This is a genomic window from Chryseobacterium sp. YR221, assembly GCF_900176315.1.
Taxonomy (GTDB): Bacteria; Bacteroidota; Bacteroidia; order Flavobacteriales; family Weeksellaceae; genus Chryseobacterium; species Chryseobacterium rhizosphaerae.
This window is the reverse complement of sequence record NZ_FWXM01000001.1, coordinates 1-115,343: the sequence shown is the minus strand read 5'-3', so window position 1 is coordinate 115,343 and position 115,343 is coordinate 1. Positions and strand designations below refer to the sequence as shown.

Below are 115,343 nucleotides of genomic sequence, written 5' to 3'. Positions count from 1 at the left end.
TTTCCCTATTGAACTTGGAATGATATCTTTTCCGAAATCATCTCCGGCACCTTCATCAAACATTTTTTTGAGAATGGTCTTGGTAAAAATATAAATTCCCATAGAAGCCAGGAACTCTTTCCCATTATGCTTATTTTCGTCCGAAACTTCAGATTTCAGCCCGTCCAGCATATCATATTCCGGCTTTTCATAGAAGGAAGTAATATTTCCTTCGTCATCAGATTTTAAGATCCCAAAACCGGTGGCATCTTTGGCATTCACAGGAATGGTAGCGATGGTAAGATCACCACCGTTTTCAATGTGAAAATCCAGCATTTCCCGGAAATCCATCTGATAAAGCTGATCGCCTGAAAGGATTAAAATATAGTCATAATCATATTTTTCAAGATGCTTCATAGACTGACGTACGGCGTCTGCTGTTCCCTGATACCAGCTTTCATTTTCTACATTCTGTTCGGCAGCCAGGATATCTACAAATCCTTTGCTGAAAATATCAAAATGGAAAGAGTTTTTGATGTGTGAATTCAGTGAAGCTGAATTAAATTGAGTTAAGACCAGAATTTTATTCAATCCCGAATTCAGACAGTTCGAAATAGGAATATCTACAAGCCTGTATTTTCCGGCAATAGGAACTGCCGGTTTTGATCTTGTATACGTTAACGGGAATAATCTTGTCCCTCTGCCGCCTCCTAAAACAATGGAGATTACGTTTCGATTCATAACTATTTTGCGTTTTTTATTGTATTAAATTTTTATCGTCCTTTCTTTGGTATCCATCCATACTGTACAAGAATCAATTCTCTTGTTCTCCTCATCATACCCCTATAGGGTTTGCAGAACCCTTCAGCTGCTTTACGTCCTTATAAATTCTGTCAATTTCAATATTACACTTTTTAAGCTGTACTCTCAAGGTTTTATTGGTAATTAATAACTTACAATCGTATAATAAGAGCTGTCCTGAGCTATAGTATTTTCTTTTAAAAAAGCATTAGTATTTTTTACTTTACAGGAAACAAGAGCTATTATCAGAGACATAACAAGAAAAATTCTTATCATATCAGTTATTATATAAAGCTATGTATTTCTCCGCAGATTTTTCCCATGAAAAGTCAAAATTCATATTGGCATGAATAAGTTCCTTCATAACGCCTTTTTGGTTATAGATTCCCATAGCCCTATTCATCGCATGCACGATATCATCTACTCCGGGATAGGTAAAATTCAGTCCCGCTCCGCCGGTAGAAATATCTTCCACTGTATCTCTGAGTCCTCCGGTATACCTTACGACAGGAACTGTTCCGTATCTCATAGAATACATTTGGTTCAGTCCGCAGGGCTCTACACGTGAAGGCATAAGTAAAAAATCTGCTGATGCATAGATCTTATGGGAAAGATGTTCTTTATATCCCAGATCCAAAGCAAAATTGGTATAAGTATATTCGTACTCTTTCAGTTTATTTTCAATATAGGTGTTTCCGGATCCAAGAATCATAATATTTAAGGCTCCATAGCTCTGTTTAATGCTTTTCCAGACAACATCCGGCAGCAAATCTGCTCCTTTTTCCGTAGCAAATCTACCAATGAAGGCAAACAAGGGCAGCTCAGGCTTTAAGCCATATTCCTTACACAGTTTTTCTTTGCCTTTTTTCTTTTGGGCAACTGCATTTTTGATATTAAAATTAAAATCCAGCATAGGATCCGTTTCAGGATTCCAGACTTCGGTATCAATACCGTTAATAATACCATATGCTTTACCAAATTCCTGACGCACCAGGCTTTCCAGTCCACGGAAGCTGATAAACAGCTCTTCCAGATACCCTTCAGAAACTGTAGTAAAAGCCGTAGAACATTTAATCATACTGGCCAGAGGATTAATCAGTCCGTTCCAATCCATCAGCCCCCATTTATAAGCATCAAAAGAAGGTATATAATTGGCCATACTCCATCTCATCATACCCTGATATTCTCCGTTATGAATCGTTCCTATGGTCTTTACTCCCTGCAAGAACTGAAATTCCGGACAGTGTTCAATCATAAAAGGAACCAGTCCGGTGTGGTAATCATGGCAGTGCAGAACATCCGGCCGGATCTTCATTGCACACATCCAATGCAATATCCCCTGCTGGAAGGCAAGAAACTGAAAACTCTCATCCTGATATCCATAAGGATTTTCTCTATCCAATAGCCCTGGAATCTTCACCATATACAGCTCAAATCCCAACACATTGGTCTTCTCTTTCATAATCTGAACCTGAAGCATATTTTCCCCCTGATGAATAAATCCGTCAAAAACAATATCAAATTCATGATCGTAGACAAAAGATTTATTATACCACGGCATTACGACCTTAGCTTCTACACCTTTTATTTTGTTCTGATATTTCGGCAGTGCCCCGACTACATCCGCCAGACCTCCTACTTTCGCTACAGGATAGCATTCTGTACTTAAATGATAAACAACCATTTTTATCTTTTATGTTTAATTCTATGTAATTTATACTTTTTATCTTTTTTCTGCCTAAGGATAATTCCGGCCAACGGAGGAAGTTTTACAGTTAATGATTCCGGGTGCCCCATCCATCCCTCATGTTTCTGATCCAGAATTTCAGCATCTACTCCGCTGCCGCTATATTTCTCATCGTCAGAGTTGAAAACAACTTCCCAATGCGTTGCTGTATGAATTCCTATTTTGTAATCCAATACCTGTGGAGCAAGATTTAAAATAACCATACAAATATCATCTCTTCTCTTTCCTTTCCTCAGATATACATATACCGAATTTTCAAGATCATCAGCTTCCACCCATTCAAAACCGCTTTTATCAAACTGGTTTTCATACAAGGCAGATTCTGTGGTGTATAAATGATTCAGCTCTTTTACAAGCTTCTGTAATCCTTTATGAACTGGATATTCCAGTAAATGCCAATCCAGACTTTGGGTAAAATTCCATTCACTGGTCTGTCCGAATTCATCTCCCATAAAAAGAAGTTTTGCTCCCGGATGGGTAAACATATAGACATACAAGGTACGAAGATTCGCAAACTTCTGCCACTCATCTCCCTTCATTTTATATATCAGGCTTGCCTTACCATGCACTACTTCATCATGTGACAACGGCATCATATAATTTTCATTATACATATACATGGAAGCAAAGGTGAGCTTATGGTGATGGAATTTTCTGTTGATAAAATCTTCCTTGAAGTAATCCAGTGTATCATGCATCCACCCCATCATCCACTTCATTCCAAATCCGACACCTCCATCATGAACAGGTTTAGTAAGCATAGGAAAATCTGAACTTTCCTCAGCTATGGTCATAATCTGGTCTCCAAATTCTTTATAAACAGCTGTATTGAACTCCTGAAGAAAGGCTTTTGCTTCAAGATTAACATTACCCCCATATATGTTTGGCTCCCATTCTCCTTCATTTCTGGAATAATCCAGATGAAGCATTGAGGTTACCGCATCTACACGCAATCCGTCCGCGTGATAACGGTCCAGCCAGAACATAGCATTAGAAATAAGGAAAGATTTAACCTCATTTCTTCCGTAATTAAAAATATAGGACTTCCAGTCGGGATGAAAACCTTTTCTCGGATCTTCATGCTCATACAGATATGATCCATCAAAACGGTGAAGTCCGTTAGCATCCCCCGGAAAATGTGAGGGCACCCAATCCATGATAACCCCAATTCCATTTTGATGAAGCTCATCAATAAGATACATCAGGTCCTGTGGGGAACCAAAACGGGAAGTTGCAGCATAGAAACCGGTAATCTGATATCCCCAGCTCGGATCGTACGGATACTCCATAACCGGCATAAATTCTACATGGGTAAAGCCCATTTCCAGGACGTAAGGAACAAGCTTTTTTGCAATATCCCGGTAGTTTAAAAACCGGTCAGGATATTTTTCATCCCTCAACCATGATCCGAGGTGTATCTCGTAAACGGATAAGGGAGCTTTCAGGCTGTTGTTTTGCCAGCGGTTTTCCATCCATTCCTGATCATTCCATTCATACCAGGTAGTAGAGATTTGTGAAGCAGCCTGTTTATTCTGTTCCCAGCTTAATGCATAAGGGTCACTTTTTTCTAAAATTTCACCTCTTGCTGTTTCAACAGCATATTTATAAAGAGTTCCCCAGGATAATTCTTCAATAAAACCTTCCCAGATCCCTGATCCATCCCATCGTGGATACAGAATATGATCTTTATGGTTCCAGTTATTAAAGTTTCCTATTACAGAAACCTTTTTAGCATTGGGAGCCCAGACCGAAAAATAAATTCCTTTCACTCCATCTTTTTCCGCAGCGTGTGACCCAAACTTACTATACAGCTTATAATGCCTACCTTCTTTGAAAAGATACACATCATGATCAGTAAAAAGTGTATAGGTTCTAACAGAATTCATCAAGGTCCGATTGTATTTAATATTTTCTTTGAAACTACGAAAAATACCGACAACAGCGGTTAATTATTAATCAAATTATTGTCAATCTAAGGTTCTTCATTCGCACATCTATCAAATATATCACTTTTCTATTCATTTTTTTATGAATTTGAAAGAATCTTTTTTATAAATTTAGAAACTAAATAATTATCAATTAAACACATATGATCAGATTAGAACTTTACATTGAAGAAAAAGATGACAGACCGGTATTTGTTACGGGAAACTTCAACAAATGGAATCCTAAGGATTATAATTATCAGCTTAAGCAGGTGGATCCTCATAATTACTTTATAGAACTTGATTCCTCTTCTCTTCCTGATGAAATTGAATATAAATTCACAAAGGGAGGATGGGAAAATGTGGAACTTGATAAATATGGAAATATCTCACCCAACCGTAAGGTAAAAAAAACAGCAGGAAAAACATCCGACATTGTAGAAAAATGGAGATTTAACTGGGGGCCTTTTAAAGAAGAATTTTTTCCTATAGCAGAAGTAATTTCTGAAGAATTCTATATTCCTCAGCTTGACCGTTACCGTAAGATCTGGGCTTTACTGCCTTTCGACTATCACACTACCAACAAAAACTATCCGGTCCTGTATCTTCAGGATGCACAGAATCTCTTCAATGAAGGAAGTGGATTCGGAAATTGGGAAATTGACAAAAAGCTATCTATCCTTGCTGAATATGGGCGGGGTGACGTTATTATCATTGCTATAGAACATGGAAGTGAAGACAGAATTAAAGAATATATTTTTGACAATGATAATATTGCTAACGGCTCCGAGGGCAAAAAATATATCCGCTTTATTACGGATACTTTAAAACCTTTTGTAGACGAAAATTACCGCACAAAAAAAGACCGGGATAACACCGGTATTGGTGGCAGTTCACTGGGAGCTCTTATCAGTATTTACAGCGGGTTTCTTTATCCGGAAGTCTATTCTAAATTGCTGATCTTCTCTCCATCTCTTTGGGTAGAGCCTAATAATAACTTTCCTATGATGAACTTCAGGGTTCCGTTTAAAACAAAAATATATTTATACGGCGGTGGTCAGGAAGGCTCCAAAATGGTAAAAAGAATACATATTTTTGAAGAATATTTAAAAAGGTGGGAAAAAAAGAATCTTTTTGATTTTGAATTCAGAACGAATATTAACCCTGAAGGTACCCACAATGAGTTTTACTGGTCACAAGAGTTCCCCAGAGCTATTGAGTGGCTGTTCTATGACAATACTGAGAACCCTGTAGAGGTAAAACCTCAGCAACAAAGCATTAAAAATTAAGTTTATGAAATTAATCCATAAAAAAAATAAGAATTACACCCAGGTTTTTCAACTGTTTACAGAAGAGGAATGGGCAAAATCCAGTACAAATTTCAATAAAAATATAAGCAACTTTTTTACCGGAAAGAAACACGAAACTTTTGTCCATACAGATGAGAAAACCATTACTTATTTCATAGGTTTGGGTAAAACCTCTCTTCAGGATTTTGAAGTACAGCAGGTAGGAAATACATTTTCTCAGGCACAAAAAGAAAGACTATTAGCTGTTCCTACCTTAGTAGTGGCAGATTTCATAAATAAGAAACAATGTGAAGAATTTGTAAAAGGATTGCTAATAGGCACCTACAATTATCCTTTTGAAAAAACACATGCATTCTGGAACCCGGCGTTCGAACTTCACTTTGAAAATATAAGCCAAAAAACATTAGATCACATTGGCCAAAAAGCAGAGGCATTAAGCAACGGGCAGACTGCCTGTCAGGAATGGCTGAATAAACCTGCCAATCTGAAAAAGCCTGATATTTTCAGTTCATCTCTTAAAAACCTAGCAAAAAAACAGGGGTTAAAATACACTGTTTTTAATAGAAAAAAGTGTGAGGAACTAGGCTTAGGAGCTTATCTGGCAGTCAATCAGGGAAGTGCTTATGATGCAGCTTTCACCATTTTAGAATATAAGTCTACCGTTAAAAATGCTAAAACCGTCGGTTTAGTAGGAAAATGTGTATTGTTTGATACAGGAGGTATTTCCATCAAAGGTTCCGCCAATTTACACTATATGAAATCTGATATGGGTGGTGCTACGGCCGTTTTGGGTACACTGATCTATGCTGCAGAAATGAAGCTTCCCGTTAATATCATAGCCGTTCTTCCAATCACCGACAATGCTGTTTCTGAAAAGGCTTTACTTCCAAGTGATGTAGTGACTGCATACAACGGAAAAACAATTGAAGTTATTGATACTGATGCAGAAGGAAGAATGATCCTTGCGGATGGACTTTCCTATCTGGCCAGGAATTACAAAACTGATTGTATGATTGATCTGGCAACGCTCACAGGAAGTTCCGTAAGGATGTTCGGGGATACCTGCGGTGCTTTATTTTCCAATAATGAAGACCTGAAAAATCTTTTAATAAAGACAGGAGATCATACCAATCAAAGACTGTGGAATCTTCCGCTTTGGGACATCTGGAAAGACGACATTCAGTCTGATGTAGCAGACCTGAAAAACATCTCTCTGAAGCCGGTTGGGGACTGTATTATTGCCGCAAAATTCTTAGAGCAATTCACTGAAGGTCACCCTAATTGGGCTCATTTAGATATCGCTGGAGTAGCTTTCGGAAACGTGAAGTATGCGAAGGAAAAAGCAGCTACCGGATTTGGGGTTCAATTGTTGGCTGATTTAATCGAAAATTATCATTAAAAATTAGTTTTTTAAAAAAAAACTCTGTATACTTGAGTAGGGATTTCTCAAAAGTTCAGCATATTTCAATTTTTGATGTTAATCAAACAACAAAGAATTGCTTTTATTTTTGATAATTCACTAAACTTAAAAAAACATTATATGGAGGAGAAAACTATTGTATGTATTTCGTGCTATTACAAGGGTTACGATTTCATGGACGAAATGAAAGCGCTCGGTAATAAAATAATCTTAGTTACATCAGAAAATCTTAAAGAAAAAAACTGGCCCTGGCATGCTATTGAAGAAACCTTCTATATGCCGGAATTAAAACCTTCAGTATGGAATCTTGAGCATTTAATACAAGGATTTTCACACCTGATGAAAACGCGAAAAGTAGATGCTGTAGTAGCTCTTGATGATTATGACGTGGAAAAGGCTGCCCTGATCAGGGAAACATTTCGCATTCCGGGAATGGGACAGACCACCCACCGTTATTTCAGGGATAAACTGGCCATGAGGCAGAAAGCGAAAGATTCAGGAATCAGTGTTCCTGAGTTTACTGCGGTCTTCAATGATGATGAGGTGAATAGCTTTGTAGAAAGAGTTCCTGCTCCGTGGGTATTAAAACCACGATCAGAAGCTTCTGCATCGGGAATTAAAAAGATTACCTCACAGGAACAGCTTCATGAAGCTTTAAATCTTCTCGGAGAAGAGCGTCATCTTTTTCTACTGGAAAGCTTTAAACCCGGAGATGTTTATCATGTAGACAGCCTCACTTTCAATAAAGAAATTGTATTTACCTCAGCATCAAAATATCTGGCTCCTCCTATGCAGGTTTCTCATGAAGGAGGGGTATTCAGGTCTAAAACCTTAGGAAGGTATTCAGAAGAATTTAAAGCTCTTGAGGAGATCAATGCCAGAGTTCTCTCCAATTTCGGTCTGCTCAATGGGGCAACCCATACGGAGTTTATCAGAGGAAAAGAGGATAAAAAATGGTACTTTCTGGAAACCTCTTCCAGAGTGGGTGGAGCACACATTCCTGATTTGGTGGAAGCATCAAGTAATATCAATATCTGGAGAGAATGGGCCAAAATTGAGGATGCTCTTTTAAGGGATAAATCCTATACCATTTCTCCTCCTACAGGATATTATTCGGGATTAATCATTGCTTTGATTAAAGATAAGGAACCCAACTACAGTAATTTTGAATGTGAAGAAGTCGTGAAGTTTCTCCCCATAGATCATCACGTCGGAATTGTATACAAATCCAATGATGCTGCTATTATACAGGAAAGATTGGACAGTGCTGCCGATAAGATCCAGGCCGAAATGCTCAATATTTTACCTCCAAAAGTAAGAAGCTGAGCAATTAAAACATAATCATTAAAGAAAATTTATCAATGCCTCATATAGAACATACGGAGTATTATTCAAATATACTGGGAATAAGCCTTAAAGTGGAAGTAACCGGACATTACGGACATCCTATTATTATGTTTCCAACCTCTCAGGGCCAATATACCCAGAACCATGACTTTCATCTCAATGGAAGTATCAACTGGTTTGTAGAACAGGGAAAAGTAAAATTGTATAATATCCAGACCATCGACAGCTGGAGCTTTTATGATGAAAATATTTCTCCACAGCAGAGAATAAGAAATTATGAACGCTATGTACAGTTCCTCATTAAAGAATTTGTTCCCTACATTCAGAAACTCCATAAAACCCATCGGGTAGCAGTAGCCGGAGCAAGTTTTGGAGGCTACCACGCAGCCAACTTTGCCTTTAGATTTCCTGATGTGGTATCTCATCTTTTCTGTCTTTCGGGAGCTTTCAGCATAAGAAATTTTATGGATGGATATTCTGATGATTTAGTGTATTTCAACTGCCCTAGGGAGTTTATAAGAAATGATGAGGCCTGGAAGTATAAGCATATGCATATTGTCCTCAGCACTTCCGATCAGGATATCTGCAAAGACAAGAATATTGAAATGGCAGAAATCCTAAGGGTAAAAGGCATAGACTTCTGGTATGACGAAAGAAAATGGATAGGACACGACTGGCCATTATGGAGAATGGTCTTTCCTACATTTATAAGTGCTTATTTCTCTTAAATAATGATTTATAAACCACAAAACCTTACCCTCCCTGAAGATCACAATTAAAGACGTGATACTCACCTCCTCCGGAGAAGGGTCAAATCAAAGATTAATGGGTGGGGCTTTAGGCATGATACAATAGAAAAAATATACACCAATTTTAAAAAAACAAAAATTATGACAAAAAAAGTAGGAATTCTATTCGGCATGGAAGATACATTCCCTTGGGCATTCATAGACAAGGTAAATGAACTGGGTGGCGGAGAGATCGTAGCTGAGCCTGTAACCATTGATAAACTGGAGCAAGGTGCAGATTATGGGTATGCAGTGATTATCGACAGAATTTCACAAGATGTTCCTTTTTACAGAGCTTACCTGAAAAATGCCGCACTTAACGGGACGTACGTAATCAACAATCCGTTCTGGTGGAGTGCTGATGAAAAATTTTTCAACAATGCCCTGATGATCAAATTGGGAATCCCCCTTCCAAAGACTGTTTTACTGCCTTCCCATGAAAGACCTTCCAATACATCGGAAACCTCATTCAGAAACCTTAAGTTTCCTCATGACTGGGAATATATTTTTAACTATGTTGGTTTCCCTGCCTATATGAAACCTCACGATGGTGGCGGCTGGAAAAATGTATACAGAGTTGAAAACCCTGATGATCTTTGGAATAAGCTCGGAGAAACAGAGCAGCTGGTGATGATGGTTCAGGAGGAAATCATTTTCGACGACTATTACAGAGTATACTGTTTGGGAAGAAAATATGTTCATATCATGCCTTATGAACCCAGAAATGCACCCCATTTGAGATATGCTACCACTCATCAGACTGAGGGCGAAGAGCTAAAAAAATTACTAAAAACTATTCATGATTATACCATCAAGATGAATGAAGCACTAGGGTATGATTTCAACACAGTAGAGTTTGCGGTAAGAGATGGTATTCCTTATGCTATTGATTTCTGTAATCCGGCTCCGGATGCAGACAGAAATTCTGTAGGAGAAGAAAACTTTGCCTGGATTATAGAACATGCTGCAAAACTGGCCGTAGAAAAAGCTAAAGAATATGTTCCGGGAAAACCTAATATTACCTGGGGAACCTTTGTGAAGGATTCAATCAAATAACATTGAAAAAGAAATAAAAAAACACAATAAAATGCATCAATTTACTATTGGAATCGAAGAAGAATATCAGATCATTGATGTTGAAAGCAGGGATCTTATTTCGCACGTTTCAAAAATCATTGAAGGGGGCAAAGCGGTTTTAAGTGAAAACTTAAAGCACGAAATGCACGAGTCTATGATTGAAATGGAAACGGGAATTTGTCAGAATATCCAGGAAGCAAGGGCCGAACTGACAAATCTAAGAAGACATCTTATTAATACCGCTCATGAACAGGGATTGCGGGTATCCGGAGGAGGGACACATCCTTTCTCCCATTGGTCAGAAAATACAATCACTCAGGGCGAGAGGTACATCAAAATTGTTGATGACATGGGAGATGTTGCGCGTGAAAACCTTATTTTCGGTCTGCATGTACATATTGGAATTCCCAACCGTGAAGAGGGAGTAAGAATACAGAATGTCATGCGGTACTTCCTTCCCCATGTGTATGCTCTTTCTACCAACTCTCCATTTTGGATTGGACGAAATACAGGTTTTAAATCTTACAGACAGGAAATTTTTGTCAAATTTCCAAGAACGGGTATTCCCAGTTATTTTAATTCTTTGGCCGAGTTCGACAGCTATGTAGATCTTCTGATTAAAACCGGAACCATCGACAATGCTAAGAAAATATGGTGGGACTTAAGAGTTCACCCATTCTACCCGACCATAGAATTCAGAATCTGTGACATGCCGTTAAGGATTGACGAAACAGTCTGCCTTGCTGCCATTATGCAGTGTCTGGTTGCTAAGATTTACAAACTCCATCAGCTGAATCTAAGTTTCAGAAGTTATAGAAGGCTGCTTTTGAATGAAAATAAATGGAGGGCTTCCAAGAGCGGTATTGAAGCACATCTGATCGATTTTGGAAAAGAAGAGTCTGTTCCGTATCCTCATCTTTTAAAAGAACTTTTAGAGTTTATTGATGATGTCGTAGATGATTTAGGATGCAGAAATGAAGTTGAATATGCCTGGACTATTCTGGAAAACGGAACCGGTGCAGACAGACAACTTCAAATATTCAAGGAAACAGGCGATCTGACGAAAGTGGTAGATTATATGATCTCAGAAACAGAATATGGCATCACACACGGTCAGCCTGCTTCATAATATTTTTGGTAACTTTACAAAAAATATGATGTAATGAAAGATATTCGAATTGCTCTGCTGGATATGAATAACAACCATGTCAATCAAGGCTTTAGAAATATAAAAGAAATTTCTGAAACGTTCCAACAGAATTCTGAAGAAAATGTAGTCATAAAGACATTTGATGTAAGGTTTAAAGATGAAATGCCGGAAATTGGAGATTTTGACATCTTCATTTCTTCAGGCGGTCCCGGTAACCCACACAGAGAAGGTCTTGAATGGGAAAACAGGTTTGCTCAATTTTTAAACGCTGTTTTTGAGCATAATCAGGATAACGAGGATAAAAAATACCTGTTCCTGATCTGTCATTCATTTCAGCTGGCAAGTATTCATTGGAACCTGGGCAATATCTGTAAAAGAAAATCCTATTCTTTCGGAGTCATGCCTGTTCATAAAACAAAAGAAGGTAAAGAGGAGTTTTTATTCAAAAATCTTCAGGATCCTTTTTATGCAGTAGACTCCAGAGCCTACCAGTTTATTGAACCGGATCATGAACGTTTTGAAAAATTGGGTATGAAAATCGTTGCTATAGAAAAGTCACGTCCCCATATCAATTTAGAAAGAGCTATAATGGCTGTTCGCTTTTCAGATGAAATATTCGGAACCCAGTTTCACCCTGAAGCCAGTCCTGAAGCTTTGATAGAAAATCTGAAAGATGATAAAAACAGAGAAGCCATGATCGAAAACTTCGGAATGGAAAAATATCTTGAAACAATGGATAGAATAGATGATGAAGACAAAATCATCTTAACCAGAAACCAGATCCTTCCAAGGTTTCTTCAGTTTGCTAAAAAAAATATTTTGAATAAGACTGAATCTTTGGCTTAAAAGAATAAACAACATGAATGTGACCTCACATGAGTCGTTAAACCATACATAAATCGGGCATACATGCTCGATTTTTTAACATCACAAAAGAAAAAATATGATCCCAAAATACAGAAAACAGTTTAATCAGGAATTTTCAGAAGAAAAATACCGGAAGCTCAAAGATATTTTAAAAGAAAAAGGCGGTGTAGAGCCGGGTTTCAGGATTTCAGAAAGCCCAATTATTCTTTCCAAAGAATTTGAAACCCAGCTTATTAATGCCAGTGAAAGCATCATCAGTCAGATCAATACTATTCCTGAGGAAACTCTGAGGAAAGCTATTCCTGAAAACTGCAGAGTTCCTAATGATACCAACAGACCTCATTTTTTCACTATAGATTTTGGAGTCTGCAGAAGTGAAAATGGAGGAATAGAACCTCAGCTTATTGAGCTGCAGGCATTTCCTTCACTTTATGCTTTTCAGAAAACTTTTGAGGATGCATTTTGTGAAGTCTACCCTTTTCTTTCGGAGATCAGAAACCCAATGCCTCACGAAACCTTTAAAAGTCTCCTGAAGGAACTGATCGTAGGTAATGAAAACCCTGAAAATGTAATCCTATTGGAAATTTTTCCCGAAAAGCAAAAAACGGCCATAGATTTTGCTCTGACAGAGAAATTACTGGGAATAAAAACTGTTTGCCTTACAAAAGTAAAGAAAGTAGGCAAAAAGCTGTATTATGAAAATAATGGAAAACTGACAGAAATTAAAAGGATCTACAATCGTGTTATTTTTGATGAACTGGACAGAATTCCTAATCTTAATACAGAATTTGATTTCCGTGAAGAAGTGGATGTAAAATGGATCACACATCCCAACTGGTTCTTTAAAATATCAAAGTACCTTCTTCCACTGCTACAACATCAGTTTGTTCCTAAAAGCTATTTTTTACATGAGTTTCCTCAACATGAAAATCTTGAAGATTTTGTATTGAAGCCTTTATTTTCATTTGCAGGAAGTGGGGTGAATCTGAATCCCACGAAAGAGATTACCGAGGCTATTGAGGATAAAGAAAACTATATTCTGCAGAGAAAAGTAAGCTATGAACCTATTTTTGAAGATATCAACGGTGAGTTTTCAAAAGCAGAGATCCGGTTACTGTATATTTGGAGAGAAAATGATGAACGCCCTATTCTTCTGGAAAATCTGGGGAGAATGACCAAAGCAGCAATGGTGAATGTAGACTTCAATAAAAAAGATGCTATTTGGATTGGGAGTTCCAATGCTTTTTTTGGGTAGGACTCATCCTTATTTTTCATCAACTTCAGTACTCCAACTTAGAACCACTCAATGAATATAAAAACCTTTGAAGAGCTGATGCTACAGTCCCTTGGCTTGGTCTGTTCAGCGATTGAAGAAGATCCGGAATGCAAAGAATATTCGGGCTTTAATTTTATGGCCAATCATTTGAAAATAAAATTTCGTGTTTCCAAAATAACACCTACCAAAACAGGGCAGTTTGTAACCCTCTGGAAAAGAAATGAAAAGGGAGAAACCACTCCTTTTGAGCTGAATGACAATTTTGATTTTTATCTGATTGCTGGCTTTAAAGACTCTTTTTCCGGAATATTTATTTTTCCAAAAAAGATCCTGTCAGAAAAAGGAATTTTGTCTGAAGGAAAAAAACTCGGCAAACGGGGAATCAGGGTATATCCTGCTTGGGATGTTACAGAAAGTCAACAGGCAAAAAAAACTCAGGCTTGGCAGACGACATACTTTATGCAATTTTCTAATGATAAAATGAAAATGCTTCAGCAGGCTAAGCTCTTGTTGAATATTTAATGTACCCTTAGTGCAGGATAGGTCATTTCTGGAGTTGAAAACAGAAAGAAAAATTACATTGAAATGTACACTACTAAAAGGTTTTTCGGAAATAGCATTGGTGAAAATTTAAAATCACAGATCCGTTTGTTGTATATTTGGCGGGAAAATTATGGGCTAAACCCCAATTAACAGATATTTAAAAACTAATATACAATGGAGGAAAGATCAACTTTTGAAGAGTTTGACACAAAGAACACTTTTATATCCAGAAGAAGTTTATTACCTGTATGGATTAAAATCTTTTTATGGTTCTTTTTAATAGGAGGCGTAGTCGCTGCCATTATATTGCTGGCGGGCTTTTTTATGAACCATGCGACCCTGTCTTTATATGGGATTAACGCCAACCATCCTTATTCAATGACCGGACTTTTGATTTGCTTATTATTAATCTATAAAGGCATTGTTGCTTACGGACTTTGGTTTGAGCAGAAATGGGCGCCACAGGCTGCCATCATTGATGCAATTGCAGGTATTGCTATTTGTTCCATCATGATGTTTATTATTCCGTTTACCATACCAAATATTAGTTTTACACTTAGACTGGAACTTATTCCTTTGTATTTCTATCTTGTAAAAATGCAACAGATCAGGAAAACCTGGGAAAATCTATAAACAAAAAGCCTTCGAAAAAAATTCGAAGGCTTTTTTTATTTTGAATAGCTATTAAGTTTATTTAAAAACAAAATTCTATTTAAAAGCTATTATTATCTTCCAGCAACTCTCTTGCCTGGTATTCCTGTACAAGATCAATAGCGTTAGAAATTACATCGCTTAAGGCCGTAATAAACGTCCCTTCCTCAGCCATTCCCATGGCGTGTTTCAATGCTTCAATTTCCTTAGGAATAATCTCATAACTTACGTCTTTACCGGCTTCATTAATCCCGTCTATAATAAGTCCGTTAATCTCCTCTTCCGTTCTTCCACGAAGGTGTTTTTCATTACGGATAATAATATAATCGAACATTCTTCCGGCAATCTTTCCACATTCCCTAATATCACTGTCCCGTCTGTCTCCAACCCCGGAAATAATTCCTATTTTCTTGGTAGATTCAACATTTTTCAGATAATCCTCAATAGCTTCATAGCCTGAAGGGTTATGGGCAAAGTCAATCAGGACTTTAAAGTTTTTGAATTTAAAAACATTCAATCGTCCCGGAGTAAGCTGTGCACTCGGAATAAATGTTCTTAAAGAATTTGAAATATCTTCAATTCCAAAACCGTGAAGATAACTCGCCAAACTGGCAGCCAATACATTTTCAATCATGAATCTGGCTTTTCCTTCCATCGTAATAGGAAAGTCTTTCGCTTTTCCAATTCTGATCTTCCAGTCGCCTTTTTTGATCGTTACAAAACCTTCTTCATATACACAGGTAATTCTTCCCTCCTTCGCAAACTTAACGATATGAGGATTGTTCTCATTCATACTGAAAATAGCCACATTACAGTCCAGATCATTGACAATCTTCATGGAATATTCGTTATCAGCATTAAGGACGCTCCAGCCACTTTTTTTCACACTGTCCAGAACGACTCTTTTTACTTTGGTAAGATCTCTTAAATTATGAACATCATTCATTCCTAAGTGGTCTTCCTCGATATTGGTTAACACTCCTATATCACATTGTGAAAAACCTAGCCCGGAACGCAGGATACCACCTCTGGCAGTTTCAAGAACAGCAAATTCTACGGTAGGATCTTTCAAAATAAATTCTGCAGAAAGCGGCCCTGTAGTATCTCCTTTCGAAAGCATGGTATTCTGAATATAAATACCGTCCGAAGTAGTGAAACCTACCCTATGGCCATTGCTTTTAACAATATGTGAAATAAGTCTGGTTGTTGTTGTCTTTCCATTGGTTCCCGTTACAGCAATAATCGGAATTGTAAAAGGCTTCCCCTGAGGATAAAGCATATCCACTACAGGAGCAGCTACATTCCTTGGCAATCCCTCACTTGGCGCCAAATGCATTCTGAACCCGGGAGCTGCATTTACTTCTATAATTGCACCACCACTCTCCTTTAAAGGCTGGGTAAGATTCTCCGCCATAATATCAATACCACAGACATCTAAGCCTATGATTTTAGAAATCCTTTCAGCCATTGTGATATTTTCCGGATGCACCATATCGGTAACGTCTATTGAAGTTCCTCCCGTTGAAAGATTTGCCGTTGATTTCAGATATACCACTTCTCCTCTTTGAGGTATAGTTTCAAGAGTATACTGAAGCTTTTCAAGCAATTCCAAAGTATCTTTATCTACTTCTATTTCAGTAAGGACATTTTCATGGCCATATCCTCTTCTTGGATCTTTATTTTCTTTTTCAATAAGCTCATGAATATTCAGCTCACCATCTCCCACCACATGAGCAGGAACTCTTCTTGCGGCTGCAACCATTTTATTATCAATAACCAGCACCCTGAAATCATAGCCTGTAATATATTTTTCAACAATTACTTTTTTGGAGTATTTCTGAGCATGCTCCAGCCCTATTTTAGCAGATTCCCAATCGTTTACGTTAATTGATGATCCTTTTCCGTGATTTCCATCCAGCGGTTTCAAAACAATAGGATATCCAATTTTTTTGATCACTATATTTAAATCCTCTTCATCCACCACAAGATCTCCGATAGGAACAGGAATAGCAGCATCATGAAGCATTCTCTTGGTAAGCTCTTTATTACATGCGATATCTACAGCAATAGAACTTGTTTTTCCTGTAATAGTCGCCTGGAATCTCTGTTGATTTACTCCATAGCCCAACTGAACCAAAGAATTGGTTCCCAGTCTGATCCACGGAATTTTTCGGGAAGCTGCTTCTTCAACAATACTTCCGGTCGAAGGACCTAGGCGAACACGCTCTCTGATCTCTTTCAGTTTATGAATACAGGCATTCATATCATATTCTTTCCCTTCTATTAAGGCCAAAGCAATTTTTACTGCTTCTTCAGCTGCATAAATTCCTGCATTCTCCTCAATATAGTTGAAAACCACATTATATACTCCCGGAGTTTTGGTTTCACGGGTCCTTCCGAAGCCAACATCCATCCCGGCCAGCGTTTGGATCTCCAAAGCAATATGCTCTATGACATGCCCCATCCAGGTTCCCGTTTCCACCCTATGGAAAAAACCTCCTTCCACTCCTTCTGAGCATCTGTGAGTCATCAACGATGGGATTAATTTTTCAATCCTTTCCCTGAATCCATCTATTTTATTGGTCGGATAATTCTCCATTTCTTCAAGGTCTAATCTCATCTGTATCAGTTTCTTCCTTCTGATACTCCAGATATTAGGACCACGCAGTGCCTGAATCTTTTCGATTTTCATAGTCTATTGGCATTTTAACAGTTAACAATAACTCCTTTTATAGCCAAAGATAATGTAAAACCCTAAACGAAACTATAGCAGATTTAAAGATTTATTAAAAAAAAATTAATTTTCATTAACATTTCTAAAACATTAAAAATCAACTAAAGATGGCACGAATTTCGCCAAATAATGTTAATTATTTTTTAATTTTGTACCATGACGAAACCTGTTGGAAAATTAATAGTTATCGGAGGAGCTGTAAACAAAGGTAGTTTTGCAGAAACCGATTATGATCAGAACATCGAGAAGAACCTTAATTTTTTTGAGCGAGGAATTTTAAGAAAGATTATTAATGAATCAAAACTGAAGGAAGATTCTGTTATTGAAGTGGTAACAACCGCTTCTCAAATCCCTCAGATCGTAGGAACAGAATATAAAAAAGCATTCGAATTTCTAGGTGCCAAAAACGTCAATATTCTGGATATCCATAACCGAGAAGAAGCGAATTCTGATGCTATGGTGGCAAGAGCCAATGCTGCAGATGTAATGATGTTTACCGGTGGAGATCAATTGAGACTTACTTCTATTCTTGGAGGAACAAGATTTCACGATACTATTTTATTAAAATATCAGGAACAGGATTTTATTTATTCCGGAACTTCTGCCGGGGCAGCCGCTGCTTCTGAAAATATGATCTATCAGGGAAGTAGTTCTGAAGCTCTGTTAAAGGGAGAGATTAAAACAACACAAGGATTAGGTCTTATTGACAATGTCATTATTGATACCCATTTTGTACAGCGTGGCAGAATCGGCCGTCTTTTCCAGGCTGTGGTTAATAACCCTAGAACATTAGGAATTGGATTAGGTGAAGATACAGGACTTTTCATCCATAATGATGTAATGACTGCTGTAGGCTCCGGTCTTGTCATTTTAGTCGATGGCAGATTCATCAAAGACACCAATCTTACGAATATCAACCTTGGAGAACCTATTTCTATTGATAATTTAACGGTACATGTAATGTCTATGAACGACCATTATGATCTTACCACAAAAGCACTGACTATTGAAAATTCTCAGTTTAACCCGATCCCACAGGATAAATAATCTAAAAAAATTATTCAAAAGTAATTCCTATTTTAGTTAAAAAATAAAACTAAATGGTAGAAGAAAAAATTGAAAAATTTATAGATCTCCTTTTGGAGGGTTATGATGTTGCCAATAAACAGGAAATCATTTCAAACTGTTCTTTTTCCTATACAAACCCGGCTCAGTATATAGCAGACAATGAAGCGGAATGGGTAATTGAAAGTGATGAAGATGGTGCTTTTGAGTTTTCAGTTACTAACGAACTGTTTTCTTTTCTGATCCGTGGTGACAAAATAGATGAAGTACACGAGCTCATTGATGAAAGTCTTAACAATATAATCGGAGATTTTCCAATGGGAGTAAAATATGTATCAGATTATTTTGCATGGCTGCAGCCCAGGCTTGATCAGGAAAATCCTCCACTGGAAATTATTGAGCTGGCAGACAGCTATTCTGATGAGCTGCAAGTCATGATTGTAGAAAAACATAATGTAGAAAATATTTCAAAGCTTTGTCAGGATTTAAAGGTTAATTTTAAAAGAACTACAGTACCTTATTAATCTTTTCTGGACAAATAATAATTAAAAAAACTAAACTTTATTTATGAAGCTCATTATCCACGGTGGTTTTTTCTCTGAAAGCGATCAAAGCCATGAAGTAAAGACCGCAAAACAGGAATCTTTAAAAGAAATAACTCAAAAAGCATTTGAATACCTTCAGACTCATTCGGCTTTTGATACAGTAGCATATGCAGTTTCTCTTCTGGAGGATGATCCTTTATACAATGCGGGAATTGGATCACAGATTCAGAGTGATGGTGTTATTCGTATGAGTGCAGCCATTATGAACGGAGATACTCAGAGACTAAGTGGTGTAATCAACCTTCAGGATGTAAAAAATCCCATATTGGTTGCCAAAGATCTGATTGGAGAAGATGACCGTGTATTGGGAGGAAAAGGGGCAAAAATCTATGCTACTGAACATGGTTTTGAAGACTTTTCTACAGAAATCCCACAAAGAAGGAAAGAATATGAAGCCAAACTCAGTAATGGTGGAAAAGGAACGGTAGGCTGCGTAGCCATCGATAAGGACGGAAAATTAGCCGTTGCTACTTCCACTGGCGGAAAAGGTTTTGAGATTCCGGGAAGAATTTCAGATTCTGCCACTGTGGCCGGAAATTATGCCAATTCATTCTGTGCAGTAAGCTGTACAGGAGTGGGAGAAGATATTGTAAGTAATGCTACTGCCACAAAAATTGTAACAAGGGTTACTGACGGTATGAGCCTTGAAACAGCCTTTCAAAAAACCTTTGACGAGCTTAAAACAATTGATGGGTTTGCGGGAGCTATTGCCATAGATAAAAATGGCAATATCTATCATCAGGATTCCTATCCTACAATGGTTTTTGCAAGTTTCGATGGGGAACATTTTGAAACCTTCTCTTAATTTTAACATTTTTTTATCATTGTATTTATTTTTTTGGCACGTATTTTACATACTTATTAATAACAAATTTTAATATTAATACTTTAAAAATAGAAATCATGGGAAACAAAACAAAAGGCATATTAGCGTTATTAGGATTAGGAGCTTTAGCTTATTGGAAATATAAAAATTCAACTCCTGAAGATCAACAAGCTGTAAAAGATAAAATCAATACAGCAAAAGATAATCTTAACAAATGGGGAAATGACCTTAAAAGTAAAGCCAATGATGTTGCTTCTCAGGTTCAGAATAAAGTTGATGAAGCCAAAACAAAAGCTGAAGATTCTTTAAGCTAAGAAAATAGAAAGTAGTTTTTTAACATTCATATATAGAAAAAGCCATCGTAATCATTACGGTGGCTTTTTTGATTTCACAGTCTATATATTCATAATTTTTCAACTTTAAAACCTTACCGGATCTTTCAGTTTACCAATGAAACCGCTTATTTTTTATTTCCGGTAAATGCGTATACCAACGGTATTTTGTTTCCAAATTGAGGAATTCTCCATTTTCCTTTTTCAAATTCTTCTACATGCCTGAAACATGGATATGGTGACCAGTCAAATTCCTGAAATATCTTCAGTTCTATATCTTTTTTAATCAAATTATCAAGAACTTCTGCCAGAGAATGATTCCACATGACATATTCCTGTACGATAGGTGCTGACTGATCAGCATAAGTACCTTCATACGTTTCTACAATTGGTTTTTCATTGAAATAATTGTAGGCTACTTTTGTAAAGTCATCATCAAACATCCAAACCACAGGATGAAACTCTGCCATAATAAACTGACCGCCGGGCTTCAGAAAATGACTGATTACCCCAGCCCATTTTTCCAGATCAGGAAGCCATCCTATAGTACCATAACTTGTATAAACGATATCAAATTTCTGATCCAAAACCTCCGGTAAATGGTACACATCTGAGCAGATAAATTCCGTATCGGTTTCGCATCTCTTAGCTAAGTCTCTTCCGGCTTCAATTGCTTTATCTGATAAATCGATTCCTGTCACTTTTGCGCCCATTCTTGAAAGCGAAATAGAATCCTGTCCAAAATGACACTGCAAGTGCAAAATACTCTTTCCTTGTATATCTCCAAGAAGCTCCAGCTCTATTGAATTGAGTGAGCTTCTGCCATTTAAAAATTCATCTACAAAATAAAAATCCGACTTCAAATGCGGTTCTATCTTGGCATTCCATGAGTTTTTATTAATTTCTAAGTAATTTTCCATGATTGTTTTTCTTTACGTAGTAAACCCGGTCTACTATTTTTCAAGCAATTTTTTCTTTTGCTCATTAAATTCTTCTTCAGTCAATACACCGCCTTCTTTTAATTTTCCTAACTGTTCCAATTGATCTAAAATAGTCGGTTCAGTTTTGTTTTGGAGATATTCCTTAGGACGAGCCATGAAATCTCTTACTTTTTCACAAAACAGCTCAGCATGGTAATTGCCTACTCCATCAATCTCTACGATATCATCTGTAATCTGAATATCTATGGAAGCCAGTAAGAATGCTGTTTCATACTGTATGGAACTTATTTTGCTGTAAGAAAAGTCTTCTACTTTCAATCCGTACATGAATTCCTTATCCACAAAAATCAACCTTCTGTCTGTGGCTACTAAAATAATATGGTGATTGTTTAATTTGTTTCTGCCTTCAACGAGATAGACAATTTTTTCGTCTGCCAAAAGGATATCCGGCAATTCATGAATTTCTTTTCGGGCAAATATCGTAGGGCTGATATCCAGCTTTTTAAGCTCATCTCTTATTTCGTCAAGTCTTGATTTTTCACTCATATTATTAGTTTATGGATCTAAATTACTATTTCTTAGTCATAAAAAATTTAATTCAGTAAAAATGTTAGTCTTCTGCGGGGATCACAACGGAAGTATGCAGGCAGTACATCTTCCAGCCTAAGGTTTCATACAAGAGTTTTCCTTCTTCTGTAGCCACTAAAAGATTATTTGAAAATCCTTTTGATAAAGCTATCTTTTCAAGTTCTTTCAGTAAAAAAGTAGCGAGTCCTTTCCTTTGGTGATTTTTTTCGGTAATAATCCTGTCATAAACCGCAATATCATCTATAAGAGAGACACGGCCTATAGAAGCCTGCTCGCCATTTTCTGCTACAATGCTGACAACAAAAGTCGTATTGTACTCAGAAAACTCTAAGTAGTATCCTTTAGCAAGGCTAATTTCCGGGAAATTCATAGGGTGAAAACAAGTCATCATATATCCCTGTGGCTGTAGTTTCCATCTTTCAGGGATTTTCTCTATAAATTCACCAGGAGAACTGGATACTTTCAGGTAAATCCATGGCTCATCAATTAAATGGGCAAGTTGGAAGAAATCATCATTAAGTTTAGGAAATACAAAACGTTCTTTTTGTTTTTCATCACCTACAATCACTTTGAATCCTGATTTATAGGGTACAGGAAAAGATACTTCTCTTGATAAACACCATCCTTTAAGCCAGTTTTCCACTATTTCTACTGATACTTTATCCTTCATGATCCAATGTTAAAAGTTTTATTTTAATTGCTCCAGCAGTTTCTTTTTCTGTTCTGCAAATTCTGCATCGGTTAAGATTCCGTTTTCCCTCAGTTTTCCTAATTTCTCAAGTTTATTAAATACTTCTTCTGAGGAAACTGAAACCCCTTTACTTACAGTATCAATTTGTTTCGGAGACTGTTCCTTAGGATTATTATAAATAGCTTTTATCTTGTCGTAGAATTGCTCGGCATCATCCTTATCCATAAAACATTCAAACTCTACTACTCTTTCATCAAGATGTAATTTAATAATGGGTGATCTTGGATCTGTTACAAAACTTATAGCTTTAATGGTTTCGTTAGGATAATCATTGATTTTTGCTGCTCCGAACATTGCTTTTGATACAGAAATCAATCTCATGGGGGTTGCTACCAATATGCCGGCTGCCAATGTATTGACAAACTGAGCATCTGTAATCGCGATTATTTTTTCATCTTCAGCAATCAAATAAGGAAGTTCTTTTATTTCTCCTTTGGTGAATACAGAAAGATTAGCATTCAGTATTTCCAGCTCATGCTTTATTTTCTGATATCTTCGTTTATACACCTCTTTTGAGATTTGACGGGACCCGGAATCTATAGCTGCAGGAATATTCTGTCCTGTCACTGCCAATGTCTGAACCGTTTCTGTTTTCGCAGTATTCAGCATTGCATTAATATCATCAATGCTAAACGTATTAAGTTTGTAAAGCAATTCATCATTGATATTGCTTGCGTTGTTTAAACATTTATTGCATAAAACATTGCCATCCGAGAGTTTATTAGCTCCCAAAAGCGTATCCATGGATGTTAATTCTGTATTACACAATGCACAATTATTGCTCATTTCTTCTTCTTTTATAATTTATCAAGCAGTTTTTTCTTTTGCTCTGCAAATTCTTCTTCTGTTAAAATTCCATTTTCTTTAAGCCTTCCTAATTTTTCCAATTGCTCGAAAATAGCTTCAGAAGATTCCTTACCTGTATTGAATACATTTTCCTCAGCCAGATTTGGGATACTCTGATGGAATGCCTGTATGCGTTCTGATTGCTGATTCTGAGACCTTTCAGGATACTGAATATTTCCGTTCGCTACATTACAAAATCCCCTTCCGTCAGTTTTGTTGTGTAATTTAAATTCTGCGGAGGCCCCTTTAATATTGATTTTCAGAATAGAATACAGAAGGCTTTCATTATGTTCAATAGAAATAATCTCATGAAGAGGAAATTCATTCCTAACCACTCCACCCAAAATCTTTTTATCAATAAAAACAACTCTTCTTGGCGTTGCAAAAACGATTCCTTCACGCTTATTTTGAAGGTATATACACTCTGCAATCGCTAAAAGTTTTTCATCCTGATCCAACACAGTATCCAATGCATTCACTTCTTCATTGGCCAAAACACTTAGCCTGGCATTAAGAGCCACTATCTGATCTTTAATCTGATCCAACCTGGTAGGGGCATCGTATTCATAAGTATTCTCTCCCAAATATTGAGATGTTCCGGGATGTTGGCTTTCCTCAATTTTATGTTTAAGAAACATTCCTGTAATTTCTGCAAAATAAAACTGATCTAAAGTATTGATAAGATTAGGGTTGATACTGACCGCTTTATTAAAGCATCCTGTACACAAATAGCCTCCGTCTGCGAGTTTGTTTTTTCCTACAAGCATATCTGTAGACGTCAGTGGTGTTCCGCATGATGCGCAAATCATACTCATTTGGTTTTTAGGTTTAAAAGTTTTCATTAAAACAGAGAACGATATCCACTCTGTTTTTGTTATATCGACCCAAATTACAAATTCTCATTTAATTTTTTAGTCTAAAAATATTTAAAATTCTTTCTATGATAAAAAAACAGCTCAAGGTTTGGCCTTGAGCTGTTTTATATAGTATTAGATATTTCTTTTTATCCTAAAAACTCTTCCAGAGAAACCGTTTTCTGTTCCCCTGCTTCAAGGTTTTTGAAAGTAACAGTATTATTTTTAATCTCTTCTTCTCCCAGGAAAACAAGATTTTTAATCCCTTTCTTTTCAGCATAAGTAAACTGCTTGTTTATTTTTGCATTTTCAGGATACAGCTCAGCTGAAATTCCTTTTGCTCTTAGCTGTATAATTAGTTTTAGAGCTTCTGTTACTTCTTCACCACCAAAATTGGCAAATAAATATTCTATTTTAGAAGAAGCTTCTTCAGGGAAAAGATTCAGTTCTTCCATTACCAGATAGATTCTATCCAACCCAAATGAAATCCCTATTCCCGGAATATTTTTAACTCCGAAAACTTCTGTAAGGTTGTCATATCTACCTCCTCCTCCAATAGATCCCATAGCCACTTCATCCGCTTTCACTTCGAAGATAGCTCCGGTGTAATAGTCTAATCCTCTTGCCAATGTAATATTAAACACAAGGTTCTGCATATTAACACCAAGGTTCAAAGATTGGGTAAGAACATATTCCAACTCTTCCACTCCTTTCAACCCTATTTCATTGTCTACAAATTTCTCCTTAAGCTGAAGAAGGTTTTCCAGAGCATCATCAGACTGACTAAACAAGAAGTCCAGTTTATCAATAGAATCCTGAGAAATTTCTCTTTCCAGTAATTCTTTAACCACTCCGTCTTTACCGATTTTATCTAGTTTATCCAATGCTACAGTGAAGTCAATCAGCTTGTCGGTAATCCCCGCATATTCAGCTAATCCCGAAAGAATCTTTCTATTGTTCATGTGAATGGTTACAGGAACTCCAAGATCAGCAAAGGATTTTAAATACAGCTGAACCAGTTCCACCTCCTGCAATAAACTTTCACTTCCTACGACATCTGCATCACACTGGTAAAATTCTCTGAATCTTCCTTTCTGAGGCCTGTCCGCTCTCCAAACCGGCTGGATCTGGGAACGCTTGAATGGAAACGTCAGCTTCCCATGATTCATGGCTACAAATCTTGCAAAAGGTACGGTAAGGTCATAGCGAAGGGCTTTTTCTGAGATATAACTTATTAAAGAAGCTTGCTTCTTTGGTAATTCATATATTGTACTTTTATTACAGAAATTAATAATTTCAACAATTAAATCTAAAGCATCATTTTCATATCTATCAAAAAATTCTCCTTCAGTAATTTGATTTTCAAAAAAATCTACGATGTAATATTTAAATTTAGCCTTATCTAAAGGATTTACTGAGCTGATAAAATTCTCTGATAAATCTATTTGTTCTTTTACCAAAGAAATTAAACTATAATCTATAGTTTTGTTTTGAGAAAATATTTGATCTAATACATCTTTTACATACTCCTGAAAGTATTTATTATATTCTTTTATTCTACTGTTATGATAATCATTTAAATAGTCTCCAGAATTTAAAATTTTAAAAATCAAGCGGTCTCCTTCTTCTCCGTACTTTCCTGTTAAAGTAGAAAGATTTTCAAAACTTGGTGTTTCCAATGGCTGAAACCCGAATAATTCAAAATTATTCTGTAAAATACTGATGATATATTTTCTTCTGGAAACTTCCTGTGCTGTAAAATCTCTTGTTCCTTTTGCTAAACTTGGCTTCATTTCTAGTATGTCATTTTGATAGATGCAAAAATAAGGAATTACTAGGACTTTACCCAGCATAAAAAAGCCGAAGAAGTAACCTTCCCCGGCTTTTGTTGTTATTTGATCATTTATTCCAAAAAATCAGACACTTTCAAGGATTTCCAGAATTTCTTCGCCATAATTTTCAATTTTATGTTTCCCGAATCCTTTAATCTCCAGCAGTTCCTCTTTTTTAGCGGGTTTATACTTGGCTACAGAAATTAATTCTTTGTTACTTGCTATAAAGTAAGTGGGCAGATTCTGTTCTCTGGCTTTCTCAGATCTCCAAAGTTTCAGAGCATTGAGAATTTGTTCTTCATCGGTATTCAAAAAATCGTTTTCTGCAGAGTATTTCACTACTTTTGGTTCTTTCACTGTATTTTTCGTCAATTTCAAAGCTTCAAAATACAATATAACAGACCAATAACATTCATCATTTACAAAAGCCGTTTCCACTTTTATAATTTCATTCACTTCCAGAAAATCATCAAGCATTTTCTGATCTTTGTAGAGAAATTCTTCAGGCAATCTAATTTTAAAAACTTTTACTTTCATCATTTGTGTTTTTAGAATTATTTACCGCCTAACAAAAGGATCTCATCTACACGAATTTCTGTAATGTACCTCTTTACACCGTCTTTGTCGTCATATGATCTGTACATAAGCTTTCCTTCAATAGCTATTTCTTTTCCTTTGGGAACATATTTTTCCATAATTTCTGCTACTTTCCCAAATGCAATCAGATTGTGCCATTGTGTTTCTTCTACCTTTTCGCCTTTAGCATTGGTGTAATGATCGCTGGTAGCTAAAGATACGCTGGCTTTTACGTTTCCATTGTCGAAGTTTACCATTTCAACTTCTTTACCTGTGTAACCAATGAGTGTTACTTTGTTTCTTAGTGACATAACTTTATATTTTTAAAGATTAATAATTAGATAAGAGACGTTCACTGCTTTCTCAAATCTCTGTTGCAAAGATTGTAATGTCACCACAAGCCAGTCGGTTATAAACTATTTAAATTCGCTTGTAGTCGTTTGTTGTCGAATAAACTATACTTTTTCACATTCAATAATACTTTTTGCTTCTGTCCCGATTGAAATAAGCTGATTACATTGCAATCCTGCTTTTTCAATGAGTACTTTAAATTCACTCAATGTTCTTTCCCTACCGGTAATACAAGCCATCATTACAATATCAAGAAGTTTGGCTGGATGTGGTTTATTTTGAGAATCATCGGGAATGACAGCATCTATAATTAAGAGTCTTGCTCCTTTAGGCATAGCTTCGCAACAGTTTTTTAAAATCTGTATGCATTCATCATCATTCCAGTCATGGATAATCCACTTCATTGTATATAGATCAGCACCTGCCGGAACTTTATCAAAGAAATTTCCAGTAGCTACAGAACACCTTTCTTTCATATTTTCGGGCATGAGTCTAATTGTATCTGCGATTACATGCTCTTCATCAAAAATAATCCCGGAACTCCCTGAAGTGGCATTTAAGATTGCATACATCATTATCCCGTTTCCCCCTCCTACATCTACAATCGTTTTGTATAGGCTAAAATCATAGGTCTTGATAATTCCTGAGAGCTCCATATTGGAAAGCCCGGTCATTCCTCTTCCAAAATTGGCTCCTAATTCCGGATATTCTTTATAATACTCCCAGAGATTCATACCATGAACATGTTCAAAAGGAACCTTTCCGGTTTGGGCACAATAAGTGAGTTTCATAAAACCGGGAAAATGCTCGCTCAAATTGGCCATTACAAAATCTTTTACAGTCCCCGGAACTCCCGTTAACAGAGTGGCACCAAAATCATTCAGCCTAAAGGTTTTATTTCCCAACTCTTCAAAAATCCCAACACTACTCAGAGCTCTCATAATCCGATACAGTGGTTTTTCCTGTGAACCTGTTTTTTTTGCCAACGAAGAGACTGTTTGAGGACCAGCTTCCAGATGGTCTGCAATATTCAGTTCTGCGGCTGTCTTTATGCAGCCGGTAATCCACATCCCTCCTAACATTTCAAACATCTTCTCAGTAAATTCTGGTTTAATAAGTTGTTTTTTCATGGTAATTTTATTTTGATTTAATTTGACATATTACTTTATGATTGCATATAATTCAATAATACGTGAATTTAGTCATTTCCATTAAAATCTAATATAAAGTACTGGCAGTTCAAGGTTAAAATTAGAAAAAGATTAAATCAGTTTCCTTCAAGAAAACGATTACCTTTCTCACTACTATCCATTTACAAACGGATAATTCCGTACCTTTGTCAAAATTCATTATGAAAAGGGATATCAATATTTTTGAGTTTCCTCTCAACTTAGGACTTACAAAAAAGGAGCACGAGACTGAGCCCGGAGTCAGAAAACTTCCGGATTGGCTCAGAAAATTTGATTTTCATAAAAGAATTGGTCCTCAACATATTTTCAGACTGGAAGCTCCGGAATATGCCATGGATTTCGATAAAGAATCAGGGGTTAAAAATGCAGATGCTATTATTGAATATGCTAAAAAGCAGGCTGACCTTATGCTGAAGAATTATGATAAAAGCACGTTCAATATCATTCTTGGTGGAGATTGCAGTATTCTGATTGGAAATGCTGTTGCATTGAAAAAACTGGGAAACTTCGGGCTTTTTTATCTTGATGGTCATACCGATTTTATCCCTCCACAATTATCAGAAACCGGAGGTGTTGCGGGAATGGATCTTGCCATAGTTTCCGGAATTGGGCATGAAAAGCTAACCAATATTGATGGGCTTAAGCCTTATTTCCTTGAAGAAAATATCTTTTGTAGCGGCAATGCAGAGACAGATGATGAGGAATATGTCAGCCAGGTCATCAGTTCCAACATTCATTATTATGATCTTGACCATCTCTGGAAAAACGGATTCAGAAAAACGGCTGAGGATTTTTTGAAAATGACAGCTGGAAAAAAGTTGGATGGTTTCTTTATTCATTTTGATGTGGATGTTTTGAAAGACGAGATCATGCCGGCAGTAGACAGCAGAATGGAAGATGGCATTAGCTATGATGATCTGCAAGAAATGTTGATTCCATTGATTCATCATCCTGAATGTTTTGGAATAGAGATCACCATTTTAGATCCCGATTATGATAAAGATGGGTTTTATACCCAGGCTTTTGTAGAAAATTTAATTCAAATTATAAACAATAAAGAAGACTAAATGAAGAAGACCATAAAAAGAACGTTTAGAGTCTCAAAGTATGTCATATATAAAGAAACGCTGGTTGATTACAAAGAGCATTTCTGGTCATTTTTGGGTGCATTTTTTGGGATTGGACTTATTGCATTCATCCAGTCTCATTCTTTGGCAGAGACTGAGAATATATTCCTGATCGGTTCCTTTGGGGCCTCCAGTGTTCTTATTTATGGAGCTATTCAGAGTCCTTTGGCTCAACCCAGAAATCTGATAGGCGGACATGTTTTATCAGCTCTTGTGGGAGTTACAGTGTATAAAATTGTTCCGGATATCATCTGGCTCTCTGCCCCGCTGGCCGTAGCTTTTTCCATTGTCATCATGCAGTACACCAAAACACTGCACCCACCTGGCGGTGCAACGGCCCTTATTGCTGTAAGCTCTACCGGAAAAATACCTGAATTAGGATACTGGTACGTTATCTCTCCTGTTTTATCGGGGTGTATTATCCTGCTGATTGTGGCATTATTCTTCAATAATATAACACGAAACAGAAGCTATCCTTCCCACAGCAGGTTTATAAGATTGTTAAAGAAAAGACGTACAAAACACACAAAATAAATAGCATGAACTGCCTGGAATGTGGCGAAAAGATCATCGGAAGGTCTGACAAAAAGTTCTGTAATGATGCCTGCCGGAACGCCTATAATAATAAACAGAATAAAGATTCTACTAATCTGATGCGAAATGTAAACAACAAGCTTCGTAAGAATTATCGTATCCTGGTAGAAATAAATACCGATGGTAAAACAAAAGCTCCAAAATCCAAACTCGATGGCTTAGGTTTTGATTTCGATTATTTTACCAATATAAAAGTTTATAAAAACGGGTCTGAATACAAGTTTATTTATGATTACGGATACAAGCTTTTGGAAGATGATTTTATACTGATCGTAAAAAACCAGATATAATCCTTCCTTCACCACCAAAACGATATGCATATGAAAGAAATTGTTCTGATTACAGGCGCCAGCGGTATGATTGCCCGGGAACTGGCAAAAAAATTAGAAAATGAATATAGTCTAAGGTTCCTTACCCGAAAAAAGAAACATGATCATGAATATGAATGGGATGTCAGAAAGAAGACAATAGATGAGTCTTCATTGGAAAATGTTTCCCATATCATTCATTTGGCGGGTGCTAATATTTCAGAAAAACGCTGGACAGATGAAAGAAAAAAAGAATTGATTTCCAGTAGAGTGGATTCTGCGGCATTATTACAGAATGCTTTAAAAAAGAAAGAGATTAAACTTAAATCCTTTATTTCAGCTTCAGGTATTAATTTCTATGGAACTCAAACCACTGAAAAAATTTATACCGAAGAGGATAAGCCGGGAAATGATTTTTTAAGTGAAGTGGTTGTTTTATGGGAAAGAGCAGCCGACCATTTCAAGGAACATAACCTTGCAGAAAGAGTGGTGAAAATCCGCACCGCTGTTGTACTTTCTGAAAAAGACGGAGCATTAAAAAAAATGGTTCCTCCCATTCAATACGGTATAGGATCTCCTTTAGGAAGCGGAAGGCAGTACATGCCATGGATTCATATTGAAGATATCTGTTCAATGTATGAATTTGCTTTAAGACAACCCTCTCTTCACGGCGCTTATAATGCCGTTTCCCCTCAGCATATCACCAATAGTGAGCTGACCAAAGAGATTGCTGAAGTGCTCAAAAAGCCCTTACTGATGCCTAATGTTCCTGCTTTTGTCTTAAAACTTTTATTTGGAGAACTCGCTACAGCTATACTGGAAGGATCAAGGGCCTCATCACAAAAAATCCAGAATACAGGTTTTCAGTTTAAGTTTCCGGATCTGAAAGAAGCCCTGACAGACTTATTAAAAATAAAATAACGGAATAAAAATTTTTACTCGTTCTACATGGAAGACCTTTTAATTCTAAAAAATATATCCAGGCATATTTCACTCAGTGGTCAGGAAATTTCCTATTTTATATCCTTATTAAAAGAGAAAAAGGTTCAGAAAAAAGAACTGATTTTAAAACAGCAACAAGTCTGCAAAGAAATCAGTTTTGTTCAGTCAGGTATTCTTAGAGCATTCTACCTGGATGCTGCAGGAAAAGAATCTACCATTATGTTTGCTGTTTCTGATTGGTGGATTACCGATATGTTCTGTTTCATCAACCAGCAACCTGCCATGCTGAACATTGAAGCCCTGGAAGACAGTATCATTTTGCAATTACAAAAAGACAGTCTCGATGAGTTGTACCTTAAAATCCCAAAGTTTGAAAGATTCTTCAGAATTATGATGCAAAATGCCTATATAAGAGAGCAGCTGCGTGTTATTGAAAACCTTTCCCTTTCAGCAGAGGAACGATATGACAGCTTTCTCCAAAAATATCCCTTGGCAGCCCAGCGGGTTACTCAAAAACAAATTGCCTCATATTTGGGTGTTACTCCAGAGTTTTTAAGTACCATGAAAATAAATAAACAGAAAAATACCCCCTCTTAATCTACATTATTTTTTTTACCTTGTAAGTTCCGTTATTTTATGCAAAAAAATATGCTTATACTTATTGCAGGTCCCTACCGTAGCGGGACAAATGATGATCCGGAATTGATTCAGCAGAATCTTCATAACCTTGAAGCTGCAGCACTCCCTATTTTCAGAAAAGGACATATCCCCATCATTGGAGAATGGATCGCATTACCATTAATCAATCTTGCGGGCTCTACTCAGATGGGCGATGAAGCATGGCAGGAAATACAATATCCGGCGGCTCACCGTATTTTAGAAAAATGTGATGCGGTACTCCGGATACATGGAATTTCTAAAGGAGCTGATGAAGATGTGAGAATTGCCAAAGAAAAAGGCCTTAAAATTTATTATAACATAGAAGATATACCCGATGCAAAATCCTAATATTACTATTCTAAAAACAGAAATCCTATCAGATAACTGGTACACTTTAAATAAAGTGACTTATACCATTTTAAAAAAAGATGGAACTATAGAAACCCAGAGCAGAGAAGCTTACGACCGAGGAAATGGAGCCGTCATTCTGCTTTACAATACATCTTCTCATACTGTTATTCTGACAAGACAATTTCGTTTACCTACCTATATCAACGGAAATTCAACAGGAATGCTTATTGAAGCCTGTGCCGGTCTGTTGGATAATGACAATCCCGAAGACTGTATCAAAAGGGAGACGGAAGAGGAAACAGGATATAAAATTTCTAAAGTTGAAAAGATATTTCAAGCTTATATGTCTCCCGGTTCTGTAACAGAAATTCTTTATTTCTTCATTGCTGAATATTCTAATGAAATGAAAATTGCTGATGGCGGAGGTCTTGAAGAAGAGGGAGAAAACATTGAAGTATTGGAATTACCATTTGAAAAAGCTCTCCAAATGGTAGACTCAGGAGAAATCAATGATGCTAAAACGATTATGCTGCTCCAGCATTTACGGATTAAAAGTATTTTATAACAAAAATTACCTATACCATTTGTAATCTATAACTAATCAATTTTTAAAACAAACCATGGACAACTTTAGTATTATTGAGCATGTAACCCTTGCTATTAACCCCCAATTTAAGGACTGGGTTCTTTTCAAAAATGGTACCTATATCATCTTTGATGACATTGCCAATGTAGGTAATGTAAAGGATGAAGCGATAAAGCTGATGAAAGAATACGGACCTGTATTTGGAGGCACACCCGCAGGAGATTTCAATACCATTTATCTTACTGAAACCGAGGGTTGGCTTGTTTCAGGACACGGCTATGGAATGTATACCTACGTACACCCTTCAGAACTTGAGAATGATACACCCAACGATCTGGAGATCGGGCTGTTTGGGAGATCAAAAAGAAATCTGGATGGGACGGATCCTGAAATCATCCATGTGAATAGTATATAAGTTTGTTATGGTTCAGGTAAATGGCTATGCTTTGAGATTTTAACAGATACTTGTTCTGACCATTTTCCATAATAATCTGCACAATAATCAACTATTGATGACAAAGACCTTACGAATAAACATTCTTAAAATTCTGGCTCTATTTTCAGTACTTATTTTCAGCATTCTCATGCTGAAAGTAATTTCTCAGTACACCAGTTTTGAAAAAAATGTAGGTTTCCTTATGTTTAAGCAGCAGGTAGTTGGAAACCCATACTGGCTCACTTTTTTTTATATTCATATCTTTTCCATTACACTTTGTCTTTTGGCTGGCTTAACACAGTTTTCCAACCGCTTCCTGGCTGAGAACAGAAAACTCCACAAAATCATCGGTAAGATATATGTTTACAATATCCTTATCATTAATGTCCCGGCCTGTTTTGTCCTGGGTCTGTTCTCTAATGGAGGTTTAATCGGGATTACAGGTTTTTTGCTACAGGATATTCTTTGGGCTTATTTTACCATAGCAGCAATTACCTCCATCAAAAAAGGAAAGATAATCAGCCACCAAAACTATATGATTTTAAGTTATGCCGTTACTACCACGGCTCTTACTTTCAGAATCATTAAAAACCTTTTTTATAATGAAGAATATCATAATTATGAGCTTTTTTATGGTATCAATGTATGGCTGGCTCTATTCATCAATTTATTTTCCGCCTACTTAGTTTTCAGAAAAAAAACACCATTACCGGCCAAGATTAAGATTTATAAGGAAAATAATGAAGGTAATGAACAGGATCACAAGAAATGAACTGACAAATACCAAAACATTTAAATAAGAAGCATATTTACTTTTTTGAGTCCATCTTTTAAAAAGGCGCATCACCAGATAAGAAATTCCGGCAAATAATATAAGGGTAAGGATAAGAAAAAAATAGGGCAATGTCCAGCTCATGTAATTATTTAATTGATGTAAAACTATTATTTTAAAATTAAAAAACAAGATCTATCTGTCAATAATATCATAGATATTAAAAAAAAGGAAATTATGGAAATAAAAAACATAGACCATCTCGTATTAACCGTTGCAGACATTGATAAAACGGTTGAGTTCTATACCCAGATTATGGGATTTGAAGTGGTAACCTTTGGGGACAACAGAAAAGCCCTGGCCTTTGGGAATCAAAAGATTAATCTGCATCAAAAAGGAAAAGAATTTGAACCTAAGGCGGAACATCCTACCTGTGGATCTGCAGATCTTTGTTTTATTTCAAGAACAGATATTTTTGAAGTTCTTGAAGAACTGAAACAAAAAGGGATACCTATTATTGAAGGTGTAGTAAACAGAACCGGGGCTATGGGAAAAATCCAATCTGTTTATTTCCGTGATCCGGATCATAACCTCATCGAGGTGAGTACTTATGATAATTTGGATTTCAAGTAACCATAAACCTGTAGTAGCAAGCCGTTTATGGAATTTTTTCTTTCAATATCCTTTGTACATAGCTCTGAATTAATGTTTTAAATTTTTGAATACTTTGTAATGAAATAAAATTATAATGGTATTACTTCGCTCTCTGATATACTAAATTTTCTATGCCTTTTTTTGATTTTTTTGATTTCTGAGGTATGTCCTCTTATAATCTGGTTGAATTCTTAAAAAATTTCATCAATAACAAAATACACATACCTAATTTCGCCGTCATTAACTATAGTATAAATTTCACTTAAAAATCTGAATTCAAATAAATTAATCACACTAAATTTTCTGCTTTTTTTTAAAAAAAACACTGTTTTTTACATCGAACTCACGTTAATTTATAGCTCTATTATTTTTAAATTGGGATACAAAATTTCCATTTGAAACGTTAATTTTCTCTTTAGACGCAAACATAAAAATACTTGAAAATCAATTAGTTAAATTTACATCTATATTCTTTTCATAATTTTTTTTGAAAAAATCTCAAATTTTATTTGGTCAAGCAAAATAAATTCCGATATATTTATCACATAACAATGAATTATTATTTTAAATAAGCAAACTGAAAATGAGCTTTTTATGAATAATAAACTTCTTGCCTTTTTAAGAAATAAATATAACAACACCAAATTAAAATTTTAAAATATGGCACAAATAAAAACTTACACTGTTGATCCTATGAAACGTCGGATTCTCACAGTTAAAAACATGGAAGAGTTAGGAATAACCGATGAATTGATTCAGGAGATTTTGGCTAAAAAAATACCTGCATTAAAATACAACCAAGTAGATGAAAAAGGAACAAGTATTATGAAAAACGGTCAACCAGTCCCGCTATGGCCTGTAGGAATATCTATAAACGATAAAAAATTTGGCAATTTTCCTGATCCAAACGCTGCACAACGAGGATGGATAGCTTTTTTTGAAATTGGAGCTCCTTTGTTTGAAGAAAGGTCAAATATCATCCAACCCGTTGCGGATGTAATCTCTACCAGAACCTATGAAAATAGCTCTAAAGAAGCCCGTCAGTTTTCTGACACTATTGAATTTACGGTAGGGAATACTATCAATTGGGCTTTAGCAGGTACGGGAAGTGAGACTTTTGGAGGAAAAATTGCCGGGGAATTGCAAGGACAAATATCAAAAACTATAGAGACAATTTTGACAGAGAGCCTGTCTAATAGTTTAGCAAAATATGATAGCAATATCATCACAAATACCATGCATATACATAATCATAAAGACGACATCGGTACCCAAACTGTGTCTTCTGTTGCCAATGAATCAGCAACTACCAAAACAACTAATTTTACTTTCACCAATTCAAACAGGTTAAGTTTCACAGGAACAGGAACAGCTATTGGTCGTGGAGAGTTATATGCAGAACTCGGGCTTTCTTTGACAGGTACCATTTCTGGCACAGTAACAACATCCTGGAAATCAAATTCTAATGTTTCAGGAACTATTCCGGCCAACTCCCGTGTTGAGACCTCGGCCACACAAAGGCGTCAGGTGAAGCAGTTTACTTACGAACTCCCTATTACTTTTGATGGATTCATTGGATTGAATTTTGAAGAATTAGTCAGTCCTAAAGAGAAACCGATAACACGCCCTGCTCCAGATACTCCAGCTAAAGTATTTCCTGTTGGCATATCAGATTTAGAGCTTTCCGATAAAGATAAAACCTACAGGGCAAAAGGAATGGCAGAAACAGTATCAGCTCTGGATGTAAACCATACTATTTTCGAGACCAAGAAAGTTGCTGATTCTAAAGATACATTTGCGACCAATCGTCCCCATAATTTATAACGTTAATTAACCTATTTAAAAACAGCAATATGGCATTTCAAGATATATTCAATTTTTCCCGTAGTCTGTCTACTGGGGGAAGCAAGGCAGAAGGAGAAATTTCCGGATTTATACCGAAAGAAGAGAATGAATCAATCAGTACTCCTCCTCACGATCCGTTTAAACCTGAAAAACCAGTTCGACAAGATCCAAAAATTGTGAGAGAAACATCTCCACAATCCGGTATCATATTCGATTTCATAAAATCGGTGACGTCTGATATTAAACAATCCAGTGATCAGGTAGAGAAATCAATGAATACTCCTTCAGCAGTAACCGATCCGGCCGCAGGAGCCATGGGCAAAGCCAGAGAAACTTCTGATAAAGTTAAGGACGATACTCCTGCTTCTGATATAGTAATTACCCCTCCTCCTAAACCTAAAAATGACAAACCAGAGGGATGGGATGATAAACCAAAAGCTAATAATGAGAAGCCAGATAATTGGAATGAAAAATTTCCTCAATAGTAGTCTAAAAATAGACATACGATAGATTTCGATATAAATCATAAAGCCTCAGATTAAATCTGAGGCTTTATGATTTAACGTGAGTTAGGCCTAAGCAGCAATTATTTTGTATATCAATATATCATAGATGTTAAAAAAAAGGAAAAGAATGTGAACCTAACGTGTAAAACATCATATCTGTGGAATGCTTGACAAAACAAATATTTTTGAGATTCCTGAGGAACTGAAACAAAAATGATATACTCATTATTGAAGATATTGTAGAAAGAACCTAAACTATGGGAAAATTCAATCTATTTATTTTCGTGATCCGGACCAGAACCTCATCAAGATGGAACTTTATGCTGATTCGGATTTCAAATAACCACAAGCATATTATTATAGTAAAATTTGAAGCATAATATATCTGGTTTATCCTGCTTCAACATTATATATATTGTATTTATAAAGAAAAATATATTTAAAAATGTATTTTTCTTTTGAAAAAATAAACACAAATAAAACAATAACTTAAATAAAAATCAATACAATAAAGCATTCATTTATTTAATTAATATTTCACTATAAAGTTACTTATTTTCTTTGTCAGTTGTTTTTAGTATAGTATATTTGTCAAACAAAACAAACAAATAATGAAATACGAAAAAAACATTTCCCCCTATCTGATTCCCAAACAGATGGATTCTATTTACTTATACATTAACATTTTAAAATAGTTTTAGTCTGTAATTATCCTTTTATTCTTATCAGAAAATACATATATGACCTGGTGTGAGGATAGTCTGTTTTCATTAAACAATATACCAGCCTCTCCCCTCTTTTATCATCATATTATAAGTATTTGGATGACCATAAAAAGGCAAGTACGGCCAAACTTATAATTACACCATTAGCATTAGTATAACACTTATACTAATCAATGGTTTTTATACTATAGTAAAGCATTCATTATAATAAATTAAAATATAAATTATGGAAAAACAAGAAAAACTATTCGAAAAAGTGTACGAGATTTTAGGTGATATTACGGAATGTAATCCAAAGGAGATTCAGCCGGATACCAACCTGTTACACGATATGGGAATGACCTCCCTCATGGGGCTGGAAGTTTTGGTAGAACTGGAAAGAAATTTTCAGGTCAGCCTTGATGAAGAGCTTTTAGCTAATATGACCACCCCAAAAGATATTGTTAAAGTGTTGGAAGAAGAATTAGCAAGCTAAAATCTTGACTTTTCATTCATATTTTGTTCAAAAAATGAACAGGTAGGGAAAGAGACAAATTATCAAAATCAACTTATTGTAACAAACCAACACAAAACATGATTGACAATATTAATGTCGATGATTTGGTGATTGGAGCCGGTCTTTGTGGGTTAATGTATGGCTTAACAGCTGCCACAGAGGGACGCTCTGTCGTCATTAGCGAAGCACATCATAAAGTAGGCGGATATGCTACCAATTTTTACAGAAACAAGAGAAAATTCATTTTTGACTGTAGTCAGCATAAAGTAAGCGGACTCAGAGAACATGTAGGAAACCTCTGGAATACTCTGAAAAGGTTGGAACTCCATTCTTTACTGGAAGAATTTCATCTGCATGAAGAAATCGGAACCGTCGTTTATAGAGGCAACTTTATCAGAATTCCCTCGGAACCGAACGAAATTAAAGAGACTCTGAGAATGTACTTTCCGGATGAAACCACCGGAATAGAACAGCTATTTAAGGATATAGAAACCCATGGATATCAGCATTATATGTTTTTCAGAAGACTGATGAATGAGTATACCATCAACAAAGATATCTTAAGAGAAAGCAGAGGCCTCTCCAAAATTACAGCACGGGAATATTTTGAAACAATATTTAAAGGAAATGATATCATTGAAGTACTCAGCCCTATCGCCATCTATTCGGGGTCTATTTCCAATGAAGTGAATGCTTTTTATTTTCTTCATTGCCTGTATGCTATGTTTTATGGAGGCCAGGCTTATGTAAAAGGAACAGGACAACACCTCTCGAATGTATTACTCAAAGAATTTATCAATCGCGGGGGGATCCTGTTAAAAAAGAATCCCGTCTATGAGATGGAAGACCATGATGAACATATGCTCGTCAAAACCCGAAAAAATATGATCAGGGCCAAGAATGTAATTGCAACCTGTCCTCCGGAAGATGTACTGAAAATGCTGAAGAAACAGGAATATACAGACCGTTTCCAAAGCGTTATTAATAATTTTGAGGTCGGATGGGGACACTTTTGCGTATACATTGTAATCTCAGTTCCTCCGGAAGAAATCGGCATATTTTCTCCCGAATATCTTTTGGTTTCAGACTCAGGAGACAACTTTACGAAGGAAGACTTTGAAAACGATAGATATTATGATCTTTTTACCCTGAGTATAAGCAATTATCATAGATTTGATCCTGCCGGCGGCTATGTCATCCAGCTTGTCATGCTGGATCATGGAGACAGATGGTTTCATCTTTCTGAGGAAGAATATACTGCCAGAAAACAAAAAATTCAGGATAAGTTTATAAAAAGAGCCCTTAAGACATTTCCAAAACTTGAAGGAAAACTGATCTATACAGAATCATCAACACCAAAAACAAATTACAAATTTACTCTTGCCACCAAAGGTTCTGCTTTTGCCTATAAGATGCTCCCCAGAACCAATTTGAACCTGCTTAGTGACTTTCCCAATGACAAAATTAAATTAGTCAGTACCTGGGCTGGAGGTCCGGGTTATGAGACTGCAATGTGCTTTGGCTTTACGCAAGGTAAATTATTGAGTAAAAACACAAAAATATGAATCCGTTAAAGAAAAAAACACTTAGCCCAAGATTTTCAGATCTGCTGGAGAAGCTTAATAAAGCATCTGAAAAAAAGCAAATGAGCCTGCTTCTGGATCACCCCTGGGATGAACCCATAGATAATGTATGGCTCAAGAAGAGAGAAAATATTTCCATCTATGGAACTCCGTATTATGATCTTGCATCAGAGGAAGAAAGAAGGCTTCTGTCTGTATATGAAACCGGAGCCTGGTGGTATACGTTTATTGTATTTGAAAACCTGGTCTCGGAATATTATATGAAAATTGTAAATCATGGTTCTCTGAAAAGATTTCCGGAGGTGGTAAAATATATACATCATTTCTGCAAAGAAGAAATCGTACATGCCATGGTATTCCGAAAGGCAATGAATTATTTTAATATTGCCCCCTTTCCTGTTCCTTTAAACTTACGGGAAATATACAGCCATAATGCCTCCATGTCTGAATTTCCGCTTAAAGCCATCTACCTTACTATTTTAATAGAATGGCTGGCAGAAAACAATGCCATGGAAGACTGTAACAGCAAAGAAATTTCCAAACTTTCCCGGGCAGTAGCGGTGGAACACCATAAAGAGGAAGCGAGACATATAGAATGGGGAAAAAATATGATCCGGGAATTTATAGATGTTGTTCCTGATTTTTTAAATGAAGCCAGGGAGATTACAGCTCCCATGCTAAGAAGTATGCTCGACATGTCCATATCCAGTATAATGGTATATGCCAGAGTTGGTTTTAAAGATAAAGCCTTTAAAAACTATAAAGAGCTTATCCCAACTGTTCTGAATGCTGAAAACAGAAAAAAAATCAATTCAAAGATTATGGCCCCCATGATGAGGTATTTCGTAGAAATAGGAATCTGTACCCATGAGAATATGGAAGTATGGAAAGCAAATGGTTTTGAAAAAGATGTTGAAGATGCTGTCGAGTATTTTAAAAAGAAATCCGCTAATGAAGGTGATATAGATAATGTCATGGATAAAGATTATGATTAAATATCAGTCTTTCACAAAACTATTCTAACACTTATTAATTAATATTAAATTTTTGGTATGCATATTAACTTAGATGGCAGACATTTCCTGGTGACCGGTGGTGGACGGGGAATTGGAAAAGCTATTGTTCAGCAATTACTTTTTTCAGGAGCATCCGTTTCATTTACCTATAATCAAGGCCGGGAAATTGCAGAAAAATACTTACAGGAACTTTCTGTTGAGTTTCCTGATAAGATCGCATTATACCATGCTGATATCCAAGATGAGGAACAGTCAAAATTATTAATAGAAACTATTGAAAAATCCTCATTAGGACCTTTATATGGGCTCATCAATAATGCAGGAATTACTGCAGATGCCCCATTTTTCAGCATGACCCATGCTATGTGGAGAGACGTGATCAATACCAACTTAAATGGAACTTATTTTCTTTCCAAAGCGGTTATAAAATCATTTATCCGAAAGAAAAATTCAAAAATAATCAATATTTCATCTGTTTCCGGTGTGCGAGGTGCTGTAGGACAGGCCAATTATGGTGCATCCAAAGCAGCCATTATCTCACTCACCAAAACACTCGCCTTAGAATTTGCCAAGTTTAATATGCAGGTGAATGCAGTGGCTCCCGGATTTATAGATACTGAAATGGTTGCCCAAATGAATGAACAGGATAAGAAAAAAATAGACCAGATGATCCCCATGAAAAGAATGGGAATGCCACAGGAAGTTGCCGACATGGTCACTTTTCTCTGTTCTGAAAAAAGCAATTATGTGACCGGTCAGACATTCGTTATTGATGGTGGATTAACCTTATAAATAAACACAAAACCAATATGAAAAGAGTTGTTATTACAGGAATGGGAGTCGTAAGCCCGCTAGCTTGTGAGAAAGATGATTTCTGGAAAAAAATACTCAATGGAGATACCGGAGTCAGTGATCTTACCAAACTGGATTCCTCAAATTATAAAGGGGTAACAAGAGCTGCAGAAGTGCATCTTGAAAAAGAATATCACAATATAAACGTCATTGAGCATTTCCGCCCATATGGAAAAGCTGTTACTTATGCTGCCGCTGCTGTAGATATGGGATTAAAAGATGCAGGGCTGGAAAATAAGTTTACTCAAAAAAACAACTATGGAATTATCCTGGGAACAACGAATGGCAATCAGGATATTGTAGAACGTATCGTTGACGAATGGGATCTTGGTATGGAGCATGAAGAGCTCAATCCTGAGGCCAATGAAACCCTGAATAGATTCAGACCTGTAGAGTTAAGTGCCGGTATTGCAAAATATTATCATCTGGGAGGCCCCAATATGGTTATCCCTACCGCCTGTGCAGCGGGGAATTACGCTATAGGAACAGCCTATTCTATGATTCAGGAAGGTAGATCTCCCCTTATTATTGCAGGAGGTGCAGATCCTTTTACAAGGTCATGTTATACTGTATTTTACAGGTTAGGTGCAATGTCAAAAAATGATTGCAAACCTTTCGATCAGGATAGAACAGGAATGATTGTAGGAGAAGGCGCTGCTGTTTTAATTCTTGAAGAATTGGAGCATGCGTTGGCCAGAGGAGCAAGGATTTATGGAGAAATAAAGGGATATGGACTGGCTTGTGATGCATATGATCCCACAGCCCCGGATCCGGAAGGCTCAGGAGCCACATTATCCATGTCTAATGCTCTTGTTTCAGGTAATATTGACAGAAAAAACATCACCTATGTAAGTGCTCACGGAACCGGAACAAAAGCAAATGATGCTCATGAGATAAAAGCAATGAGTAATGTTTTCGGAGAAGGAATAAACACTTTATATGTGAATGGAATAAAGTCAATGCTGGGGCATTGTATGGGGGCAGCAAGTGCTCTTGAGGCTGTAAGCTCAGTTTTGTCATTATATCATCAGCAAATTCCGAAAAACAGAAACACAGAAAGAATTGACGAATCTTTTAATATCAACTTCCAGATACAGCCATCCAAGGAAATAGAACATCATGTAGAACACGTTCTAAGTAATTCTTTTGCCTTTGGCGGTAACATCTGTAGTGTAATATTCAGCAAATATGAGACAAATTAATCCAAAAAACGATATTGTAATTTCTGCTATTGGCTTTAACAGTCCCTATGGAACAGAAATAGATGAATACCTGAACAATTGGGGAGATCAGCCTTTATCTTCTTCTATCATTGAGGATCATGATCCTCAGAAATTTTTGAAACCCAAAGGACAGCGTTTTCTGAATAAAGCCACATTAATTTACTGTAATGCCGCATTCCAGTCTATTCATAACCGGGATTTAGGTAAGTATATACACAACAATCCGGAGAGGATTGGGCTCTATGATGGAACGGAACTATCTAACCTTGAGGACTGTTTTATTTTCGATTTAACAGCTAAAAATCAGGGACCGGACAGAGTAAGCCCTATGAAAGCACCCAGTACAATCGCTAATGCAGCAGCCAGCCAGATGGCTATACAAACTGGAATAAAAGGACCTAACTTCAGTGTATGCGCAGGAATGGCGGGAAGCCTCCAGGCGTTGGATATTGCCTACCTTCATTTGAAACAGGGAATGATAGATTACGGAGTAACGGCTTCTACGGAAGTACGGAATTCCTATCAGAAAGCAATACAAAAAACCCAGAGAAATAAATCTCCGGAACTGGGGATCTCCATGATTCTGGAACGTCAGGAATCTTTAGAAAAGGACAACAGGAGACCTTTAGCCCGAATTACAATGTTGCATTCTGAAACCTATACCCACGATGCTATTCCTTTTGAAACCTATTTGTATGAAATGCTATTCCCCGTTATAAAACAGTACAATACTGATACGATCATTGTCTCCGGTGGAACTTCCACAATACATACCAATATATTCGAAAACTTATTTAAAGAAAAGAATTTTCCTGTGACAGTATTGTATCCTGAAAATAAATTCGGTGATCTGGATAATGCCGGAGGAATGATAGGTGTTGCTTATGCGATCTCAGTATTTAACGGAAAGAATTCACACAGAACAGACAAAAAAAACATCCTTGTCCTGTCAGCAGATCCATCCGGAACAGTAATCTACACCATTATAGAAAAAAACAGTATATAGTATGAAAGCCATTTTAGAATCCTATCAAATCTCCCAAATAGTAAAATACCGATACCCATTTTTACTCATAGACAAAGTCACCGAATATGTAAAAGGGGAAAGACTAAAAGCAGTCAAAGCTGTATCTATGGGAGAACCTTATTTTTCAGGACATTTTCCTGATTTCCCCATCATGCCTGGCGTCCTCATTACTGAGGCTCTTGCTCAGGCCTCTTCATTAATGACGGTCCTGGATAGTCTGGATTGGCAAGCTGGCAGTGAAATTCCGACTTCAGAAGCAGCTTTAATGGGAGTATTAGGAAGCGTTCAAATCAGCTTTTTACAATCTGTACTTCCAGGAAACTTACTGGAACTGGAGGTCAGTATAGATTGGAAAAAGGGATCCGCCAGCTCTGTGAACGTCAAAGCATCAGTAGAAGGCTCTGTCTGTGCAAAAGGCAAAATCACAGTGATGTCTGTTGATAAAAGTAAAATCTCTTCTTAAGCATGAATACGCCTATTTTATTCTGTATTCCTTATGCAGGTGGATCATCAATGTCATTTTCAAATATAACAAGCCTTATCAGTATGGAAGGGTTGGAGATTAAATGCCTGGAACTTCCGGGAAGAGGTCTTAGACACAAAGAACCACTCCTCTCTTCTCTGGATGAGGCAGTGGAGGATCTTTATGCACATATAAAAAACAGTCTGGTATTTCCGCAAAGACCTATTTTAATCTGGGGACACAGTATGGGTGCTATTTTAGCCTTATTGGTTTCTTCCAAATTAAATAAATACCAGTTCAATACAGTTGGGTTATTGGTTTCAGGAATGAAAGCGCCTACCCACCAGTCATCACCTCATACCCTGTCCGAAAAGGCTAAAAACAAATTATTATCTGACCTTTTACCTATCAAGTATGAGCAGAACAAAGAGGCTCCTCTTTTTCAAAAAATTTATAAGAAAAGAATGGAGATTATGGAAAAAGATGTAGAAATATTGGAAAAATATCAGACTGATAATTGGCCAAAAATATCTGTATCCAATACTATAGCTGTTATCATGGGCGAAAGTGACGAACTATACCCTACCTTATCCTATTATGAAAACTGGAAACTTCATACTTCAGGCAATACAGAATGGTTTCCGATAAAGGGCAATCACTTTTTCCCGATGCAACATCCGGAAGAAACCGCCAGATTACTTACTCAAATACTAACACAAATATTGAACTAAAACAATCCATTAACTTAAAAAAACAAAAAATGAAAGTGAAAAAATTATTATTCTTACCGGCAATCGCCTTGCTTAGTCTAATGTATGCATGCTCCAATGATAGTATGACACTGGAACCTATTACTGAACCCAATGCACAAATATCAGCATTATCCATGTCCAGAAATGTCTCATCGCTATCTGCTTATTTTGGTGATAATATAGATTTCAATAATTTACCCAATTATGCCAACCAAAATATTCCAATGTATATATTCAGGAACAACATTCCGTTCAATAATCGTATCACCAATGAAGGGGCTACATTAGGAAGGGTTCTGTTTTATGATAAGAAACTGTCCAGCGACAATACTGTATCATGTTCCAGCTGCCATAAACAGGAATTGGCATTTGGAGATAATAATGTTGCCAGCCAGGGAGTAAATGGAACAACGGGAAGACATTCTATGAGACTTATCAATGTAAGATTTGCAGAAGAAGTCAGATTATTCTGGGATAAACGCGCAGCCTCTTTGGATACCCAGACTACAATTCCGATAAAAGATCATGTAGAAATGGGCTATAGTGGTAAGAATGGAGACCCATCATTTGATAATCTTATCACAAAACTTCAGGGACTGGAATATTATAAAGAACTTTTTACAAGAGCCTATGGCAGCCCGGAGGTCACTGAAGAAAAAATGCAGAAAGCATTAGCCCAATTTGTCAGCAGTATCATCTCTTTTGACTCAAAGTATGATGAAGGAAGAACTATGAGTGGATCTGATTTTCTTGACTTCTCTAACTTTACCGCCGAAGAAAACCTTGGAAAAAAACTATTTATGGAATTTCCTGTGGCCGTACGAGGAACCCGTGCAGGAGGAGGTTTCGGCTGTGCAAGCTGCCACCTGGCTTCGGAATTTGGGATGAGTGCCCTGAGTGGTAATAATGGCGTAATTGATAAAATAGGGAGTACTGATATAGATCTTACTGTGACCAATTCTCCTTCAATGCGGGATCTGGTTAATTCCAATGGACAACCTCATGCTCCTATGATGCATTCTGCTGTATTTTCTACGTTAGAGCAGGTAATAGATCACTATAACAATATTCCACAAGACCCCAGAAACAACAAACTGGATAATAACCTCCGTTTAAGAGGTTTAAATGCTACACCGGAGGAAAAAAAGGCGGTTATTGCCTTTATGAAAACTCTTACCGGAAAAAATGTTTATAAGGATAAAAAATGGTCAAACCCATTTATCAATTAATAGAATTTGATATAAAAGCCGGCTTTTTGCCGGCTTTTTTTAAACATCTCCGGAATCTCTCATAATTCCATTCTTCCGGATAATGCGGATCGTATTGTTTGATTTCCGAATCTATATGATATCCATAAATACAGTGTACCCAATATCATGGAGTATCATAGTGATAGACGGTTAAAGCCCAAATTTAGAAAACAGTCCCGGTTTTTTCCATGATGCTCTGTATTCATCAGCAATAGAATCATAGTCTGGAAAAGAACACACATGATCCAATATCGCATGTGCTTCCTTAAGATTACCAGACTTGTACAGAACAGCTGCCTTTGCCAGCTCTACTCCTTCCATTAATTTGTCATATCCCCATTCTTCATTATTATAGATCGTAAAAAACCTTTCAGCAAGTGATAAAGTCTGATCTTTATGATCCAGTTTACTGTAAATTCTGACTCCATAGCTGAGCCAAAGTACATAATCTTCAGTGTCCATGATTTCCGCATTGAAAGTATCATGATTACCAAATGCGGACGCAGCTTCCGGGTATGCTCCATGAAAATAATTGCTCTTTACCATCATATAAATTGTTTTCGCCCTGTCGAAACTGTCCAGCATAAAATCTTTTTTGCTTTCCAGATACTTATGAGCTGTGATGGCTACTTTTTTGTAATCTTCGCGTTCATTATAGAGCTGCATCAGAATATATTGTGGATGAGGTTCCCGGGGAAAACGTTCGGCAACTTTTTCATAATAAGATTGTCGGGTTATATGATCTTCGCTATCCAGACGCTGATCCATTATTTCCTCCAAAATATTCTTACCTGCTTCCAGATCCCTGTAATCATAATCACTGATCTCCGGATGTTCCATACTGTGCTGATAGAAGTAAGTAAGGGTTTCTTCAGCATTCCTGTAAACATTATCACATCCCAGCAGGCAATGAACCTCAATCTGGCGTGCTTTATAGTATAAATTTTTATAAAAATAACGATCGTCCTCTTCATCATAGAGACTGAAATACCTGTTCAGTGCTGCCTCAGCCTCTTCATCGTCTTCACCCTCTAATAATGCATCCAGCAATACAAAATGAAGTTCCCTGAACTCGGAATATGTAAGCCCTTCAGAGGCTTTGGCGGCAGAAGTATAATGATCACCCTGCAAAGAATATTTAATGGCTAAATTATTACAGCACATCGCCCTGGTATGCAGGTCATTGTAATAATCGCTATCAAACTTGCCCTGTTTATAATATCTTCGGAATGCTTTGTAAGCCTGCTCATACACTATCCGGCTAACTTCAGTCCACAGTAACGTATCATTTTCATCTTGTATATTTTCTATAAATTCATTCAGATAAACTCCTTCATTATAGATGTCTCCGGGCAAATCCGAAAATACAGGAATTTCAGCCGGTATCACTTTATAAAGGTGATATTCTGATTCTGCTTTCCGTCTCCATGCCGTTGCGTTTGATGATAAGGCTACAGCTTTTTGTAACAGGGGAATTGCCTCAGCGTAACTCTCTTCTTCATAGAGATAAGTCCCGGCAAAGTAGTAACCTGAAAAAAGTTCCTGATGTATAGTAATCACTTCAAGAGCATGCTCATAGTAAAAGTGTTCAGAGATATTCATCAGGTCAGCATAATTTCTTTCAATGATCAGCTGGTAGTAGAAAACATCAGGATGATCATATCCGTTTTGAATCAATTCTGCAAAACGCTGATGCCACTCTACCAGCTTTTCCTGTATATACAAAGCACTGTTAGTCCCTTTGATGGCTTTCAGCATCATCTTCAATGAAAGATCCGGAGCATTATTTTCATAGGCAATATCTGCAAGGTTAATAAAATCATTGTCATCTCTGCTTACAAACGTAGATTGTCCCTCTTCAATAAGAGTTATTAATTTTTCTCCGGGGATCATTTTTTCGCGATCCAGCAGATATATCTTTTTGATCCAGAACAAGGAGCTATTTTTTTCCCTCAGCTCCCGGTTGTCTGCAAATGCTCTTTGAAAATAATATATTCCGCCTTCAAGGCTGTTTAAAAGGGCCTCATTTTCGCCCAGAGATTCATATATTTTCACCAAAAAATCATAGCCATAGGCTTCGTATTCAATATGATCCAGTAAACGTTCTGCATATGTTATAAATTCTACCTTGTTTTCTTCTGTGATATGTTTTTTCATCCTGCCTATCTGCATCAATGTATATTCGTTGCTTAAAGGGTAATCCAGAATATTATAAAGGGCTTTAAGGTTGTTCGGATTTAGTTTTAAAATTCTGCGCAGATACGGAATTACTTTGTCACATATAGCATTGTAGACTTCTTCATGTCCTTCATCATACACCCTGTCATGATGTGCCACTGCCATTAAAAATAAAACGTCTTCATGGTCAGGATGGGATAATAAGTAGTTTTCACCCTGTGCAATACACTGTTCCAGTTCTCCACGATAAAACAGCTGTTCAAAATTGTTGTACATTATTAATATTTTGTTCTAAAATTCTATTGTTTTTTCCTATCAGCTTTAGAAGCCTAAGGATTTTTTGATGTGGTATGCAAAATATAAAAAACAAAATTAAAAACAGAGGAAAATACCCATAAAATCAGGAATAATATGATATTAAACTTATAGACCTTTACGCGTAAAAACTCAATATGTCTGATACAGAAAAGTTTATCATCATGAGCCAGAATAGTAAATTATTATACAAAAAATTAAAATCTTATTAAATCAGAAAAATTACTGCATAAAATTGCCCTAATTCTTTAATTTTCAAATTTAAAGCCTTAATTTTGAAGCGAAATTCAGAAAATTCAGATTCTTCAACAACTATGTACATGAAAAAAATGATGATCGGGCTTTGTTCAGCCCTATCGGTTATTGTTTTGGGACAAAAAAAGCCCTCAAAAGTAAGTAATCTTACCGCTTACAGTTATCAGACATTCAATTGTGACAACAAAGGATATTTTGATGCTGCCAAATATGAAAAAGAAGAAATAGACGGCGTTAATAAACTGCTATATAAATTCAATGGGGTTCATTTTGATACGAATCCTATTTTTAAGCTTTCCAGCCTTGAGGAGGTTCGCAAAAATAAAGAGGCTCACTTAGAAAATCTCGAAAAACAATATCAGGAAAAAAAAGAAGAACTTTATAGTCTTAAAGTGATCGATTTACCGGTTTGGAAAAACCTGTATGAGAATGCTATTCAGACTTTTGAAAATGAGTATGAATTAAACAAGGAAGAGATTATGGCTTTTTCTGATCCTTCGACCCTCAAAAACAGTAAATTTTATAATACCTGCAAAGAGCCCATAGATGCTATATCTTCTCCGGATCGGGAAAAAATGTTTGAGGCCTGGAAAAACTTTACGGAACTAAAAAGCAAAAACAACGCAGACCCTAAAGGCGTGATGGCCAGATTTGATCTAAAAATGAATGATCCTCAAAAAGAAGATTACGCCTTGATTGATCTGATCGGCCTTAGTTTTCACAACTGTGCCAACAGCAGCTTCAGACAAAAGCGTGAAGATGAAGGAACCGTTTACAAAGATTTTGATAAGATTTTCATGAATCTGAAAAAAAACTGTGAAGAATTGTAAGATCTGTTTTTATTGAAAAATTGAAGAATTTAAAAATATCATGCAGCACCTGATTGGGTGCTGTTTTTTTGTTTAGGAACGATGTAGATATTGTCATAGCATTTCCACTCTTCTCCAATCTGCAGAATATTGAGGTTGGAAATCAGGTCTTTGAACTTCTGATTATTTTATCTCTACTTAGTTCTATCTTTTTGTATCTTCAATTCTTAATTAAAAAACATAAAAAATGAAAAACAAACAAAAAGCAATCGAACTCTTAAATGGTATTGAAACACGGGTACCTCTTGATCATATCAATGAAGGGAAGTACATACAACACAATCTGAATATTGGCGAAGGACATGCAGGCTTAGAAGCCCTGTTTTCGCAGCTTCCAAAAGGCTCTACCAAGGTAAATATCATAAGGGCTTTTGAGGATGGTGACTATGCCTTCTGTCATGTAGATTACAACTTTTTCGGCCCCAAAATAGGATTTGATATTTTCCGTTTCGAAGAAGGAAAAGCAGTGGAACATTGGGATAACCTTCAGGAAACATCCGGCCCAAATCCAAGCGGTCATACCATGACAGACGGTACAACAACGATTACAGACCCAGACAAAACGGAGGCTAACAAAGTATTGGCACGAAGCTTTGTAGAGGATATTCTGGTCAACGGAAAAATGGACAAGTTAACCCATTATATTGATGGTGAAAACTATACCCAACACAACCCACAAATAGGTGATGGTCTGTCTGGCCTGGGGAAAGCTTTGGAATATATGGCTTCTCAGGGTATTACGATGCAATATGACACCATCCATTTAGTATTGGGAGAAGGTAATTTTGTGCTCACTGCAAGCGAAGGTAAATTTGGCGGAAAGCACACCTCTTTTTATGATTTATTCCGCATTGAAAACGGAAAAATTGTCGAACATTGGGATACCATAGAAGAAATTCCGGCAAAGGAAAACTGGAAAAATAACAATGGGAAATTTTAACTGAAAAACTTTTATAGTCAGGCTCCTCATAATTTTAAACAAACTTACTATTTATAAAAATCAAAAAGCGTATCAAAAAAATGATACGCTTTTTGGGTTAATTAAAGGTTGTTATTTTTAGTCTACGTGTTTCGGAGTAAATCCGTCTTCACTTAGTTCTTTATGTACATAATCAGCTTTCATTTCAGCTTCGTAGTCTACTTTTTCATGTTTACCCATTCTTCTTAGAATTGAATCAAATAATGAATAAACTACCGGCACAATAATTAGCGTCAGGAATAGAGATGATGTCAAACCACCAATAATAACCCATGCTAATCCGTTGTTCATCTCTGCTCCTGCTCCTTTTGCAATCGCAATCGGGATCATACCGAAAATCATCGCAATTGTTGTCATCAGGATCGGACGAAGACGTGCGTGGTTCGCCTGAATCAAAGCATCATGAGTACTGGCTCCTGCTTCTTTTCTCATATTCGCAAAGTCGACAATCATAATCGCATTCTTCGCCACCAAACCAATCAACATGATCATCCCCAGCATCGTAAAGATGTTTAATGAATTTGCGGTGATAGCAAGGATAACCATTACCCCGATCAATGCCAAAGGAATAGAGAATAATACTACAAACGGATATACGAATGAATCATACAATGAAACCATTACCAGGTAAACCAATACGATAGCGGCCATCAATGCAATTCCTAAGGTACCAAAACCTTCGGTCTGGTTTTCCATATCACCACTCCAGATGTAGCTTACTCCCGCCGGTTTTGTTTTTTCGTTATCCATAAACTGAGCAGCCCATTCGTTGGCAACGTCTCCTACAGGACGACCTACCACTTTAGATTTTACCTTTACAGAAGGTGCTTTATCTCTACGTTCCAATAAACTCGGTCCTGAACCCATTTTCACTTCTGCAAACTGACTTAGTCTGATCTGCTCACCCTGAGGATTTGTAAACATCAGGTTTCTTACATCATCAATGGATTGTCTGTTGGCATCACCAAAACGGATATTGATGTCATATTCATATTCTCCGGCTCTGAATTTTCCGTCTGTATTTCCACTGAATGCAGTCTGCATCGTTTGTCCTACACTGGAAAGGTTTAAGCCTAAAGATGCCATTTTATCTCTGTCGATATTCACCTGAACTTCCGGATTTCCAGAGTCAGTCGATAATTCTGCATCTACGGAACCAGGAACTTTTTTAAGCAACTCTAGAATTCTGTTAGCTTCTTTATTGGCTGTTTCGTTATCCTGAGCCGTTACCACCATTTCAATCGGTGCATTATCTGCTCCCATTAATCCGATTGGTGCCGTTTTAAATTCAACTCCTGTGAATTTTTCTTCCAACGCTCTCTTGATTCTTGCAGATTTTATATCTGTGCTTTCATTACGCTCAGATTTATCGACCAGAATCACCTGGATCTCTGACTGATATAAAGTAGCCTGCGCACCACCAAATCCTGATGACTGCTGACCAACTGTGGTGATCATGTCTACAACATCTTTATCATTTCTAAGATATCTTTCAACCTCCAATGTCAGCTGGTTGGTTTTTTCTACAGAAGCATCTTTAGGTAATTCCATCTGAACAAGGAACTGTCCTCTGTCCATTTTAGGGAAGAATTCACCACCGATAAATCCGAAAGCTACCAGCATGAATGAAGAAATCAGGATAATGAAGGTTACGACTACTGTCATAATTCTTCTTAATGTTGTTTTTAAAGCCCATTCCAGAATTCCTGTGATCCAGTGAGTGAATTTTTCCAATTGCTTTTCAAACCAAAGGATAAATTTCTCAAAAGGATTTTTACCTGTCAAATGTACCAGTTTACCATATCTTGAAGATAACCAAGGAATGATGGTAAATGAAGCTAATAAGGAGAATAATGTCGCAATAACCACCGTGACGCAGAACTGCGCCAGGATATCAGATACCAATCCTGAACTCATCGCGATCGGTAAGAATACCACCACGATTACCAGGGTAATAGCTGTTACGGTAAATCCAATCTCCGAAGCTCCGTCATAGGCTGCACGAATTCTGCTTTTCCCCATCTCCATGTGACGGTAAACGTTCTCCAAAACTACAATGGCATCATCCACAAGGATACCAACAACCAGTGAAAGTCCTAATAAACTCATCAGGTTTAAGGTATAGCCCATCAGATACATCCCAATTACTGTTGCAATCAATGACATCGGAATAGAAACCATTACGATAAATGCATTTCTGATGTTATGAAGGAACAATAACATTACTACTGCTACCAGGATAATCGCTAAGAATAAATCGAAAATTACATGGTCCGCAGCTTCAAGTGTAAAGTCTGTTGTATCATCTACAATGTTTATTTTAATTGCCTGAGTTTTATAATTCTTCTGAACATCAGCAATTGTTTTCTTCACTAATTCTGAAACTGAAACCGCATTGGCATCAGATTGCTTTTTAACCTGAAGTAAAATCGTAGAATTCTGATTGTATCTTGCAACTTTCTCCACATCTTTCTGTGTATCGAAAACTGTTGCAATATCAGATAAACGAACCTGAGCTCCATTTTTATTGGAAACGACAAGGTTATTCATCTCATCTACACTTTTATATTTTCCGGAAAGTCTGATCGTAGATCTTGAAGTTCTCGTCTTCAAAGCTCCCGTCGGGAAATCCAGGTTTGAGGAAAGAATCGCCTGCTGTACGTCTGCGATGGCAATCCCATATCCCTGCATTTTCTTTTCATCTAAGTTTACCTGAATCTCTCTCTCCTGCCCTCCTACAAGGTCAACCTGAGCCACACCGTTTACACGGGAGAAAATAGGTTCTATTTTTTTATCTAAAAGGTCATAAAGATCTTTATTATTCAGTTTATCACTGGAAATACTCAATGTCATGATCGGGAGATCATCCAATGAGAATTTCTGCAAAGAAGGTGGATCTGCATCGTCCGGAAGATCTGCTAAAATAGCATTAACCTTTCTCTGTGCATCATTCAAAGCATAGTTTACATCGGCACCGGTATTCAGCTGAACCATAATAACCGATAAACTTTCATAAGATGAAGATTCTACTTTTTTTACGTTTTCCAGGGAACCCACGGCATCTTCAATTTTCCGGGTTACCGAAGTTTCCACCTCAGCAGGCGAAGCTCCGGGATATACCGTAGAAATGGTTACCATATTGGTTTCAAACTTTGGAATCAACTCGTACCCCATCATGGAGTAACTTAATAAACCACCCAACGTAAGTATCGTAAACAATACGATAACAAGGGATGGCCTTTTAATGGATATTTCTGCTAACTTCATCTTCTGTTACTTTACGATATTGATTTTCGCACCATTATCAAGGTTGATCTGCCCACTGGTAACTACCTGTTCACCACCGTTCAGTCCGCTTAAGATCTGAACTTTATCACCGTACACTTTTCCTGTTTGTACTTTGATCAGTTTAGCAATACCATTGTTTACGATAAATAATTGCCCTGAACTTACTCCGTTTACGAAAGCTTCTGCAGGAACGGTAAGCATATTCTGAGTTTCAGCACCGTGATTGGTTTTAAATAAAGCGGTTGCATACATCCCTGCTTTTAAGTTTCCTCTGTTCTGAACTTCAATTTCAACAGGGAAATTTAAAGATGCATCACTTTTAGGAGCAATGAAGGTAATTCTACCGCTGAAAGAATCTTCAGGTAAAACATTGACATTAATAGGAACTTCCTGTCCCAGTGCAATTCTTCCTACCTGACTTTCATCTACCAATACAGAAAGTTTAAGACTGTTGATATTAACGATTTCAAACATAGAAGTCCCTACAGAAACCACTGTTCCAGGCTCAACCATCTTTTTATTGATCGTTCCGCTGATTCCTGCACGAATGCTTGTATCATTTACTCTTACTCCCTGAGCTTTAACGGCAGCCTGCATGTTTTTCAGCTGTAGTCTTGAGTTATCCAGCTGCTGTTTTGTAACACCACCGGTTTTATATGCGTTTTCGTAACGTTGGTTGTCGATAATTGCATTTTGCAAATTATTCTGAGCTTGTGTTACATCAACTTCAATGGCATCTCTTTTAATAGTTGCCAACGTCTGACCTGCAGAAACTCTGGAACCTTCCTTTACCAAAACACTAACGATACGCCCTGCAATTTCTGAAGACTGATTCATTTCCTGCTTAGGAATAAAAGTTCCGTTGGCTGAGTAATCGGTATTGATATTTTCTCTAGAAACCGTTACAACATTCACGTTGATCTTATCAACCTGCTTAGCAACTTCTTTAACCTCTTTTGTCTGTTTCTCTTTGTTACCTGCAATCTTATAGGCTGCCAAACCTACAAGTACAGCTGCTACGATGATATATATTAAAGTTTTTTTCATTTTAGTTATGGGTTTTGTAGTGTGTTTAATTCTCCTTTAGCTTTAATTAATTTGATCTCAGCTTGCTTATAGTCTAATAATGCATTTGAATAATTCTGTTTTGCCTGAGTCAAAGCATTTTCAGAATCTAAAACTTCTGTAAGTGTTGCCAAACCATTCTGATAATTAGACTGAGTATTTTTCTGTACTCTTTCCGCAAGGCCTACATTGTCTTTCATACTTTGGATATTAATGATAGAGTTTTCCATATTGGAAATCGCATTTTTATAATCCAAGTTCAAAGTCAACTGGGTATTTTGAATATCCAAATCCAAATCCTGAATATCAATTTCAGCTTGCTGAATCTTAGCTTTTGTAGACCCTCCTGTAAAGATCGGAACATTAATATTTAGCCCTATTGCTGAATAATCACTCCAAAGTACCCCATTACTCAAACCATTGGTAAGAGGAAATTTCTTTCCTGTTGCCGCCCATGCATAATTGGCCTGCAGGCTTACAGTAGGATAAAGATAGGCTTCCGTTGCTTTTTTGTTGAACACAAGAAGCTCTCTGTTTTTATTCTTCACTTGCATCTCCAAGCGGTTATTCAGATCCACGTTGCTGATGATTAGCTCAGGTTTCGGTTCAATAGTCTTTTCTTCAAGCTCTATACTGGAATCAATGGGAACTCCCATGTAAAACTTCAGAGCATTTTTTGAAAGCTCAACTGAATTGATCAGTTGCTGTCTGTTGGATCCAATATTAGTCAGCTGTACGTTTGTACGATCTAAATCAATGGCTTTTGCCAATCCGTTATCAACTAGACTCTTGATAACATTTCTTGTTTTTTCTGTATTGGTGTAGCTTACCTCCACAGTCTTAAGATTTTCTTCCTGTACAAACACCTGATAATAAGCAGTTGCTACATTTTCAATAATCTGTTCATTGGTCAACTGAGCATTCAGGATATAAAACTCTCTTGTTGATTTTGCAGCCTTAAGGCCAGTAAAGACTCTCTGATCAAATATAGCTTGCTGAACATTTACCCCTGCATTGGTGCTCCAAGGCTGTCCCAGCTGAGCGGTTATTCTTTGTCCACCAAATTCCAGTAATGACTGCTGAATAATTGGATTATAAGTTAAGCCTGCCGTACCGGTTACCTGAGGTAAAGCTCCTGCTCTGGCTTCATCTATTTTATATTCAGCTTTTTTGATCTGTAAGGCCGCTTTTTTGGCTTCTGCCTTATTTTGAAGAGCCTGCTTAATGGCTTCCTGTAAAGAAACCTGCTGTTGTGCAGACACCGATGAAAAGCCGAAAATCATAAATGCTGCAGCTATCCCAATTTTTAGCTTTTGCGCAGTTATACGTTTTCTTTTCATAATTTTATACTTCGTTTATTTTTTTATGTAGTTTAATGTTGTTATTTTATTTCTATATGACGAACGCCGTTCTGAAATACTTTAATTTTTAAATAACATATTGATAATAATCTCTTTCCGTTCTGAAATAATCTTATCATATTCATCATCACTAATCATCAGATTCTCCATAAACAGAGGTCTTATAGCACTTGGAAAAACCAATAACGAAACCATATTCAGAATAAACTGAACGGGTGACATTTTCTCAATATTTCCCAATTCCATTTCTTTTTCAATATCGCGGTACATCTGATCCAGGATATCTTCTTCAATTTCTCTTTGATGACAGCTTCCCTTATTGATCTGTGAAACAATATAAGTTTCCAGATAAGGATACTGAAGGCTTGTAGCAAGGCTGCTTTCTATAAACTCACTCATTTTCTCCTTAAAAGGAAGATTTGAAGTCTGGATAATCTTAGATTTCTCCTGTTCCACTTTTTGTGCTTCATCGAAAATAATCTGAATCAGGTTATCTCTTGAGCGGAAATAGTAGTTTATCAGTGTTCTGTTCACTCCGGCTGCATCAGCAATTTCCTGCGTTGTAGCATCAAATTTTCCTTTCACAAAGAATAAATTCTTCGCCGTCTCCTTGATCAATTCCTGTGTTTGGTCTTTTTTTGCTTGATTTGACATTTTTGTTAAACAAATTTGTGCAAAATTAAACAAATTTTGTTTTTGACAAAATTGTTAAACAAAAATATTAAACAAAATTGTTATGATTTACATCATATTTTTCATATAATTCAACACCATGTGTTATTTAATATTCGATGAGAGGGGCATTTTTATATCTTTGCCGCAAAAAAAAATTAATACCCTGATGCGAAAAATTTTATTGATGTTCTCCGTTCTGAGTGGAGTTCTTCTATTTTCACAAAAAAAGATATCAGAAAACAACTCCTACTATTTTTACGAAAACAAAGGCCAGATTATAGATCAGGACGGAAAAGAAAACAATGACGTAAAATACCTGTTCCACTCTAATGGACTGAATGTACAACTCCGTTCCGGTGGCTTTTCTTATGATATTTACGAAACAAAGAAAATAGTAAATCCCAACTTTTCAAAAAAGACAGAAAATACACTTCCAAGTCCCAACCATTATAATATTGATGAATATATTTATGAAAAGTTGATACACAGAGTAGATATTGATCTTGTTAATTCTAATCAAGAAGCAACTATTATAGCAGAGGGAAAATCTCCTGATTACGACAACTATTATAATCTACCAAATAATCATAAAGGAGTCACAAATGTGTATCGTCATCAAAAGGTTCGCTATAAAAATATATACCCTCATATAGATCTGGTTTTCTTCAAACCTAAAGACACTTTAAAACCTATTGAATATAATTTCATCATCAATCCTGGTGGAAAAGTATCTGATATCAAAATGAAATTTAATGGTGCTTCTACGCTGATCAAAGACGGAAGACTAACCATGAATGTACGTTTTGGTGAAATCTATGAGAATATTCCTAACAGTTGGATCACAGGGAGCATCAATAGAAGTATTGATGTTTCTTTTAAAGATCTTGGAGATCAGACTTTTGGATTTAATGCACCTTTAGATACTTCCAATAAAACGATTGTGATAGATCCTGTACCCACAAGAGTATGGGGAAGCTACGCTGGAGGATTTGGGGAAGATTCCGGAAGAATCAAGACTGACAGCCAAAATATTGGCTATTTATATGGAGCCACCAATAGTACTACGAATTTTGCAACGTCAGGAACCTATCAGCTCAATGTTGCCGGAGGTTTTGATGCATTCTTGATGAAACTGTCTAAAAATGGGCAAAAACTTTGGGGAACCTATTATGGTTTTGGAATGACTGATGTATTTATGGATGTAGATTTTGATGAAAATTTTAATATATATGCCGGAGGAACCGTTCAAAGAGGGTCTTACAATGAAAATATTGTTCTGATAAAATTTAATAATAATGGAAGCTTGGCTTTTGAAAAAGAATTTGTTTCAAGCAGACAAGACAAACTGTATACTGTTTCTTATAACCAAAATCACGTATATATTGGTGGGGATGCTTTCAGTTCTGATTTTCCTACTGTCAACGCAATGCAACCTACCAAATCTACCCCCATCGGCTATACAGAAGGTATTTTAGCTTCTTTAAATACAACAACCGGTACTGTGGATTGGGCCACCTATTTTGGAAGAAGTGATGGTTCAACCTCTATTTTCCATATTTTCTCTTCTGTTGATCACCTTGAAATAATTGGAGCTACCCAATCTTCAACCATCCCCATGGTTAACCCTTTTCAACCTTTAAAAGGTGGTGAGGTAGACGGAATCTACATACAGTTTTCAAAATCGGGAAATACTATTCTAAGGTCAAGCTATTATGGTAATGCAGGATCGGAAGTTATATGGAAAGCAAGAATTGTAAATAATACCTTAATTCTTCCCGGTAAATATCCTACACCTGCTTTTCCAATGGGACAGCCTGGAATCTGGCGTGTAAATTTAGCCACTAATACAATTACAAAAAGTTATTTTGATTTTACTGGTGAACCTCAATTATTAGCATATCCGGACATTTCCGGGAATGTTTTCTTTACAGGATTACATTCTAGTGGACAACCTGATATATCTACTCCCGGAGCGTACATGGGAATGCCAGCCATGTATATTTCCACCTTCTTAATTAAATACAATCAAAATGATGTAAAGGAATGGGGAACATATTATAAAGGAAATGGTGCAACACAACATGGTGAAGTTACAAAAGATAATGAAGGTGCTATTTATTTAACAGGAATGTCTAGTGGAAATACCTCCGGCATTGCAACCCCAGGAACATTTCAGCAGTTACCTGGTGGTGGAAATGACATTTTTATAGCTAAATTTCAAGACTGTACCTCAGCTGCAGTGATCACCTCCAATTCTCCGGTTTGTATTAATTCAACACTCCAACTGAATGCTACCGGAGGAACAACATACAGCTGGACAGGGCCCAATGGTTTTACTTCTTCTTTACAAAACCCAACCATCAACAATGCAACAGCAGCTAATTCCGGCACCTACATATGTCAGGTTTCCGGATCCGGAGGCTGTGACGGAAGTTTCTCCGTAAACGTTGTGGTAGGTGATCATGCCGCTCCGATTCCGAATGTTGCCAATTTAACAGATATTACAGGCGATTGTCATACAACGGTTACTAACTTTCCAACTGCTACGGATAACTGTGCAGGGGTAATTACTGCAACCACCACAGACCCTCTGTCATATTCAATTCCAGGAAACTATATCATTCATTGGACGTATAATGATGGAAACGGAAATACAGCCACTCAAAACCAAAATGTAACTATAACATCACCTGCCCTTCCCACTGCAGCAAACTTAATACAAACCTTCTGTACCACAAACAATCCAAAAATTTCAGATATCCAGATCACAGGTCAGAATATAAAATGGTATGATGCTGCAGGAAATCTGTTAGCGGCTACAACGCCTCTTCTCAATGGCCAGACTTACCATGCTTCTCAAACTATCAACGGTTGTGAAAGCAATACAATTGCTGTTCAGGTGACGGTCAATACCACTCCTAAGCCGACAGCCAATATTGACCAGGATTTCTGTGCTTCCGCTAATCCCACGATAGCTAACCTTGCCGTAACCGGAACATCTCTGGTGTTTTACAATGCCTCAGGAACGGTATTACCCGCGACCACTCCCCTTGTACATGGACAAACCTATTATGTAACACAGACATTAAACAACTGTGAATCTGAAAAACTGGCTGTTTCTGTAACCCTTTCTATCAATAATATTCCGGCCAAAGATTATGCTCCGTTACTGTGTAATACTACGACCGGAAACACAATGACAGTAGATCTACATTCTTTTGAAAGTAATATCATTACGAATCCGGGCGCTTATATATTTACTTATACGGATATGAGTGGAAATGTCATTACTAATCCTTCAGCTTATGTTGTAAACAATGGATCAACCTTAGTTCATGTAAAAGTTGCCACAGCTGACGGATGCTTTACAATAGTCAGACTGAATATTACGGTCAATCCAAAACCTTTCATCAACCTTCCTGATCAGTTGGATTTCTGTGAAGGAAAATCTGTGACTTTAGATGCAGGACCCGGATTGCAGTATCTATGGAACACCGGTGCAACAACCCAGACCATTACCGTATCAACTCCGGGAACCTATTCTGTAAAAGTAACAAACAGTTTCGGCTGTGAAAATACAGATTCTGTGCAGATCAGCTATTCTGTATTAGCTCAGATTGTATCAGTAAACATTGTTAATAATACAGCAACAGTCATTCTTTCCCAAGCCGGAAATTATGAATACTCCTTAAACAATAGTACCTGGCAGGACTCCCATATTTTCACCAATTTAAATATCGGGGAATACACCGTCTATGTAAGAACAAAAGCAGGATGTATTATTGGCCAGAAAAACTTCTCTATATTCAACATTCCTAATGCCATCACTCCCAATGGTGACGGAACAAATGATACATGGAAAATAGCCGGGTTAGAGAATTATCCGGGAACAGAAGTCAATTTATATGACAGAAAAGGATTGATGATCTTTAAGGAAACCATCAGTAAAAAACCTTTTCAATGGGATGGAAAATATAACTCCCAACCTATATCCACAGGAACCTACTGGTACACCATAAAAGTGTCTGATGGAAGAACCTACAGTGGATGGCTGCTGGTTAAAAACAGGGAATAATAAAAAAGAGCAGAAAATTCTGCTCTTTTATTTTTTATAGTAATCTGATCTTATCATCCAGGATATCAATAATCTTATCCTTATAAAGTCCTCCAATTGCTTTCTTAAAGTTCTTTTTACTCATCTGAAGCTCATCTTTGATCTCTTCAGGAGAAGACTTGTCTGAAACATGTAAAAGTCCGTAGTTCTCCTCCAATCTGTTCAGAATCTTTTGTTTGAATTCATCAACATTTTCAAAACCTTCGGGCTGCAGAGAAACATCAATTTTTCCATCTTCACGAATCGCTTTAATATAACCTGTTTCTTCAGACAAAGGATAAAGCTTTTTAAAAACATCGGAAACATAGATCAAACCGATATATTTTTTGTTGATCACCACATTCCAGCCAATCTCACTTTCATTCATCATAAGCAGGTCTACACTATCCCCTTTCTTGAATGGCAAATCCTGATACTGAGGGTTTCTCTTGAATTTTGTAGTTCCTGTAATCAAGTCCATATCTTCATCTACGTAGATATAAACCAGGTATCTTTTACCTTCTATAATTTTGGTTTTCTGCTGTTTGTAAGGAATAAACAAGTCTTTGATGATTCCCCAGTCCATAAATGCTCCGCTAGGAAGACTCTGCACACAACTCATTACAGCAAACTCTCCCACTTCAGCCAATGGAATCTCAGTAGTTGCTTTCAATTTATCATCATCCTGATAAACAAAAACCTCTACCTCATCACCTATTTCTTTTTCTTCATTCGTGAAAATTTTTGGTAAAAAAGCCTTTTCACCGGATTCATCTGCTAAGATCCATCCTGAGTTATTTTTTTCTGAAATTTTTAAAGTTTGAGTTTTTCCGAGTTGCATTGATGATAAAATTAGCTGACAAAGGTACGGAAATTTGAAGATTTTACCCTACTTAATACTTTTAAGAATTATTTTATCTGTCAGACAGCTTTTAAAACCTGTACATTTGAATAAAAAATACCAGAAAACATGAAAAAGTATTTCGCTGTGGCATTTCTTATTTCGGTGATCACGATCAATGCTCAATTACTCGAAAAAACAGCTATTACGGTTGCCTATCGTTATACCGGAAGAAATGTTTTACAGACCGGCTTGGAATTCAGAATAGGTAATACTCATGGGAGATCTGTTATTTTGGGCCCCTCCCTTCTGTATAGCCATATCAATCATGCAGATAAATTTATTCCGGAAGCCCATATTTATCTTTCCGATCAGGGAAAATTATTCGGACTATCTTCTAACCCCTATTCCATAGAACCCAGAATCGGTATTACACTGTTCAATATTATCTTTCTCAATACCGGATATGCATTTCCTATCCACAAAGAAAAATACTTTAAAGGGGTTACATTTGGGATACAGTTTAATATTGCGCCCAAACACACTCAATTTTATGACCCAATAAAAATAATGTAATCTAAAATAGGGTGAGGCTAGACCCAAATACGTTTATTATTAAAATAGAAACAAGCATATTTCTGATTAAACAATCAACAATAAAAAAGAGATGAAAATCACCTCTTTTTTTATTGTTATAAATTCGTAACATACTCCATGAGTTCCCGTTTACTACTTTCAAAATCAAATGCATCGGATACCAGAAAGTATTTGTTTTTATCGGCACAATTCCGATACATAGATTTAGCCAAAGACAATTTATTTTTATCAAAACTGATCGACTTCACCAAATCTCTGATCTGTGCAGCGGTAAACATAGAATTTCGCATTTGCTGATTAATCATAGCTATTTTGCCATCATCAAATTTCTCATTTCTCTGCAACATTTCAAAAAACTGGCGGAAGGTTGTATTGTCCATTACATTACCAGCATTATTCCAGTTTCCGGATTGATTTCCGTAAGGATTATTCCAGACATCATTCCAGTCATTAAAACCGTATTGCCCCTGAACAGGATAAGAATCCAGCAAATATAACCCTTCATTGGTAAAGAAATCCAGTACCATTCTGCTGTTATTCCGAAGCATCAAAGTAGTTCTGTACATTAAAAATCCATTTTCATAGATTGCAATCGGTATTCTTCCGGACTGTAAGTCAAAAAATCTATATTTCCCGGAACCATTGGCCATCATTTGATCACCAATTTCAACAGTGAAAAACCCCTGCTCAGGGATGCGCAAAAAGACCTCTGCATATCCGTAATTTTTATTCCATTGATACCCTGGATTTTTTATCTTGTTGTTTTGATTGGCTGTATTGTGATCAAAGGTTTTATTTCCTCTGCTTAGGCTATTAGGAGACTGCATTTCCGTTGTTGAAGCTTCATTCTTTAACAACTCCCCCGCTTTCCCCGCTTCCTGTGCCCATACGCTTATACCAGCCAGAAACATTAAACTTATAAAAATTTTCTTCATACTTTACTTTTCAAAATCAATCTCCATTTTTGTGCCAAAAAGAAAGAGAAGCATCTGCTTCTCTTTCTTTTCAATATTTAAATGATTAAATCTTTTTAATCGTACTATATGTGGATTGGTCTTTTTCCGGTAGCATCCAACGCTGCTTCTTTAATAGCTTCAGCATAAGTTGGGTGAGCATGAGAACTTCTTGCGATGTCTTCAGCACTTGCACGGAATTCCATAGCAATTACTCCTTCAGCAATAAGATCTGCAGCTCTCGCTCCAATGATGTGCATTCCTAAAACCTCATCAGTTTTTTCATCTGCAATAATTTTCACAAGTCCATCAACATCACCACTTGCACGGCTTCTTCCTAATGCTCTCATTGGGAAAGAACCTACTTTATAAGCCACTCCTTCTTCTTTCAATTGCTCCTCAGTCTTACCTACTCCGGCAACTTCAGGCCAAGTATATACCACACCAGGAATCAGGTTATAATTGATATGTGGTTTTTGTCCTGCTAATATTTCAGCAACTAAAGTTCCTTCTTCACTCGCTTTGTGAGCAAGCATTGCCCCTTTGATCACGTCACCGATTGCATAGATGTTGGCAACGTTTGTCTGTAAGTGATCGTTTGTTTTTACTCTTCCTCTTTCATCAAGTTCTACTCCTGCTTTTTCAAGACCAAGACCATCTGTATAAGGTTTTCTTCCTACAGAAACTAAACAGTAATCTCCTTCTACAACTACTTCTTCTCCTTTTTTATCTTTAGCTGTCACTTTTACAGTGTCTCCGTTTCTTTCAACTGCAGAAACTGCTGTAGAAAGCATAAACTTCATACCCTGTTTTTTAAGAACTTTCGTCAATTCTTTACTTAAAGCACCGTCCATTCCAGGGATAATTTTATCCATGAATTCAACAACCGTTACCTGAGCACCTAATCTTAAGTATACAGAACCTAATTCAAGACCAATAACGCCTCCTCCAATTACGACAAGGTGCTTTGGAATTTCTTTAAGGTTTAACGCTTCTGTAGAAGTAATCACTCTTTCTTTATCAAGAGAGATAAAAGGAAGTGAAGACGGCTTAGAACCCGTTGCAATAATTGTATATTTAGATTCTATTGTTTCAGAAGAACCATCATTTTTAGTTACTTTAATCTGAGTAGCAGATTCAAAACTTCCCAATCCTTCAAAAACAGTGATTTTGTTTTTGTCCATCAAAAAGTTGATCCCTTTAGTCGTTTGATCTACCACTTCATTTTTACGCTCAATGATTCTTGCAATATCTGCCTTCGGCTCATTGATGATAATTCCGTGGCTTGCAAAATTGTGTTTTGCATTTTCAAAATGTTCAGAGCTGTCAAGAAGTGCTTTTGACGGAATACATCCAACATTAAGACAAGTTCCGCCTAAAGTTGAATATTTTTCAATAATTGCTGTTTTGAAACCTAATTGTGCTGCACGGATCGCAGCTACATAACCTCCAGGACCAGAACCTATTACGGTAACATCGAATTGACTCATGTTATATTATGAATTTGTTTATTATTATCTATCTTAATTCTCACAAATTTACATATAAATTACTAAGCACCAAAGTGAGTTTTATCAATTTTAAAAATGATAATTATAGGCCTTATTTTTATGAAAAGTGTTATTTTATGAATTTTATATTTTCCTCACTCCCTTCCTTCAAATAAATGGCGGTAAAGACAAGTGGTTTTTCTGCTGAAGCATTATCAAAATGGAGGATCTTCACATTTTTAGGTTCATAAAAAGCATCTCCTTCATGAAGTATCACTTTCTGTTGTCCTTCTATCTGAAAAACAACCTCTCCTGAATTGATTATTCCTAAAACGGGACAGGGATGCAGATGTTCAGGAGCTCCTTGTCCTGCAGCCATTGTTATTTCCTGAATCTCTGTGGATTTAATTTGCTGATCAATAGCCGTTTTTAACAATTCTTTTCTGGAAATTGTCTTCTGCTGGGCTGTCATGACAACAGAATTCAATATCAAAATAACGATTATAAATGGCTTCATAAATTTGATATTTAATTAGACTCCTTTTTACTTAAATCAGCATATATATTACAAACTCACATTCAGTTTTCCTTGTCCAAATGTACCGGTACTTTCAAAAAAAGAACCACCATACACATACCAGTCAAGGTTTTCTAAAAATTCGACAGCATTTTCCGGACTTATTTGAGGACGGTCTTTTTTAGAAACAATCCCCTTGTACCATCTTTCAGATTGGGGAGCATTTTCAAATTCAATACAATAATGGATCCATATCCTCTGGCAAAGTTTACATTGCTGAACAGATACCTCAGCATTTCTTCCGTCTGTATGATCAATTCCTAATGCTGAGCTTCTATATTCTGTATAATTGGAAGTTGGCTTCTCGCAGGCACATCCTAATTTTTGGATTTTATTCATGAATGAAAAATGGGTTTTCAGATAAAATTTATAATTCCAAAAGTAAGAAATTAACAACCCATAAAGCAAATGCTGTCATTAACGTTTTACTAAATCCAGTAAAACCTTTTCATATTTATCTAAAATAATATTTTTTGAAAACCTGGATTTAATAGAGTTTCGTATAGCATCCCGATTATAATTACTCTGCATAACTCTTATAATCTGCTGTGCAAAGTTTTCATAGTTTTCTATATTAGATATTTCTCCATTCACATTATGCTGAATGATTTCGTTAATTCCTCCGGGGCAGTTATTCGCTAAAGAATAGGTTCCGCAAGCTCCTGCTTCCAATAAAACATTCGGAAAGCCTTCATATCGTGACGAAAGAATAAATAAATCTGCATATTTTAAAAACTGGTAGGGATTTTCCTGCCTGCCATGAAAAATTACATTTTTTAGTCCCAAAAACTCTTTCATCTGAAGCAAGACTTCTTTATCTTTTCCATCTCCTAAAATATGAAGCAGAATATGTTCATTTTTAAGCCTTGAAAAAACTTTCAAAAGATTATCAAAGCCTTTTCTTGCTGATAAATTACCGATAGCCACTACATTTTTATAATTGTATTTAAAGCATTCAGGTTTAAGGGAAACAGATAATTTATCATCAATAAAATCGAAATCAACCGGATTATTTATTTTTACAATTTTCTTCTTTTTGATATTAAAATTATCCACCAGGTCTTTCATCATATCATCGCTTTGGGCAATGATTCTCTGATAATTATTGTAAAAATTATAGAAAAATTTTATTTCTTTTCTCGTAACATGCTGAGTGACCACATTCGTTTCCCTGGCAATGAATTTCGTCCTTGGAAAAAGCTTGATAAATAATGCTAAGTAAGCATTGACTTCCCCAAAACCGGAAAAAACAATATCGGGTTTTCTCCTGTAAATTTCTCCCAAAATAGGTTTCAGTGAATGTCTGATCCTCTCTGTATTAATATCGATGATTTCAACATCTTTTTTTAGAAAATTAAGATACCCGCCTTTCTTACGCAACAGCAAAATCTTCGGCTCAAACCGATCTCTGGAAAGATGATTCGCTATGGTGGTAACTATTCTTTCTGCGCCCCCGGTTTCTAGATCCGGCAGAATAAATATGACTGATATTTTTTTCATCAGTTAAAGTTACTAAAAAGTTTCATTATGTGTCAAATATTGGAGTACTGAAGATTTTCTATCCCTAAAAAACCACCGCTACATCAGTCATCCGAATAAGGTAAAACAATCTCAGCTAAAAAAGATTTAGATGTTGGAAAAATGCAAAGACGCAAAGGTATTTTGAATGGCTACTGCTTTAAGGCGCAAGGATTTTATCTCCGATAAAATTGAATGTGTAAAATGATCCCACTAATTATACAGATGTTTGAAAGAGTTTTGATATTTTTTTATGCTACGAATACACTACTTATTTTATTATGCATACAATCTATGCGTGTATGTTGTTTTAAAAATAATTTTCAAAGAAAAACCCAGTACCAGGAATTGAATCTAATTTAGAATTAATTTCTGGATGCCCTAAAAACCAATTCTCTAAATCAGAATTATTTTTCATGCTATCATGTACAGGAATGGTTGTATAAAGAACATTATTATGTATATTATTTCTTAAGTATAATACTAAAAACCGTTTATCTACATTTTTTGGTCCTTTAGAAAAAGGTAAGTCTCCATCACATCTACCTTTATACTCTTTATCACCTACTTTAAATGTATACAGATAATAATAGCCTGTACCTCTTCCATATTCTTTAATTCCATATATTTTACCAATGGCATACTCTCCGGTTTTTCTATAATTTCCCTTGAAATCCTGCCGTGTAAAATAATCATAGGTGAATACACATATTGTGAGAAAAAATAAAATTATAGTATAGTTTTTCTTTAAAAATTGCATTCAGTATAGTTTGTTAGCTTTCTCTAAATTACAATAAAAAAGCTCTTCACTTGAAGAGCTTTTTTATTTTTTTATACATCAATCCTTAGTTGGCTACATCACTGATAAACTTAATTCTCAGCATTCTTACTTCTTCATCAGAAAGTTCATCTCCAAATTCATCCAACAGCACCTTCATGCTGTCACTTTCAGAATCAGTCATGAATTCCATAAAGCCATCAACGATATCTTCATCAAAATTATCTTCAATATAGTAGTCAATATTCAATTTTGTTCCCTGATATACGATACTTTCCATTTCTTTCAGTAATTCATTCATGGAAAGATTTTTTGCTCTTGCAATATCTTCAAGGTCAATTTTCTTATCGGTACTCTGGATAATAAATACTTTATGGCTTGATTTATTGGCGACCTGTTTCAGGACCATATCCTGGGTACGTTCAATATTATGATCTTCTACATAGGTTTTGATAAAGTCTGCAAACTCTTTACCATATTTTTTTGCTTTTCCTTCTCCTACCCCATAGATCTTGGCTATTTCTTCTAACGAGATAGGATACTGAACAGTCATATCCTCTAAACTGGGATCCATAAATACTGTATAAGGAGGAATCCCGTACTTTTTAGCTACTTTTTTTCTCAGTTCTTTTAATTGTCCAAACAGGTTTTGATCCAGTCCACCACCAGCTTGCTGCTGGATCTGATCACTCTCAGCTTTTGTTTGACTAAGGTCAAATTCTCTGTCTTCCGCAATTAAAAATACATCTTTAGTTTTGCCAGCCAGAACATCTCTGCCTTTAGCCCCCATTTTTAAAACCCCATAGGTTTCAATATCTTTCTGTAAAAAATTCTGAACAGTAGCCTGTCTCAGAATTGTCTTCCAATAATTATCTTTTTCTTCTTTTCCGAAACCGAAATGTGAGCTTTGCTCCAGTTTGTAAGATTTTGTAACCGCCGTTTCTTTTCCTACTATTACAGAAATCAGATCTTTCGCTTTAAACTTCTCACCGGTATCACTGATCAGGGCCAGTACTCTCTCCAAATCATCAGTGGCATCTTTTAATTTTGGAGGATTCGAAGAGTTGTCACACATCTTCGCTCCATCTCCGTTCACAGGATCAAAACTTTCTCCAAAATAATAAAGGATATATTGTCTTCTGCTCATTGAAGTTTCGGCATAGCCTACCACTTCATTCAAAAGCTGTAAACCAATCTCCCTTTCGGAAACCGGTTTTTGTGCCAGAAATTTCTCCAGTTTTTCAATATCTTTTGGATCATAGAATGCCAGACAATGTCCTTCACCACCATCTCTTCCCGCTCTTCCGGTTTCCTGATAATAACTTTCCAGTGATTTTGGAAAATCATAGTGAATCACAAAACGTACATCCGGTTTGTCTATTCCCATCCCAAAGGCAATGGTAGCCACAATGACATCCACATCTTCCATCAGGAATTTATCCTGATTGGCAACCCTTATTTTCTGGTCAAGACCGGCATGATAAGGAAGTGCATTGATACCGTTAACTTGTAAAAGCTGGGCAAATTCTTCTACTTTTCTTCTGCTCAGACAGTATACAATTCCGGATTTCCCTTTGTGTTGGTTGATAAATTTTACGATTTCCCTATCTACATTGACTTTTGGACATACCTCATAATATAAATTAGGACGGTTAAAACTTTCCTTAAAGACCAAAGCATTGGTCATTCCTAATGTTTTTTGGATATCATCCTGAACTTTAGGAGTGGCAGTAGCTGTCAGTGCAATGACAGATACATCTGCGATCTTATCAATAATCTGTTTAAGATTTCTGTATTCAGGCCTGAAGTCGTGCCCCCATTCTGAAATACAGTGCGCTTCGTCAATAGCAAAGAAAGAAATTTTCACTTCTTTCAAAAACTCCAGGTAATCTTCTTTGATCAAGGATTCCGGAGCAACATACAAAAGTTTGGTTTTTCCGCTTTTAATATCGTCAAAAACCTGTTTTGTCTGTGTTTTGTTTAATGATGAATTCAATACATGGGCTACTCCATCTTCCGAGGAAAGGCCGTTCACTGCATCTACCTGATTCTTCATTAACGCGATCAGGGGCGAAACGACTATTGCCGTGCCTTCGGAAATAAGTGCCGGAAGCTGATAACATAATGATTTTCCACCACCTGTAGGCATTAAAACAAATATATCCTTCCCTTCCAATAGGTTTTCTATGATTTGCTCCTGCTGACCCTTAAATGTAGAAAACCCAAAATACTTTTTCAATTCGCCTGATAAATTGGCTTTTTTTGCGCTCATCTAATTTTCTATTGCTAAATTTGCATATAACCCAAAGTTATAAAATTTTTGCTTAAAATAAAAGCGAACGGATTTATAAAAATAAAATTTATATTAAATATTCTTTTTAAAATATAACATTTTTTAGGAACTTTTTTGTATACCATATCATCGTAAAATGGATAGAACCAACATTATATCAATAGCTAAAAGTACTTTAGAAATAGAGATTTCGGAACTTGAAAAATTAAAAAACAGAATTGATGACCAATTTGCCGAGGCAGTGGAAATTATTCATGCCGCAAAAGGGAAACTTATTGTAGTGGGAATAGGAAAATCTGCTCATGTGGGGAATAAAATTGTGGCTACCTTAAATTCTACAGGTACACCATCACAGTTCCTTCATGCATCAGAAGCTATTCATGGAGATTTGGGTGTTATTCAGAAGCAGGATGTCGTTTTATGTATTTCCAATTCCGGTAACTCTCCTGAGATTGCCAATCTGGTTCCTTATTTAAAAGACTATTCTTCCGCTTTGATCGGGATGACAGGCAACAAAAAAAGTAAACTTGCCGAATTTTCTGAAATTGTACTGGATACCCATGTTGATGTTGAAGCCTGCCCGAATAAGCTGGCTCCTACAAGCTCTACAACCATCCAAATGGCTTTGGGAGATGCCCTGGCTGTTGCTTTAATGGAACTGAATGATTTCAAAGCCAATGATTTTGCTAAATTCCATCCGGGAGGCAGTTTAGGAAAAAATCTTACATCAAGAGTGGAGCAGTTTCTTTCTTCACAAAAACCTCAGGTTACAGAAGATGCCACCATAAGAGACGTTATCATTTCTATCAGTGGATCCAGCCATGGAATTACGGTAGTTACCAATGAAGAGCAAATCATAGGAGTTGTTACGGATGGAGATTTGAGAAGAATGTTGCTGAAAGGAGAAGATATCAGTAAGGTTTTGGCTAAAGACATCATGTCTGCCCATCCGAAAACCATTGAAAAAGAAGCTCTTGCCAAACAGGCAATGAAGGTATTGAAAGAAAACAACATAGGTCAGCTTATTGTCACTGAAAACGGAAAGTACTTCGGGATCATTGATCTTCATAAGCTGCTGGATGAAGGCATCAATTAAGCGATTTATATGGAAGACTTTCTGAAAAAACATATACAGGAGATTATCAATCTCACGGATGATGAGTTTGAAATGGTAGCCTCACTTTTCAGAAAACAGAAATTCAGAAAAAGGCAGTTTTTAATACAGGAAAATCAACCTGTAAAAGACATATACCTGATTGAAAAAGGATTTCTTAAAAGCAGCTTCATAGACAGCACAGGCAAAGAACATATTCTTCAGTTTGCAGCACCCAATTGGTGGATTTCAGATTTTGCAGCTTTTTTTAAGCAGGATCTATCCTCAGTAGCTGTTGACTGTATTGAAAATGCTGAAGTTTACTGTATATCCTATGAAGACTTAGATCTTCTTTGTACAAAAATCCCAAAGACGGAACATTTTTTCCGGGTAAAATCCAATTTTGGATATATCGCTTTACAACAGAGAATTCTTTCTCTAATGAGCAAGTCTGCCAAAGAGCGTTATGAAGATTTCTTGCAGCAGTATCCGGGATTTATTGACCATATTCCCAAGCAGCTTATTGCAAGCTACCTGGGAGTTTCAAGAGAAACATTAAGCAGACTATATTCTTAAGATGTGACGTGGGTCACATCTTTTTTTTGAGCTATGTCATAGTGATAACGATGTTAAATTCTTCATCTTTGTTTTATAATTTTAATCTAAAAAACAATGAAAAAGAAAGTATTAATTGTCGTAACAAGTGTAGAAAAATACCCTGATATGGATAGAGCAACCGGTTTGTGGCTGGGTGAAGCGGTCCATTTTTATGAAAAATTACTTGAAAAAGGATATGATATTGATTTTGTAAGCCCACGAGGAGGTTATACTCCACTGGATCCTATTTCATTACAGATGTTTGTGCAGCCTTCGGAATGGAAATTTTATGCAGATGAAGTTTTCAGACAGAAACTGGCGACTACTTTAAAACCGGAAGAAATCAACCCGGAAGAGTACAGTGTCATTTACTACACTGGAGGACATGGAGTTGTTTGGGATTTTCCAGAGAATGAAACATTACAGCAGATAGCTCAAAAAATTTATGAAAATGGAGGCATAGTTTCATCAGTATGTCATGGTGCTGTAGGTCTTTTCAACATTAAACTTTCCAACGGAGAACTTTTAATTAACGGAAAAACACTCACAGGCTTTTCCAATTCAGAAGAAATAGCCTCTGAACTGGCTGATCATATGCCTTACCTTACAGAAGATGTTTTAAAAACCAAAGGAGCCCATTATGTAAAAGCTGATCAGGATTTTGTTTCCTTTGCGGTATCTGACGGAAAACTGGTAACAGGTCAGAATCCTCAATCTGGAGGTGCCGTAGCCGAAAAGGTATTGGAAATACTTGAAAAATAAGCAATTCAGTAAGAATAAAATAGATAAAAACAGACTATACCTGAAATCAAAATAAGGTTAGGTCTGTTTTTTTATGGATAAAACCTGCTTCTTCAAGCATTCATCTCACTTCCTTACCTAAAATATCAAGCCAATACCGTAAATATATATGTACAATATTGAACAAAATCATGATCAATAAATTCTAAATACTGATTATTATTTCATAATTTCGCAGACTTAAACGGCGTATCCGAACAGGTGAACCGTTTGGATAGATTTTACTATATGGACAATAATAAAGACATGTCCTTTCTGGGGCATATTGGAGAATTAAGAGGACACCTGATCCGTTCAATTATTGCTATCGTAATTGCTGCTTTTGCAGTTGGTTTCAATATCAATTGGATTATGGACCATATCTTTTTTGGACCAACAAGAAATGACTTTCCTACCTTCAGAGTGGTTAACCACTTTTCAAGAATGCTTTTAGGTGAAGACAGTATTCATCTTCCCAAAGATTTCCCTGTACGTGTACAGAGACTCTACCAGCAGTTTAATGTGATGATGGCTGTTTCTGTTTTTGGAGGCATGGTAGCCGCGTTTCCTTATATTGTTTGGGAATTATGGCGCTTTATTGGTCCTGCTTTACATCCAAAAGAGAGAAAAAATTCCATTTATATCATCAATGCAGTCTGGATTCTCTTTATGACAGGAATTCTTTGTGGATATTTTTTAATTCTTCCTTTTGCAGTCAACTTTGGGGTTATTTTTAAAATTTCGGATATTATTGTTCCCCTTTATGACCTGAGTGATTATACAACCTTATTTTTACAGGTAATTTTGGGAATGGGTATTATCTTTCTTTTCCCCATCCTTATTTACTTCCTTACCAGTATTGGTATTCTGACTCCGGTATTTATGAAAACCTACCGCCGTCATGCTATTGTTTTGATTATGGTAGTGGCTGCAATCATTACCCCTGCAGATGTTTTAAGCATGCTTATGGCTGCTTTCCCACTTCTTATTTTATACGAATTCAGTATCGTCATGTGTACTTTCACTTATAAAAAGGTGCAGAAAAATAACGGAAATCTTCCGGTCGTTCAGAAATAAATAACGATTATACTGTGTGATAAAAAAGGTGCTGGTTTTAATTATTAAAACCAGCACCTTTTTTATCACACACACAAGTCTAATTATTAATTTTCTTAAAATAAAGTTATTTATATTAAAAAAATAAACAAGATTACCATTTAAATAATTTTTATTTCATTCAATGGAATAAATAACATGAAATAGTATCAAAAACAGAAATATTCGTAATAAATTAATTAATTTTACAAAAAAACATTCAATTTATTAAATATTATGAAAAAGAAAATTATTTTCGTTTTTGCGTTGGCTATTGGCTTAACAAGTCTGCAAGCACAACGGTGGGAGCCCGTATCCGAGAAGGTCACTCCGATCAGAAAGGAAGTGAATATCATCCACGCTTACAAAGTTGACCTTACATCACTTCGTGAACTTTTGAAAAATGCTCCTGAGGCAGGAAAGGGAGCTAATCCTGTAATTATCTCTCTTCCTACTACCGAGGGAAAGATCGAAAGATTCTCTGTGTACAGTTCGCCGGTGGTTGAAAAGTCAATGGCTGAAAGATATCAACTTGGAGCTTATTCCGGGGTTGGTGTAGACAATCCCAATAAACAGATCAGATTCAGTACAGCTCCTAATGATTTTCAATCTATGCTTTTTGACACTAAGACAGGACAATATGAATTTATAGAGCCTGTAAACAAAGAAAAAGATATTTATGGAGTCTTTTTCAAATCTGACAAAGCACAGGGAAACAGTGTTTTTGAATGTAAAGCATCCGAGCCTGAAAGCTCAAAAAAGGAAATGAAAAAACTGTTACAGTCAAAAAAAGGAGTAAACGGAGCAGGGATTAATAAGAGTAACGATCAAAAATATCGAACTTACAGAATTGCTGTTTCCGTTAATGGTGAATATACTCAGCTGGCAGGAGGAGTTCCTGGTGCAGCAGCCCGCATCAACGCTACAATCAACAGGGTAAATGGCGTTTATGAAAAGGACTTGGGAATTCATTTAATTGTACAGGACCTTCCACAACTCATTTTTACAGATCCGGCTACAGATCCTTATTCAGATGTGGCAAATATGGGTAACTGGAATCTGGAAGCCCAGCGAACATTTACCAACACCGCAGGTGTAGGTAATAATGCATATGATGTGGGGCATTTTTTCGGGCATAGAGGTGGTGGTGGATCTGCCGGTGATATCGGAAACGTCTGCAGAAACCCAAGCAACAACAATGACGCAACTTCTAAAGGAGCAGGAATTACTTCTCCCGCAGTAGATGATCAACCATTTGGGGACACTTTCGATATCGACTATGTAGCTCATGAGCTAGGACACCAATTTGGAGGACGTCATACCATGTCTGTAGTTCATGGTCAAACAGATATCCCAATAGAACCGGGGTCAGGATCTACTATCATGGGATATGCAGGAATTACCCAGGCTAATGTGCAAATGCATTCTGATGCCTATTTTCATACGATTAACATTGAGCAGATACAAGCCTATGTAAACAGTAAAAACTGTGATATCAATATCCCCGTAGTCAATACCCCACCGGTAATACAACCATCACCTGATAAAGCAATCCCCAAAGGTACCGCTTTTGTACTGACAGCAAGTGCTGCCGATGCCCAAAACGACCCTATGACCTATACATGGGAGCAATATGATATTTCAGCCACTAAGTTTAATAACCTGGATGCCACCCGGACCAGTGGAGCTAACTTCAGATCCCTATCCCCTACAGCATCTCCAACACGTTATTTTCCTAAGCTTTCAACAGTTCTTAATGGAACACTTACTACGGTACAGGATTGGGAACTTCTACCCAATGTTCCCAGACAGCTAAAGTTCAAAGTAACCGTAAGAGACAATAATCCTGATATTACTCAGCAGCAAACCCAGAGCAGTCTGGTAAAATTAAATGTAGGAAATGAGGGACCATTTAAAGTAACTTCTACTACAGTTTATAATAATCTACCGGGGGCTGTTACCTGGGATGTTGTCAATACAAATAATGCTCCATATAGCGTACAAAATGTCAAAATAGACTATACAACAGACAATGGAAATACATGGACCGTTATCACCCCATCTACTCCCAATGATGGAGCTGAACCTTTTTCATTCTCTTCACTGCCTACCGGATCCAACGTAAAAATCAGAGTAAGTGCCATTGACAATGTTTTTTACGCTATTGGCAGTGCTAGCGTTTCTGCATCCGCAGAAAACTGCTCTTCAGCCACACCAACAGGAATTGTGGTCTCAGGAATCACAAGAAGTTCTGCCAGTATAAACTGGGCTGCATTGCAGGGCGCTACTTATTCACTAATGTATAGAAAAACAGGAACCGCTACATGGACTACCGTTCCTGTAACAACAAATTCTTATACCATCTCCGGATTAAATGAAGGTACTCAGTATGAAATTCAAATAGCGAATGTTTGTGGATCTACCACTGGAAGCTATTCCGCATCTACTAACTTTACTACCCTTCCGTTTACCTTGTGTTCTGCAACCGGAACAAATTCTTCTGATGAATTTATTTCCAACGTCACGGTAACTCCTACAGGAATGAGCCCTATTTCCAATACCAGCACTGCTTCACCTTATACCAATTATGCTACTGATCCTACAAAACTGATTACCCTTACCAAAGGATCTTCCGGTAATACCATCAGTGTACAAAAACAATGGTCTGGTGCTCAGTATAATGAAGGGGTAAGTGCATGGATTGATTTTAACAGAGACGGAATTTTTTCTGATTCTGAAATCATCTTCACAAGTGCTCCTAGTAAAATCACTCCTGTTTCAGGAACCTTCTCGGTACCTGCAGATGCCTATGTCGGCAGTAATATCATCATGAGAGTTGTGCTTGCCTATAATACACAACCTACCAACGGATGTAGCAGCCAACAATATGGTGAAATTGAAGATTACCCTGTACAAATTCAAGCAGAAAACCTTGCTACCAAAGAGATAACAAAAGATAACAACTCAATACAGATTTATCCTAATCCAGCTAGCGATGTATTAAACGTGACTAAAGTTTCGGCTAAGGCCCAATATACCATCACCAATATGGCCGGACAAATTGTAATGAACGGACAGATTACAGACAATAAAATTTCGGTATCCAAATTGATCACCGGAGCTTATGTGATTTCGATTGAGGATCAGGGAACTACTTCAAACCTGAAATTCATCAAAAAATAAAAATAATATTTTTCAAACCATGCCCGGCAATCAATAAGCCGGGCTTTTTTGTATCTGAATGATTGATCTTCTTTTAATATTGCACATTTTTACCTTTTCACAATTTTGCTGTTAATTAAATTTTCTATTTTTGAAAAGATTATTAATAAAGTTTAAAAATGAAGAAGTTATCATATACGCTTTTATTTGCTTCAGGATTGGTTTTCGGACAATTCTTTGAAAAAGGTCAGGTTTATACCAAACAGGATACGTTAAAGGGTTCGGACACTCAATTCCGAAATTTTTGGGATGTCAAAAAATATGACCTTTCCGTAGAGCCTGATTTTGATCAGAAAAGTATCAAAGGAAATAATAAGATCAGTTTTGAAATCATTAAAGATGTGACCAATCCTGTATTTCAAATTGATCTGCAGCAACCTATGAAAGCTGATAAAGTGGAAGGAAACTTCTCCATTAAAAGTTATAAGCAGGAGGGCGACTTTATTTTTATTACCGCTAATAAAAAGTTTAAAAAAGGAGAAAAATACAGTATTGATGTTACCTATTCCGGGAATCCTGTAATTGCTAAAAAAGCTCCCTGGGATGGCGGCTGGGTTTTTGCTAAAGACAAAAATGGTCATCCATGGATGACCGCTGCTGACGAAGGAATTGGAGCTTCCATCTGGCTTCCTACCAAAGATATATGGAGTGATGAGCCCGACAATGGTATTACTATGAAAATCATCACCCCTAACGATCTTGTAGGGGTTGGGAACGGAAGACTGATAGACAAAAAGACCAAAGGCAATACAACTACTTACACCTGGGAGGTAAAAAATCCGATCAACGCCTACTCTATTATTCCCAGTATCGGAAAGTATGTCAACTTCAAAGATAGTTTTGATGGTGAAAAAGGAAAACTGGATCTGGATTACTGGGTACTTGACTATAATTTAGATAAAGCCAAAAAACAGTTTCAACAGGTAAAACCTATGCTTTCAGCATTCGAATATTGGTTTGGCCCATATCCATTTTATGAAGACTCTTATAAATTGGTAGAATCCCCTCACCTGGGTATGGAACATCAAAGTAATGTAGCCTACGGAAATCAATACCAGAATGGTTATCTGGGCAGGGATCTTTCAGGGACAGGAGTCGGTCTGAATTGGGATTTCATTATCATTCATGAAAGTGGTCACGAGTGGTTCGCCAATAATATTACAGCAAAAGATCAGGCTGACATGTGGATCCACGAAAGTTTCACTAATTATTCTGAAACTCTTTTCACTGAAAAATTTATGGACAAAAAATCTGCGGAGATATATGTTCAGGGAATCAGAAATAATATTAACAATGATATACCTATTATCGGCCACTATGGGGTAAGAAATGAAGGCAGTGGTGACATGTATCCTAAAGGAGCCAATATGCTTCATACGATGAGACAAGTGATCAATAATGACGAAAAATTCAGACAGATTTTAAGGGGGCTCAATAAAGATTTTTATCATCAGACCGTTACCACCAAACAGATTGAAGATTATCTATCATCAAAATCCGGAATTGATTTTTCCACTGTTTTTGATCAATACCTGAGAACGGTAAAAATTCCTACCCTTGAGTATTCTCAGAATGGCCAGACGTTGAAATTCCGATATACAGATGTGGTTAAAAATCTGAAACTCCCAATCAGAATTGACGGAGAGCAGACAATTACTCCAACGGAAGACTGGCAGACGGTAACACTTACAAAAAATACTCCTGTTGAGTTTAACAAGAACTATTATATCAATTATAAAAATGTTCAGTAAATAATAAAAAAGGCAAATTCGCAAACCAGCAAATTTGCCTTTTTATTTTTTTAACCCTTTGGAATTAATTTTAAGAAAAGTTTAATACCCTATCACGTAACAAAATGGCAAAAACAACAACTATTTAACTATAAAATTTAACCCAATGAGAAAAACAGCACTTAGCTTGGCTCTTTTTGCCGCTTTTTTAGCGAATGCCCAGTCTATAAAAACCACCATTGATCTCGTCAATGTAAAAGACGATAAAGTAGCCGTTACCATGGAGTTTCCAAAAATGAAATCCGGTGACATCAAGTTTCATTTTCCAAAGACCGTTCCGGGTACTTATTCGGAAGATGATTACGGAAGATTTATAGAAGGGATCAAATTTTATGACAACAAAGGAAAGGAACTTACCTATTCTAAAGTGGATGATAATACCTATTCACTAAAGAACGCTCAAAATTTAAATAAGATCACCTATCTGGTTAACGACAGTTTTGATGATGAAATGGATACTTCAAAGCATAAAGCTGTATTCTCACCTTCAGGAACCGATATTGAACAGGGAAAAATCTTTATGATCAATACCCATGGATTTATTGGATATATCGATAATATGCAGGATGTTCCCTATCAGCTGGTAATCCAAAAGCCTACTGATTTCTATGGAACTACCGCTTTGGTAGATCAGGATAAATCTGAATCTACAGATACTTTTACGTTGGCTAATTATGCTAAGGTAACTGATTCTCCACTGATGTATACCAAACCGGACTATATTACCTTCAATGCCGGTGGAATGGAGCTGGTATTGGGAGTGTATTCTCCAACAGGAAAATATAAAGCTGCCGATTTTAAGGAAAATCTGGAAAAAATGGTCATTGCCCAGAAAAAATTCCTGGGAGATATGAATACGAATAAAAAGTACGCTATCATGCTTTATCTTTCCGGAGGTGACGGCCCTAAAATTAAAGGGTTTGGAGCTTTGGAACACCATGAATCAACGAGTGTGGTACTTCCTGAAATGATGCCGAAAGATGCCATCGACAAAACTATTACCGATGTAGTATCTCATGAGTTCTTCCATACCGTGAATCCTTTGAAAACCCATTCTGAAGAGATCCACTATTTCAATTATGCAGATCCTAAAATGTCTCAGCATCTGTGGATGTATGAAGGAGGTACGGAATATTTTGCCAATTTATTCCAGATCCAGGAAGGGCTGATCACAAAAGATGAGTTTTTACAGAGAATTAACGAAAAAATCACCAATTCAAAGAATTATGATGATACCATGCCGTTTACGGTGATGAGTAAAAATGTACTGAAAGCACCTTATAAGGATCAGTACAGAAATGTTTATGAGAAAGGAGCCCTTCTAGCCATGTGTCTGGATATTGAGCTGAGAAAACTTTCCAACGGAGAGATGGGCTATCGTGATATGATCAGAAAATTATCTCAGAGATTTGGAGAGAACAAACCTTTCAAAGATGATAAATTAATTGATGAACTGGTAACGGTAACCGGATATCCTCAAGTGAAAGACTTTTACAATAAATACATTGCAGGCAACCAGCCAACCCCTTATGCTGAATATCTGAGCCAGGTAGGTGTAGAATTACAGAAACAAGAGACTCCTCCTATTTTCTGGTTTGTGAAAGATCCTAACCAAACCGGATACGATGAGAAAAACAATGCTTTTGTATTTGATGAAAGCTCTGCCCTATCCCCTTTTGCTACAAGTATCGGATTTAAAATCACTGATCAGGTTCTTGCGTTAGACGGCAAAACAATTAACGTTCAGAATATGCAGGACTTCATTAATTATGCTAAAACAATCAAGGAAGGACAAAATGTTTCCGTGACTGTTTTACGAGGTAATGGAGAAAAGAAAGAGAAAGTAGAATTGAAAGGAAAAGCGATTCTGGATAAACTGACGATGGAAATGCTTAAATACAAAGCCAATCCTAGTCCGGCAGAACTGAAACTGCAAAACCAATGGTTAACAGGTAAAAAATAAATAGAAAAAGCGAGGAAAATATTCCTCGCTTTTTTGTTACTTCTTACTTGAAAATAATAACCAGACCTAACTGGAAATTAGTGTTTTTTGAAGTTTCTCCTCCTCCATTTTTAACAATATCCGTTAAACCAGCAGTATAACGGGCATTAACGCCTAATTGGGAAGTAAATCTGTATCCTAAACCAATCCCGAGTCCGAAATTAAAAGTTTTTAATGAATCTTTATTGCTAGCCTTATAAGTGCTACCATTAATATCTCCTTTAGCCTGGGCATTGACCAGAAATCCAAATTCAGGACCTGCCTCAAGATAAAACTCAGGAGTGGCATTGTACTGAACCATTACAGGAACATTGATATAACTAAGATTTTGTTTCATATTGGTTATGGTATACCCTGCAAAGTCATAATTGTCTTTTACCTTTGCCCCCTGTTGGCTGTACACAACCTCCGGTTGAATACTGAATGCCTCAGAAATTGGGACATTTACCAATGCTCCGGCATAAAATCCAAACTTTGATTTGGTGTCATCTCCTGTTATGCTTGAAAGGTTACCTCCGGCCTTAATACCAAATTTTGGTCCGTCTGTAGATTGAGCGAATGTCATAGTTCCTATAGCTATGCATAAGCTTAGTAATTGTTTTTTCATATCATATGTTTTTTAAAAATTGTTTTTTAATAAAGCATCAGGATCAAACATTCCCGGTGCTATAATATTCTTTTAAGAATCTTTATCTCTAATACTTTTACTTCTAAAATTTATCCGCACGTTTTATTATTAATTTTTCGTCTTTCATGACAAACAATATCCAGATCCAGGCAACCAATCCCAATATAGAAGAAATAATAATATTCGTATAAAATACTTCTTTTACCGTTTCATTTGTTTGAAACTCCAGAATTGCCTGCTTTAAAGTAGAACCTTCTTTTATTAATAAAGCAAGTACTATCATAACATTTGCCATAATGATGCTTACAATGTTTGTCAGAAAAATGATATACTTTTTTAATGTACCTTCACGCCCTTTTAAAAAGCTGTATCCTATAGAAGCAAAAAAAGCAATAATAAGGGCCATTGCGGAGGCAATTCTTCCTAAATATACAGCAGATAAAACCCAAAGTATAATCCATGGAATTGAAAATATTACGGCACCAAAAAATCCTGTCAGATAATTTTTCTCCTTTGAAATTCTTAGTTTTTCAATTTCGTAGAATTTATTATTTGTTTCGTGAAAACAAGTGTCACAAAGTAATATTCCATTATCATTTAAGTTGTAATAGTTGATTTTTTGATTTGTTCCACAGCTATGACATTTGTATTGCTCCGGTATATTGAGTTTTTTGAAAAGATCGACTAAAAAGTCAAACAAGGTATAAACAGTCTTGAGTTTTGTGTAAATAAAGGTTTCTGAAAACTGGAATAAAATGCTGGTATCTCTAATTTCAAAACCTGTAAATTTTAACCTCTTTTTGTTGGTGACCAGTTCCGTATTGATCTGCAGCCATTTTTCTTCTGTCAGGTTTCCCGTAGTCACAGATACAAATTTGTATTGAGGGGTGCTTACCAGGCTTGCGTCTGAAACATTAAAAAAGTAACCTTTGTAAAGTCCGAATACACCGTCCTCAGTTTTGTACCAGCCAAGATCTCTGGCTATTTTTTTTGCTTTTGGAAAAATCATATGTGTTTATTTTGTCTTTCTTTAAAAAACAGGCGGCATGTTTTTATACCGCCTGAAATATTATTATGCTATGGCCTATCTAATTCCCTCTCTTATTTGAGGATCATTTCAACATTTAATAACATAATTTTTTTCATATTCACCTAGTTAAATTTGAGTCCTGATTCTTATAACATTCTTCAATTCTCTTGTAATACGAGTAACTCTCATACTTAAACTATAACGTTATACTATGTATAATACGAGCGATTTTTGAGTAGAGAAAAAATTCCATAAATAATTAATACGACCGTAAAAATATATCCACCCATGTTTTGTTCTTTTAAATAAAGACCGGAATCATTCGACTTATTCTCATAATTTTCTTTTTCCTTACTTAAGAAATAAAATCCTAAACCTATAATAATTAATCATATCCCAATCAAATAGTCCATATCTTATTTTTATTATTATTTTCTTAGCATCGTCAATATTTCTAATATAAGAGCTATATAATTTCTGCCAATAAAGTTTATTTCTTCAAAACCCAATGATTGGTAATAGCTGAATTCCATTCTTTAACTTGCCCGATCTTAATAGAATCTTTTTCTACAAGAAAGGACCTTTCATAACAATTAAAATACATTATGCTATCACCATTTATTATGTAACATTGATTACTATTCGGTAGCTTTTTAAAATACATTCCTTTTTTTATTTTAGCACGAACCTGCAAAAAATTCATTACGGTAATACCTTTATCTTTCTTTTGTGCATGTATCATCAAAGCTAAAGAACCTCCTTTTATTGGCATAATATCATAAATTTTTCCATGCAGACTTTCAGGAAAATATTCTTTTTCCATATAATTGACAAAAGAATTTGGAAAAAAAACACGTGATATAATATTTCCAATGATAAAAATTGAAAACATTGCTAAACCAATATATTGAAAATGTATTCTCTTCATATTTATATATTGTTGTTGATAATAGGACTGCTTAAATCTATGATTTTCTACAGCACTTTATAGTTAGTCACTATTTTTCACTCTTTTAAATATGAATTCTTTGTTAGTTTTAATTATTACTAGTGTATCACTATTTGCTCTCTTAATAATTTTAAAAGGAAGATTAACTTCTCTCCAAGATATGGGAAATTCATCATTTGCTAAACTTCTAGGTATTAAAAATTTTCTTTCCGCTAAACTTTTTGTATAATAAAAGAAATTATATTTTTTGTTAGCATACCACTTTTTTTTAATTTCAAATTCATATCCAATACCATAAGTTCCTTCACCTTCTATTGTTGTGTTAAATGAGTAGTCATTAAAATCAGGTAGATCTTTACCAATTTTATCCCTACAATTTAAAATTGCACAAAAGGGTATAACCATTACTAAAATCTTATGATAATTCATGCTATCTATTAATTTTCCGAAAATGTCTTAATAATTAAAAAGATTAATAATAGTATAGGAAACCAAATCGCTAATCCAGTTATCATATATGCTATTCTATATTCTTTATTACTAAATACTAGATTATCCAATTTATTTTTTCTTATAAATAATAAAATGAAAATAAAGAAAATTATAACGGTTATATATTTTACTAATTTTCCTTGTGGAGTAATACCAATTGTAATAGAGATTGTAGCAAAAATATTATTTAATTGTATAACGCTGTTAGGTATAAGTAGCAAATAATATACGAAAAAAAGAACTGTAAATATACTAATACCTTTCATGTAAGCATTATTATCATTATCATTTCTTCGTTTAAAAAATTGATACATAATATATGGAATACAAAAGAACCACTTCATATACTATTTTCTCAGAATCGTCAATATTTCTAATTTAAGAGTTATATAATTTCCGTCAATATCGTTTATTTTTTCAATACCCAACGATTGGTAATAGTTGAATTCCATTTTTCGATCTTACCTATTTTGATTGAATCTTCTGTAGAAAAAACATAACAGTCAAAATACATTATGCTATCTCCTTTTATAATATAGCATTTATTAGTATTAGATACTTTTTTAAAGTAAGTATATTTTTTACTACTGTTAAATACTACATTTGGATTTCTAATGGTTATTCCATCATCACCAGATTCAGTATGAATACTTAACGATATAGATCCTCCTTTTACAGAAACAAAATCATATATTTTACCCTTAATTTCTTTAGGAAAATATACAGATTTCATATGAGTAACAAATGAATTCGGATTTAAGTAGTTATAAATAATTATAACTATAAAAAGTAAAACAAAAATTGAATAGATAATATTTTTTTTCATCTTTTTATTTATAAAGAGTAGTATGCGTACGAGTCCACTGAGCTCCTCCCCCTAAACCAAAAGAGATGTTAAGTCCAGACCAAGACCTTTGAGATAAGTCAATCATTGATTTAAAGCCTGATTTATCAGAATTATAATCTTTAGGAGACCAAAAAGTACTAGCTCCTCCCCCTGACAATCCTTTAATATCAGAAGATATTGAAAATGTATACCCCGTATAGTCTTTAATTTTCAAATTGACATCATCAAAGTAATCACCTACAATACCATAAACACTATATGAACCTGCAATACCTACATTTCCTCTCTGTGCAATAAAACTTGTCCAACTTCCGGCATTTACACCATCAAGAAAAAATACAAATTCAATTGATTTTCCGCCTCCCATTATAAAAGTAAGATCTCCCCCAATTCCAACTCCTATTACATCAATATCTGGCAATGATTTATAAAGGTCATTTAAATTTATATCTAATTTACCAATATTATGTGGTATCTTCACAATTGCATTATATTTTTTTGTTGCATATTTAGCAATAACCTTATTGTTTTCATCAACAAATTTAATTCCTTTAAAGGAGATTTTATGCCCTAAATAATTAAAAGTAGTGACAATCAGTCCTTGCCCTGCGCCCATCCAAAAATTACCGCCCCCCAGTACAGAACCTACACCACCGCTTACAGCACCATTAAACAAAGCAAAACCGTCACTCCTTAGAATACTGTTTTCCCCAACATTATTTACTGCTAACCCCAACAAATCATTAGATATACTGGCAAAAGTTCCGCTTAATGCCCCACTCCAGAAGTTGCCTCCCTGCATATAGGAAAGAGTTCCCTGGGTAATGGCGTGTGCTCCTGCTTTTGCTACAATGGTCCAGTTACTCAGTGAATTGGCAATAGCTCCTCCGGCTTGAAATACAGCCCCAATTCCGGAAGCCACTGAAGCACTAACATATGAGGTAATTAGCCCCATATAAAACCTGTCAAAACTAAACGGGGTTTGAGTAATATACATATTAATTCCTTCTGAAACTACAGCTACTGCCAACGGCAGCCACCAGATAAACTCCCCACTCGGGTCATTATACATCATCGGGTTGTTCAGTACATATCCATACTTATTGTAGTTTTGGGTATTGGTTGGATCCTGTATATTTTCATCCGCATTTAAGAATCTTCTCAATAAAGGATCATACAATCTACCATTCATGTGGATGATACCCACTTCTGCAAAATGCTCATGGCTTGTGTATCCCCTGTCTACTAATAACGAAGCATTATCAATTATATTTTTATCTGTTACAATGGCTCCGTTTCCTATCTGAAGATGGGTAAAATTACCCCAGGCATCAAAATGTCTTTGCTCCAGCTTATTTCCCGCTTCATCACTGATGGCTAAGATGCTTCCAATATAATCTTTATGCAAAAATTTATAAGAACCGCTGCTCTCTGTAAAATCTTTTAAATATACAATATTAGATTCATAAGGTGTCCCTCCAATATAAATGAGATGCTTTTCTTTTCCTGTTGTATTGTCTCTTACCACTTCATAGCTGCCATTCTCACTATAAAATTTAGTAAACTTTCCTTCTCCATTTGTACTAAAGTTACCTCCATAGGTAACTCTTTGCCTCATACCGGAAAGTCCGTATTGGAAGGCAACATCACCTTTCATTCCATCAATGAATACAGGATCATTGTTTTCATTATAAACAATGCTTTGCACTAAATCATTGTTATAATTTTGAGCTCCTGCAGCATTAAGGGTCATGCCTGTTGGCTGATAGATTTTAGAAGAATTGTCAAATTTGATTTTTCCCACCTGATCATTTTCCAGAATTCTTCCTTTTGCATCATAAAGGTTACGGGTTGCATTCTGTACTTTAACTCCAGTTACGGGATTAGTCCAGTTGACTAAACGGTTATTATCATCATAGTCAAAGGATTCTACAACATTAAAATCACCACCTGTGGTTCTACTCTTAAGCTCATTTTTGATCGCATCAAATGTGTATGAGAGTTGTAGAATACCGGGTTTCACCTGTGAGGAATGATTGACACTCGTCAGGAAGCCATTAGTATTATAAACGTTATTAATATTAGCTGCTCCCAATTTGGCTTTAAGAAGCTGCCCATTGGCATTGGTTTCCTGAAGTTCCCACAAGATTTTACCTGAGATTTTGTCTTTTACCTGATAGAGCTCTCCATTCCATGCACTGTACACATTTTCTATTTGCACTTTAGTCAAAGCTCCCGAAGAATACAATTGCTTTTCATAAGATATTACTCTTGCCTTGTCGTCATACGCAATTCCTTTCTGAATGAAATATTTACCATTGCTACTTTCCGAGGACGATAACAGTCTTCCCTGTGGGTCATAAGAAACACTGGAACTATATGCTTTACCTTTGGAGATTCCGGAGTTGGAAATAAGCCTTCCTTTATCATCATACGAATAAGAAATGGTTTTATCAGTTGCTTGTCCGCCATCTGTTGTAGAAAGTTCTTTTTGAGTGATCAGTTGTCCTACATTATTATAGGTATATTCTTTGGTTCCTTTAGGGCTGGTGATTTTCTTAGGTTGTCCTAAACCATCATATTCATACTTATATAGTCCGTTAGAAGGATCATTGAATTCAGATTTCCTTCCCCAGGAGTCATATTTTGTAGTGATAATATTTTCGGCATATTGAGCCTTGATCTGTTCACCTGCGGCATTGTAAGAAAAGGTAATTGTACCCCCTTTATCTGTGGAAGATATTACATTTCCTAAAGCATCTGCTGTTTTGGTAGTGATTCTTCCGTAATCTGTAGGATTTGATTCTTTGACTGTTGTTGTTAATCCTGAGACACTGGTCTCCATTTGTTTTCCGGTGAAGGAAGTGGAGGTTATTTTAGCCGGAAATACGCTGTCATCATAGATAATTGTATTCCACTGGCTAGCACCTTGTCCTTCAAAAAAAGGTTCGGACTCTTTTATTTTCCTGCCTAAAATATCATATTGGGTAGCTTTCAAAACAAAATATCCTTGTCCAAAAGCCTTGGTTGAAGACGTAATATCCTGCCCTAATGTATTGGTGGTTTTCTTTGAAATATCCCCATCCGGATCGTATTGTGTAACGATCAAATTAGAGAAATAATCTTTTCCGTACTGATAAGTGGTAGTTCCTGCTAAATTAGTTTTAGAAGTTAATAATTTACCCCAATTATCATAAGTATTGGTAAGAATATTTCCTAAGGGGTCAACTTGGGTCAGAATCTGTCCCCAATCGTTGTATACAATACCGGTCTGTAATCCTAAGTTGTCTGTTTTTCTAATAACAAACCTTCCTTTGGAATCATAGTCTGCTTTAGTGGTCTGGGTTTGGGAATCAACACTGTTACTTACAGTTTTCTGAGTGATATTTCCAAAACCATCATAAATATAGGCTTCCTGTAAGTAACCTGTATTATCCCTGTTTTCTATTTTTAGGGTTTTTAACAGATTGTTTTCATAGGTATATTCTTCCTTAGCAGATTTGGTATCACCATAAGCTTGTACAATATCAGTTTTGATTTTTGGTTTCCCAATGCTATAGTTATTTCCCGGAGTAATATTGGATGGATAATATTCTAGTTCTGACCTTTTAATGTAAAAACCATCGTTGACGTTTGTTACAGATTTTTTAGGAAGATATAAATTATCATATTCTTCAACAGTATGAACAGTCTTTATATTTTTTAAGAAATCTTTAGATGTGGTAACATATGGGTTGATTGCAAGAACAATTTTAGGTTTATCTGTATTCGCAACTGTTGTCACAACATTCCCATTGAGAAGTTTATCTATTTTGTATTGATATTGTTTAAATGACAATAACTGAGTATTATCTAAAGAAATATCATTCGGAAATATTTTCATTTCATTCGTGGTTCTGACAGACCAATCTTTGTAGGGTAATCCTTCATTAACAGGGTTTATTTCGGAGCCATTCCAGACTTTAGTGTTCTCAAAACCACTGGCAAAGAATGTTGATCTGGCTGTTTGTCTGAAGCCAATTGTCCCTTTGCCATGTAAATGGCCAATCAGATCTCTGTATCTGAATTCCTGCTTTCTTTCTCCTTGAATAATCCTGGAAACAACATTATAATTACTATTTTTCGTAATATTTACATAAGGATAAACTACAGGACTTGTATTGAAGTAAGAAGTATAAATATCTCCACTACTTATTAAACTTGAATACTCAATATCTGTTTTAAGACCTCCCTGAATAATTGTTTTTATTTTGGAAACTACATTCAGCTTACTTCCCAAATCCCATGTAATTAATTTAGTTTTGTGAACAATGGTAAATTCTGTATTGAGCTGAGCTATCCGGAATGAACCAAATAAGGGAATGTAGTGTTCCCCATACATGGAATAATTTAAATCTTCTCCATCCCAATCAAGCTCTTTTGGGGCAATATTATATGCACTTGTAAAAATTGGTTTTCCATTGGCATCTACTCCGTCATTTCTTAAATAATTGAACCCATAGCTCGAATCCGGGTTATTAACGGCCAAATCTCTAAACCACTTTTGAGACTCGAAAATAATAAAATCACTTTTACCGTCTTTATTTAAGTCAGGAGTAGCATATGTCCTTACTGTATTTCTGTATTTTGTTCCTGCTCCCGTGTAATCCGGTTTGTATAAGAATAGATTGGAATAATATTCTTTTTTAAAGGCAGTGCCCGTAGAAATATACATTCTCCAATCTGATGAATCTTCTGCTATGGGGGCCATTATATCTGTTTTGCCATCTCCGTTAAAATCCCCTAAATAAAGTATATTGTTAAAAGATTCTTTTGATGTAGAAGAAATTTTTATAAAATCATTTTGAGCGTTTAATGAATAAACATTCAGCTCATTATTCTCTATTCTCAACAAATCCGATTTTCCATCCCCATTAAAATCTGAAACCGAGATCAAATCAAGCGTTTTATTTTCATCCAACTTCTTTATAATCCCATTTTTATAATCTATATATAAATTTGTCAGCCAGGTGACATCCATCCCACGAGGACATCTGATTCTTCTTCTTACATTGATTAACAGATCGGATATACCATCTCCATTAAAGTCACCTTCTTTTGAAGAAAGAGTTATTATGGGAGGAAAATTAAATTGTCCCCAACTATTACTGCAACTTGAATTTGACAGGGTAGGTATAATTGTTGAAAGGTCATAAGAAAGAGTTTGTTTATTTACAAAGCTATCTGTAACATCAAAACCACTAAACTGTAATTTTAAAGTCTTATTTAAATATTCTATTTTACCCGTTACAAGATTTTGTTGGGTATTGAGTATTCCATTTTCAATATAAGAGACTGCATTAAGCAAATCACCCTCATAATTAATTGTATAAAAATTCCCTGTGCCATCCAATCTCCCAAGCATTAAAGTATTTCCTTTAATAAAATCAAGTTTCCCATCTCCATTGAAATCACCGGAAACTTTTGCCTCATAAATATCATCAAATCTATTATCTTGCCTGAAAACATTGGTAACCTGAGGATCTGATTCATTTTCAAAAATTATCGGATTAGCACTTTCATCTTTTGAATTATATTCTCTTATTTTATTGATAAACTGATATTTTATATTATTATTTATATATTCTATAGCATATCTTTTAAACTGATTACCATTTGAACTTACCTTAATTCCTGATAAAAGTTTATCTTGTGTATATTTCAATCCCTGTACATAAGATTGTTCTGCTAAATCCCTGTTTATATAAGTAAAGTCGATTTTATTAAAATGGGGGTCATTTAGCTTTTCATTTCCTCCCCAAGCAATAGAAGAAATTCTTGACACACCACCATCTACACCTCTGAAACCTGAGCTCATTGTATAGTCATAAGCGTATGTTATATAATTCCCTTGAACATCTTTCCATTTCGTAATATTATATTCTAGTGCCGGAGTTCCAAATCCGTTAGAACTATTAGTAAATGTTTTTTCATACATAGCCTGAGAACCATCCTCAAAAGTAATTTCCCAATAATCAGGTCCTGAAATATTTTGACTACTTCCAACTGATCTTATTTTGATATTAGAATATTTCTCAGTAACATATTCCGCCCCATCTTTTCCATATTCACCGGATTTCAGGATCAACCTTTGTCCATTGAAACTGTAATAATCAGAATAATCCAATTGAACTCCCTTAACCTCTCCATCTTTTTCAATATTCTTTCCTATTCTAGAAATAGCGGTAAGGCCAGATAAATTCCAGGCATAGCCAGCAATTCCATTTTCTGCGCCACTGGTATAAACAAGGTTGATCTGTGGAGCTACACTTTTCACCCCGGGAGGTAATGCAATGGGTAAAGTAAATTGTAATTGCCCAGCTCCGTTAACCTCAATATTCCCTTTGGTATCATGAAAACTCTGGCCTCCAGGGGCAGATGATGTACCGCTTGGGTTATTGGCCCCGGCATTAGAGTCTACAGGTCCACCTCCTGAATTTTCTGTAGAAGGACCAATTTTAGCTATAAAGGGATTGGAAACATCTGATTTAGCATGAAATCCCTGTGCAAGTACCACAGCCTGCGGATCCTGAACTGTACGGGATGTACTTTCTGCCTGATACAGTATGGTCTGTGAAAAGCCCAATACCGAACACAAGGACAGTATAAATGATAAAATAAATTTCATATTTGTTGTTTTTTGTAAATTGTCCTGGTTAAAGGTTTATCGTTTTGTAATATTTCTGCTAAATATCCTTCCATCTTTTAGGGTAAAACGTACTATATATACTCCCCAATCATAGCCTGTCATATTAATCTTAAGCTGTTTATTCAGATTAGGTAGATTCTGCTGCTGGAATTTCCAGTGAACAGTGCTGTGCTGATACAATGAAACAGATTCTATTAATCCGTCTACTTGTTCTGTCCAGTCTATGGTCAAAACATCATTTACAGGAACAGGATACAGCCTGATTTGTTTCCAGAAAGTAGCTTCATCCATGATTTGAGATTCTGGCTGAGTTTGGGCTACAGAAACTGTTTTTGCTGGTTCTTCTACTGTCTTGCCTGCAGAATTTGTTCCTCTGTATCTTTGGTTACCGGCTTCATCATATTTAAAATACACTTCAGTTTGAGAAAAACCAAAGAAGCCTATAAGTAAAGAAAATATTGAAAATAATTTTGTTTTCATCGGGGGTGTTTTATTTTTGATTGGAAAGAATTTGCAGTACTTGTTTTTTCAACTCCTTAAGTTCTTCGGCTTGCTGTTTAAGTTGCTCTTCCTGAGATTTTATCTGTTTATTCTGTTCAATAGAATAAAGAGTGAGCTCTTCTATTTTCTCCAACAGCTTAGCGTCCATTTCTCCTAAATTAATTCCTTCTTTTTCTACTTCTTTTGCGGATGGGATGTTTGGTAAATGTCCTTTTTCTGAAATGTGTTTCTCTACTTCTTCTAATGTATTGAGTTTGTAATCTTTTTTGAATACATAGTCTGCCCAACCATTGACAGCAGGGTTTTCAACTTTTACCTGCTCTGCCTTTATTCCTTTTTTCACATAAAAAATAAAATTGGGATCATTATCATACTGATCTGTACCCACGGCTACTTTTCCTGTATTGAAAAGAACCAATAAACTTTTATGGACTGCATCAGAGAAACGAACCCTTGTGATTCCCGGTGAGTTGGGAGTAGAAACATCAGAGATGCCATCAGTAGCATTATCATTATCCATATGGATATTCAGATTATTCCCACTTAATAGCCTCATTACAGCATCATTAGGCTGAGCCCATCCGGAATAACAATGATTACATGGCGCAAGTGCCAATTGTAGGATTCCAGTTCCAGGAATTCCACTTCCGATATTGATACTTTGTCCTTCAAGTTTGAAAGTCTGCTGGTTATTCAGTTTGAAAACAAGCGGTTTGTCATCTGTTGTCCCTATAAAGTTGGTTGAAGGGCTTGTTCCTGAATTTCCTGTAGTGTTCCATGTTTGTGCAGATGTAAGTATTGAAACCAATAAGGTGAGCGATAGTAATTTAATTTTCATATTTGTGTATGTATTAAGTATTTATGTTTTAAATTTTTCTGCAAAAATATATTGTCAATGCGACAAAACCCGACGTGTTAAAAATGAATTGCATTTTTTATCTATTTTATTAATAAATAAGCTTCGTTTTGATCTTCACCGATTTAATGACATCTGTACAACATTTTAAATTTTAAACTTACAATTGTTGTTAATATTCCTCAAGAGAATTATAGAAATTTAATTCTCATTTGTAGAGTGTATTAAGTTTATATTGTTGAGTTTTAAAACCTGTTTAATTTATTTTATCAAATATAATCTCTGATATGAGATTTTGTGAAAGAGCATTTTATATTTTGTTCTATAACAGATCCAAAAAATAAATCGCTGTACTTTATCTGGAACAAAAATGCATTTGATTCTTTTAGTCCGCAAGAAAAGTATATCGAGATTTATAAATTCAGGGATAAATATATATTGAATTTATAAATATAGACAGAGCAATTATTATTCAAATTATTGGTTTTCAATATTATAATAATAAATATTCATTTTATAGTGAAAAAATAATCTTAAAATATGTACTTTTGTATATTGAAACACATATGCGAAGAAAATTCCTTATTTACCTGTTGGCTCTTAGTCAGAATTTATACTTTTCCCAAAGTATAAAAGGATTTAGCATTCCGGATTCTTTACAAAATAAAAGTTTTGAATACTTAGAAAAATCGTTCTATAAAACCGTTTATTCAAATAAAATAAAAGCTGAAACTTATGCTAATACCATACTAATAAAAGGTAAAACAAGTAAAAGTAGTGAGAAAATTGCTGGTGGATATGAGTGTTTGTATAAAATAAGTAATGATCGGCAGGCTCTTTTATATATAGACAGTATGATTAGTGTAACAAAAAAAATACAAAATCCCCAATATTTATCAGAAGCATACCGCTATAAAGGAGTTTATTATTATTACGCTGCTGATTATGCAAAATCATTAGATAATTACTTAATAGCCAGAAGTTATGCTAAGAGAGAAGGAGAAATTTATAATAATATCAATTCCTGTATAGGTTTATTAAAGCTTGAATTACAGGATTATCCTGAAGCTTTAAAATTATTGTTGGGCTATAAAAATTATTTAGAAAAGAATAATTTCACAAGTCATATCAATTACGAGAAGTGCTTATATAATTTGGCATATGCTTATCATGTAAGTAATAAATTAGATTCTTCAAATTACTATGCCCAACGTGGACTTGAAAAAAATTTAAAAAGCAAAGATCAGGATCTATATGCCTCCTTATTATTAGTTTCAGGCATTAATACGTTCAAACAAGGAAAACCTAAATTAGCTTTACCCATTTTGGATGAAGCCAACAACCTATTTACAAAAAATCCAAACAATGTCCAAAATATAGCCTTAAGTGAATATTATATAGGAAAAATTTTATATAATATGAATGATAAAAAGTTTATAAATCGATTTGAAAAGGTAGATTCTATTATTATTGCAAGTAAAAATGTTTCCTATGAACTACGAAATACTTATCCACTTTTAATTGATTATTATAAAAAAACAGGAGATAAAGAAAAACAATTATTTTACATTGAGCATCTACTATCTGTAGATAGTATTTTAAATAAAAACAACAGCATTTTATCAACAGAAATTAATAAGAAATACGATACCCCACTTCTGCTTAATGAAAAAGAAAATTTAATTGCTGATTTACACTTTAAGAATTACACTTTATTTTGGTTGCTGGGAATAGGCGGATTACTTATAGGAGGCTTGTTTTTTTTACAAATAAGAAATAGAAAAAAAATAAGACGGTATCAATTTAAAGCGAACTTATTAACGAAAAATCTATATATAAAGGAAGTTATTTCAGAATTTGAAGAGTCACATAAAATATCATCCCCCTTATTAACACAAAAAAATGAAAAATCTAAGCTGTTAAATTTACCTGACACTAAAATCAAACAGCTTAGAATACAATTAGAAGAATTTGAAAACAATAAACGTTTTTTAGATAAAGCAATCAATCTAGATTTTTTATCCAAAGAGCTTAATACAAACAGAGCCTACTTATCAAAATTGGTAAACGAATTGAAAGGGCAAAACTTCTCTCAGTATCTTAATGAATTAAGAATTAATTATATTATCGAAGAATTAAAGAAAAATAAAAATTTACAAAAATTTACGATAGCTGCTATTGCGGATGAAGCAGGATACAATAATGTGGACTCTTTTACTAATGCGTTTAAAAAAATTACAAATACTTTACCTTCCTATTTTATAAAAGCCTTAAAAGAAAAAGAAAAATCATGATTTTCTTACTTATCATATAATCAATAAATTAAAATCTGTACGGAATTTATAAATTTCGGCAAATAATTCTTGAATAATTATATATTAATTTCGTTATTCGCAAGATAAATAAAGACAACAAATAAGATGAAACAGAAAAAACAAACAGAAAAAAAGCTATCCCTGAAAAAACTACAAATGGTTAAGATTAATAATCCTCAAACAATAAAAGGAGGTAACGGTGTGAATGATTATAATGGAGATGACACAACAGGTACAGGTACAGGTAGAACAAGATAAATTTATATAATGACATATCAACCTATTTTCATATTTTTTGTCTACTTTGTTTTTGGTATGATGAATGCTCAAAAAACAAATTTAGCTCCGTCAAAATCTATAACGGAAGACTATTTTGGAACTAAGATTATAGATGAGTTTAGAAATTTAGAAAATTTAAAAGACCCTTCAGTTATTAATTGGATGCAATCTCAAACCAATTATTCAGATTCAGTCCTTTATAAAATTCCCAATAGAGAATATTATATTAATAAAAGAATCGAGTTTGATCAGCGACAATCATTTTCAGTAGATAAAATTAATATTACGGAAAATAATTTTTGTTTTTATTTAAAAAAGAAACCTGATGAAAATACCGCAAAATTATATTACAGAAAAGGATTTAAAGGTATAGAAACAGAAATTTTCAATCCTGAAAATTACAATCTGAAGTCCCGTAAAAAATACTTAATTAATTATATTAAACCTAATTATGATGGCTCTAAGGTAGTTATCGCCTTAACGGAAAGTGGAAAAGAAATTTCTGAAATGGTTATCTATGATTTAAAATCCAATAAAATACTTCCTGATCTTATTACAAATTGTTGGCCAACGAACGGTGGTGGTATTTCTTGGCTTCCAGACAATAACAGCTTCGTCTATCTTCAATTTCCTATTACAGATCCAAATTCTAATCTGTTTATGAAAAATATGCAGGCTGTTGTTTATAAAATAGGACAAAATCCGAAAGAACTAAATGTTATATTATCAAAAAAAAACAATCCTAATTTAAAGATAAACTCTGAAGATTATCCTATAGTAAAACTTCCTACAAAAGAAAGTCAATACCTCTTTGGCTATAGAGCAGGAGCTACAAATTTTAATGATACATATTTCACACCAGTTAGTCTCATCAATGAAAAATATCAATGGAAGCTACTGTTTCCTAAAGAAGAAAAAATTAATGGTTTTATTGTAGAAAATGATAGTATAATCTATATATCAGAGAAAAACGGAATTAATGCAGTTTATTGTACATCACTGAAAAATCCGGATTTTAAAAATTCTAATATACTAATCCCCAGTATACCTAATGAAGTAATTAATGGACTTTATCAAATCAAAACCGGTTTTGTCTTTAGCAGTTCAAGAAATGGTGTAGAAGCTAAATTATACCTTTATCAAAATAGTAAAATTGAAAACCTGATATTACCATTTCCTTCAGGTGATATTACGGTAACTACTCAAAATAATTACTCCGATAACTTCTGGATAAATTGTACAGGATGGAAAAACAATGATGAGTATTTTAGATTTGACCAATTAACAAAAAAATTCATTCCTGAAAATCTGGCTCCGGTTGTAGAATATCCTGAATTCAAAGATATTATAGTAAAAGAAATAACTGTCAAGTCTCATGACGGACAAGATATTCCTCTTTCCATACTATGTAGAAAAGACATTCAGAAAGATAAAAACAATCCTCTTCTGATTGATGCCTATGGAGCTTATGGAATCAATAATAGTCCTTTTTTAGATATGACATTTATGCTTTGGGCACTAAAAGGTGGAATTGTTGCAATTGCTCATGTAAGAGGAGGTGCAGAGAAGGGTGAATCATGGCATTTAGGAGGTTTTAAGGATACTAAACCAAATTCTTGGAAGGATTTGATATCCTGTGCTGAGTATATGATCCATGAAAATTATACATCTAAAGATAAAATAGCCATTTGGGGACAAAGTGCGGGAGGGATTACTATAGGAAGAGCTATGACTGAAAGACCTGATCTATTCAAAGTTGCCATTATAACGGCAGGAATATTAAATACCCTAAGAATTGAGGCAATGCCAAATGGATTGAATAGTGTAAAAGAATTCGGTTCTAAAGATATTGAATCTGAGTTCAAGGCTTTATATGAAATGGATGCTTACCAGCATATTAAAAAAAGCATTAAATATCCTGCGACCTTTATTACTACTGGAATCAATGATCCTCGAGTAGCTCCTTGGATGCCTGTTAAATTTGCAGCAAAATTACAAATGGATAATATATCTGATAATACTATATTACTTAAAGTAGACTATAAAGGCGGACACGGTGGACGTGACCAGCTTCTAAAACAAAAATATTCAAATTTAGCTGATGTTTTCTCTTTTGCTTTCTGGCAGCTTGGTCATCCGGATTACCAACCTAAAGAAAACATAAAAAAGTAATACCTTATTTTCCTTATTAATTTTTTGATGAATATGTTTTCCGTATTCATCTTATTTTCATGCAGGAAATTTCAGGAAGATATAATTTCTCAGCAAGATCAGGGATAGGATTTATACCTTTCCAGGATATTATCTATGCTTTTTTTATAGTTATTCTGAAGGTACTACCCTTTCCTATTTCGGTTTGGGAGATTTTAATATCTCCGTTATGGTATTCATGTATTACTCTTCTCGCTAGTGACAATCCCAGTCCCCACCCTCTTTTTTTGGTAGAATATCCAGGTTTAAAAGCATTTCTGGCCTGTTGTTTTGTCATTCCGCTTCCGCTGTCTTTCACTTCCACCAGGATACTTTTATTTCTTTCAAAAACAGACATGGTAATTGATCCTTCCCCTTTCATAGCATCTACTGCATTTTTCACCAGATTTTCTATCACCCAGCTCATCAGAATTTTATTATGAGGAACCAGAACCGTGTAATTAGGCAGCTGTAGGGTAAAATTAACTTTCCTGGAAATCCTGGTTTTTAAATAATCATAATTTACCTGAATCGTTTCATTGAAATTCATATCATTCAGTTCCGGAATGGAACCTATTTTTGAAAACCTTTCAGAGATCGTTCTGAGCCTTTCGATATCTTTTTCTATCTCATGTACCCCTTCTGAATCCGGATTTTCCAGCTTCATGATCTCCATCCATCCAATCATAGACGATAAGGGAGTTCCGATCTGGTGAGCTGTTTCTTTGGCCAATCCAGCCCAAAGATATCCTTCATCTGTTTTTTTTATCGTCCTGAAAAACCAGAAAGAGAAACCAAAATATAAGAGAATAAATAGTCCTAAAATATAAGGTGAGTAGCGAAGGTTATTAAGCAGTCGTGAATTGTCATAATAGACAAACTGGTTATTTCCATCAGGCACTTTGATTTCTATAGGATCATAGTTTTTCTCCATATTCCTGATGAGATCCTGCAGTTTCTCGGGATCTTTTATGGTATTTTCAGGAATATTTCTGTAATATCCCAGATCAAGGATGGCATTTTTATTTTTATCGGTGACTATAAACGGAATGGTGTTGTTGATATTCAAAATCTCCGGTAAAAGATCCAGAACATCGGTATCAGGAGTTTTCACTTCCTGCTGGATCCGTATTGCCTTAGAAAGAAGGCTGATCCTTTTAATTTCTTCTTTTCTGAGGAAATTGATCAATGAGGTAGATGCCACTACAATGCCTACCACTAAGGCGGTCATTACAACAAAAATAATCCAGTTATTCAGCCTGGTTAATATGGATTTTCTCAAAGCTTTTTTATTTTAAAACATTCAGAATTTTCTGCAGCTCTGTACTTCCACTTCCCTGATAGTTGTTGATAATAATTGAAAACACGTATTTCTTTCCGTCTTTGGCGGTATGATATCCTGCAAAGGATTTGGTATCTCTCATGGTTCCGCTTTTCATTTTCATTCCGTTCTCCTGAACAGGAAAGCCATCCTGATAAGCTTCGAACCAGGATTGTTTTTTAGCATATAACAACGCCTGTACCTCTGCTTTTGCCGCCACATAATTCTGGGGAGAAAGTCCGCTGCCATCAGCAAAATTAATCATATTCGGATTAATTCCTTTTGACTTCCAGAATTCCTTCAGATAGGCTAGACCGCTTTTAAAACTTGGGTTTCCTTTTTTCTCTTTCCCTAAGGTTTTAATTAAAGTTTCCCCATAAAGATTGACACTTTTTCTTAAAAACCAATACACAATTTTATCCAGCGTCGGAGATTGGTAAGTTAGGATAATATTATTTTTCGGAGCTTCCAATGCCTTCTTTCCATCCATTTCAAGCTGAGAATTGGTGACCGCCTTTCCGGAGAGCTCAATTCCGGCTTCTTTAAGCCATTGCTTTGCTTCTATAGCCAGTTGCAAAGGAGGATTAGGAGTAGAACCTGAAACGGTGACCGTTTTACCACCCGGAAGCATTCCGTTGATTAAGGCAACATCAGAATGAGGAGCTGTAAAGATCAGACTCTGATCCGAGCTCCCCCCCGTTTTTAGGTCATTCAGCCATTTTACACCTTCCAGGGGATAGGAAAAGCTTTTAAAATCTGTCCCATTGATATTGATATCAAACTGATTTTCCCTCCAGTTGATCCCCCAAACTCCGGCTCCATAATAATTTCCAAGGTCATCCCAGGGCCATCCTCCGGGAATGGTCTGATGGTCAAAATAAGAATCATCTATGACCAGATCACCGGATATTTTTGTAATTCCGGAATTTTTAATGGCTTCAATTAATTTCTTTTTAAAGCTTTCTGGTTTATAGGCATCATACCGCCAGCTTCCCAAAGTAGGATCACCATTGGAGCTGATGAAAAGGTTTCCATTCAAATTCCCTCCGGATATACTTCCGGAATAACTGGAAGTAGTGGTATAGGTATAATTTTTACCTAAAGTTTCCAAAGCTGCTGCTGCTGTAAAAATTTTCTGTGTGGAAGCGGTTGAAAGTCCTTTATTCCCTTGATATTCATATATAAAATTCCCATTATCATCTGAGACATAAAATGACAGACCGGAAGCAATGGTTCCTGAAGAGTCCATAAGGTCTTTGGTTGCTTTATCTAATTTCTGGGCTATATTCTGAGCAGAAATAACCTGTACAGAAAGGGTGAGAACTGCAAGTGTTTTTCTCATTGCATTGTTGTTTTTACTCTAAACTTTATTAAGATGTCTCAATCACGGGGCTCAATCATAATATTGACTGGCTGAACCGGACTAAAACATTTTTATTCATTCAAAATTCTAATCAAATATACTTAAAATAAAAGCTTCTCATATTCTTTGAGATCATGGTGCCCGAAAAGGATCTGATGGTCATGGGATTTTTCAAATGACTGATCGTATTTAAAATATTTCTCATAATCATCTTCGTCTATGAAGCTATCCATCTGACAGGCTTTTATATAATTTGTCTTTTCTCCATAATCTTCAATAAAGACTTGAGATTCAGTCCACGGTTCCTGATGACAACGAAGACAGGATCTTTGGTGAACAGCCTTATGTCCGCATATTTCACAGTGCTCTAAATTTTCAAATAATGCTGAAACCGGATTTTGCATATCCGGTGAAAATACCTGTAATGGAATAGTTTTTAAAAGCAGATAATAATTGGGTTCCTGCCAGGAAAAAGAAATACCTTCCGTCCCGTAAGCCGGTTCTTCTGTATACAAACATAATTTCTGAAGATCATATTCAATATCCGCTTTTACAATATCCTTTATATTAAGAAGTATTTTACTGTTTGATCTGACGTTCAGTTCTTCGTCAATTTCAATAACCGGTTTCTGGGTAAGGTAATGGCTCAGGCATAACGTAGTCTCCCATGAATTCACACTTCTTTTCTTTCCTTCACTTCCGCAGATCTCACAGGTTTCCATAGAAAGCGCAGCGTATTTTTGAGTAATATTTTTAACGATCGTATTCAGTTCCTTATCTTCAGAATATGTGTAGCAACGAAGTTCTCCATATTTTTCTTTGCCAAAAATATCTTTTTCAATATTCCAGCCTCCAATGGCAAATTCAAACAGCATCTGCCTGATCAGCTCATTCCAACCGGTGCTGTTCACCTCAAAATTTTTAAGATTACGTTCTATAAAAGCATTGATCAATTCCTGTTTCATGACAGTCTGCTTCCAGATTCTATTTCATAAGGTTCTTTATCTTTTTCAAAAATTCTGGTCATCTCACTTCCTTCAACGGTAATGGTATCTCCGATTCTTCTGATCCAGTTTCCTTCTCTAAGCCCTACTACTTTATTATCATTCTGGGTAAGAAATTCTTTGATTCTGGTTTCTCTGGTTTCTCCGTTGTGTTTCAAATCCGGATTCGGATCAAGATAATGAGGGTTAAGATTGAACGGAACAAGTCCCATACAGTCGAAACTTGAAGGATAAACAATTGGCATATCATTCGTGGTTTTCATGTTTTGCCCACCAATATTACTTCCGGCACTGCATCCCAGATAAGCTTTACCACCTGTTACGTTGTCTTTTAAAACAGTCATCAGGCCTTCTTCATGTAATGTTTTAACCAATAAGAATGTATTTCCTCCGCCTGTAAAATAACCTTTCGCCTGATCCAGAGCCCCGGCTTTGTCTTCAAATTCATGAAGACCTTTTACTTTAATATTGATCGTTTCAAAGAAAGAACGGGCTTTCGCAGTGTACTCATCATGAGAAATACCACCGGGTCTTGCAAAAGGAATAAAAACAATTTCATCAATTCCTTTATATAATTGGATTAATTCTTCTCTTAAATATTCCAGATATTCTCCACCGAAAATGGTAGATGTTGAAGCTAATATGATATTCATACGGGGAAATTATATTGATTATTAAAAAAAATACTGAACTACAAAGATAAACTCAAACCACAACGAATCAAAAATTAAACTAAAAAAAACATGAATCCCGTTAATATTTTCTAAAAAAACTTAAAGCTTCTAAAATTTGAGCTTTTATGGAATTATTATTGAATTTTAGAAGGTAGAATTTTAAATATAAGAATATGAAAACGGCTAAAGTTAATATTAAAAATCTATTTTTAGGTTTAATCCTTGTAGGAGGTGCAAGTTTTGCAAATGCACAAACTACTCAAACGGATAGTGCAAATAATACAGCTAACACAGCTGCTACAAGTCAAACGGGTAACCCTACGATTGACGGTCTTAAAAAACAAATTGAAGCCAATCCAAAGGATACGGAATCATTATCAAAACTGGCTACGGCCTATCAGGATGCTTCAGACTGGACCAATGCAATTGATACCTGGAAAAAAATCTCTGCTTTATTACCCGATTGGGCACCATCTTATTACAGCCAGGCCTATGCTTATCAGTCTGCTAAGGACGATGCCAATGCAAAACTTGCTTATGAAAAGTATATTGTCACTGTAAAACCTGAAGAAGTAGAGCAAAATAAGAAAAATTTGGCCTATGCCTATTTTTATATCGCTTTTGCAGAACAGCAAAGTGATCCCAACAAAGCAAAAGAACATATTGCTAAATCTATACAATATGATCCTACCAATCAGGATGCTATAAAACTTAGCAAAACTTTAAACTCATAATAATAAAAAAAAACCGGAAAATTTTCCGGTTTTTTTTTATTTCTTATCCTCTAATTTTTTCACCTGTCTCTTGTAATTGGGAGCCATGAATTATCTCACCAAAATATCCGATCCGTCACCCAAAATCTAAAATCTAAAATCTGGTATCTGAAATCTTGGCTCTTGACTCTTGACTCTTGGCTCTTAGTTCTTGATTCTTGGCTCTTGACTCTTGGTTCTTAATTCTTACCATTCCCCTACTCAACCCTTTTTCCAAAAAAATCTGTTTCCCCATGCAGATGCCTGATAATTTTTTCAATATTACGTTGAATACCGGCTTCAGTTTTCAAATTATTAATATAGCGGATCAGCTCATGCTGTCTTGAAGGAATCAGTTTTTCAAAATTGGCTGTAGCCAGTTTACTATCGCTGATCGCCTGTTCCAACCGGGGATGTATCGTAATACTTCTGTCGGAATCATCATATTCCAATGTCACTTCAATGGTTTCGCCTATTCTTTTCGGAGAGTTTTTCAGCATTAGTAAATTCACATACAGTCTCCATTCCCCTACATATTTCATCAGGTTCTGCTTAAATTCTTTACCGTTCACCGTTCCTTTCACAGGAATCGGGCTCTTATTCTTTTCCGAATCTTCAAAAATCTGCTCCAAAATTTCATCCGGAACAAAAACAAAAGGATTAATCCCTATGATATCCAGTGTTGCTGTAAAATGTTTGTTTTTCATGGAATAACAAATGTAGGCTGATTTTGTAAAATGTACAATGTTATTTGTACAATGTATAATGTATGATGTATAGTGTTGGATTTGGTAGGTGATAGAATACTTTATCAATATTATAATTTCTGTAACCTCTAACATGCTTCCCTCAAACACTCCCACTCTAAAACCCAGTCCGAACCGCACTCATATCCAGACTCTCGCATCTGGCATCCCGAACCACAGACCTCGTAACTCAAAATTCATATTCAAGAACTCAATTAATTCCCCTATCTTTGCAGAAGTAAATCTATTTAATTTAACGAAATGAAATTTTTTATTGACACAGCTAATTTAGAGCAAATCAAAGAAGCTAAAGATCTTGGTATTTTGGATGGTGTAACTACCAATCCTTCATTAATGGCTAAAGAAGGAATCCAGGGAGCTGAAGCAATCAAAAACCATTACAAAACGATCTGCGAACTTGTAGACGGGGATATTTCTGCAGAAGTACTTTCTACAACTTATGAAGAAATGATCAAAGAAGGAGACGAATTGGCTGCTATTCACCCCAATATCGTAGTAAAGATCCCAATGATCAAAGACGGTATCAAAGCGTTAAAATATTTTTCTGACAAAGGAATCAAGACTAACTGTACTTTGATTTTTTCTGCAGGACAGGCTCTTTTGGCAGCAAAAGCAGGAGCTACTTATGTTTCTCCGTTCTTAGGAAGATTAGATGACATCTCTACAGATGGATTAAACCTTATCCAGGAGATCAGACTTATTTTTGATAATTATATGTTTGACACTGAAATCCTTGCAGCTTCTATCCGTCACTCAATGCATATCATTGACTGTGCTAAAATTGGAGCTGATGTAATCACATCTCCACTTCCTCCGATCTTGAGCTTGTTAAAACACCCATTAACAGACAGCGGGCTAGCTCAGTTTATTGCAGATTCTCAGAAATTAGCATAAAATTGACCCCAATCTAAAATATAAAAATCCCGGAACAATGTTCCGGGATTTTATTTTTATAATAGCTGGTTTATTTCAACAGATCAATCTCAAGAATATTATTTTCCTTCTGTATATCATTCCTTCGTTTTATTTCTTTATCCCTTTTTTCTGAATCAGAGGTCTTTGTTGCTTTTCCCGAAGCATCCATTTCCATGATAACCACTCCTTGAGCCAGCATCTGTCTTTCGCTTTTCATAGGATCGGCACGATACTCTTTATAAGCTTTTCTATACTTCTCCTCGTTCAGTGTAATGATAGGGTTAAACCTATGTTTATCTTTAGTACTCTGCCACTCATATCCTGGCGGAAGCTTTTTATTTCCTTTTAACTCAAATGAATGGGTATGGGTAGCATCTTCAAGCTTTATAATTAACCCCGGAAGTCCGTGAAATTTATAGGGTCCATCCTGAATGGGAAGGTCTGTGGTAAACCAAGCGGTCCATTTTCTACCGATAAAGTCACAGACTGCTTTCTGAACACTAAATCCTCCTATTTCTGTTTTATCTGAAAGGATGTTCCATTGCTGTTTTCTTCCATCCTTTACCATATATTCGTCAGCAACCAGGTTATTGAAAAAAATAACGGAATAATCCGGATACATCTTTTCAACACTATACCGTATTTTACCTTTATACTGAATACCCGAGAGATTTAATTCTTTACTTCCGGCCTTAAACTGTTTTTCCATAGTTGCAGCAATGAGAGAATCTGTTTCAAAGGTATCTTTACTGTAAAATTTTGAACCTTTTGGAACAACATCCAGCAGCATCATCTCCGTTTCCGGTTGGTCTTTGGCAGTAGAATCACTAGCATACCGATACTCATATATGAATCTCTGATTCTGTGCATGGGCTGTGATGCCTAATAGCAGAATCAATAAGGTGATTAGTTTTTTCATTATTAATTATTTTGTAGATATCATCTTATTTTTCTTCAGAAATATTTTTAACTACTTTGCAGGGATTTCCTACAGCCACCACATTTTCAGGAATATCTTTAGTCACTACACTTCCTGCTCCTATTACGGAATTGTCTCCTATCCTGACTCCTGGCAGAACAACCACATTTCCTCCCAACCATACATTATTTCCTACGGTAATGGGATGCGCATATTCCAATCCTTCATTTCTCTGCTTTACATCAAGTGGATGGCCGGCAGTATAGAAACTGCAGTTGGGGCCAATAAAAACATGATCTCCAAAGCTTACTTTAGCACAATCTAAAATAACAAGGTTATGATTGGCATAAAAATCTTCTCCCACTTCAATATTATATCCGTAGTCACACCAAAAAACAGGTTCTATAAAAATGTTTTCCTTTGTACTTCCAATAATTCTTCTAATTAGCCTGCTTCTGTTTTCCGCGTCAGAGTTTTTCAATTCATTATATTCCTGGCACAAGTCTTTACATGCGATACGTTCGCGGATCAATTCCTTATCATAGTTCGCATCATATAAAAGTCCGGCTGCACATTTTTCCTTTTCTGTCATAAGATGGTAAGTTGAAAATTTATTTTTGCTTAGAAGATAAGAATATTTGCATTAATAATAAAAAGTGCTTAAAAAACACCCCATATTTATGGTGATAATGATCGGATTTTGGCTGCTGCCTGTTATCTAAAAAAACAAAACAGAACGCCAATGACATTCTGTTCTAATAATAAATGATATAATTTTTAATTCACCATATCCGGTTCAATCGGATTGTTATCTTTTTGAAGGGATTCCTTTGTTCTTTTTTCCATTTCCCGGAAAACCTGATTGGGATCAGAAATTTCTTTTCCATCAGAGGTTTTCACTTTAAAAGAAAACTTAGTATTAGTATCTCCCCCATTTTTCATCATCATTTCCCTCATATTTTTAGTAGGATCATTCACATAGGCTTTCCATGCTTTTTTAAACTGATCTTTCGTTACTTCAATTTCTTTTCCAAATCCTAATATCTTTACGTTCTCAGGAACTTGCATATCTTTTTCAGCATCAACAGATTTTACCGTTTTATTGCCGATCAGGGTCATACTGTGAGATCCCGTAGCATCTTCTACCTTAACAATCAGCCCTGGCAGTCCGTAGAATTTATAGGGTCCATCCTGAAAAGGAAGATCTGTACTAAACCAGGCTGTCCATTCTCTTCCGCCAAAACTTGTGGTCGCTTTCTGGGCATTATATTCTCCAATCTTCTGTTTATCAGACAGTATTTTCCATTCCGGTTTTTTATCTTCCTTGACCTTATATCTGTCCGTAGAGATATTTTTGAAGAGGAAGGTCTTAAAATCCGGATATTCTTTGGTTACCTTATAAGAAACCTGTCCCGGTTTTTCCCTCCTGTTGACACTTATATTACCTCCTCCGGACTTCAGCTGTCTTTCAAGTTCGGCTCTTCCTATAGAGTCTGCTACAAATTTATCCTGGCTGTAATAGTTTGATCCTTTTTTATCAATATCCAGCAACATCATTTCTTTTTTCACCTCTTCCTTATGATAGGAATCGGGGATAAATTTATATTCATAAAAAAACCTATTGGTTTGGGCACTGGTCAATATCCCCAGTAACATAAAGAATAGAATTTTATTTTTCATAATGATGAGTCAGTAAAAAAGCTTTGCCAATACCAACATTGACAAAGCTTGATGAAACTTTATTTCTTGGTCTGAATTCTTATTTCGTTCTTCGTGCCTTTAGCTTTGTTTTCTTTGAAAACAGTAACACTGGCAATACTTTCAGGTTTCAAGGCATCCGCTTCTTCTTTGGATACTTCTCTGCCGTCTATATAGTATGTCACATTATCCCATCCGCTTACTTTGAATCTTTTAATCCCATTCATAGCAATGTTCCCGTCGCCGTCTTTTTTAATATAATCTGCCTGCATTACCATTACTCTAGGAGTGTTACTTACTGAAGTGAAGCTTATTTTTCTGAAGTTCTTTACATTGTCTGAAGCTGCTTTTTCGGCTTCAATTCTTGCCTTCTCTCCTTCCTTTCTGGCTATTTCGATCCCTCTTCTTGCATTTTCGTTTTCCAATCTCGCTTTACCGGATTCTATTCTGGCTTTATCACTTTCTTTCCTTGCCTTCTCACTTTCCTTCATGGCATTTTTAGCCTCTTCCATTGCCTTTTTGGCCTCCTTGATTGCTTTACGAACTGCAGCTTTCTCTTTTGGTCCCAAGTCTTTGTAGAATACCGTTTTATTATTTTTAGAATAAATCACAGTAGGGCTTTTAGGCTCACCTGGAGGAGTCGGTTCTACCAAGGGTTCAGGTATTTCAATTTCCATATTTTCAAGAGCCTCCATTTGATTTTTCCATTCAGGAGATTTGAAATATACTTCTGTATCTTTAAGAGCTTTTTGATCAGCAATCTTACTTATTTCTGAAGCCAGTAAGTTTATTTCTTCAATTTTTTTATTAAAATCTTTACTTCCAGGCTTCAGTTTATCCAGCTCCTTTCCTTTTTCGTCAATCTTTTTTTGAATTTGAGATAATTTTTTATCATCATCAGAATCATTCCCTTTTATTTCCTGGATTTTTTTCTGTTCAGTTTCTCCAGGTCTTACCGTATCCTTTTGGATCTGTAAAACAGCATTTTTAATAGAAACATTCGTTTCTTCAATTTCTTTATTTTTAGCATTCACCATATAGGCAAAAGCCACTGAAAATAAAACCGGTAATGCAAAAATTCTTCGCGCATACCCGAATTTGGTGTTAGGTTTTTGTAACATTTTAAGTCTTTTTTTAAGGTTTGAACTTAGAAACGGACTGGTGGCAGGCAACTGTGTTCCGGAAAAGTGGCTTGCTAAAAGCATCTGCGCAAATGCTTTCGTGTCCGAATGTTTTACGGCTTTTTTATCAGCCAGATATTCATGGATTAGGTTAATTTCTCTTTTGATAAGGTGAAAAAATGGATTGAACCATAAAACAGAGGTTATCACTTCAATAAAGATCTTATCAAATGAATGTTTCTGCTCAATATGTACCATTTCATGTTTTAAAATTTGTTCTCCAACATCAGAATTCAAGGTGATTGTATTCTTCCAGAAAAGGTTTTTAAAATATGAAAACGGGGCTTCTGTCAGGTCTGTACGGTAAAAATTAATACCGTCAAAACTCTCTTTCTGAAACTGTTTTTTAAACTGCTGGATCTTAAAAATCCCATAGCTCAGCTTCCCTACAAAATAGAGAGAAACCAGTCCCAGAGCTGAAAAAATAATGTTAAAATAAATGTGACCATGGTCTATGTTTTTTGCTGTGTTAAAATTCTGAATCTTATCAAGAAGCATATACATATCATTATTTACTTCTATTGTAAAATCGTCTATCCTGATCAAAGGCAGCAATAATGAGATGAGTATTGCCGACAACAGGTAAAATCTGTTATAATGATGAAATGTCTTGTCTTTTAAAGACAACTGATAATACAAAAACATTACACCAGAACATAAAATTACTTTTCCAAAGTACAGAAGTAGTGTTTCCATGATTCTTAGTTTTTCTTTTTCAATTCATCTAATAACATTTCAAGGTCCTGAACGGTCATTTCATTTTTTTCTACCAGAAACGAAACGGCACTTTTGTAAGAACCTTTAAAATAATTCTTGACAAGGCTCTTCATTGTTTTCCCTGAATATTGCTCTTTAGAAACCAACGGATAATATTCATGCTGCCTTCCATGCACATCATAGTCTACAAATTCTTTTTCCTTCAATACTTTCAAGATCGTAGAAACTGTATTGGTATGTGGTTTTGGCTCAGGAAAAAGATCAAGAATATCTTTAAGGAATCCTTTTTCTATTTTCCATAAATACTGCATTACCTGTTCTTCTGCTTTTGTTAAAGTTTGAATTTTCATATCCTTTTCATTTATCATTAAGGTGATATAGTATCCATGCATTCTATATCACTAAGAAATTAGTTATACAAATGTAGAGATAAAATTGAATCTAACAACTATTTTTTTAGTGATAAGGTAATTAAATATATTAACATCCTGATAATCAATCAAATAAATTTACATTAAATATATTGAATTTTTAATAGCCATAAATTATCGGCTATATAATCATCAGAAAAGAAGGGATTTCACCTTTAAATTCTTAAAACTTGTTAAAATTTATTAAATAAAATTAAAATGGATTTGTCTAAACCGGGAAATTATATTTATTTTAGTGCTTTAAAAATTTCTCATGAAAAGATATAATTTATTGATTGTACTATTACTGCTTATTTTTAACGTTACAACAGCACAAAAGAAGAACTCTCCGGCTGCCGATCTCAGCATATTAAAGGAAACAAAATCAAAAATTGAAGCTACTGTTCCGTTGGTCGTTCAGCATCTTCAGAACATTGCTACCAAAGAAAGCGATAATAATATTGTCACAAACGGAAAAATTGCCGTGGGTAAAGAATATAAAATTTTGGAATCTGAATGGTTTTTATACAGAAACAACATGAAAAACTGTATTCTTAATAATTCTTCCAAGAAAGCTAAAAAATGTATGGAGTATCACACTCAATACCTGAGAAATACATTAATCAACTACAATAACTATATTACAAACCTTACCAAAAAGAATGGATATTTAGGAGTGGAAGGGGATACAAAATTTGATTTTAAACCTGCAGAAATTGCTACAAAACTAAGTGAAGCCTATTTTAATGCTAATGATGCTGCCGGAAGAATGAAAGCAGATCAGAAAAGAGAATTTTTAGATCAGACCATGTCTGATGATAATAAGCTAAGTCCTTATGCTCAATTAGCTCCATAATATAGAGGTAAATAAAAAACAAAAGAGAATCACAAATGTGGTTCTCTTTTTTATTTGAAGTAAAAAATCTCCGCCAAGCAGTTTTGTGGTACTAATCATAAAACCGTGGGGAAAAAGTAGAAAATGAGGCGGAGATTAATTTTCTTTCACAAACTCTGTAATCAGCTGTCCTAATTCTGATTATTCAGAGCTCTTACAAAAATAGCCTTATGTCTCTTACAAGTGAAAGGATAAATGTAGAATTAAATAATAATAAATGTAGAAGTAATACTACTTTTTTATAGAAATAGATATGAAAATAAAAACCTCCAACCCCAAGCAACAGGTATCCCTGATTGACATTTAAGGCGAAATTCCAATCTCACTAACAAAACAACTCTATAAAAATCAATATCTTACAATAAAACTCCTCCAACCATCACTCTTAACTCTCAACTCTAAATTCCTCACCTATTTCCACCAGTGATAGTAGTTATGAAGTCCGTCATATTCAAATCCGCAACGTGGGTAAAGGGTATTTCCGATATCATTGGTTTTCTCTGTTTCAAGCATCAGCCCACATGCACCCGTCTCTTCACACCATTGTTTGCTGCGGTCGATTAACGCTACAGAAAGACCTTTCCCTCTATAATCAGGATGTACAAACAGATCACTCAACAGCCACTGTTTCTGTAATTTGGTATAATGAAAAAGCTTATAAAGCTGAACAAATCCTACGGCTTTTCCATCAGCCATAGCAAGAAACAGGTCTGATTCACTGTTTAAAAACCTTTCTTTTAAAAAGGCTTTTCCTTTTTCCAAATCTGATTCCTGTCTGTAAAAAATACGGTAAAGATTAAACAGTTCTGCTGTTTCATTTAGATCCTCAAGACTCGCTTTTTTAATTGTGTAATTCATCGTTATATTTATTTGTATTAACGATGCAAAAGTATCTTTAAATAAGACGGGTCTTATCCTCCAGATTAAAGCTATATAGCTAGGCCAGCATAAAGTTCGTTCGTTGTAATCCAACCTATTTTCCGCAAGTTCTGGATTTTATATCTATGAATAACATTGGATCTTTGCTGTATATAAACAAAATCATGACAGATATTATTCAAAAAATCAACAATACAGACTGGCACGCCATTACCGAAGCCATGCACCAAAACGGATATGCTATTATTCCTGATCTTTTATCGGATGAAGATTGTGAGATGTTGAAATCAAATTACCACCATTCAGAATCATACCGTAAAACCGTTGTTATGGCCCGGCACCGCTTTGGCTTAGGAGAGTATAAATATTTTAATTATCCTCTGCCCGAATTGATTCAAATTATTCGCACCGGTCTATATCCCCATCTGGCTTCTATTGCCAATTCCTGGTTTAAAGCTTTACATATGGATACGTCATTTCCATCAGAACATGCTGAATTTCTGAAACAATGCCACATTCATGGCCAGCAGAAAGCAACTGTTCTAATTTTAAAATATGAAAAAGGAGGCTTCAACACGTTACACCAGGATCTGTATGGAGATCTGTATTTTCCTATTCAGGTTGTTGCCCAGCTCAGCGAACCTGAAAAAGATTTTACCGGAGGGGAATTTGTACTAACCCAGCAGGTCCCCAGAGCACAATCAAAAGCAATTGTTTTAAAGCCCAGGAAAGGGGATCTGCTTATTTTCACGACCAATTTCAAGCCCGAAAAAGGAACAAAAGGCTATTACAGAATTAATATGAAACATGGAGTAAGCGAAGTAAAGGAGGGAAACCGATACGCCCTGGGTATCATTTTCCATGATGCAGCAAGCTAAATTAATCTGAAAGCTGGAACACCGTAATATCGGAAGCTGGAAGTCATGACTTCCAGCTTCCTGTACTACTTCTCTCCTAATCTCTAACCTCTAGCCAAAAATGATACAACATACCCTAATATCAGCCCCTATACTAAGAAGCAAAATCCGATCGCTGGAAATTCGTTTTGCCGGAAATAAAAACCTGAAAATCTATGGTTTACTCCAGTGTAGATCTGGGAAAAGAATGAAAAGAGAAAACAGAGTCTTCTTTGCGACGGAACAGGAAGCACTGCAAAATAACTTCCGCCCTTGTGGACACTGTATGAAAAATGAATATAAAAAATGGAAAGAGAGCCTTCCATTTCATCGTTGTTGATTTTTTAAGGTATGTAGGAGTATGCATTTTCCAACAGTGTGGTTCTGCTAACCACAGCCGCATGTCATTTTTAAATCTTTACTCATTCATAAATTCTTTAGTTGTCAAGTGTTCGCCGAAATGATGAACGACTTCATTAATCACATAATCCTGCTGTGTACGATTGAATGCAGAAGTTCCGTCCGAAATCAGAAAGGTATTGTAACCTTTTTCATGTGCTTCACGCAAGGTGCTTTCCACGCAAACATGGGTAGCATAGCCTACCAAATACAGGTTTTCAATCTTATTGTTTCGCAGGTACACGTCTAAATTGGATCCTGTAAATCCGCTTGCACCCACTCGTCCAGTAACCACAAATTCGTTCTCAATCGGTTGTACTGTTTCATAAAACTGTGAGCCAAATTCATTTATCGGGAAAGTTCCTGCATTTGGTATGGCTTTCCGTAAACCGCTTTTACCATTCGCTAATTCAGGATAACCTTTTTCAAAACGCAATCCAACATGGATGATTTTAATGTTGTTCTTTCTCGCATGATCCAATATCTTTTCAATGTTAGCCATTGAATTATGCATCATATCTTTGTCTGTAACGAGGGCATTGTACAGCTTGCCTTCCTCGTGCATCCATTCATTTTGTGTTTCGATAAGGATAAGTGCTGATTTTTCTTTTGTTTGTGACTGTACGTAATTCATACTTAAAAATGTTAGAATAATTATAATTGTCGTTCTCATATTAATAGATTTAAAGATTAAGTTGTAATGGATTTATGATATGCTCATTAGAAACTTTTGCCACTGCTTTCCAACCTTCTGAATATTTTATGTATGACAGATAATCTGTAATAATGAGTTTGGTATCTCTGAAAAACTGTGTTTTTACAATTGCTGTATTTCCGGTGATTTCTAACACTTCAATACTGTAATCTAAAGTTCTAATTCCTGACTTTACCTTTTGGGGATTGTTTTTATATTCTTGCACAACTGTCATCCAATCACGAAGTGGAAGACGGAAAAGGTTATTCTCTTTAGCGATCAGAATAGCAAAATCCGAATGAAAGCCTCTTGACATTTCTTCTACATTCAGTTTATTCAAAGCTCCATTCACAAATGTTTCTTCTACAAGTTTTGTTAGTGTTTGTTCTTCAGTTGGTATATTCAGATTATTATCAACCAACCAATTGTCATGTAGCCATTTTTCAGTAATACGCTTATGTTCACTATTATTCCATTTTACATTGCGCTCAAATGTAATTACAGAGCCATCAAAGCCTACAATTACCCATGCATAGTCATTTTGTGAAGCACGATAACATTTATACTTCATTCCTGCTATTATTGTTTTCACTCCATTGACCCAAATTTCTTCATCGTGTCTTTCTATCCAAAGATTTTCCAGAGAATTGGCAAAAGATTTATCCCATTTCAATAAAAAGTCTTTTGCAATTTTTTCAGTTTCTGATTTTGAAAGCATCTTTATACTAGAATACTTTTTATCCATATTGGTAAATCCCAAAACCTGTTTTTCTTTTTTTGAAATGACAAAAGAATAATGTTCTCCTTCTAAATTTTTGTTTGTCGATTTCTCAAATCGGAATAAATATGCCGGGACATGATCAACTTTTATATTGTATACGGATTGAAATTGGTAATTGTCAGGAATGTTCATGTATTCTTTTGTTGTCATCATTATTACACTTAAAATTAAAATTGCTACTTTCATACTTCAATTGTTTTAAATAATCAATAATTGTAAATAATTTACAATTGCAAAGTAAGAACGAATATTTTATATTTGCAACATAAATTGTAAATAACTTACAAAATGAGCAAGCCTGAAGCAAATAAAGACCTTTCTTTTGACTTTGATTTTTTAGATAAATTAGTTGTTGGAATTGGGGAAGTATCGCAGATAACAGCTATTCCTCCAAGGCAAATCCGCTATTGGGAAGAAAAGGGAATTATTACAAGTTTAACCGAAGAGGAAGGTAAAAACAGAAGGTACAACTACGAAAATATCAAAAAGATGCTTCTTATCAAAGAACTTCTGGATGAGGGTTATACATTAGATGCCTCTGCCGAAAAAGTCAAAAAGCGTATGGAAATGATTGAGGAAACGCTTAATAAAATAAAGAACAAGTAACTAATACAATTCAAAACCGACTTTATAATATATTTCCTATTTTTCAGATAAACAGGAACAAAGAGAAGGGATCAAAACAGCCAAAGATATGCTCGCCCGTGACCAGGTAGAATGCAGGGAACAGACCGAAGGTGAAATTTTTAGCAGGGATTTATACAGTATCATAAATATCTCGAAACTCTTTACAGAGAGGGAGAAATTATACAAACAGAACTGTAATTGGTTCGATATTCTTCAAAAAAATAGAGTTTGAGGGAGAGAGTTTGTTGGACCATCCTGGTAACCATAGCCGTAAGATAAATAACGGATTCCCCCTAAAATAAAATAAGGAAAAGTGATTATTGCAATCACTTTTCCTATTTAGTAGCGGGAACCGGACTCGAACCGATGACCTTCGGGTTATGAGCCCGACGAGCTACCTACTGCTCCATCCCGCGGTGTATTTTTAGAGTG

General features: G+C 35.7%; 102 protein-coding genes and 1 tRNA gene (1 of these 103 running past the window's edge). 55 read left to right on the top strand and 48 right to left on the bottom strand.

Annotated features, from left to right (window positions below):
• From B8967_RS00515 to glgB, 3 genes are all read right to left on the bottom strand, one after another.
• On the bottom strand, positions 1-720 hold the 5' portion of the coding sequence (locus B8967_RS00515) for a glucose-1-phosphate adenylyltransferase (RefSeq protein ID WP_047491002.1). Its footprint begins 549 nt before the window's first position; only the first 720 of its 1,269 coding nucleotides appear in the window; its start codon is at positions 718-720; its stop codon lies beyond the left edge, outside the window.
• A gap of 337 nt (positions 721-1,057) precedes the next feature.
• Entirely contained in the window at positions 1,058-2,464 is a 1,407-nt protein-coding gene (locus B8967_RS00510) for a glycogen synthase (protein WP_084083861.1), read from the bottom strand.
• A 2-nt stretch (positions 2,465-2,466) separates the two neighbouring features.
• Positions 2,467-4,413 (bottom strand): 1,4-alpha-glucan branching protein GlgB, encoded by a 1,947-nt coding sequence (gene glgB / locus B8967_RS00505; protein ID WP_084083859.1) that lies wholly within the window; start codon positions 4,411-4,413, stop codon positions 2,467-2,469.
• 206 nt (positions 4,414-4,619) lie between these two features.
• Between glgB and B8967_RS00500 the strand changes: the two genes are divergently transcribed.
• The 10 genes from B8967_RS00500 (at position 4,620) to B8967_RS00455 (ending at position 14,863) form a co-directional block, all read left to right on the top strand.
• On the top strand, positions 4,620-5,741 hold the full coding sequence (locus tag B8967_RS00500; RefSeq protein ID WP_084084881.1) for an alpha/beta hydrolase: 1,122 nt from the start codon (positions 4,620-4,622) through the stop codon (positions 5,739-5,741).
• Positions 5,742-5,745: 4 nt separating this feature from the next.
• On the top strand, positions 5,746-7,161 hold the full coding sequence (locus tag B8967_RS00495; protein WP_084083857.1) for a leucyl aminopeptidase family protein: 1,416 nt from the start codon (positions 5,746-5,748) through the stop codon (positions 7,159-7,161).
• 141 nt (positions 7,162-7,302) lie between these two features.
• Complete coding sequence (locus tag B8967_RS00490; RefSeq protein WP_084084879.1) at positions 7,303-8,508, top strand: ATP-grasp domain-containing protein; 1,206 nt, start codon at positions 7,303-7,305, stop codon at positions 8,506-8,508.
• A 35-nt stretch (positions 8,509-8,543) separates the two neighbouring features.
• Entirely contained in the window at positions 8,544-9,257 is a 714-nt protein-coding gene (locus B8967_RS00485) for an alpha/beta hydrolase-fold protein (protein ID WP_084083855.1), read from the top strand.
• 162 nt (positions 9,258-9,419) lie between these two features.
• On the top strand, positions 9,420-10,373 hold the full coding sequence (locus tag B8967_RS00480) for an ATP-grasp domain-containing protein (RefSeq protein ID WP_047491016.1): 954 nt from the start codon (positions 9,420-9,422) through the stop codon (positions 10,371-10,373).
• Between the two features lie 31 nt (positions 10,374-10,404).
• Positions 10,405-11,523, top strand: coding sequence for a carboxylate-amine ligase (locus tag B8967_RS00475; RefSeq protein ID WP_047491020.1), 1,119 nt, complete (start codon positions 10,405-10,407; stop codon positions 11,521-11,523).
• 33 nt (positions 11,524-11,556) lie between these two features.
• Positions 11,557-12,390, top strand: a complete 834-nt coding sequence (locus B8967_RS00470) for a type 1 glutamine amidotransferase (RefSeq protein WP_084083853.1) — start codon at positions 11,557-11,559, stop codon at positions 12,388-12,390.
• 97 nt (positions 12,391-12,487) lie between these two features.
• Positions 12,488-13,666: a hypothetical protein gene (locus tag B8967_RS00465; RefSeq protein WP_084083851.1), complete on the top strand. Its 1,179-nt coding sequence runs from the start codon at positions 12,488-12,490 to the stop codon at positions 13,664-13,666.
• 51 nt (positions 13,667-13,717) lie between these two features.
• The gene (locus B8967_RS00460) at positions 13,718-14,209 is read left to right on the top strand and encodes a MepB family protein (RefSeq protein WP_084083850.1); all 492 of its coding nucleotides are present in this window, start codon (positions 13,718-13,720) and stop codon (positions 14,207-14,209) included.
• A 195-nt stretch (positions 14,210-14,404) separates the two neighbouring features.
• On the top strand, positions 14,405-14,863 hold the full coding sequence (locus B8967_RS00455) for a hypothetical protein (protein ID WP_084083848.1): 459 nt from the start codon (positions 14,405-14,407) through the stop codon (positions 14,861-14,863).
• A 79-nt stretch (positions 14,864-14,942) separates the two neighbouring features.
• On the opposite strand, the gene cphA is transcribed toward B8967_RS00455, so the two are convergent.
• Positions 14,943-17,573 carry a cyanophycin synthetase gene (gene cphA, locus B8967_RS00450; protein WP_047491034.1) on the bottom strand — a complete coding sequence of 877 codons (2,631 nt, stop codon included), beginning with the start codon at positions 17,571-17,573 and terminating at the stop codon, positions 14,943-14,945.
• A gap of 198 nt (positions 17,574-17,771) precedes the next feature.
• Between cphA and B8967_RS00445 the strand changes: the two genes are divergently transcribed.
• From B8967_RS00445 to B8967_RS00430, 4 genes are all read left to right on the top strand, one after another.
• Positions 17,772-18,662, top strand: coding sequence for a cyanophycinase (locus B8967_RS00445; protein ID WP_047491038.1), 891 nt, complete (start codon positions 17,772-17,774; stop codon positions 18,660-18,662).
• Positions 18,663-18,715: 53 nt separating this feature from the next.
• On the top strand, positions 18,716-19,204 hold the full coding sequence (locus tag B8967_RS00440) for a hypothetical protein (protein ID WP_084083847.1): 489 nt from the start codon (positions 18,716-18,718) through the stop codon (positions 19,202-19,204).
• 43 nt (positions 19,205-19,247) lie between these two features.
• Positions 19,248-20,090, top strand: coding sequence for an isoaspartyl peptidase/L-asparaginase (locus B8967_RS00435; RefSeq protein WP_084083845.1), 843 nt, complete (start codon positions 19,248-19,250; stop codon positions 20,088-20,090).
• A gap of 98 nt (positions 20,091-20,188) precedes the next feature.
• On the top strand, positions 20,189-20,425 hold the full coding sequence (locus B8967_RS00430) for a YtxH domain-containing protein (RefSeq protein ID WP_084083843.1): 237 nt from the start codon (positions 20,189-20,191) through the stop codon (positions 20,423-20,425).
• Positions 20,426-20,571: 146 nt separating this feature from the next.
• Here B8967_RS00430 and B8967_RS00425 read toward each other — a convergent pair whose 3' ends face one another.
• The 9 genes from B8967_RS00425 to B8967_RS00385 form a co-directional block, all read right to left on the bottom strand.
• Entirely contained in the window at positions 20,572-21,363 is a 792-nt protein-coding gene (locus tag B8967_RS00425; protein WP_084083841.1) for a class I SAM-dependent methyltransferase, read from the bottom strand.
• Positions 21,364-21,396: 33 nt separating this feature from the next.
• The gene (locus tag B8967_RS00420) at positions 21,397-21,930 is read right to left on the bottom strand and encodes a PH domain-containing protein (protein WP_084083839.1); all 534 of its coding nucleotides are present in this window, start codon (positions 21,928-21,930) and stop codon (positions 21,397-21,399) included.
• Positions 21,931-21,994: 64 nt separating this feature from the next.
• A complete protein-coding gene (locus B8967_RS00415) occupies positions 21,995-22,642 on the bottom strand; it encodes a GNAT family N-acetyltransferase (RefSeq protein WP_084083837.1) in 648 nt (215 codons plus the stop codon).
• A gap of 18 nt (positions 22,643-22,660) precedes the next feature.
• A complete protein-coding gene (locus B8967_RS00410) occupies positions 22,661-23,509 on the bottom strand; it encodes a PH domain-containing protein (RefSeq protein WP_084083835.1) in 849 nt (282 codons plus the stop codon).
• Between the two features lie 11 nt (positions 23,510-23,520).
• Positions 23,521-24,378 (bottom strand): PH domain-containing protein, encoded by an 858-nt coding sequence (locus B8967_RS00405; protein WP_179140012.1) that lies wholly within the window; start codon positions 24,376-24,378, stop codon positions 23,521-23,523.
• Positions 24,379-24,572: 194 nt separating this feature from the next.
• A complete protein-coding gene (gene hisS, locus B8967_RS00400; RefSeq protein ID WP_084083832.1) occupies positions 24,573-26,216 on the bottom strand; it encodes a histidine--tRNA ligase in 1,644 nt (547 codons plus the stop codon).
• A gap of 123 nt (positions 26,217-26,339) precedes the next feature.
• Entirely contained in the window at positions 26,340-26,795 is a 456-nt protein-coding gene (locus B8967_RS00395) for an HRDC domain-containing protein (RefSeq protein WP_228405957.1), read from the bottom strand.
• 14 nt (positions 26,796-26,809) lie between these two features.
• Positions 26,810-27,142 carry a single-stranded DNA-binding protein gene (locus B8967_RS00390; RefSeq protein WP_047491066.1) on the bottom strand — a complete coding sequence of 111 codons (333 nt, stop codon included), beginning with the start codon at positions 27,140-27,142 and terminating at the stop codon, positions 26,810-26,812.
• A gap of 144 nt (positions 27,143-27,286) precedes the next feature.
• Positions 27,287-28,312 (bottom strand): methyltransferase, encoded by a 1,026-nt coding sequence (locus tag B8967_RS00385; protein WP_084083830.1) that lies wholly within the window; start codon positions 28,310-28,312, stop codon positions 27,287-27,289.
• Positions 28,313-28,533: 221 nt separating this feature from the next.
• Between B8967_RS00385 and B8967_RS00380 the strand changes: the two genes are divergently transcribed.
• The 21 genes from B8967_RS00380 (at position 28,534) to B8967_RS00280 (ending at position 46,519) form a co-directional block, all read left to right on the top strand.
• Positions 28,534-29,439, top strand: coding sequence for an arginase family protein (locus tag B8967_RS00380; RefSeq protein ID WP_084083829.1), 906 nt, complete (start codon positions 28,534-28,536; stop codon positions 29,437-29,439).
• A complete protein-coding gene (locus tag B8967_RS00375; RefSeq protein WP_084083827.1) occupies positions 29,440-30,033 on the top strand; it encodes an HPP family protein in 594 nt (197 codons plus the stop codon).
• 5 nt (positions 30,034-30,038) lie between these two features.
• Positions 30,039-30,383 (top strand): hypothetical protein, encoded by a 345-nt coding sequence (locus B8967_RS00370; RefSeq protein ID WP_047491081.1) that lies wholly within the window; start codon positions 30,039-30,041, stop codon positions 30,381-30,383.
• A 30-nt stretch (positions 30,384-30,413) separates the two neighbouring features.
• Positions 30,414-31,322 carry a TIGR01777 family oxidoreductase gene (locus B8967_RS00365; RefSeq protein WP_084083825.1) on the top strand — a complete coding sequence of 303 codons (909 nt, stop codon included), beginning with the start codon at positions 30,414-30,416 and terminating at the stop codon, positions 31,320-31,322.
• A gap of 27 nt (positions 31,323-31,349) precedes the next feature.
• Entirely contained in the window at positions 31,350-31,940 is a 591-nt protein-coding gene (locus B8967_RS00360) for a Crp/Fnr family transcriptional regulator (RefSeq protein WP_084083823.1), read from the top strand.
• A 51-nt stretch (positions 31,941-31,991) separates the two neighbouring features.
• The gene (locus B8967_RS00355) at positions 31,992-32,351 is read left to right on the top strand and encodes a hypothetical protein (RefSeq protein ID WP_047491253.1); all 360 of its coding nucleotides are present in this window, start codon (positions 31,992-31,994) and stop codon (positions 32,349-32,351) included.
• A complete protein-coding gene (nudK, locus tag B8967_RS00350) occupies positions 32,338-32,919 on the top strand; it encodes a GDP-mannose pyrophosphatase NudK (RefSeq protein WP_084083821.1) in 582 nt (193 codons plus the stop codon). Before B8967_RS00355 ends, nudK begins: the two co-directional genes overlap by 14 nt.
• A gap of 55 nt (positions 32,920-32,974) precedes the next feature.
• Positions 32,975-33,355 carry a hypothetical protein gene (locus tag B8967_RS00345; protein ID WP_084083819.1) on the top strand — a complete coding sequence of 127 codons (381 nt, stop codon included), beginning with the start codon at positions 32,975-32,977 and terminating at the stop codon, positions 33,353-33,355.
• Positions 33,356-33,452: 97 nt separating this feature from the next.
• The gene (locus B8967_RS00340) at positions 33,453-34,148 is read left to right on the top strand and encodes a DUF2306 domain-containing protein (RefSeq protein ID WP_084083817.1); all 696 of its coding nucleotides are present in this window, start codon (positions 33,453-33,455) and stop codon (positions 34,146-34,148) included.
• A gap of 237 nt (positions 34,149-34,385) precedes the next feature.
• Positions 34,386-34,781, top strand: a complete 396-nt coding sequence (locus B8967_RS00335) for a VOC family protein (protein WP_084083816.1) — start codon at positions 34,386-34,388, stop codon at positions 34,779-34,781.
• A gap of 681 nt (positions 34,782-35,462) precedes the next feature.
• Positions 35,463-36,626 carry a hypothetical protein gene (locus B8967_RS00330; RefSeq protein WP_084083814.1) on the top strand — a complete coding sequence of 388 codons (1,164 nt, stop codon included), beginning with the start codon at positions 35,463-35,465 and terminating at the stop codon, positions 36,624-36,626.
• Between the two features lie 29 nt (positions 36,627-36,655).
• Positions 36,656-37,132 carry a hypothetical protein gene (locus B8967_RS00325; protein ID WP_084083812.1) on the top strand — a complete coding sequence of 159 codons (477 nt, stop codon included), beginning with the start codon at positions 36,656-36,658 and terminating at the stop codon, positions 37,130-37,132.
• Positions 37,133-38,104: 972 nt separating this feature from the next.
• Entirely contained in the window at positions 38,105-38,353 is a 249-nt protein-coding gene (locus tag B8967_RS00320) for an acyl carrier protein (RefSeq protein WP_047491109.1), read from the top strand.
• A gap of 98 nt (positions 38,354-38,451) precedes the next feature.
• Entirely contained in the window at positions 38,452-39,939 is a 1,488-nt protein-coding gene (locus B8967_RS00315) for a phytoene desaturase family protein (RefSeq protein WP_084083810.1), read from the top strand.
• A complete protein-coding gene (locus B8967_RS00310; protein WP_084083808.1) occupies positions 39,936-40,952 on the top strand; it encodes a diiron oxygenase in 1,017 nt (338 codons plus the stop codon). Before B8967_RS00315 ends, B8967_RS00310 begins: the two co-directional genes overlap by 4 nt.
• Positions 40,953-41,009: 57 nt before the next feature.
• A complete protein-coding gene (gene fabG / locus B8967_RS00305; protein ID WP_084083806.1) occupies positions 41,010-41,765 on the top strand; it encodes a 3-oxoacyl-ACP reductase FabG in 756 nt (251 codons plus the stop codon).
• 17 nt (positions 41,766-41,782) lie between these two features.
• Entirely contained in the window at positions 41,783-43,027 is a 1,245-nt protein-coding gene (locus B8967_RS00300) for a beta-ketoacyl-[acyl-carrier-protein] synthase family protein (protein WP_084083805.1), read from the top strand.
• Positions 43,014-44,054 carry a beta-ketoacyl synthase N-terminal-like domain-containing protein gene (locus tag B8967_RS00295; protein WP_084083803.1) on the top strand — a complete coding sequence of 347 codons (1,041 nt, stop codon included), beginning with the start codon at positions 43,014-43,016 and terminating at the stop codon, positions 44,052-44,054. Before B8967_RS00300 ends, B8967_RS00295 begins: the two co-directional genes overlap by 14 nt.
• A 1-nt stretch (position 44,055) precedes the next feature.
• Positions 44,056-44,538 carry a 3-hydroxyacyl-ACP dehydratase FabZ gene (gene fabZ, locus B8967_RS00290; RefSeq protein ID WP_084083802.1) on the top strand — a complete coding sequence of 161 codons (483 nt, stop codon included), beginning with the start codon at positions 44,056-44,058 and terminating at the stop codon, positions 44,536-44,538.
• Between the two features lie 2 nt (positions 44,539-44,540).
• Positions 44,541-45,269, top strand: coding sequence for a thioesterase II family protein (locus tag B8967_RS00285; RefSeq protein WP_084083800.1), 729 nt, complete (start codon positions 44,541-44,543; stop codon positions 45,267-45,269).
• Positions 45,270-45,298: 29 nt separating this feature from the next.
• Positions 45,299-46,519, top strand: a complete 1,221-nt coding sequence (locus B8967_RS00280) for a cytochrome-c peroxidase (RefSeq protein ID WP_084083799.1) — start codon at positions 45,299-45,301, stop codon at positions 46,517-46,519.
• 171 nt (positions 46,520-46,690) lie between these two features.
• Here the strand turns inward: B8967_RS00280 and B8967_RS00275 are convergent, their stop codons facing one another.
• The gene (locus B8967_RS00275; RefSeq protein ID WP_084083798.1) at positions 46,691-48,994 is read right to left on the bottom strand and encodes a hypothetical protein; all 2,304 of its coding nucleotides are present in this window, start codon (positions 48,992-48,994) and stop codon (positions 46,691-46,693) included.
• Between the two features lie 359 nt (positions 48,995-49,353).
• On the opposite strand from B8967_RS00275, the gene B8967_RS00270 reads away from it, so the two are divergent.
• A complete protein-coding gene (locus tag B8967_RS00270; RefSeq protein WP_084084877.1) occupies positions 49,354-50,118 on the top strand; it encodes a hypothetical protein in 765 nt (254 codons plus the stop codon).
• 226 nt (positions 50,119-50,344) lie between these two features.
• The gene (locus B8967_RS00265; RefSeq protein WP_084083796.1) at positions 50,345-51,097 is read left to right on the top strand and encodes a nuclear transport factor 2 family protein; all 753 of its coding nucleotides are present in this window, start codon (positions 50,345-50,347) and stop codon (positions 51,095-51,097) included.
• Positions 51,098-51,214: 117 nt separating this feature from the next.
• Here B8967_RS00265 and B8967_RS00260 read toward each other — a convergent pair whose 3' ends face one another.
• From B8967_RS00260 to B8967_RS00245, 4 genes are all read right to left on the bottom strand, one after another.
• Positions 51,215-54,403, bottom strand: a complete 3,189-nt coding sequence (locus B8967_RS00260) for an efflux RND transporter permease subunit (protein ID WP_047491127.1) — start codon at positions 54,401-54,403, stop codon at positions 51,215-51,217.
• A gap of 6 nt (positions 54,404-54,409) precedes the next feature.
• Positions 54,410-55,471: an efflux RND transporter periplasmic adaptor subunit gene (locus B8967_RS00255; protein WP_047491129.1), complete on the bottom strand. Its 1,062-nt coding sequence runs from the start codon at positions 55,469-55,471 to the stop codon at positions 54,410-54,412.
• A 5-nt stretch (positions 55,472-55,476) separates the two neighbouring features.
• The gene (locus B8967_RS00250) at positions 55,477-56,829 is read right to left on the bottom strand and encodes a TolC family protein (RefSeq protein ID WP_047491130.1); all 1,353 of its coding nucleotides are present in this window, start codon (positions 56,827-56,829) and stop codon (positions 55,477-55,479) included.
• 81 nt (positions 56,830-56,910) lie between these two features.
• Entirely contained in the window at positions 56,911-57,504 is a 594-nt protein-coding gene (locus tag B8967_RS00245; RefSeq protein WP_047491133.1) for a TetR/AcrR family transcriptional regulator, read from the bottom strand.
• Between the two features lie 187 nt (positions 57,505-57,691).
• On the opposite strand from B8967_RS00245, the gene B8967_RS00240 reads away from it, so the two are divergent.
• Entirely contained in the window at positions 57,692-61,600 is a 3,909-nt protein-coding gene (locus tag B8967_RS00240) for a DUF7948 domain-containing protein (protein WP_179140011.1), read from the top strand.
• A 34-nt stretch (positions 61,601-61,634) separates the two neighbouring features.
• Here B8967_RS00240 and B8967_RS00235 read toward each other — a convergent pair whose 3' ends face one another.
• Positions 61,635-62,459, bottom strand: a complete 825-nt coding sequence (locus B8967_RS00235; RefSeq protein ID WP_084083792.1) for a CvfB family protein — start codon at positions 62,457-62,459, stop codon at positions 61,635-61,637.
• A gap of 129 nt (positions 62,460-62,588) precedes the next feature.
• Here B8967_RS00235 and B8967_RS00230 point away from each other — a divergent pair, with 129 nt between their 5' ends.
• A complete protein-coding gene (locus B8967_RS00230; RefSeq protein WP_084083790.1) occupies positions 62,589-63,035 on the top strand; it encodes a hypothetical protein in 447 nt (148 codons plus the stop codon).
• 116 nt (positions 63,036-63,151) lie between these two features.
• Here B8967_RS00230 and B8967_RS00225 read toward each other — a convergent pair whose 3' ends face one another.
• The 7 genes from B8967_RS00225 to recQ form a co-directional block, all read right to left on the bottom strand.
• Positions 63,152-63,991, bottom strand: coding sequence for a DUF4476 domain-containing protein (locus tag B8967_RS00225; RefSeq protein ID WP_047491143.1), 840 nt, complete (start codon positions 63,989-63,991; stop codon positions 63,152-63,154).
• A 104-nt stretch (positions 63,992-64,095) separates the two neighbouring features.
• A complete protein-coding gene (gene lpdA, locus B8967_RS00220) occupies positions 64,096-65,499 on the bottom strand; it encodes a dihydrolipoyl dehydrogenase (protein WP_084083788.1) in 1,404 nt (467 codons plus the stop codon).
• A 130-nt stretch (positions 65,500-65,629) separates the two neighbouring features.
• A complete protein-coding gene (locus B8967_RS00215) occupies positions 65,630-66,016 on the bottom strand; it encodes a cupin domain-containing protein (RefSeq protein ID WP_084083786.1) in 387 nt (128 codons plus the stop codon).
• Between the two features lie 48 nt (positions 66,017-66,064).
• Positions 66,065-66,415 (bottom strand): hypothetical protein, encoded by a 351-nt coding sequence (locus tag B8967_RS00210; RefSeq protein WP_084083784.1) that lies wholly within the window; start codon positions 66,413-66,415, stop codon positions 66,065-66,067.
• 78 nt (positions 66,416-66,493) lie between these two features.
• Complete coding sequence (locus tag B8967_RS00205) at positions 66,494-67,576, bottom strand: glycosyltransferase (protein WP_047491153.1); 1,083 nt, start codon at positions 67,574-67,576, stop codon at positions 66,494-66,496.
• 328 nt (positions 67,577-67,904) lie between these two features.
• Positions 67,905-68,354 carry a hypothetical protein gene (locus B8967_RS00200; protein WP_084083782.1) on the bottom strand — a complete coding sequence of 150 codons (450 nt, stop codon included), beginning with the start codon at positions 68,352-68,354 and terminating at the stop codon, positions 67,905-67,907.
• A gap of 85 nt (positions 68,355-68,439) precedes the next feature.
• Entirely contained in the window at positions 68,440-70,644 is a 2,205-nt protein-coding gene (gene recQ / locus B8967_RS00195) for a DNA helicase RecQ (RefSeq protein ID WP_047491159.1), read from the bottom strand.
• A gap of 157 nt (positions 70,645-70,801) precedes the next feature.
• On the opposite strand from recQ, the gene B8967_RS00190 reads away from it, so the two are divergent.
• The 7 genes from B8967_RS00190 to B8967_RS00160 all read left to right on the top strand — a co-directional run bounded on the left by B8967_RS00190 (position 70,802) and on the right by B8967_RS00160 (position 81,205).
• Complete coding sequence (locus tag B8967_RS00190) at positions 70,802-71,761, top strand: KpsF/GutQ family sugar-phosphate isomerase (RefSeq protein ID WP_047491165.1); 960 nt, start codon at positions 70,802-70,804, stop codon at positions 71,759-71,761.
• 9 nt (positions 71,762-71,770) lie between these two features.
• On the top strand, positions 71,771-72,334 hold the full coding sequence (locus B8967_RS00185) for a Crp/Fnr family transcriptional regulator (RefSeq protein ID WP_047491166.1): 564 nt from the start codon (positions 71,771-71,773) through the stop codon (positions 72,332-72,334).
• 96 nt (positions 72,335-72,430) lie between these two features.
• Entirely contained in the window at positions 72,431-73,117 is a 687-nt protein-coding gene (locus B8967_RS00180; RefSeq protein WP_084083781.1) for a type 1 glutamine amidotransferase domain-containing protein, read from the top strand.
• Positions 73,118-73,384: 267 nt separating this feature from the next.
• Complete coding sequence (gene tatC, locus B8967_RS00175) at positions 73,385-74,212, top strand: twin-arginine translocase subunit TatC (RefSeq protein WP_047491171.1); 828 nt, start codon at positions 73,385-73,387, stop codon at positions 74,210-74,212.
• Between the two features lie 255 nt (positions 74,213-74,467).
• Positions 74,468-77,413, top strand: a complete 2,946-nt coding sequence (locus B8967_RS00170; RefSeq protein ID WP_084083779.1) for a reprolysin-like metallopeptidase — start codon at positions 74,468-74,470, stop codon at positions 77,411-77,413.
• Positions 77,414-77,571: 158 nt separating this feature from the next.
• The gene (locus tag B8967_RS00165; protein ID WP_084083777.1) at positions 77,572-79,203 is read left to right on the top strand and encodes a M1 family metallopeptidase; all 1,632 of its coding nucleotides are present in this window, start codon (positions 77,572-77,574) and stop codon (positions 79,201-79,203) included.
• Positions 79,204-79,348: 145 nt separating this feature from the next.
• Positions 79,349-81,205, top strand: coding sequence for a M61 family metallopeptidase (locus B8967_RS00160; protein WP_084083775.1), 1,857 nt, complete (start codon positions 79,349-79,351; stop codon positions 81,203-81,205).
• 43 nt (positions 81,206-81,248) lie between these two features.
• On the opposite strand, the gene B8967_RS00155 is transcribed toward B8967_RS00160, so the two are convergent.
• The 8 genes from B8967_RS00155 to B8967_RS00115 form a co-directional block, all read right to left on the bottom strand.
• Entirely contained in the window at positions 81,249-81,851 is a 603-nt protein-coding gene (locus tag B8967_RS00155; protein ID WP_084083773.1) for a porin family protein, read from the bottom strand.
• Positions 81,852-81,954: 103 nt separating this feature from the next.
• Positions 81,955-82,881 carry a hypothetical protein gene (locus B8967_RS00150; protein WP_084083771.1) on the bottom strand — a complete coding sequence of 309 codons (927 nt, stop codon included), beginning with the start codon at positions 82,879-82,881 and terminating at the stop codon, positions 81,955-81,957.
• A 511-nt stretch (positions 82,882-83,392) separates the two neighbouring features.
• Positions 83,393-83,830, bottom strand: coding sequence for a hypothetical protein (locus B8967_RS00145; protein WP_143330434.1), 438 nt, complete (start codon positions 83,828-83,830; stop codon positions 83,393-83,395).
• Between the two features lie 63 nt (positions 83,831-83,893).
• Positions 83,894-84,280, bottom strand: coding sequence for a hypothetical protein (locus B8967_RS00140; RefSeq protein ID WP_084083767.1), 387 nt, complete (start codon positions 84,278-84,280; stop codon positions 83,894-83,896).
• Positions 84,281-84,752: 472 nt separating this feature from the next.
• The gene (locus B8967_RS00130) at positions 84,753-85,169 is read right to left on the bottom strand and encodes a hypothetical protein (protein WP_084083763.1); all 417 of its coding nucleotides are present in this window, start codon (positions 85,167-85,169) and stop codon (positions 84,753-84,755) included.
• Between the two features lie 4 nt (positions 85,170-85,173).
• Positions 85,174-91,857: an RHS repeat-associated core domain-containing protein gene (locus tag B8967_RS00125; protein ID WP_084083761.1), complete on the bottom strand. Its 6,684-nt coding sequence runs from the start codon at positions 91,855-91,857 to the stop codon at positions 85,174-85,176.
• 36 nt (positions 91,858-91,893) lie between these two features.
• Positions 91,894-92,358 (bottom strand): hypothetical protein, encoded by a 465-nt coding sequence (locus B8967_RS00120; RefSeq protein ID WP_084083759.1) that lies wholly within the window; start codon positions 92,356-92,358, stop codon positions 91,894-91,896.
• Between the two features lie 10 nt (positions 92,359-92,368).
• The gene (locus B8967_RS00115; RefSeq protein ID WP_084083757.1) at positions 92,369-93,217 is read right to left on the bottom strand and encodes a hypothetical protein; all 849 of its coding nucleotides are present in this window, start codon (positions 93,215-93,217) and stop codon (positions 92,369-92,371) included.
• A 566-nt stretch (positions 93,218-93,783) separates the two neighbouring features.
• On the opposite strand from B8967_RS00115, the gene B8967_RS00110 reads away from it, so the two are divergent.
• The 3 genes from B8967_RS00110 to B8967_RS00105 all read left to right on the top strand — a co-directional run bounded on the left by B8967_RS00110 (position 93,784) and on the right by B8967_RS00105 (position 98,001).
• Positions 93,784-95,529: a helix-turn-helix domain-containing protein gene (locus B8967_RS00110; RefSeq protein ID WP_143330433.1), complete on the top strand. Its 1,746-nt coding sequence runs from the start codon at positions 93,784-93,786 to the stop codon at positions 95,527-95,529.
• Between the two features lie 126 nt (positions 95,530-95,655).
• Entirely contained in the window at positions 95,656-95,808 is a 153-nt protein-coding gene (locus B8967_RS22370; protein ID WP_179140010.1) for a hypothetical protein, read from the top strand.
• A gap of 9 nt (positions 95,809-95,817) precedes the next feature.
• Positions 95,818-98,001 (top strand): prolyl oligopeptidase family serine peptidase, encoded by a 2,184-nt coding sequence (locus tag B8967_RS00105; RefSeq protein ID WP_084083753.1) that lies wholly within the window; start codon positions 95,818-95,820, stop codon positions 97,999-98,001.
• Positions 98,002-98,134: 133 nt separating this feature from the next.
• Here B8967_RS00105 and B8967_RS00100 read toward each other — a convergent pair whose 3' ends face one another.
• From B8967_RS00100 to pepE, 4 genes are all read right to left on the bottom strand, one after another.
• Complete coding sequence (locus tag B8967_RS00100; protein WP_084083751.1) at positions 98,135-99,301, bottom strand: sensor histidine kinase; 1,167 nt, start codon at positions 99,299-99,301, stop codon at positions 98,135-98,137.
• A 7-nt stretch (positions 99,302-99,308) separates the two neighbouring features.
• Complete coding sequence (gene dacB, locus B8967_RS00095; protein ID WP_084083749.1) at positions 99,309-100,682, bottom strand: D-alanyl-D-alanine carboxypeptidase/D-alanyl-D-alanine endopeptidase; 1,374 nt, start codon at positions 100,680-100,682, stop codon at positions 99,309-99,311.
• Between the two features lie 122 nt (positions 100,683-100,804).
• Positions 100,805-101,668, bottom strand: a complete 864-nt coding sequence (locus B8967_RS00090; protein ID WP_084083747.1) for a hypothetical protein — start codon at positions 101,666-101,668, stop codon at positions 100,805-100,807.
• Complete coding sequence (gene pepE, locus B8967_RS00085) at positions 101,665-102,360, bottom strand: dipeptidase PepE (RefSeq protein ID WP_084083745.1); 696 nt, start codon at positions 102,358-102,360, stop codon at positions 101,665-101,667. The genes B8967_RS00090 and pepE overlap by 4 nt, the downstream gene beginning before the upstream one ends.
• A gap of 194 nt (positions 102,361-102,554) precedes the next feature.
• Here pepE and B8967_RS00080 point away from each other — a divergent pair, with 194 nt between their 5' ends.
• Positions 102,555-103,115, top strand: coding sequence for a tetratricopeptide repeat protein (locus B8967_RS00080; RefSeq protein WP_084083743.1), 561 nt, complete (start codon positions 102,555-102,557; stop codon positions 103,113-103,115).
• 236 nt (positions 103,116-103,351) lie between these two features.
• Here B8967_RS00080 and B8967_RS00075 read toward each other — a convergent pair whose 3' ends face one another.
• Positions 103,352-103,840, bottom strand: a complete 489-nt coding sequence (locus tag B8967_RS00075; RefSeq protein WP_084083741.1) for a YdeI/OmpD-associated family protein — start codon at positions 103,838-103,840, stop codon at positions 103,352-103,354.
• 300 nt (positions 103,841-104,140) lie between these two features.
• Here B8967_RS00075 and fsa point away from each other — a divergent pair, with 300 nt between their 5' ends.
• Entirely contained in the window at positions 104,141-104,794 is a 654-nt protein-coding gene (gene fsa / locus B8967_RS00070; protein WP_047491216.1) for a fructose-6-phosphate aldolase, read from the top strand.
• A 70-nt stretch (positions 104,795-104,864) separates the two neighbouring features.
• Here fsa and B8967_RS00065 read toward each other — a convergent pair whose 3' ends face one another.
• The 5 genes from B8967_RS00065 to B8967_RS00045 form a co-directional block, all read right to left on the bottom strand.
• A complete protein-coding gene (locus B8967_RS00065; RefSeq protein ID WP_084083739.1) occupies positions 104,865-105,734 on the bottom strand; it encodes a GLPGLI family protein in 870 nt (289 codons plus the stop codon).
• A gap of 25 nt (positions 105,735-105,759) precedes the next feature.
• The gene (locus tag B8967_RS00060) at positions 105,760-106,326 is read right to left on the bottom strand and encodes a sugar O-acetyltransferase (protein WP_084083737.1); all 567 of its coding nucleotides are present in this window, start codon (positions 106,324-106,326) and stop codon (positions 105,760-105,762) included.
• A gap of 185 nt (positions 106,327-106,511) precedes the next feature.
• Positions 106,512-107,414 carry a GLPGLI family protein gene (locus B8967_RS00055; RefSeq protein ID WP_084083735.1) on the bottom strand — a complete coding sequence of 301 codons (903 nt, stop codon included), beginning with the start codon at positions 107,412-107,414 and terminating at the stop codon, positions 106,512-106,514.
• A gap of 59 nt (positions 107,415-107,473) precedes the next feature.
• Positions 107,474-109,309: a M56 family metallopeptidase gene (locus B8967_RS00050; RefSeq protein WP_084083733.1), complete on the bottom strand. Its 1,836-nt coding sequence runs from the start codon at positions 109,307-109,309 to the stop codon at positions 107,474-107,476.
• Between the two features lie 5 nt (positions 109,310-109,314).
• On the bottom strand, positions 109,315-109,680 hold the full coding sequence (locus B8967_RS00045) for a BlaI/MecI/CopY family transcriptional regulator (RefSeq protein WP_047491271.1): 366 nt from the start codon (positions 109,678-109,680) through the stop codon (positions 109,315-109,317).
• 334 nt (positions 109,681-110,014) lie between these two features.
• Here B8967_RS00045 and B8967_RS00040 point away from each other — a divergent pair, with 334 nt between their 5' ends.
• Positions 110,015-110,596 carry a hypothetical protein gene (locus tag B8967_RS00040; protein WP_047491236.1) on the top strand — a complete coding sequence of 194 codons (582 nt, stop codon included), beginning with the start codon at positions 110,015-110,017 and terminating at the stop codon, positions 110,594-110,596.
• A gap of 450 nt (positions 110,597-111,046) precedes the next feature.
• On the opposite strand, the gene B8967_RS00035 is transcribed toward B8967_RS00040, so the two are convergent.
• A complete protein-coding gene (locus tag B8967_RS00035) occupies positions 111,047-111,493 on the bottom strand; it encodes a GNAT family N-acetyltransferase (RefSeq protein WP_084083732.1) in 447 nt (148 codons plus the stop codon).
• Positions 111,494-111,678: 185 nt separating this feature from the next.
• Between B8967_RS00035 and B8967_RS00030 the strand changes: the two genes are divergently transcribed.
• Positions 111,679-112,392: a 2OG-Fe(II) oxygenase gene (locus B8967_RS00030; RefSeq protein ID WP_084084875.1), complete on the top strand. Its 714-nt coding sequence runs from the start codon at positions 111,679-111,681 to the stop codon at positions 112,390-112,392.
• Positions 112,393-112,492: 100 nt separating this feature from the next.
• Complete coding sequence (locus tag B8967_RS00025; protein WP_084083731.1) at positions 112,493-112,750, top strand: Ada metal-binding domain-containing protein; 258 nt, start codon at positions 112,493-112,495, stop codon at positions 112,748-112,750.
• A 78-nt stretch (positions 112,751-112,828) separates the two neighbouring features.
• Here the strand turns inward: B8967_RS00025 and B8967_RS00020 are convergent, their stop codons facing one another.
• Together B8967_RS00020 and B8967_RS00015 are read right to left on the bottom strand one after the other, a co-directional pair.
• Positions 112,829-113,443: a cysteine hydrolase family protein gene (locus tag B8967_RS00020; RefSeq protein WP_228405955.1), complete on the bottom strand. Its 615-nt coding sequence runs from the start codon at positions 113,441-113,443 to the stop codon at positions 112,829-112,831.
• A 49-nt stretch (positions 113,444-113,492) separates the two neighbouring features.
• Positions 113,493-114,470 carry a nuclear transport factor 2 family protein gene (locus B8967_RS00015; protein WP_084083728.1) on the bottom strand — a complete coding sequence of 326 codons (978 nt, stop codon included), beginning with the start codon at positions 114,468-114,470 and terminating at the stop codon, positions 113,493-113,495.
• A 102-nt stretch (positions 114,471-114,572) separates the two neighbouring features.
• Between B8967_RS00015 and B8967_RS00010 the strand changes: the two genes are divergently transcribed.
• The gene (locus B8967_RS00010) at positions 114,573-114,890 is read left to right on the top strand and encodes a MerR family transcriptional regulator (protein ID WP_084083726.1); all 318 of its coding nucleotides are present in this window, start codon (positions 114,573-114,575) and stop codon (positions 114,888-114,890) included.
• 364 nt (positions 114,891-115,254) lie between these two features.
• On the opposite strand, the gene B8967_RS00005 is transcribed toward B8967_RS00010, so the two are convergent.
• Positions 115,255-115,327: transfer RNA gene (locus tag B8967_RS00005), tRNA-Met, on the bottom strand.
• Positions 115,328-115,343: the final 16 nt, after the last annotated feature.

Bases quoted from the DNA above. Each gene is read 5' to 3' on its own strand.
- B8967_RS00125 (WP_084083761.1), bottom strand. From the start codon at position 91,857: ATGAAATTTATTTTATCATTTATACTGTCCTTGTGTTCGGTATTGGGC.
- B8967_RS00055 (WP_084083735.1), bottom strand. From the start codon at position 107,414: ATGAAAAATAAAATTCTATTCTTTATGTTACTGGGGATATTGACCAGT.
- B8967_RS00090 (WP_084083747.1), bottom strand. From the start codon at position 101,668: ATGAAACAGGAATTGATCAATGCTTTTATAGAACGTAATCTTAAAAAT.
- B8967_RS00210 (WP_084083784.1), bottom strand. From the start codon at position 66,415: ATGAATAAAATCCAAAAATTAGGATGTGCCTGCGAGAAGCCAACTTCC.
- B8967_RS22370 (WP_179140010.1), top strand. From the start codon at position 95,656: ATGAAACAGAAAAAACAAACAGAAAAAAAGCTATCCCTGAAAAAACTA.
- B8967_RS00115 (WP_084083757.1), bottom strand. From the start codon at position 93,217: ATGAAAATTAAATTACTATCGCTCACCTTATTGGTTTCAATACTTACA.
- B8967_RS00065 (WP_084083739.1), bottom strand. From the start codon at position 105,734: ATGAAAAAACTAATCACCTTATTGATTCTGCTATTAGGCATCACAGCC.
- B8967_RS00320 (WP_047491109.1), top strand. From the start codon at position 38,105: ATGGAAAAACAAGAAAAACTATTCGAAAAAGTGTACGAGATTTTAGGT.
- B8967_RS00285 (WP_084083800.1), top strand. From the start codon at position 44,541: ATGAATACGCCTATTTTATTCTGTATTCCTTATGCAGGTGGATCATCA.
- B8967_RS00140 (WP_084083767.1), bottom strand. From the start codon at position 84,280: ATGAATTATCATAAGATTTTAGTAATGGTTATACCCTTTTGTGCAATT.
- B8967_RS00280 (WP_084083799.1), top strand. From the start codon at position 45,299: ATGAAAGTGAAAAAATTATTATTCTTACCGGCAATCGCCTTGCTTAGT.
- B8967_RS00420 (WP_084083839.1), bottom strand. From the start codon at position 21,930: ATGAGTGAAAAATCAAGACTTGACGAAATAAGAGATGAGCTTAAAAAG.
- B8967_RS00215 (WP_084083786.1), bottom strand. From the start codon at position 66,016: ATGAAGCCATTTATAATCGTTATTTTGATATTGAATTCTGTTGTCATG.
- B8967_RS00510 (WP_084083861.1), bottom strand. From the start codon at position 2,464: ATGGTTGTTTATCATTTAAGTACAGAATGCTATCCTGTAGCGAAAGTA.
- B8967_RS00150 (WP_084083771.1), bottom strand. From the start codon at position 82,881: ATGATTTTTCCAAAAGCAAAAAAAATAGCCAGAGATCTTGGCTGGTAC.
- B8967_RS00185 (WP_047491166.1), top strand. From the start codon at position 71,771: ATGGAAGACTTTCTGAAAAAACATATACAGGAGATTATCAATCTCACG.
- B8967_RS00485 (WP_084083855.1), top strand. From the start codon at position 8,544: ATGCCTCATATAGAACATACGGAGTATTATTCAAATATACTGGGAATA.
- B8967_RS00235 (WP_084083792.1), bottom strand. From the start codon at position 62,459: ATGCAACTCGGAAAAACTCAAACTTTAAAAATTTCAGAAAAAAATAAC.
- B8967_RS00180 (WP_084083781.1), top strand. From the start codon at position 72,431: ATGAAAAAGAAAGTATTAATTGTCGTAACAAGTGTAGAAAAATACCCT.
- B8967_RS00250 (WP_047491130.1), bottom strand. From the start codon at position 56,829: ATGAAAAGAAAACGTATAACTGCGCAAAAGCTAAAAATTGGGATAGCT.
- B8967_RS00245 (WP_047491133.1), bottom strand. From the start codon at position 57,504: ATGTCAAATCAAGCAAAAAAAGACCAAACACAGGAATTGATCAAGGAG.
- B8967_RS00075 (WP_084083741.1), bottom strand. From the start codon at position 103,840: ATGAAAAACAAACATTTTACAGCAACACTGGATATCATAGGGATTAAT.
- B8967_RS00035 (WP_084083732.1), bottom strand. From the start codon at position 111,493: ATGAATTACACAATTAAAAAAGCGAGTCTTGAGGATCTAAATGAAACA.
- B8967_RS00190 (WP_047491165.1), top strand. From the start codon at position 70,802: ATGGATAGAACCAACATTATATCAATAGCTAAAAGTACTTTAGAAATA.
- B8967_RS00145 (WP_143330434.1), bottom strand. From the start codon at position 83,830: ATGAAGAGAATACATTTTCAATATATTGGTTTAGCAATGTTTTCAATT.
- B8967_RS00375 (WP_084083827.1), top strand. From the start codon at position 29,440: ATGAAGAAGACCATAAAAAGAACGTTTAGAGTCTCAAAGTATGTCATA.
- B8967_RS00405 (WP_179140012.1), bottom strand. From the start codon at position 24,378: ATGATTTGCGCATCATGCGGAACACCACTGACGTCTACAGATATGCTT.
- B8967_RS00105 (WP_084083753.1), top strand. From the start codon at position 95,818: ATGACATATCAACCTATTTTCATATTTTTTGTCTACTTTGTTTTTGGT.
- B8967_RS00495 (WP_084083857.1), top strand. From the start codon at position 5,746: ATGAAATTAATCCATAAAAAAAATAAGAATTACACCCAGGTTTTTCAA.
- B8967_RS00300 (WP_084083805.1), top strand. From the start codon at position 41,783: ATGAAAAGAGTTGTTATTACAGGAATGGGAGTCGTAAGCCCGCTAGCT.
- B8967_RS00315 (WP_084083810.1), top strand. From the start codon at position 38,452: ATGATTGACAATATTAATGTCGATGATTTGGTGATTGGAGCCGGTCTT.
- B8967_RS00275 (WP_084083798.1), bottom strand. From the start codon at position 48,994: ATGTACAACAATTTTGAACAGCTGTTTTATCGTGGAGAACTGGAACAG.
- B8967_RS00200 (WP_084083782.1), bottom strand. From the start codon at position 68,354: ATGCAATTTTTAAAGAAAAACTATACTATAATTTTATTTTTTCTCACA.
- B8967_RS00020 (WP_228405955.1), bottom strand. From the start codon at position 113,443: ATGAATTACGTACAGTCACAAACAAAAGAAAAATCAGCACTTATCCTT.
- B8967_RS00480 (WP_047491016.1), top strand. From the start codon at position 9,420: ATGACAAAAAAAGTAGGAATTCTATTCGGCATGGAAGATACATTCCCT.
- B8967_RS00025 (WP_084083731.1), top strand. From the start codon at position 112,493: ATGATACAACATACCCTAATATCAGCCCCTATACTAAGAAGCAAAATC.
- B8967_RS00040 (WP_047491236.1), top strand. From the start codon at position 110,015: ATGAAAAGATATAATTTATTGATTGTACTATTACTGCTTATTTTTAAC.
- B8967_RS00385 (WP_084083830.1), bottom strand. From the start codon at position 28,312: ATGAAAAAACAACTTATTAAACCAGAATTTACTGAGAAGATGTTTGAA.
- B8967_RS00460 (WP_084083850.1), top strand. From the start codon at position 13,718: ATGAATATAAAAACCTTTGAAGAGCTGATGCTACAGTCCCTTGGCTTG.
- B8967_RS00060 (WP_084083737.1), bottom strand. From the start codon at position 106,326: ATGACAGAAAAGGAAAAATGTGCAGCCGGACTTTTATATGATGCGAAC.
- B8967_RS00475 (WP_047491020.1), top strand. From the start codon at position 10,405: ATGCATCAATTTACTATTGGAATCGAAGAAGAATATCAGATCATTGAT.
- lpdA (WP_084083788.1), bottom strand. From the start codon at position 65,499: ATGAGTCAATTCGATGTTACCGTAATAGGTTCTGGTCCTGGAGGTTAT.
- B8967_RS00390 (WP_047491066.1), bottom strand. From the start codon at position 27,142: ATGTCACTAAGAAACAAAGTAACACTCATTGGTTACACAGGTAAAGAA.
- B8967_RS00165 (WP_084083777.1), top strand. From the start codon at position 77,572: ATGAAGAAGTTATCATATACGCTTTTATTTGCTTCAGGATTGGTTTTC.
- B8967_RS00045 (WP_047491271.1), bottom strand. From the start codon at position 109,680: ATGAAAATTCAAACTTTAACAAAAGCAGAAGAACAGGTAATGCAGTAT.
- B8967_RS00225 (WP_047491143.1), bottom strand. From the start codon at position 63,991: ATGAAGAAAATTTTTATAAGTTTAATGTTTCTGGCTGGTATAAGCGTA.
- B8967_RS00170 (WP_084083779.1), top strand. From the start codon at position 74,468: ATGAAAAAGAAAATTATTTTCGTTTTTGCGTTGGCTATTGGCTTAACA.
- B8967_RS00120 (WP_084083759.1), bottom strand. From the start codon at position 92,358: ATGAAAACAAAATTATTTTCAATATTTTCTTTACTTATAGGCTTCTTT.
- B8967_RS00155 (WP_084083773.1), bottom strand. From the start codon at position 81,851: ATGAAAAAACAATTACTAAGCTTATGCATAGCTATAGGAACTATGACA.
- B8967_RS00395 (WP_228405957.1), bottom strand. From the start codon at position 26,795: ATGATGAAAGTAAAAGTTTTTAAAATTAGATTGCCTGAAGAATTTCTC.
- B8967_RS00415 (WP_084083837.1), bottom strand. From the start codon at position 22,642: ATGAAGGATAAAGTATCAGTAGAAATAGTGGAAAACTGGCTTAAAGGA.
- B8967_RS00270 (WP_084084877.1), top strand. From the start codon at position 49,354: ATGAAAAAAATGATGATCGGGCTTTGTTCAGCCCTATCGGTTATTGTT.
- cphA (WP_047491034.1), bottom strand. From the start codon at position 17,573: ATGAAAATCGAAAAGATTCAGGCACTGCGTGGTCCTAATATCTGGAGT.
- nudK (WP_084083821.1), top strand. From the start codon at position 32,338: ATGCAAAATCCTAATATTACTATTCTAAAAACAGAAATCCTATCAGAT.
- B8967_RS00435 (WP_084083845.1), top strand. From the start codon at position 19,248: ATGAAGCTCATTATCCACGGTGGTTTTTTCTCTGAAAGCGATCAAAGC.
- B8967_RS00410 (WP_084083835.1), bottom strand. From the start codon at position 23,509: ATGAGCAATAATTGTGCATTGTGTAATACAGAATTAACATCCATGGAT.
- hisS (WP_084083832.1), bottom strand. From the start codon at position 26,216: ATGAAGCCAAGTTTAGCAAAAGGAACAAGAGATTTTACAGCACAGGAA.
- B8967_RS00030 (WP_084084875.1), top strand. From the start codon at position 111,679: ATGACAGATATTATTCAAAAAATCAACAATACAGACTGGCACGCCATT.
- glgB (WP_084083859.1), bottom strand. From the start codon at position 4,413: ATGAATTCTGTTAGAACCTATACACTTTTTACTGATCATGATGTGTAT.
- pepE (WP_084083745.1), bottom strand. From the start codon at position 102,360: ATGAATATCATATTAGCTTCAACATCTACCATTTTCGGTGGAGAATAT.
- B8967_RS00230 (WP_084083790.1), top strand. From the start codon at position 62,589: ATGAAAAAGTATTTCGCTGTGGCATTTCTTATTTCGGTGATCACGATC.
- B8967_RS00465 (WP_084083851.1), top strand. From the start codon at position 12,488: ATGATCCCAAAATACAGAAAACAGTTTAATCAGGAATTTTCAGAAGAA.
- fabG (WP_084083806.1), top strand. From the start codon at position 41,010: ATGCATATTAACTTAGATGGCAGACATTTCCTGGTGACCGGTGGTGGA.
- B8967_RS00325 (WP_084083812.1), top strand. From the start codon at position 36,656: ATGGCATTTCAAGATATATTCAATTTTTCCCGTAGTCTGTCTACTGGG.
- B8967_RS00425 (WP_084083841.1), bottom strand. From the start codon at position 21,363: ATGGAAAATTACTTAGAAATTAATAAAAACTCATGGAATGCCAAGATA.
- B8967_RS00295 (WP_084083803.1), top strand. From the start codon at position 43,014: ATGAGACAAATTAATCCAAAAAACGATATTGTAATTTCTGCTATTGGC.
- recQ (WP_047491159.1), bottom strand. From the start codon at position 70,644: ATGAGCGCAAAAAAAGCCAATTTATCAGGCGAATTGAAAAAGTATTTT.
- B8967_RS00380 (WP_084083829.1), top strand. From the start codon at position 28,534: ATGAAAAGGGATATCAATATTTTTGAGTTTCCTCTCAACTTAGGACTT.
- B8967_RS00265 (WP_084083796.1), top strand. From the start codon at position 50,345: ATGAAAAACAAACAAAAAGCAATCGAACTCTTAAATGGTATTGAAACA.
- B8967_RS00355 (WP_047491253.1), top strand. From the start codon at position 31,992: ATGCTTATACTTATTGCAGGTCCCTACCGTAGCGGGACAAATGATGAT.
- B8967_RS00205 (WP_047491153.1), bottom strand. From the start codon at position 67,576: ATGAAAAAAATATCAGTCATATTTATTCTGCCGGATCTAGAAACCGGG.
- B8967_RS00160 (WP_084083775.1), top strand. From the start codon at position 79,349: ATGAGAAAAACAGCACTTAGCTTGGCTCTTTTTGCCGCTTTTTTAGCG.
- dacB (WP_084083749.1), bottom strand. From the start codon at position 100,682: ATGAGAAAAACACTTGCAGTTCTCACCCTTTCTGTACAGGTTATTTCT.
- B8967_RS00365 (WP_084083825.1), top strand. From the start codon at position 30,414: ATGAAAGAAATTGTTCTGATTACAGGCGCCAGCGGTATGATTGCCCGG.
- B8967_RS00240 (WP_179140011.1), top strand. From the start codon at position 57,692: ATGCGAAAAATTTTATTGATGTTCTCCGTTCTGAGTGGAGTTCTTCTA.
- B8967_RS00440 (WP_084083847.1), top strand. From the start codon at position 18,716: ATGGTAGAAGAAAAAATTGAAAAATTTATAGATCTCCTTTTGGAGGGT.
- B8967_RS00130 (WP_084083763.1), bottom strand. From the start codon at position 85,169: ATGAAAAAAAATATTATCTATTCAATTTTTGTTTTACTTTTTATAGTT.
- B8967_RS00455 (WP_084083848.1), top strand. From the start codon at position 14,405: ATGGAGGAAAGATCAACTTTTGAAGAGTTTGACACAAAGAACACTTTT.
- tatC (WP_047491171.1), top strand. From the start codon at position 73,385: ATGGACAATAATAAAGACATGTCCTTTCTGGGGCATATTGGAGAATTA.
- B8967_RS00470 (WP_084083853.1), top strand. From the start codon at position 11,557: ATGAAAGATATTCGAATTGCTCTGCTGGATATGAATAACAACCATGTC.
- fabZ (WP_084083802.1), top strand. From the start codon at position 44,056: ATGAAAGCCATTTTAGAATCCTATCAAATCTCCCAAATAGTAAAATAC.
- B8967_RS00340 (WP_084083817.1), top strand. From the start codon at position 33,453: ATGACAAAGACCTTACGAATAAACATTCTTAAAATTCTGGCTCTATTT.
- fsa (WP_047491216.1), top strand. From the start codon at position 104,141: ATGAAATTTTTTATTGACACAGCTAATTTAGAGCAAATCAAAGAAGCT.
- B8967_RS00310 (WP_084083808.1), top strand. From the start codon at position 39,936: ATGAATCCGTTAAAGAAAAAAACACTTAGCCCAAGATTTTCAGATCTG.
- B8967_RS00370 (WP_047491081.1), top strand. From the start codon at position 30,039: ATGAACTGCCTGGAATGTGGCGAAAAGATCATCGGAAGGTCTGACAAA.
- B8967_RS00050 (WP_084083733.1), bottom strand. From the start codon at position 109,309: ATGGAAACACTACTTCTGTACTTTGGAAAAGTAATTTTATGTTCTGGT.
- B8967_RS00330 (WP_084083814.1), top strand. From the start codon at position 35,463: ATGGCACAAATAAAAACTTACACTGTTGATCCTATGAAACGTCGGATT.
- B8967_RS00080 (WP_084083743.1), top strand. From the start codon at position 102,555: ATGAAAACGGCTAAAGTTAATATTAAAAATCTATTTTTAGGTTTAATC.
- B8967_RS00335 (WP_084083816.1), top strand. From the start codon at position 34,386: ATGGAAATAAAAAACATAGACCATCTCGTATTAACCGTTGCAGACATT.
- B8967_RS00345 (WP_084083819.1), top strand. From the start codon at position 32,975: ATGGACAACTTTAGTATTATTGAGCATGTAACCCTTGCTATTAACCCC.
- B8967_RS00260 (WP_047491127.1), bottom strand. From the start codon at position 54,403: ATGAAGTTAGCAGAAATATCCATTAAAAGGCCATCCCTTGTTATCGTA.
- B8967_RS00015 (WP_084083728.1), bottom strand. From the start codon at position 114,470: ATGAAAGTAGCAATTTTAATTTTAAGTGTAATAATGATGACAACAAAA.
- B8967_RS00010 (WP_084083726.1), top strand. From the start codon at position 114,573: ATGAGCAAGCCTGAAGCAAATAAAGACCTTTCTTTTGACTTTGATTTT.
- B8967_RS00490 (WP_084084879.1), top strand. From the start codon at position 7,303: ATGGAGGAGAAAACTATTGTATGTATTTCGTGCTATTACAAGGGTTAC.
- B8967_RS00360 (WP_084083823.1), top strand. From the start codon at position 31,350: ATGGAAGACCTTTTAATTCTAAAAAATATATCCAGGCATATTTCACTC.
- B8967_RS00430 (WP_084083843.1), top strand. From the start codon at position 20,189: ATGGGAAACAAAACAAAAGGCATATTAGCGTTATTAGGATTAGGAGCT.
- B8967_RS00445 (WP_047491038.1), top strand. From the start codon at position 17,772: ATGACGAAACCTGTTGGAAAATTAATAGTTATCGGAGGAGCTGTAAAC.
- B8967_RS00255 (WP_047491129.1), bottom strand. From the start codon at position 55,471: ATGAAAAAAACTTTAATATATATCATCGTAGCAGCTGTACTTGTAGGT.